Source organism: Paenibacillus rhizophilus (assembly GCF_003854965.1).
Classification (GTDB): domain Bacteria; phylum Bacillota; class Bacilli; order Paenibacillales; family Paenibacillaceae; genus Paenibacillus_AQ; species Paenibacillus_AQ rhizophilus.
The window spans coordinates 1-115343 of the sequence record NZ_RQPI01000006.1 but is presented as its reverse complement, the minus strand read 5'-3'; the positions used below and the strand labels follow the sequence as shown (position 1 = coordinate 115343).

The following is a 115343-nucleotide window of genomic DNA, read 5'->3' as shown; positions in this document are numbered from 1 at the left end:
TTCGCCTTTGTTTTCGGATTTATACCGCAAAGAGCGGTCCTAATCCAGAAAATCCGAAAACAACAGCGACCGGAACTCCAAGCGTTTCTCGCAGTCCGCGACAATCCTCATTTAGAACAAAAGTTCAGTTTATGTAGCGCTTTCCTTGCCCGTTGTGATACACTTAACCTGTATGTCGACATGTATTTTAAGGAGTTAACCTGATGATTGATCCGAAGCTTAACATAGGGTTGGGAGAGCAACTGACCGATATTTTGCGGATGAGGATCGTTGGCGGCCAATTGCAGAATGGGCTGAAGCTGACGGAAACCGCAATAGCAAGCGAGTTTGGATTAAGCCGCGCTCCGGTGCGGGAAGCGTTCCGCAATCTGGAATACGAAGGTCTGCTGGATATTACGAAGCAGGGGGCTGTCGTAAAGGTTCTGACGGAAAAAGAGGTCAATGAATTCTACAATGTCCGCTATATGCTGGAATCTTTTGCGCTCAGCCATATTCCGTCCGAAGCGCGGGAGCAAATTATCCGCTTCCTGGAGACTTCCGTCGACAGAATGGAGCTGGCGCTGGGGCATAAGGATGCCGACGAGTTCACGGCCCAGGATATCGCGTTCCACACCAAGGCGTTCGAGGTGATCGACCACAAGTTCATCAAGCTGTTCTGGTCGAACATAGACAAGCTGTGCAGGGCGATTCTGATTGTGGGAACGCGCCGCCAATTTGATAAGGGAGAATTTGAATACAAGCGCCAGGTGGTCGACAAGCACCGCCAGATTGTGGCCGCCCTGAAGGAAGGCAACAATGAGGAGATTCTCGACGCGCTTCGCAACCACTTTCACTATAACAGCTGGATTGATAAAAAAGAGTTCTGATGAAAAAAATTCTGACGTTAACCGCTTCCCCTGAGCCGATTGAGCGCGGGGGATTTCTTTTGTCTATAGTTGTCGACAGAAATACTTGTTGACAATTATGCGCTTTCATTTTAAAATTCGGTTGTAGGCAGTTGTTAAACAGTCACAAGCCTTTGTGAGGAGGAGAAGATGGAGCTGAAATTTACTGCGCCAAGCACGCCGGGACTGCACCCGGTCGTCGGACCCGGGAACAGCCAACTGGAAGTATTGGAGCTGTTCGTGCTGAACTTGCCGTCGGGCGGGGCGCAAACCATTGAACTGGAAGGCAGTGAAGCAAGCCTGGTCTGCATCGAGGGCAAGCTGGTGGCAGTGTCCGCAAGCAGCGAGTACTTGCTGCTGCCGGGGGACGGCCTTTATGTTCCGCGCGGCCAGACGGTCAGGATTGAAGGGTGCTATGAACAATCCAGGCTCGTGATGGCGAAGGCTGAAGCTTGGAGCGACGCGGAGTTTATTTATGCCGATTACGGCGCCGCCTACCGGGAGAAGGAAGTGCACGGAAGGTACAACTACACCCGCGATATCACGAACCTCCTGACCCGCTCCGACCGGGCGAGCCGTATCGTTACAGGCATTACCTCAGGGCAGGATGGAGCCTGGACCAGTTGGCCGCCTCATCACCATTCCGACACGCTGGAGGAAATCTACTTCTATTTCGATATTCCCGCTGATGGCTTCGGCGTTCATGTGGGAATGCTGATGGATGGAACGGAGCAGGCGGAGATTGTCCGTTCGGGCGATGCGGTCATTATTCCCAACGGCTATCATCCCACGGTAGCGTCGCCGGGCGCGCGAATGAAATATATCTTTTTCCTGGGAGCCAAGGGAAGTGAAGAAGATCGCCGGGCCGCGTCAGAGGATCACCCTTTTTACAAGTAACCGTTATTGGATTAAGCGTTGCTGCACAGCGCCTAGTCCGACGGCAAGTATTTGAAAGCGTAATCATTAATCCGAAACCGGCCAAATGAACATATGATATGCCGGCGGAGGACACGGGGAGGGTCAGCTATGTATTTCGGTAGTATTGAAACATTGGAACAAACGAAACGGCAGTATCCGCAGGCTATTGCCAAAGCCCTTCAGTATTTGAAGGACAACCGGGAGCAATTTCTGTCCATGGATGCCGGAGTTTATCCGATTGAGGGACAGCAAATTTACGCTCAGGTCGTCAACCTGGAGACCAAGAAGAAGGAGGATACCCGGCCGGAGGTGCACCGCAAATATATCGATGTGCAATTTTCAGTAGAAGGCAACGAGCGGATCGGGTTTGCGGCGGACACGGGAAACAATGTTGTGGATGAGGATTTGGCGGCGGAGAAGGATATTATTTTTTACAAGCAGGCTGAGAATGAAATGGAGCTTCTGATGCAGCCGGGGCAGTTCGCCGTTTTCTTCCCCGAGGATGTCCATCGTCCGGGCTGTCAGAACGGAGGCGGCGCATCCTTGCGCAAGGTAATTGTAAAGGTCAGCACAGCTGTCTTGTAGCAGGGCGGCGGGGCTGTAACGATAACCCCAATTTAATGGAGAGAGGCGTGAGCGGGCATGATCTTTTCCAACATTGAAACCGGAGAAGCCATCGAGAAAAAGTACACGGAGCCGGTGGTCCGGGCCATCCGGTATTTGCAGGAGCATCAGCATGAGTTTCAGCATATGGCGACGGGCATTTATCCGATTGAAGGAGACGATTTCTTTGTTCAGGTCTTCGATGTCACAACCCGTGAAAAGGAGGAGGCCAGACCGGAAGTGCACCGCAAATATGTTGAACTGCACTACTCGGTAGAGGGGAAGGAACGAATCGGCTTTGCTGTGGATTTGGGCAAGAACGCGGTGACGGAGACGCTGCTTGAGACCAAGGATGCGATCTTTTACGCCCAGATCGACAGGGAGGTAGAGCTGGTGCTGGAACCGGGGGATTACGCGATTTTTTTCCCCGAGGATGTTCACCGGCCCATCTGGGAGCAAGGCGGCAAAGCGGCGATCCGCCGGGTAGTCATTAAGATCAACGAAGCCATTATGTAAGTGTATTCGCTTAAAAACTTCTTATAACAAGGGGTGTCAGTGGGATGAAAAGCGAAACTCAAACAATACCCAACAGCCGTTGGAAACGGATTTTGCCTCCGCTGTTGATTGTGTGCATTATTTCGTTCATGGACCGTGTGAACGTAAGCTTTGCCATATCCGGCGGAATGGACAAAGAGCTTGGCATGACTGCAGGGATGGCCGGCTTCACGGCGGGTATCTTCTTCTTCGGATATTTGTTTCTGCAAATTCCCGGCGGACAGATCGCCGCCAAGAGCAGCGGCAAAAAGTTTATTGCCTGGGTGATTCCGTTTTGGGCCGTTGTCTCCATATTAAGCGGCTTCGCAACGAATACGACTCAGCTGTTGATCCTTCGGTTCTGTCTCGGTGTAGCGGAGGGCGGAATGCTGCCGGTTGTCCTGACGATGTGCAGCAACTGGTTTCCCAATGAGGAAAGAGGCCGTGCCAACGCCATCGTGCTGATGTTTGCGCCTATCGCGGCTATCATCACCGGTCCTATCTCGGGATTCATAATTTCTTTTTCCAGCTGGCGCGAAATGTTTATTATTGAAGGGATTGTTTCACTGATTGTGCTTATCCCCTGGCTGTTAATGGTCAGCGACCGCCCGCAGCAGGCGAAATGGATCAGTAAGGAAGAGAAAGCTTACATTGTCGGCAAGCTGGAAGAAGAGCAGTTGGCGATCGAGCAGGAAAATCAGGTGAAGCAGGCATCGATCAAGGATCTGCTGCCGAACAAATCCATGTGGAAGCTTATTGCCCTGAACTTCTGCTACCAGTCGGGCGATTACGGATTCTCCATGTGGCTGCCGACCATGCTGAAGAAATTGACCAACAGCGGCATGGGAATGGTGGGCTTGCTGTCCAGCTTGCCGTGGATCGCTTGTATTGCGGGCATGCTGCTGTTCTCCAACCTGTCCGACCGGACCGGAAAAAGAAGGGAATTCGTTATTATTCCGCTGCTTGGATTCGCAATGTGCCTGCTTCTGTCTGTAACGATTCACGGGAGCATTTGGTTGTCGTACATCTTTCTCATCGGCGCCGGATTCTTCGTTAAGGCCGCAGGGGTGGTGTTCTGGGCCATTCCTCCCCGCTTGTTCAGCAAGGAAGTCGCGGGCGGAGCCCGGGGAGCCATCAACGCCCTCGGGAACCTGGGCGGATTCTTTGGACCCTATATTGTCGGCTTTCTCATTCAAGTATTCAACTATAATGTAGGGGTATACAGCCTTGTAGGTCTGCTGGTCGTATCTGCGCTTATTACCGCAACGCTGCCACGGTCGGTTCAAAGCAGAACGAGCGAAAAAGCGGCCTAAAGCTTAATAAAGAGAGCGGCGGTTAGATGGCAGCGGACTCATGCCGCCGCAAAATACAGGAGATGGAGGAACCATACTATGGATTTATCTGATTTTTCACTGGAAGGAAAACTGGCGGTCGTTACTGGAGGCAACAGAGGGCTTGGACAGGGAATGGCGGTCGCGCTGGCCAAGGCCGGAGCGGATATCGTGTCCGTTCAGCGAAGCGGGGAGTGTCCGGAAACTTTGGCTTTGGTGGAAGCGCTGGGCCGCCGCTGTCATGCGGTCGCCTGCGATTTGGCGGAGCTGCAGACAGGGGAAGATCTCGCCGCAAATATTGAAGAGCAATTCGGTCAGGTGGATATTCTGGTCAACAACGCGGGCATTCAGCGCCGCCATCCGGCGGAGCATTTTCCAATCGAAGAGTGGGATCTGGTGATGCAGGTCCAGCTTCGCTCAGTGTTCATGCTGTGCCAGGCGTTCGGGAAGCGGATGCTCGAGAGAGGCTCGGGGAAAATCATCAATATTGCCTCTCTGCTGTCCTTCTCCGGCGGCTTGACCGTACCCGCCTATGCGGCGGCGAAGGGAGGGGTTGCCCAGTTGACCAAGGCACTGGCCAATGAATGGTCCTCCCGCGGAGTGAATGTCAATGCCATTGCGCCCGGCTATATGGCGACGGAGATGAATACGGCCCTAATCGGCGATTCGGTCCGCAGCGGGCAGATTATGGACCGGATTCCGTCCAAACGCTGGGGTTCGCCGGAGGACATGGGCGGGACTGCCGTTTTTCTCGCTTCGTGTGCCGCGCGTTATATTCACGGACAGATCATATGCGTGGACGGAGGCTGGATGGCAAGATAGCTTGCGGCTGGTCTGTCCAATAAATCAACATGAAGCAAAATGCACAAATACAAAAATACCAAAATAACAAAATACCAAAATAACAAAATACTAAAAGGAGTCGATCAAACATGTCAAAATCCCGTGTCTATGTTACATATCCGCTGGGGGACAATATTCTGGCTCTGCTGCGCGAACAATATGAAGTGGTGATTAATCCGGAGGAGCGGAGCCTCAGCACGGAAGAACTGATTGAACAAGCCCGGGGCTTCGACGCCGTGCTGATTGTGTCTGCCCAGGTCAATGAGGATGTGTGCCGGGCGCTTGCTTCCGATTGCAAAATCTTTGCCAACTACGGTGTCGGCTACAACAATATTGATGTCGAGGCCGCGACAAAATACGGCATTTATGTCAGCAATACTCCTGACGTTCTGACGGATGCCACCGCCGACTTTGCCTTTGCCCTGCTGCTGTCGGCCGCGCGGCGGGTTGTGGAAAGCGACTCGTATGTGCGAGCCGGCAAGAAGAACTGGGGCCCGATGAATTTGATCGGCACCCAGGTCAGCGGCAAGACCATCGGGATATTGGGCGGCGGCCGAATCGGCAAGGCCGTGGCGAAGCGCGCCCAAGGCTTCAATATGCGGATATTGTACACCGATCAGCGGCCGAATCCCGATTTTGAGGCGGAGACGGGCGGGATTTTCGCAGATAAGAACACCCTGCTGAGCGAATCGGATTTCGTGTCCGTTCATGTGCCTCTGCTGCCTTCCACCCGACATCTGATCGGAGCGGAAGAACTGGGCCTCATGAAATCCAGCGCCATCTTGATCAACGATTCGCGGGGACCTATCATCGACGAGCAGGCGCTGGTGACCGCTCTTCGCGAGGGCGTCATTGCCGGAGCGGGCCTTGACGTATTCGAATTTGAACCGGAGCTTGCGCCGGGACTGGCCGAGCTTCCGAATGTAGTGCTGGCTCCCCATGTGGCCAGCTCCACCACGGAGGCCAGGGTGGCTATGGGCGAGCTGTGCGCCCGGAACATCTTCGCGGTGCTTGGCGGCGGGACGCCGATCACCTGCGTCAATCCGGAAGTTGGCGTGAAGGCCTAAGCAGGCCTGCGCCTTGCATTGGCGGAGTCTTCCCCGGCCGGCCGCCAGGGAAGACTTCCGTTATGCCCGAGTGTATATGTCCAAGTGTGCCACTAATAAACAGGGGGCTGGAGAGCGAATGAGCAAGCAGCAAGTGGGAGTTGTCGGATTGGCCGTCATGGGCAAGAATTTGGCCTTGAATATAGCCGAACACGGTTATTCCGTGGCCGTATACAATCGGTCGAAGGAGAAGACGGACCATCTGCTGGCAGAGGCCGGGGAGAAGAAGATCAAGGGCGCTTACACCATGCAGGATTTGGCAGAGATGCTGGAGCGGCCCCGGAAAATTCTGCTGATGGTGAAGGCGGGTCAGCCAGTAGACGAGGCAATCGCCCAGCTGCTGCCTTATCTGGAACGCGGGGATGTGCTGGTTGACGGCGGCAATTCCTTTTATAAGGATACGGTCCGCAGAAGCCGCGAGCTGGAAGAACGGGGTATTCATTTTGTCGGAACAGGTATTTCCGGAGGGGAAGAAGGCGCGCTTAAAGGACCTTCCATTATGCCGGGCGGCAATTACGAAGCCTACCGGCTCATTGCGCCCATATTGAACGACATCTCGGCGAAGGTCGACGGAGAACCCTGCTGCACCTACACGGGCAGCGACGGGGCCGGACATTTTGTCAAAATGGTTCACAACGGGATTGAATATGCCGACATGCAGTTAATCAGCGAAGCTTATGTGCTGATGCAGCGGCTGCTGCATCTGTCGCCGCCTGAAATCCGGCAAGCGTTCGCACAGTGGAATGAAGGGGAACTGAACAGCTACCTGATTGAGATTACGGCCGACATCTTCGGGAAGATCGACTCCGACACGGGGCAATACCTGGTGGATGTGATTCTCGATTCCGCCGGGCAAAAGGGCACGGGGAAATGGACCAGCCAGAACGCGCTCGATATCCAGGTCCCTGTTCCGACCATTACGGCCGCGGTGTTCGAACGTAATCTGTCCGCTTTAAAAGATGAGCGCGTCACAGCCGGCACAGCTTTTCGCGATCCGGCTCCGAAAGAAGCCGAAATCCCCGCCGATTTCATCGAGTCGATTAGAAGGGCTCTATACGTCAGCAAAATCTGCGCCTACGCTCAAGGCTTCAGCCTGCTCGCGAAAGCGTCGAAGGAATATGGCTGGAATCTGGACCTTGGCAGTATTTCCATGATATTCCGGGGCGGCTGCATTATCCGGGCGCAGTTCCTGAATAAAATCAAGCAGGCCTTTGACCATAATCCCGATTTAACCAATCTGCTATTGGATGATTATTTTCAGCATATTATCGAGCAATACCAGCAGGATTGGCGGGATACCGTGATCGCCGCCGTCGGCCGGGGAATTTCGGTACCGGCATTCGCCAGCGCCATCTCCTATTTTGACAGCTACCGGACCGAAAGGCTGCCGGCGAATCTGCTTCAGGCCCAGCGGGATTACTTCGGAGCGCATACGTATGAGAGAACGGACAAAGAGGGCGTCTTCCATACCGAATGGTAGATTAGCCGATGCTTCAGGCAAAGCCATCCCAACCCGGGATGGCTTTGTTTAAATATAAGACTTTATAAGTTACATGCTTATAAATGGCCTTATATTTCTACGAGAAACGTACTTGCGTCCTTAAGGACGCCGTCAGGCGTTTCTTCTTGTTTGTCACGCCTTAACATGAAATGAGTGCAATCCGACCGTTTTCTTTGCGCTGCGACCATGCTCTTATTGATTGCAGCTTAAGGTTGAACGATAATGAGAAGACGGCTGAACGCCGGCGGAGTCGACATATTTTCCACATATTCTCCATCTATAATGAATTTGTTCCAATCCATATTATAATAATGACGGGAGAGATGAAGGATGAATTGGTCTTCGCTGCTGGTGCTGGTATGCCCGCTGATGATGGTTGTTATGATGCTCGGGATGAAGGGAGCGCATGGACACGGACATGGCAAAAAGGGTTCGCACGGCGTTTCCGCATCCGATTCCGGCGTTCGGCAGGAGCTTGACGAGCTGAAAGCGCAAAATGAGCAAATGAAGCGGGAGCTTGAAGCTTTAAGGGGTTATCAAAAAGCGGAATAGTACGGAATTTGCAGCATAGGCAACCGTGAAAAAAGAAGGTGACGATGATGGCGCAGCTCCGTGCGCTTGTTGTGGATGATGAATGGAATATGCGCAATCTGCTCCGCATTTATCTGGCGAAGGAAGGCTTTCGGGTCAGCGAAGCATCGACGGGACGGGAAGCGCTGTCCATAATGGATAAAGAACCGTTCGATATCGTGCTGCTCGATGTAATGATGCCCGACATGGATGGCTGGCAGGTATGCCAGGCTGTCAGGGAAAAGAACAGCGTGCCGATTCTCATGCTGACCGCCCGTTCCGAGACAAAGGACAAAATCCGGGGCCTTGAAATCGGGGCGGACGATTATCTGACCAAACCGTTTGAACCGGAGGAACTGGTGGCCCGGATGCATTCGCTGATCCGCAGGGCGTCCCTGGCTCAGTCAGCGGTTCCGAGGGAGCGTGTACTGGAGTTTCCGGGGCTGGTCATCCGTCCGGATGCCCGCGAGGTGTCCGTGATGGATAACGGAGTCGAGCTGACGCCGAAAGAATTCGATCTGCTGGCCGTTCTGTCCGGGAACCTGCAGCGCGCCTTTAGCCGGGATGAGCTAGTGGAACGATTGTGGGGAATGGATTTCGAGGGTGAATCTCGGGTTGTGGACACCCATATCAAAAATATCCGCGAAAAGCTGCAAAAAGCCGGCCTTGGCTACAATCCGGTTCAGACCGTCTGGGGAGTGGGCTATAAATTTCAGGTGCCCGGTGAAATCCAATGAAGAACAATAGGATCGGCCTGAAGCTCGGCCTTGTCATTTCCGGCCTGTTTCTCGTCGTGCTGCTGTTTCTGGGCGTGGCTGTCGACCGGATGTTCACCAGCTTTTATTATGCCAATATGCGGACGGAAACGGAGGAGCTGGCCTCCCATTTTAGCGTTATGGCCGAGTCTTCGGAGAACGATACCGGCGGTATGATGGGGACATTCGCCGAATTTTCGGGCGTAGGCATATATAATGTGCACCGGAACGGAAACGTCATGATGCACTCGGGCGTTCAAGAGCCCGGGTGTCTGTCTTTTATCCGGACTTCGGATGTGAACGCGATTTTTTTGGGGAAAAAGGTAAGTTATCTTTATGAAGACCCGGCGGGCGGGCGTTATTTCGTTTCGGGCGAACCGGTAGTAAAGGAAGGAAAGGTCGTCTCCGCTCTGTATATTATGGCCTCCACCGAAAGGATGGACCGGTCGTTGGCCGGAGTGCGAAAATTGCTGATTCTCTCCGGCATTGGAGCGTTTTTGCTCGCATTGGGGAGTACCTGGATTATTGCCCAGTTCCTGTCCCGTCCGCTGCTGCAGATGCAGAAGGCTACCCGGAAGATTGCCGCCGGAGAGCTGGAGACGAGAGTGGATATCGGGAGCAAGGATGAAATGGGCGCGCTAGCCGGGGCGATTAACGATTTGGCCGTCGATCTTCAGCGTTACCGGGATTCGCGGCAGGAGTTTTTTGCCAATATCTCGCATGAGCTTCGGACGCCGATTACCTACCTTGAGGGGTACGCGAACGTGGTCAAAGAGCGGTTGTACGAGACGGAAGAGGAGAAGGACCGTTATCTTGACATCATCTTTATGGAAGCGCGGCGGATTCAGCATCTTGTGGACGATCTGTTCGAGCTGGCCAAAATGGAGGAAGGCAAGATTAGCCTTGAGCCGGAATGGGTCGATTTGGCGGAACTTACGGAGCAGGCGGTCGAAAAGACAAAGCTTAAAGCCGGGGACAAAAACCTGGAACTTAATTATACAGTACAAGGAACGCCGGAACGGATGTATACGGACGGTGCCCGGATGGAGCAAATTATGCTGAATCTGCTGGAAAATGCAATCCGGTACACCGAGCGGGGAACGGTCAATGTCCGTTTGTCGTTTCAGCCGGGGGTGGTGAAGCTTGCCGTAGAGGATACGGGAATCGGAATCCCGGCAGACGAACTCCCTTTTATATTCGAACGATTTTACCGGGTGGAGAAATCCCGGTCCCGAAGCCATGGGGGCACCGGACTGGGGCTGTCCATCGTTTACAAGCTGACAGGACTGCTGGGAGGAAAAATAACGGTCGCCAGCAGACCAGGGGAAGGAACCTGTTTCGAGCTTTATTTTGAGCTGGAGCGTGAGCCGCGGGAGGGACGTTTATGAAGAAAATCGAATGGCTGATCGCGGTTCTGCTGATCGGAATGGGTGTGATGTGCATGAGCGTCTCGGCGCTCTCTTTCCGCAGCATGCCCCTTATGCATTTCGGGGAGGGGATGATGCGGGTTTTCGCCTGCATCGGGATGCTGGCTGTCGTTGTTCTGCTGTTGCTGGGCTGGTTGGCGTTTAGGAAGAGGCGCTGAAATGAGCTGGAAAAAGGTCAAATAGAAAGGGGGGACCCGGCGATGGCCTGGTCTTTTTACCCTCTGGGGGACTCGGCGGTGCTGGTCGAATTCGGCTCTGGCATTAGCGAGAAGATTCATCAGGAAATAAGAGCGGCTGTCCGAGGGATTGAAAGCCGTCCTTTTTCCGGTTTTGTCGAATGTGTTCCTGCTTTTACCACGCTATGCGTATATTATGATCTGATGGGTCTTCGCCTTACGGGTCGGAAAATGACGGCGTTTGAGCATGTGTGTTCTCTCCTGCGGGACATGGAGAAATCAGCTGCGCAGGACAAAGAGGTCTTAAGCGCGGAGGTCATTGACATTCCCGTCTGCTATGGCGGAGAATTCGGCCCGGACCTCGGGCTTGTGGCGGAATTGAACGGGTTATCCGAGGAGGAGGTCGTTTCGATTCATGCCGGAGAACAATATCTTGTGTATGCCATCGGCTTTGCGCCGGGTTTTCCTTACTTGGGAGGAATGCCGGGTACCATTGCGGCGCCGCGCAAAAAGACGCCCAGGCTTCGGATTCCTGCCGGTTCGGTCGGCATTGCCGGTACCCAAACCGGCATTTATCCCATAGAAACGCCAGGAGGCTGGCAGATTATCGGCAGAACGCCGCTTGCATTGTTTCGGCCGGATCAATTGCCGCCGACCTTGCTTCAGGGAGGGGACTATATCCGGTTTCGTCCGATCGGACTGGAAGAATACCGGAGACTGCGGGGGATTCAGCCGTGAGCATTCGAATACATAAACCGGGCCTGCTTGCGACGGTTCAGGATCTTGGGAGAACAGGCTATGGAAAATATGGCATTATCGTTTCCGGTGCGATGGACCGTTTTGCCCATCGTACGGCGAACTGGCTTGCGGGGAACGACGACGGAGCGGCGGCGCTGGAGATAACCCTTTCGGGCTTCGCCGCGGAGTTCGAGCAGGATCACTGGGTTGCGATAACGGGAGGCAATATGACCCCCGTGATAGACGGCAGGGCGGTGCCGATGTGGCGTCCCGTGTTCGTACGGAAAGGAAGCAGGCTCGTTCTCAAGCAGCCGGTCTCCGGCTGCCGGGCGTATTTGGCGGTATCCGGAGGAGTTGATGTCCCCGAGGTAATGGGCAGCCGCAGTACGTACTTGCGCGCAGGGATCGGCGGATTTGAGGGGAGGGCGTTAAGAGCGGGAGATGAGCTGCCCGTTGGCACTCCCCGGCTGGGGGTTTCGGAGGCGCCCGCGGGAGACGGCTCTTTCTACGCGGTATCCTGGGCCATTCCCTGGTCGCTCCTTCCGGCCTACGGCCAGAATCCGGCGATCCGGGTTATCCGTGGCCGTCAGTGGGACGACTTCACTCTTCGGAGCCGCCAAGCCTTTCTGCAATCCTCTTTCCATGTAACTCCCCAATCGGACCGGATGGGCTATCGCTTGTCCGGGCCGTCCCTGGAGCTGGAATCGCCGCGCGAATATCTTTCCGAGGCCGTGGCGCTCGGGACGGTCCAGATTCCGGCGGACGGGCAGCCGATTGTGCTGATGGCCGACCGGCAGACGCTGGGCGGCTATCCGAAGATCGCGCAGGTCATAAGCGCGGACCTGCCGGTGATGGCTCAGGCTACGCCGGGAGGACATATCGCGTTTCGGGAGGTTTCGCCGGAGGAGGCCGAATCCCTGTTCATACGAGAAGAACGAAAGCTGAAGCGGCTGAAAACGATGATCAGGCTGAAGCTGAAGGAGGATAATTATGCTTGAAGTGGATTTGAACTGCGATATGGGGGAGAGCTTTGGCGCTTATACCATCGGCGCGGACGCGGAATTGTTACAGGCAGTCACATCGGCGAATATCGCCTGCGGGTTCCATGCGGGCGATCCCGCCGTCATGAGAAAGTCTGTCCGGTCCGCGCTCGCTGCGGGAGTGAGCGTAGGAGCCCATCCAGGCCTGCCGGATCTTGCGGGCTTTGGGAGAAGAAACATGGACATTTCTCCCGAAGAGGCGTTCGATCTGGTCACTTACCAGATCGGAGCTTTGGAGGCCTTCGTCCGGCAGGAGGGGGGCCGTCTCCGCCATGTGAAGCCCCATGGCGCTCTGTATAACATGGCCGCGGCATCCCGTCCGCTTGCCGACGCCATCGCCGCGGCGGTTCGCCGGTTCGACCCGTCCCTGGTGCTGTACGGCCTGTCCGGAAGCCAGCTGCTTGCGGCCGGCCGTGAGGCGGGGCTGTCCACGGCAAGCGAAGTGTTCGCCGACCGGACCTATCAGCGGGACGGGGCACTGACGCCGCGGCGTCAGCCGGGCGCGGTGATTGCCGATATGGAGCAATTGGTCCGCCAGGTGATCCGCATGGTCAAGGAAGGGACGGTCTTGTCTTTGGACGGAACGGAAGTCCCGCTTGAAGCGGACACGGTCTGCATCCATGGTGACGGAGCCGGTGCAGCCGTTTTTGCCGGAGAGCTCCGCAACCGTCTGAAAGCGGAAGGGATCACGGTGAGGGCGAAGCGGTAGCTAGTCCGACAGGATATGCCCCGGAGGGAGCAGCGTCCCGGCAAAGCCCGCCATATGGCGGGCTTTGCAGCCAATGGGCCGGCTGCTGCCGGCGAGGATCATATTTTTAAGAGCCGAAGCGCCTTCCGCGGGGAGAATGAACGCTTGGGTATGTGGAAATATCGACGCCAAAGTCGTGTGAACCGCCTGTATCAGCCGGTCATTTCCGCCTTTTCCGGTCAGATTCATCAGTATCATGCCACCCGGATTCAGCTTGGCCCGGACTAAGCGGAAGAACTCCTCCGACATCAAATGCCGGGGCGTTCCCTTGTCGCTGAATGCGTCGAGAACGATATAATCGAAGGCTCCGTCCCTCTCTTGTTCAAGCGTTCGGCGTCCGTCGCCGATCTTCACAATATCCCCACTGTACCCGAAATACGTTCGGCTGATTTCCTCGATCTGGCTGCTGATCTCCGCGATTTTTATTTTTTTGCCGGAAAAATAGCCGGAAATCGTTCCGATCCCATGCCCGATGATGAACACGTCCTCGAATCCAGGGTTGTTCCACTCCATCAAATGAATGATCGCTCTTGGATACTCGAACACGATGCGCTCCGGACGATCCAAATCCACTGCCCCCTGAACCGCTTCCTCCGAAAATTGCAGCACCCGGAAACGCCCCTTCTCGCCATATAATTCATCCGTTTCGTATACTTCAATACCATGACCGTCTCCGCTTGTCTTATAGAGCAGCTTCAATCTTCCCGTCCCCTTGCCGTTCTTTTTCTATCATGATAAGGGATAACGGGCGCGAATCACAGCCTCCAGAAGCAAGATTGGCCTAGTATTTGCCGCCCCGAGCAGCCATATGCAGGGGAACCAGATGCCGGTTTCCAAACTGTATACGGGAGAACCCGTCTCCAGAGAACATTTAGCATGTTTGTAAAAGGCATCATCGGGTAACTATAACTATGGGTGAAAAAAAGTAAAATCTGTGAAGGAGGAGATAAGCATGGCCGATCAAATCCAAAATGAAGCGGAAATCCGCAATCGGGAAAATAAAGAAGGCGACTCGCTGGCCGAAATAAAGAAGATTCAAAACGGGGTAGATATCGAACCCGAAGCGGATGAGTGGGAAGCCAAACCGGCTCCAACCGCCCATCCCGATCCAATGCCTAAAAAATAAGGCTTAATCGCAGAAATATAAGACCAAGGATAAGCGCGGAGCTTAAACTTCCTTATATTTTTAAGAAAAAAACGGGCTTTCCTTCGGGAGAGCCTGTTTTTTTACACCCGTACATCCTGTATACTTAAAGTACATACCGGCTTTAATAACCTGTTGTTTGGCGGCGCACTTCTTGATCTGTAATCCATTTTACCCTTGGAGAGGAAAATGCAAATGCGTGATCGGAATCGAAACGCCCGTTATCGGCAGAAACGACAGGACGCTCTTGCGGGAGCCGCCCTTGAGAAGAAGTACGGTTCGGACTTCGGGGTTCACAGCGATATGAAGCTGGAGAGCCTCAGAAAGCTGAATGACGGTCCGGCCCCGTCGCCGGCGCTTAAAGAGCAGTACCCCAAATAACGATACGGTGAATGCAGGCCGTATATCCGGGCATAACCTTCGGGTTATGTTTTTTTTATCGCCGTTCCAGCCATTTCGAATTTTAGAAATTCGGTTGTCGCCTCTCCGCGGATTGTGATATATTTATCGACAAATTCTGCGGGCTGAGAGGAAGTCGTACAGCATGAGCCTGATCAATCAGTTCCATTCCATGGGATTAAGGACGAAATTAATGCTTCTGCTCTTGATCATCACGATATTGCCCCTCGGGCTGCTTGGTATGTTCTCGTACCGCAAGGCTTCCACGGAAATTCAGATCAAAGCGTACGAAATTATATTGGAGAACCTGTCACAGGTTAATCACAGCTTGACCGACTTTGTCCAGGATATTGAGCAATTGTCCATGTACATCTACAGCAACGAGGAAATACAGGGGATATTATCCAATTCATCATCCCGGAGCGTGGCCGAGAAATATGAGGATGAGCAGACGGTGAACGGGATTTTGAAGAGCTTTCTGGGTTTTAAATCCTGGGACATTGAGCTGTATGTGATCGGCGTGAACGGTGAACGTTATTTTACAGGCGATTTTTTGCCGCCCGCTTATCGGGATTACCAGCCGAACTGGGGATTATTCCGCAAAACAAGAATTGCCGGCGGCGGTCCTGCTTGGGATACTCATTACTCCCTGAAGAAGATTGAGGATTACGGGGCTGTGTTAAGCTCGGGAAGGCTGTTGAAATCGATAAAAACAGGGGAGACACTCGGCTATTTCATTGTGGATATCAAGGAGTCCGCGCTGGCGGACAAGTATCAAAAGGCTCATCAGTATCCCGGCGGCGAGGTGTATTTGCTGGATGCGAACGGATATGTCATCTCCAGCAGCCCCTCCAAGCAGCAGGTCGGAACGCGTCTGAATAAAAGCTATATGGATGAAGTGCTGCGCGGCACCAAGGGCTATTTTTCCGCAGTGGACGAAGGGTCTGACAAAATGATTATTTATGACTCCTCGGATTCCTCCGGTTTTAAAATGGTGAGTGCCGTGCCAATTGGTGTATTGACGAAGGAAAGTCACAGTATCCGTAATTTGACGATATTTATCGTGATTTCTTGTATACTGATTAGTTATTGCGTCGCATATTTGCTATCAGACTATATGACACGTCCTTTACGGAAGCTTCGCTTATTGATGAATGAGGTGGAGAAGGGCAGAATGGATGTTACCTTCCCATCCAAATATAACGACGAAGTCGGCCATCTGGGACGCAGCTTTAATACGATGCTCAGGCAGATCAACCGGTTAATTCACGAAGGCTATGAGAAGCAGATTCAGGTGCAGGAGGCGGAAATCAAGGCGATTCAAGCGCAGTTTACGCCCCACTTTTTATATAATGCACTCGATTCCATTAATTGGATGGCGCGGATACACGGAATGGATGCGATCAGCAAAGTGGCTTTATCGCTGGGCAACCTGCTTCGGTTCAGCATACGGCGCGGCAATCCGGTGATTCCGATTCGTGAGGACATGAAGCAAATACGCAACTATTTGACGATTGTTCAACTTAGATACCGCGACAAAATTAATATAGAGCTTGATATTGACGAGAAGATTCTGGATTTCTACACACCGAAGCTTTTACTGCAGCCTCTGGTGGAAAATGCTGTAGGCCACGGGCTGGAGATGAAGGACGGCGAGGGGAAATTATTGATCTGGGCGGGGGTTATAGACCAAAGTGTACAATTCGTCGTGGAGGACGATGGTGTCGGTATGACCGGGGACAAGCTTGCAAAGCTGTGGGAGCACGAAGAAGAGAGCGCACAATCCGCGAAGACGCGGATAGGCCTGCATAATTTGAAGAAACGGCTGGAGCTGCATTTTGGGACTGCATATCGGCTGGATGTAGAGAGTGAAGCGGGCAAAGGGACGAAGGTTACGATTCGTATTCCTTGTATTGTCGATCCGAAGGAGGTTGAGCGGGTTGTATAAAGTGTTGATAACGGATGATGAATGGCTCATAAGGGAGGGGCTGAAGCAGACGATTGACTGGCAAGCTCTCGAATGTGAGATTGTGGCCGAGGCCTCGAACGGAGAGCAATCGCTGCAAGCGGTCAAGGATTATAAACCGGATATTCTGCTGACCGATATTCGTATGCCGGTTATGAATGGAATGCAGCTCGCGGAAGAAGCGCAGCGGATTCACCCTAATATTCGCATCATATTTTTAACGGGATTTGATGACTTTACATATGCGCAACAGGCAGTGAAGCTTAAGGTGGCTGATTTTGTGTTAAAGCCTACTAATCCGGACGAGTTATTGGAGGTTATAGAAAAAGTCTGTGGGGAAATCAAGGCCAGCAGGGAAAATGAAACAGTCGAACAGGAGCTTAGAGAATGGGTGGCGGCAGGCTATACCATTGTGCTGGAGAAGCTTCTCCATGATCAATTAATGGGGATCTCCAATCCGAAATCCTTGAAGATGTTAACGGAGCTGATTGATAACCATCGGCTTTGCAATGAAGGCTTCCGCATTGCTCTGATCCAGTATGAAGACCATAAATACTGGCACGAGCAGTTGAAGGATGACCTGCATGACCATTTATGGGATATACTCATGGGGCCTCCTGTGACGCTCGGTGAGAACCGTGCGGCGTTAATGATCGGGGCTGATTCGGGAGATCATAGTAAACAGCTCTGGAGAAGGATTCAAGAGATTTCCGGTGAAAATCAACTGGCTATTGGGCTAAGCTTGCCGCATCGAAGCTTCGAGGATATAGGGCAGGCTCACCGCGAGGCGGTGGCTGCGCTCCATTTCAAGCGTCCGGGTTCGGGGCAGAAGAGCGGAGTACATGAGTTTGGCGATATCGAGCTGTGGGGAGAGCAGGCCGTAACTCCTGATGCCGCCAATTTCAAACAGGTGGAGGCATTCATTCAGACACGCTATGCTGAAGAGCTATCATTGCAGCAGTTGGCTTCCCAGTTCCATGTGAGTGAGGCGCATTTCAGCAGACTGTTTCGCAAGCATACGGGAACGACCTTTATTGATTATGTGACACAGGTGAGAATGGAAAAGGCGATGGAGCTCTTGTGTTCTCCGGATTCGCGGATATATGAGGTCTCGCTTGCCGTCGGTTATCAGGATTCACGCTATTTCAGCCAGTTATTCCGCAAAGCTACAGGCAAGACCCCTACGGAATTCCGTAAGGATAGAGAACTTTTATGATTTTTATGACATAGATGCGTTAGTTTAATGTAAATAATAAAACCAGTGAAATCAAGGGATCGTCCTCACAAGAGGGCGATTTTACTGTTTTTGGGAGTCATTTTTTTAAACAGTTACGAAATTTTGTCCCATTGAGCGAACAGAATCCGGTAAGTATAGTTGGTATAGATTCAATCAATGAAAGAAAACATGACATCAAGCGGAGGTTGGGAAGAAATGAAAAAAGGATGGCTTAAAGGTTTGGTCGCTTTGGCATTGATGACAGTAACGATCACGGCATGCGGAGCTAAAGATGATACAGCTGCAACAACCGGTTCTAATAGCGGAAGCAAGGCTGCAGGCGGGAAATTAACGGTATACTCTCCGAATGCAGCGGAAATCAACAATCCCATTATTAAGGAATTTCAAGACCGCACAGGAATTACGGTGGATTTAATCTCCGGAGGTACGGGAGAACTGCTTAAACGAGTGCAGGCTGAAACCGGTAATCCGCTTGGTGATGTATTCTGGGCAGGCGGCGCCGACTCCCTGGAATCCTACAAAGAATATTTCCAACCTTATAAGACAAAGGAATTCGACAGCCTGCTGCCCGCTTACGTGGATGTGAATTCTTACTGGACGCCATTCAACGCGCTGCCAATGGTTATTACCTACAATAAAGAGCTGGTATCCGAAAATGAGCTGCCTAAATCCTGGGAGGATCTGCTTGATCCGAAGTGGAAGGGCAATATCGCTTTTGCCGACCCTTCCAAATCAGGCTCTTCCTATACACAACTCGTAACGATGCTTACAGCGTTCGGCAAAGAAGACGGCAAGGGATGGGATTATGTGAAGAAGCTGGTGGCGAATATGGATGGCAAGATCCTTTCAGGTTCAAGCCTTGTACAGCGTGCCGTTCCGGACAAAGAATTCGCGCTCGGCATTACCCTTGAGGATGCGGCTCTTCGTTACATTGAAGGAGGTTCGCAAATCGGCATTATTTATCCGGCAGAAGGAACCTCTGCTGTTCCTGACGGAGCCGCAATTATTAAAGACAGCAAAAATCTCGAGCAGGCCAAACAGTTCGTCGATTTCCTCGTAAGTAAAGATGCGCAGGAGCTCGTTCAAAAAGAATTCAAGCGCCGCTCTGTACGCAAGGATGTAGCTCCTGTGGAGGGCCTGCCTCAGACAGGCGATATCAAGCTGGTCGATTATAACTTTGATTGGGCCGCATCAAATAAAGATGAAATTATTAAAAAGTTCACCCGAATCACGACTGGACAGGAATAAAGCATCACGTATCAGGGGAGAGTGGCGGCAGGGCGCTTTTAACCGGCTGCCGCCGCTATTCCCCGTCATTACCGGAAGCGAGGGGATAATCATGAGCAAGGTTGTTTTCGATCACGTAACAAAATTTTTCGGCGAGGCAAAGGCAGTTAATAATGCGCATTTTACCATTGAAGAAGGCGAGTTCTTCACATTGTTAGGACCAAGCGGATGCGGCAAGACGACGCTGCTTCGAACCATAGCCGGCTTCTATAGACAAGAAGAGGGTAATATTTATTTCAACAAGAAATTAATTAACGATGTACCTACACATGAACGCAATATCGGCATGGTGTTTCAGAACTATGCGATTTTTCCCCATATGACTGTATTTGATAATGTAGCCTATGGCCTCAAGGCGAGAAAAGTGTCCAAGGAGGAAATCCGGACCCGTGTGCTGGAAGCCCTTGACATGGTGGAGCTCACGCATCTTAAAGACCGCATTCCTTCCAACATGAGCGGCGGACAGCAGCAGCGGATTGCCTTGGCCCGCGCCATTGTCATTCGTCCGGCCTTACTGTTGATGGATGAACCCTTATCTAATCTTGATGCCAAGCTAAGGGTGAAGATGCGTACGGATATTCGCAAGCTGCAAAAAGACTTGAATATCACGACAATCTACGTTACACATGATCAAGAGGAGGCGCTGGCTGTATCTGACCGCATTGCTGTCCTCCATAATGGAACGGTTCAACAGATTGCTCCCCCGCAAGAGATTTATTTGTATCCGCAGAATCGTTTTGTAGCCAATTTCATGGGCACCTCAAATTTCTTGGACGGAAGCTGTGAGGAAGGTGCCAAACTGAACAGTTCCGCCAATATAAAGCTGATGGGACTTGAAACCCAGCTTCCTCTTCAGAAGCCGCATTCCGGTAAGGTTCTGTTCTCGATTCGGCCTGAACGTGTAAAGATATCGCCGGAGCCCTCCGAGGAACATGAATATAAGGGGACGATAGATGGGGTTACATTTCTCGGGGAAAAGGTCAGCTATACGGTTAAAATGTCGTCCGGAGAATTCGTTGAGGTTCATGACCATCCATCGTATACGCGGGATATTTACAAGCCGAAGCAGCCCGTGTATCTTGATCTTCAACTGAGCCAGTCCGTCATTTACAATGGCAGCGGCGAGGAGGTTATCTATCGTGCAAGCGAGGGTTGAGCCTAATCCGGGCAATGTAATCTGGCAGAGACTGCTGTTCAAAAAATGGGATTTCTGGACCGCAGTCACGCTCGTGGTCTATCTGCTGCTGTGCGTCTTCGTGGTTTACCCGCTGGTTACGTTATTCATCAACAGCTTTATCAGCGAAGAAGGCGGCTTCACCATCGAAAATTATATTACCTTCATTTCATTAAAATATTACCGTGTAGCGCTGCTGAACAGCTTCATGGTATCCGCGCTTGCCACAATAGGCGCGATCCTGATTGGAGTTCCACTGGCCTATTTATCTACCAGATATGCGATTAAATTCAAAGGTCTCATGCAGATTATGATTGTGATGTCTCTGCTGTCGCCTCCATTCATTGGCGCATATTCGTGGATCTTGCTCATGGGCAATAACGGCTTTATTACAAGATTTATTCGTGACCTCGGCATTTCGGTTCCGTCCATCTATGGGATGCACGGTATCGTGTTCGTATTCGCGCTGCAGTTCTATCCGCATATCTTTCTGTATGTATCCGGCGCGCTGAAGACCATTGATACTTCACTGGAAGAGGCGTCGGAAAGTTTGGGGATGACCTCCTGGCAGCGTCTTCGCACCGTGACATTGCCGCTGATTTTTCCAACTCTGTCCGCCGGGGCGCTCATGGTGTTTATGGCTTCCTTCGCGGATTTCGGCACACCGATGCTGCTGGGACAAGGCTTCAAGGTGCTTCCTATTCTTGCGTATGAGCAATTCGTGAGTGAAATGGGCGGCAACCCGGCTATGGCAAGCACGCTCAGCATCATCCTGATCTTGTTCTCCACGTCGGTCTTGTTTACTCAGCGCTATTTCGTCGCACGTAAAAACTTTTCGATGACGGGTATGCGGACACCGAAGCTGATTCCGCTTAAACCCTTGGCGAAGACGCTGCTAACGATTGTTGCTTTTATTCCCGCATGTATTTCGATACTGCCGCAGCTGACCGTAATATTAACATCATTTATCAAAACGAAGGGTCCTGTATTTCAGTCAGGGTTTAGCCTTGACAGCTACAGGGAAGTCCTGTACCGGGTTCCCCGTTCGATTATTCACACGTATTCCTATTCCATCCTGTCCATCATTATTATGGTTGCGGGCGGCATGCTGATTTCGTATATCCTGGTGCGGCGCAAATCCAAGCTTACAGCGGCGCTGGACGGAATTCTGATGATTCCGTATGTGATGCCGGGAACGGTGCTTGGGATAAGCCTTATTATCGCTTTTAACAAACCGCCGATTGTGCTGACAGGGACATGGATTATTCTTGTCATTGCCTATGTCGTGCGTAAAATTCCATACACCATACGCTCCAGCACAGCCATTCTTCATCAGCTTGACCGCAGTGTGGAGGAAGCTTCAATTAGTCTGGGTGTTCCGCCCATGAAGACGTTCTTTAAGACAACAGGGCGGCTGATGGCGCCGGGGGTGATATCCGGAGCGATTCTGAGCTGGATTACAACAATTAACGAGCTCAGCTCGACCCTTGTATTGTATTATGGAGCAACAGCAACGATTTCCGTTACGATCTACAGCGAGGTATTCACTTCCAACTATGGGACGGGTGCGGCGCTTGCATCGATCCTGACGTTAAGTACGCTAATTTCATTGCTCATTGCGAATAAGCTGTCCGGCGGAAAAGGGTTATCCTTGTAATGATTCCGTGGCATTAAAGGTATCTGTGGACCCAATAGAAGGGAGGAAGACAATGGCAAAGAACGGTGTGGTCTGGGCGGCATTATTGGTCATTATTGCGGTTACTGTCATTGTATACTCCAACTATTTTACTGAGGTCAAGCGGGTCCCGGAGCAGTATGACACGGAAAAGGAAAAGCTGGTCTGCTGGATATACACGGCTGGCTGGTCGGACCTGCTGGCTGCGTATCAGGAGGCCCATTCGGGTGTTGAACTGGAAGTGAGAGTATTCCCTTCCTATAAAGAGTTGCATAACGAGCTGCTCGCGGCGTTATCGATCCAAACGGCTCCGCAGATCGTTGAGCTGGATAGCTCCTACGGACTTTCTGAACTGGTTCAATCGAATGCGTTGGCGCCGATATCCGGCAATGCGCTTCTCCCCGAAGAGATTTTGCCTGCGGCAGCCAAGCCATTCACTTATGGCGGACGATTATGGGCTGTTCCGGCAGGAGTCTCCGTTCCGGTGATGTTCTACAATAAGGACCTGATGAAATGGACGGGTGTGGACAACGTGATCGGCTTCTCTTCTCTGGGAGAGCTTGGCTCCAAAACAAAGGCCTGGAAAACCGATCTGACTGCGCGCAATTCGGCAGGTTGGGAGCAGGCGCTGGTAATGGATGATTCAAAGCCATTTATACTGCTGAATTTATGGGAACAAACCCTAGAAAGCGGCCTGCCCGGAAGTCAAAGACTGGAACAACTGCTCCGGATGTGGAGAGGGCTTGTCTTTGAGTCGAAGGCTATGAAGCCTCTAGCCAATCAGTTGGCTTCCAGCGATTTCATATCCGGTAAGACGTTATTCTATATAACAAATTCGAATATGATACCTTGGCTGGACCATTACATTGCCGGGAAGTTTATATATGACATGCTTCCGGCGCCGCTTGCTGGCGGGAATGTGTTATTGCCCCATATCAGCTCATTTGGCATCGTGGCTGGAAAGAAGGCTGCGGGTGCGGCAGAAGATGTGGTGAACTATCTCGCATCTTCCGGGGCTCAAGCCAAGGTGCTTGAGGCCACCGGGTATTTGCCGATTCAGACAGAGACGATTCAGGCTATCTCCCGAAACTATGCTTTAAATAGAAAATATAGTGTACTCCTTGATGCGGTCAATACGTTTAAAAGCCTGGAGCCTTTGGAAGACGCCCGTCTGCGCTGGGAGCAGATTACGCTTACCCTTAACAATTTAGAGATGGATCAGGAAGCTGATCTCCGTGCATATGTTTCACAATTACTGCCGTACATGCCCTAAAGATTAGGGAATATGGATGTCATTGCTGGTGGATTGATTTAATATTGGACAGGGGATGGGTAACATGATTGAAATGGATTGGATTTCGCTTCAAGGCACAGGGGAGTGGAACGAGGATGCCATCTTATTGAATGAAGAATTGAAGCTCTATGGTGTAGTAGACGGCGCAACTTCGCTTGTTCCATATCGTGGGGACGGAAATGAGACCGGCGGCAGACTTGCTTCACAAATCATTAAGCAATACGCTGAAAATGTAACCGCAGCTGAATTTAAAGGAATGAAAGACCTCCTGCAGGAAGCGAACTTCCGGCTGGGGCAGGAAATGAAACGGTGCGGGATTAATCTGCAGTCGAAGAATGAATTATGGACAGCAGGAGCAGCTCTTATTCGTATAACCGATACCGGCATCGATTTCATTCAGGTTGGCGATTGTATGATCTATGCGATATATGAAGATGGTTCCATTCGGCCGATCACCCGTGATCATGTAGCTGCGATTGATCATGAATCAAAGCAGATATGGCTGGATGGCATTGAGGCGGGAGTGCGTTCCAAAGATCAATTGTGGGAGACAGTCAAGCCGGTGATTGCAGCAAACAAGCAAAAAATGAATACGCCGGAAGGGTATTCCGTGCTTAACGGGATGGCGGAAGCGGAGCAGTTTTTCGAATATGGAAGAATCAATCGGATTAAGCTGAAAAGCCTGCTGCTTGTGTCGGACGGCCTGTTTTACCCGAACGAGGGCGAAACCGCCGAAGAAGATGCGGTAAAGTCGCTGGTCCGTCAGGTTTCGCGAGAAGGTCTTGAGCCTTATGCGGAGTGGCTGCTGCAATTAGAGCAGGAAGATGCTGAATGTATTCGCTATCCCCGTTTTAAAGTATCGGATGACAAGACAGGAATTTATATTCGATTGAAATAATGGATTAAGTCCGCAGCACACAGGTGTCTGTGGATTTTTTTTGCGCGCATACTCCCGTCTTCCGGATGGCATACTATGCCCGATTTCAAGAAATCGGATATTCCATCGGACAGGAAGGCGGGAACGATTATCATGTCGGGATTGTTGTCTTGGAGCCGGGAGGCGGCGCATAGTGTGCCGGGAGAATATTTTTTTTATTTTATCGTCTACTCGATATTGGGCTGGTTTATAGAGGGTATGTATAATTGGTACAGCTGCGGGACGTTCCGCAAAGAGGGGCTTATGAAAGGGCCGTATAAACCGATGTACGGCTTCGCGCCTCTGCTGCTGCTGGCTCTAGGCGGTACAGACATGCCGCTGCCGCTGTTTCTGGCCGCGACATTTATCGTACCGTCGGCTGTAGAATATGCCGCAGGAGCGCTACTGAAGCTTCTGTTCCGCCGCCGATGGTGGGATTACTCGAGCCAAGAGTTTCAGCTCGGCGGGCATATTTGTCTGCTGTTCTCTCTGTACTGGTGGGGATTAGCGGTTGTATGCCTCGTTGCCGTTCATCCGCTGATGATTCGTCTGTACTCGTTAACGGCGAATGTCTGGAGCGTGCTCCTTCCCTTGGTTTCTCTAGCATTTGCCGCCGATCTCGCCCTGACATACCGTATCCGCCGCAGAGAAGCGGGGCTGGCGCAGCTTGGAGACGAGGCAGGCGGAGCTTTGTAACGTCTGAATTGCAAGAGCTGTCCGGGTTGTCCGAGATGATCGGAATGTAAGTTGCAAAAGACAGGACAGGCGGTCCCTTTAGCGGGCCGCCTGTCATTTTTTTGCCGAAGACTTGCCGCCGGCGGTGTGCTAGAATGGGATGGATGATATACCCAGTCATGGGAATGCTCCGCAATACAGCCCTGAAGAATAGGGCGGAGCCTGGGAGGAAACCGGAATGGCCGGAAATCTGCTTGTCGTCTTTCTTCTTACAATGGTTATACATACCGCCGAAACGTTATCGTATTCCGTCCGGTACGCCGGGGTCAGGCTGAACAAAATCGCGATCGCGCTGTCCCTGACCGGCATAATCGTACTGGTATCCCGAACAGCCAATCTGATTCAGGCTCCGCTGACAGCCAAGTTTGTGGATGTGGCGAGAACCGATTCAAGCTTTCCCCTGGAGAATTATTTAAGGATTATTCTGCTGGGCGGATCGCTGGGAACGCTGATTGCAATCGGACTGTTTCCCACATTTATCGGACTGTTTGAGCGCATCATCTCCAAGCTGGAGATCCAGGGATCGATTCCGAAGCTGCTGGCCAGCGTCACCATCGGACAATTGAAAAATACCCGCAAATATATCAGACGGCCGAAAATCGGGTTGTACTATTTCCGGTACCTGGATGTTCCAAAACGGTTGATCGTGCTGAATATTTTCGTTACGGCTTTTTATACGGTGGGCGTAATGTCGTCGCTGTTCGCGGCCCATCTCGTTCCGAAGTACAGCATGACCGCTTCCCAGGCCTCGGGGATTATTAACGGGCTGGCGACGATTCTGCTGACGATCTTCATCGACCCGCAGCTTGGGCTAATTACCGACAAGGCGACAGCCAGCCCGGAACACCGCAGCCGGCTCGGCAAGGTATATGTGCTGCTCATGGGCTCCCGGTTTCTGGGCACGCTGCTCGGGCAGCTTGTTCTCGAACCTGCCGCCTATCTGATCAGTTGGGTCGTCAGGCTGATAGTGTGAGAAGCGAATAAAGCACTATAAGGAGAGGTTCCATTGAATCAATCGGAGTACCGGAACGCGGACGCGGTCGCCATCGTCACGGGGGCATCCAGCGGCTTCGGGCTGCTCACGGTGGTAAAGCTGGCGGAGCAGGGCTTCAGGGTCATCGCGGCTATGCGCGAGCCATCGAGGAAGGATGAGCTCGAGCGGCGGGCGGAGCGCTCCGGCATCCTGGACCGTGTGCAGGTGATGCGTATGGATGTGACCGACCCCGCCGGAATCGAAGAGACCGTGAATGCGGTTCTGGCTGCTTACGGCAGAATCGACGTCCTGGTCAATAATGCCGGCTATGCAGTGGGCGGCTTTGTGGAAGAGGTGCCGATGGAGGATTGGCGCCGCCAGCTGGAGACGAATTTTTTCGGTCTGGTCGCGGTGACGAAAGCCGTTCTTCCGCATATGCGGGAACGCCGGGCAGGCCTCATCGTCAACATCGGCAGCGTCAGCGGCCTAGCCGCTTTTCCCGGTTACGCGCCTTACGCGGCTTCCAAATTCGCGGTCGAGGGCTTCAGCGAGAGCCTGCGGCATGAAATGTCGCCGCTGGGGGTGAAGGTCGTTATACTGGAGCCGGGAGCGTACCGCACCGCCATTTGGAACAAGGGCCTGTCGCAGATCGCCGCCGCCGGGGACTCTCCTTACAAAGCGCGTCTGGATGCGGTGCTTCGGTATTCGCGCAAGGCTGCGGTTACGGCGCCCGATCCGCAGGAGGTTGCCGACCTGATCGGCCGCATTGTGCGCCTGCGCTCACCCAGGCTGCGCTATACGCTTGGAAGGGGCTCGCGGCTGCTGATCGGAGGCAGGATGCTGCTGCCGTGGAGCTGGTTTGAGCGAATCGTTGCCCGGGCGCTCCGCTAAGCGTGTTATTTGAATTTTGCCGCTTCGTGGTCTATTGTAGAGTTAGGTACATAACAGTGATTGGAGGCGACCGATGCCTGAGTTTATGGAGGTTCAGCTTTGTTTCGACGAAGCGGGACGCGAAATTGAAATTCTCGAGGTGACGCGCATCGGCGAGAACGAATACCGGATTGAAGAGACGCCTGTGTTCAGACCGGAGTTGTCTTTGGGAGACATTATAAAAGTAAAAGAAGAGCGCGGCGTCTGTCACTATGTGGAAACCGTGCGTAAGTCGGATTACCGGAAAGTGGTCAGGCTGCTCAGCCGGGAAGCCGCCCGTTCGCCGGAGCTTGCCGCATTTAGGGAGCGGGTGCTGAGCCGGAATGGAAAATGGGAGACCGTATTTGGCGGGGTGCTCATCATTCACGTTCCGAAAGAAGCGGAGCAGCCCTTGAAGGCTGAACTTGAAGCTATAGCCCGTGCATACGGAATTTGACGGAGGTATATGAATTGAACAAACTAACCAAAGTGATTAAAGATTGGGTGCCTACGCTGCTGATTGCCGTTGTCCTTTCTTTGCTGGTCCGCAGCTATGTGGCCGAAGCGATGAGCGTCCCGACAGAGTCGATGGTTCCGACCATCCAGGTGGGAGACCGGCTGATTGTGGACAAAATGCTGTGGGCCACCTCGCTAAAGCATGGGGACATCGTCGTGTTCCATCCTCCCATCGCCGGCGAGACGAAGCTGTACGTCAAACGGCTGATCGGACTCCCTGGAGATGTCGTGCAGATCAAGGACGGCGCGCTGTACCGCAACGGGGTTAAGGCTGACGAATCATACCTTAAAGTAAAGATGGATTACTCCTTCGGACCGGTTACGGTTCCCGACGATCACTATTTTTTTCTGGGGGACAACCGGAATATCAGCTTCGACGCGCATTTATGGGACACGCCCTTTGTCTCGAAGGATAAGCTGATCGGCAAAGTTGTGCTGGAGATTCCCGTTCACAAATTGCTGCGTTGACCTGATGGAAGTACGCATTTACAATGAGAACAAGAAGCAAGTGCAGAATGAATCAACGAAGACGAAGGGTAAGTAGACGTATGACAGGAATTTGCAGAGAGCCGGCGGTGGCTGCGAGCCGGTGTTCCGCATACGATTGAATGGCCTTCCGAGTTGCTGTCCCGAGCCCGGCCCGCCGGTCGTAGGGATATGCCGGGTTTCCCGCCGTTATCAGAGGGAACGGTATCGAAGAGGCGTGTATCGCCCATTCCGCACCGTCTAACGCGAACCGCCGATTCCGAGCAGCTATGCCGGGAGGACGGTCGATTTAAGGTGGCACAACGAGCAGTCTCGTCCTTATGAGGACGGGGCTTTTTTTGTTGATAAAAAGTTTTCGGGGAGATTTTGAAAGGGGGTGATGGCCTTGGATGGCGGCTGGTGGCGATGGCTAAGGTTGACAATATACCGAAAAAGGAGAATGAAAAATGAATCAAGAGAGAGTATTAACAGCGGACCGCGTGACCGGAAAGCTGCATCTGGGCCATTACGCAGGAACCCTTAAGAACCGGGTAGAACTTCAGCACCGGTACGACACTTTTATTATGCTGGCCGATGTTCAGGCGCTGACCACCCATTTTCAACAGCCCGGGCTGATTCGTACGCATCTGCGGGAGATCGCTCTGGACTATTTGGCGGCGGGGATCGACCCCGGGCGGGCGACCATCTTCGTCCAGTCGATGATTCCGGAAATCGCCGAGCTGACCCAGTTCTATTCCATGTTCGTTACCGTGAACAGTCTGCGCCATAACCCGACCATCAAATCGGAAGCGCAAAGCGGCGGCGGAGATGAAATGTATTACGGATTTCTCGGTTATCCCGTCAGCCAGGCGGCGGATATTACGTTCTGCAAGGCGACGATTATTCCGGTGGGAGAGGACCAGCTTCCCCTTATCGAATTAACCCGCAAAATCGTCCGCCGGTTTAACGAACTGTACCGGCCCGTGCTGACTTTGCCCCGGGCGCTTGTCGGCGATACCCCGAGGCTGGTGGGAACGGATGGAAGCGCCAAGATGAGCAAGAGTCTCGGCAACGCGATTCTTCTCGACTCCTCGCGGGAGGAGCTGGAGATGAAGATGCGCAAAGCGGTGACCGACCCTTCCCGCGTACGCAAGGGCGACCCGGGGCATCCGGACATCTGCCCGGTCTATGAGTATCACCGCTGCTTCCGGCCGGAAGGCGCGGAAGAGATCGGCGAGGAATGCCGCAAGGGCGCGATCGGCTGCGCGGAATGCAAACGGCGCGCCGTACAAGCCATCGCACATCTGCTGGAGCCCATGGCGGAGCGCAGGGCGCATTATGCGGCCCGCCCCAAGGAAGTGGACGATCTGCTGATGAGCGGCACGTCCCGCGCCCGCGCGATTGCGCGCGAGACGATGCTGGAGGTGCGGGAGGCGATGGGGCTGGACTATTTTGCCGGATCTACCCGGGGACTAAGCTGAGCTCACATCCATGATTTCCGGTTGACCGCATGAAGTTCGTGTAGTATGTTGGTAGACGTTGGGTATTTAATGAAAACAATAGAAGAGCGGATTAATCCTGTCTCTTAATGAGGCGGGATTTTTTTATATAGAAGAGGAGAGTTAGTACATGAAAATGACAAAATCCATGGCAAATGTCCTGCTGTTGTCCATTTCTTTACTTTGGGGTTCCGGGTTTGTGGTAACCAAAATAGCGCTGGACGCAAACACGTCTGCAGGATTCATAAACTTTTTTCGGGGCTTCCTCTTTGTTGTTCTCGTGCTTATTTTCTTTAATAAAAAGATATTTAAAATGACCTTTAAGGAATTTAAAATCGGTTTGATTGCCGGATTGCTTAATTTTGGCGGATATCTCACGCAAACCATTGGTGTCAAGTACACCACTCCATCCAATAACGCTTTTATTTCAGCGACATATGTCGTAATTGTCCCTTTCATAGCCTGGGCTATATATCGAAAGCGGCTCCAAGTAAAAAGCTTTACTTCCATTTTGTTATGTATGCTTGGCATGGGAATACTAACTGGAGTATTAGACCAGGCATTAACTATAAATAAAGGTGATGCATACTCTCTTCTTTGTGCGCTGTTTTATGCCGGCTCGATTGTATATCTCAGCTATGGAGCAAGAACAACGGATGTAAGTATTGTGGCCTTTATGCTTGCGGCGGTACAATCCATCGGCGGATTGGTTTTTTTCCTTTGCGTAGAGACGGAACAGCTTGCGGATATCAATTGGTCGGCTGCCATAATCCCATTGTTGTACATAGGAATCATGTGTTCATTTGTCGCCCAAACGATTCAAATTTTAGCACAAAAGCATACCTCTGCGACATCTGCCGGACTGATTATGATGCTTGAAGGAGTTTTTGGAAGTGTCTTTTCAGTTGCTTTTGGTTTTGAGGCATTGACAATTAATCTGTTTATTGGAGGAATGCTTATTATGCTTTCTCTTATTCTGATGGAAGTTGACTTTCAGCATTTGTTCATCAAGATCCGCAGCAGCTCTAAAGGCTGAGTACAATGCCGGTGCGGGGAACTGGACTATTTTGGCAGCCCGATTGCAACATTTGCCGCTGAATATACGTTTTCAAGTTGGAGAAGAAAATAATGGAATTGATCCCATTCATGCAGAAGGAGCGACAGACTATGACCACCCCTCTGACCCGCAAGCTGACGGCAGGAGTTCTCGTGGGAACGCTGCTCTTATCAGGCATCACCATCGGCATCCCTAACCATGCATCGGCTAAGGGCTTAGGACCTGGGCAAGCCGCCGCAATCGCCTCCGCTTCCAAAACGTTTACGTACAAGAACGCCGTGTACACCCTTCGCCTGCCGAACGATTGGAAGAACCGGCTTCAATTCGCCGAGAAAGACAAGCAAACTCTTGTGTATTACGTTCCGGAGAGCCAATTGCTGCAAAAAGAATTGCTGTTCACCATCGAGGCGATTGACAGCGCAAAATGGATGGATGATACGGAAAGCGGAGTATATACTGCGCTCGGCAGCCTGAACGGAAGCGTATACGCGCTGCACAAGTCCGGAGAAACGCCTTATACCAAGATGCCGAACAGCTCGGATTACCGAATGGCGCGTAAAATTTTGGCCACTCTGAAAAACTCGCTTTCCTTTTCCTTTAATCAAACTCAGCAGGCGGCTCCGGCCATGGCTCTCGTGCTGACCGATGCGAGACAGGCAGCGGAGCTTTATGCCTTCGGACTGCAGCGCCGCAGCGCCTCGATTCAGTATGCGACCTTCTCGGACGCACTGAAAAAGACAATGTATCCCGTGTTCAAGGAGCTCAACTGGGTTACCGGCGTCTCCAGTCCCTGGATCACCAAATGGGAAGTGACTAAGGACACAGTAATCGGCAGCAGCAAGGAGCAGATCGAGCTGAGACTGGATACGGCGACTTCTACTGGTTCCGAGCCTTCGGTGCAGCTCACGCTTTCCCTTGAAAAAGAGAACGGAAGCTGGGTCATCGCAGCGCTGTCCTCCGACCGTGAACTGCCGAGAAGCGGCGTTCCCGTCAAAAAAGACGGCGTTCCCGCATTCGGTTCCGCCGATGCCGTAAGCCTGGCAGCCAAAGCGGCGGCCCATTACTGGCATATCATGAGCGGCGGCAAAGCGGTGAAGGAAGGAGAGATCCGGGAATTCTCCATTCCGGGCAAGGGCGACCATTACCGGTGGCTAGGCGAGGATCTCTCCACCAAAGAGAAGCTGTTCGCTTATCTGAAGGAGGTCTACACGCCGGAGAAAGTCCAGCAGTACTGGAACAGCCAGACGCAAAGCGGCAGTCTCGCCATAGTCGGCGGACGCCTCGCCCAGCCGAATGCCGATGGAGGCAGTCTGCGGGATTGGACCAAGGCGAAAGCAAGCTTGCTTACAGATGGTGCCGAGGCCAAGACGTTCCGGTTCGACGTTCCGCAAGGCGAAGCCGAGCATACCATCATCGATGCGCCGTTTCGATTTGTGAAAGGCACGGGCTGGAGACTGGATTCGGAAGTCAGCATCATCAAGTAAAAGAGACTGGTCCCCAACGAGTCTATATTAGATGGGAACAATCCAAAAATGACCTCAAAAACCACGATCTTGTGGAGGATGAGGTCATTTTTTGGAGCCGAAATTCAGTTTACCCGGCAGTTCCGCCGTTCGTTCAGGACACTTTCACCAGCACCCGGCCGCGCGTGTTTGATTTCAGGATATCGGCGAGCGCCTGCGGCAGCTCAGCCAACGTCACCTCACGGTCGACAAGTGTTTCCAGATCCGCCGGTTTCAGATCGGTCGCCATCCGTTCCCACACTTTGAGCCGCAGCTCGGCGGGGCAGAAGACGGAGTCGATGCCGAGCAGATTCACGCCGCGCAGAATGAACGGCAGCACCGTCGCCGGAACCTTCGTGCCGCCCGTAAGTCCGCTGACGGCGACCGAGCCCCGGTACGATATTTTGCTTAATATCGCCGCGAGCTGATTCCCGCCAACCGGATCGACGGCGGCCTGCCAGAGCTGCTTGTCCAGCGGTCTTTGCTTGGCTTCGGGGTCATAGATCTCGCTTCTCGAGATCACTTCGGCCGCGCCGAGCCGCTTCAGGTAGCCGCTCTCCGAGGTGCGGCCTGTGCCCGCGACAACCTGGTAGCCGCGCTTGGCCAGCATCGCGACCGCCGCGCCGCCGACGCCGCCGGATGCGCCCGTGACAAGCACTTTGCCTTGATCCGGCGATGTGCTGTTATCTTCAAGCGCTTGAATGGACATGGCCGCCGTAAAGCCCGCCGTGCCGTAAATCATCGCTTCCTTCAGGGACAGGCCGTCTGGCAGCGGAACGACCCAGTCCGCAGGGACTCGGGCGTATTCGCTGTAACCGCCGAAATGGGACACGCCGAGTCCGTATCCGGTGACCAGTACCGGCTGGCCTTGCTGGAACCGTTCATCCTCGGAGGATTCCACCACGCCGGACAAATCGATGCCGGGGACGAAAGGATACGATTTGACGATATTGCCGTCCGGGATGGAGGCCAGACCGTCCTTGTAATTCACACTGGAGTAAGCAACCTTGATGACCACTTCTCCTGCGGGCAGATCGTTTAGTGAAGCCGGTTTGACGGCGACGCTGAACGGCTCTGTGTTGTCTACAAACAGGGCTTGAAAGGATGAGGACATAGTGATACGCTCCTTTTAATGGGTATGTAAAGCCTAGAACTCAATAGTGACATTTTGCCGATGATTCACATGCTGTCATTATATTTTTTATTCTGACCGGTCAACTTTTTTATGTCAATGATTTCTTATACAATATTTTCATTTTCAGGTGGGTGCTCTATGGTCCGTTACAAAAAGTCCGAGGAAAAACGCAAACAAATTCTGTACGCAGCCTTTCAGGCCATCGCCGAACAGGGGTATGACGCCGTAACGCTTCAGACGATTGCGGATAGCGCGAAGGTTAGTAAAGGTGTCGTTCATTATTATTTCGATAACAAAGAGGCGGTGCTTGTGGAGCTGCTGAGCTGGCTGACCGGCAAAATCTATGAAAAAGAATCCGCGGCGGTAAACGGACAGTCCACGGCGGAGGACAAAATGGCCGCCTATATCGATTCCGTCTTCGTATCGCCCGAGAAGAACCGCGATTTCTACCGTGTGTATCTGGACTTTCTGGCGAGGGCCAGCCGCAGCCCCGCGTACCGGGAAATCAACAGCCGCTTCTATGGCAACTGCGCGCGGATCAGCGCGGAAATTGTGGAGCTCGGCCAGCGCGAGGGCGTATTCGACCCCCGCCTGTCGGTGCGGGAGACCGCCCCGGTCATCCGCTCCATCATCGATGGCTGCCTGATCCAGTGGCTGATGACCGGCCAGGATGAGCTTCACTCCGAATACAGGGATTCCTGCCGGCAGGCGGTCATGAAGCTGCTCGCTGTGGATACGGTGAAAAAGTCATAGGCGGCGAACCAAGGAAATGTTAAATTATTGAAATCTGCTTTGGGAGGCGATTTCAATGTTAACCATCAGGCGGCTCGGAACCGTTGGCGCTATAAGCGCCGCACTGCTTATGGCAGGCTGCGACTTGATCGGCGGCGGCAAGTACCAGACCTACAACAAGGACCAAATGTATAATAACAGCGCCGCTATCGTCCAGGAAGGCGACCAATATTCCTATTTGTTACGGACCGGTTCAACCACTTCCCGGATAGCGGATATTGGCTTTGAAGGTTTTTCCGGCACGGATACCATTTGGATTCTGGATGTGAAGAAGAAAGCCGACATCAGAATTGACTATTCCCTGACCGTCGATAAGGGAGAATTCAAGGTTGTGCTGGTGGCTCCGGGCGATCGGGCAGTTACGATTGCGGAGGGAAGCGGCGACGGAGTTAGTATGGTGACCTTGGACAAAGGCAACAACCGTATCAAATTCGTCGGCAAACACACTGCGGGGAAGGTAGAGATGCATCTTGGGGCAGGGGATGCCGTCAAAATAACGAGCTCAGCAGACGAGTAGCCGCAATTCAGCAGGGCTGCAGAAACCACACATGCCGCAGATCGATCCAGCCCTGGCTGTTGAACCGGACTCCCCGGACAGACGGCAGATAGGCGGTTTCCACCGGCTTTTCGTACAAAATATGCAGCTCCCGCTCCTCGATCAGCCTGTCCTCGATTCGGCGGAACGCCTCGGCCCTTGCCGCATGGCCGGACTCGCGCGAGATCAGATGCAGCCCTGCTTCGATCTCCGCCCGGATCTGCGGCGTGACATGCTCCGCCAGCGTCTGATACAGATCGAACAGCCTCAGCTGCTCGTCCCGGTCGCGGACGAGGGAGAACAGGATGAGGTCGGCTTCCATCCGCACCGGCCCCTTGAACTCTTTCGGCGGCACGGAGACGATCGCCGCGGAAATGCCGTTTCGCTCCAGTCTCGCGGCGACGAGCTCGGCGTCCGCCTTGTACTGCGGGATCGTGGCAATCCGCAGGGAGAGCCCGAACAACGAGGCGGTTGTTCCGGCGGCGGCGGGAGGGCAAGAACCGGAGGGGCCCGAAGCAACGGGATCGCCAGGGACACCATCCGTGCCGGAAACGCCAGGATCGCCCGTGGTACAATCGGCACGGGGAACGCCAGGATCGCCCTGGGTACCATCCGTGCCGGGAACGCCGGGACCTTTGTCCGGTTCGCCCACCCTGCCCAGACAAGACAAAATATCCGCCCTGACGGCGGGATCGCTCAGCGGTCCCGCTTTTTTGGTGTTGCAGGTAATGAACTTGCGGACGGAGGTCTCGGTGTGAATCCGGCTCCATTCCGCCGACTCTTCCGGCCGGGGATTCTGAATGATGTGAAAAGGGAACCCCGAATCCGCCGCAGACGGCTCCGTATCCCAGGGAACATGCAGAATTTCCACCCGGTCCAGCTGCGCTCTCCCTTGAAAATAATACGGAAACGCCTCCAGCACGCACAAGCCTTCATTTAGTTCCACAATTTTGAACGGGCCGGTTCCGACCGGCTTCTGGGTGAAACGCCCTTCCAGGGTGCGCTCCGGTTCCCGCGGAACGACGGCTGCCCGGCTCGTGCACAAAAACGAAAGAAACAGCTCGTTCGGAGTCTTGAGCCGGAAGCCCACCGTCAGCGGATTCAGTGCCGTTACTTCAACAATATCCCTCAAAATAAAGCTGTACAGCCTGCCACGAGGCATCCGGATCAAGCGGGAGAAGGAGTAGACGACATCGCTTGAGTCAAGAATTGCGCCGTTATGCAGAAGCACTTCCTTGCGGAGGTAGAAGGTCCAGTTCGTCCGTGTCACGTCGGTTTCCCAGGCATGCGCGATGCCTGGAACAATCTCTTCGCCACCGGCTCCCCTGCGGACAAGCCCGTCATATACATGGCTGGAAACAAAGGATTCGGCCAGCAGGTTCATGTGCAGGGGATCGATTGTATGCAGCGGCTGGCGGATGGGCAGCCGGAGCGTATCTGTCTCTGCGCATTTCGGCGTGATGGCCGGAGTAGGCCAGCAGCCAGCTTTGCAGCGAATTCTGAAGCGCCGAGACTCCCGCATGGGAACGGATGTCTTCCATCGCGGCCGAGACGGCGTCCTTGCGGCCCATGGCCTGCATCATCGACTGGACGGCGACATCGTCCCGGGGCGTCAGAAAGCGCAGCACGGAACGGCGCCCGCGTCCGCGGCTCGGCGTCCAGGCCACCCAGCCGTTGCCCGCCATTTTGCCCAGAATATTCAGGGCATTCCGGTGCGTGCAGCCAAGCACCTCCGCAAGCTCGTCCAGTGTAATGGAGACTTCATCGGCGCTGCCGTAATGGGCACGCATCCGCATGTATTGGCCGTGCAGCTTCATCCGTGTTCAATCCTTCCGTTGAAAATAGGAAATAAATCTACATTTATTTCTCTTTATCTTCTTATTTTATCATCTAAAATAAGACGGAGTAAGTAAGAAAATGGAGGGATTTCCCATGAGCGAAGAAGTTTCAACCAAATCGTCGCGTTCCCTAGCGCTCCCGGCAGCTGCTTTTGCGCTGGCCGTTATCCACCAGTATCTGTTCCTGGGGAACCGGTACGGTGTGTCGTATCCGCTGTTCACCGTTCTTTTTTACGCTTACATGCTGTGCTTTGCCAAGGATAAAATCCGCAAGCCCCCGGCGGCGGGATATGCGGGACTGGCTTTTATCTTGTTGCTTTCCTTGACATTCGGCCTGTTCGCCAATGAATTTTTTTACCATTTGAACACGCTTGTTCTTCCCTTGATGATCTTCTTGCATTTGGCTTATATGATCGGCGACGGAAGACCGGCTTATGACCAGTTCTCCCTTGTCTTCGGGGCGCTCGACCATCTGATTCCGCAGAACCTGCGGCAGTGGCCCCGCATCGTTGACGTCTTCAAGAAAGCCTCCGGACAATCGGAAGAAGGGAAGAACAGGCAGGTTCTCGGTAAAGTACTGATTGGCCTCTGCATTTCCTTCCCGCTGCTGCTGGTTGTCCTGCTGCTGCTGTCCTCGGCGGACGGAGTGTTTCACAGCGTGCTGTCGGAAATACCGGTATGGCTGAGCAACGTGTCGTTTGTGGAAGGCTTGACCCGTACGCTGTGGGCGCTGCTCCTGGGGATGTTTTTTTTCGGGCTCCTGCGGGGATTTCTGTTTCCCCTTAAAGAAGAGGAGGTTCCGGTAGCCTTAGCGCGGCCGGAGCAAACGAACAAGACTGAATGGCCGGATTTCCGGGTCGATTCGATCATTGCAGCCACCGTACTGACTGCGGTTAACACCGTATATGTGCTGTTTGTCTGCGTGCAATTCTCTTATCTGTTCGGCGCCTGGCAGGGCGTGCTGCCATCGGGAGACACCTATGCGGAGTACGCAAGGAGAGGGTTCTTCGAACTGATTATGGTAGCGGGCATCAATTTTGTTATCCTGCTCGGGCTGCTGCTGCTGGGGACCAAGGGGACGGAGAAGCTGAACAAGGCGATTCGCGGGCTGCTTTATCTTCTGACGGGCTGCTCGGCGGTGATGCTGTATTCCGCTTATACGCGGCTGGCCCTTTACGAAGAGGCTTACGGCTATACGACCATCCGGTTTCTGGTGCATGCCTTCATGATATTTCTGGGTCTGCTGCTGATTGTGACGGCGCTGCGCATCGGCCTTTCGCGCTTTCCGCTGGCCAGATGCTATATTGTGCTGATTGGTGCGGCTTATCTGGTCATGAATTTTATCGGAATGGATGCCATTATAGCGGGGAAAAATATCGCGCGCTACGAAGCCACCGGCAAGATCGATGCGGCTTATCTTATCACGTTGTCGAGCGACACGGTGCCTCGGCTCATCGAGTTCAGCCGGAACCAAAACGGAATGATGGACAGCGGATTGCGGACTAAGCGCATGGATCTAGCAAAAACGAACGGCAAGTGGCCTGCCTTTAATCTGTCGCGCCACCGGGCACTAACGGAGCTCGACCGGTATTTGGAGAAGTAGGGACGAAAGTATATAACTCCGGAGTGCCCTTTTTTTTACACTAATGTATTATTGATGCGAAAATATGTAGCTGTTAGTATTACTTCACTTACATAAGAATCGGCTGGTGGACTTGATGCACTATGATTTGAGGGCCAACTGACAAAGATTACGATGTAAGAGGAGTGGAGAGATGGACAAAAAGTACGATTATTCATTGGACGCGATGAAAGGCTTTAGCTGTTTGCTGATGATTATGGCTCATACCGGTCTTGTTTTTTCGGGAAGCAGTCGCTCGTTTCAAATAATCGGAGGGTTGGCCCCTGTCTTATTCTTCGCCGTATCCGGTATCACTTCAATCTTCCAGAGTAAGAAAAACGTCCTGCCGCTGCTTGCCTTTTACTTCGTCTTTGCTGTCATTGGATTATCCTATAACGCTTTGTGGAGGCCCTTCATTTGGTCGGATCCCGTTTCGGATGTGCCGCAAATCGTGGCGATGAGCGTACTTGCCATTATTTTGTTAGAAAAGTATTTCAGGCCCGGCCGCTACGTGTATCTGATATTGGGCGTCTTCCTGTTCGCCATGCACTTTATATTTACGGCAAAAGTACCTTCTTTTCCTGGCAAGCAATTCTTCATTCCGGAGGGGGATTACACTTATTTTACTTTCGTCCCCTGGTTTTCGATATTTTTGCTTGGCGTGTTCGCCTACCGGAGCGGCAGGCTGGTGAATCTGATCTGCGGTATAGCTGCGGCATGTGGTCTGGCGGCGGCTTATGTTCTTACCCCGAGGGAGACGGAATTTCTGATAAAGTACAATATGTCGCCAGGTTACTTTTTCCTTTCCCTGGTACTTCTGTTTATGTCGTTTTCCCTGTTCAGGTCGATCCGGCAATATTCTTTGAAGAACCCGCTGCTGTTTTTCGGCAAACATTCTTTTCTGTTCTTGTACGTTCATGTGTTCCTGATCTTTTTACTCACTCATTTCAAACTGTATTCGATCAACGTCTACATGGTTTGGGCGGGGGTTTTGCTGGTCAGCTATATCGGAATGAACGCCGTATTATGGATCAACAAATATGTTGAAGCGCTATTTAATCATAAGCTGCCCTGGTTGGGGCTGCTGATGCTGATCCTGCTGGTGCCCGCGGCCGTCGATTCTTATGGACTTATTGTGACGTTGGAGGCTGTACTCGGCTTGGCTTTTGCCTGCAATTATAAAAAGCTGTCCCAGGTGCTCTTTTCCATTTTTACATTTGTTCCAAATAGCACAAATTCGCAGCCGGGCGCGGCAGCAAATGGGGCGTTGCTGAGCAGCGAACGGAGTTTGCCGCCAGTCTTGGGACAGCCGGAGCAGTTGGATACAGCCGGGCTTTCCGGGCCGGTTCGATCATTAGAGGATGCGTGAAATGAATTGGATATAAAATAGCTGCCGAGCTGGTCTCGGCAGACTGGACCCTCGGGTTATCCCGGGGGTTTATTATTTATTCGGCTTTATACCAACCGGCAGCCGCGGCATTCGACATCGTTTTCTGAACACGGTACAATGTTCCAGGGTAGGAACGAAGGAGGTCTGTTATGTCGACGAGAGTAGTCAACAATATTTCGGAACTGATCGGCGATACCCCGGTTGTCCGGCTGAACCGCCTGACCGGACCGAATGATGCGGAACTGTACGTCAAGCTTGAGCGGTTCAATCCGAGCGGAAGCGTAAAGGACCGGGCAGCGTACAATCTGATCCTGCAGGCCGAGAAGGACGGGCTCCTGAAACCGGGCGGCACCATTATCGAGCCGACGAGCGGCAATACGGGAATCGGGCTGGCGATGAACGCCGCGGCCAAGGGATACCGGGCGATTATGGTCATGCCGGACAATATGACCAAGGAGCGGATCAATCTGCTGAAAGCGTACGGGGCGGAAGTGGTGCTTACGCCCGCTGCCGAGCGGATGCCGGGAGCCATCGCCAAAGCGCTGGAGCTTGGGAAGCAAACGGAAGGAAGCTTTATTCCGCAGCAATTCGAGAACAAAGCCAATCCCGACATCCACCGTACAACGACGGCGATCGAGATTTTGGAGCAAATGGAGGGTAAGCTGGATGTATTTGTGGCGACCTCGGGAACCGGCGGCACCATCACCGGCACGGGAGAGACGCTGCGGGAGCATCTGCCTGAGCTGCGCATTCTTGTAGTCGAGCCGAAGGGGTCGCCGGTATTATCCGGCGGAGAACCGGGCCCGCACAAGCTGGTGGGGACAAGCCCGGGATTCGTTCCCACCATTTTGAATACGGATGTGTATGAGGAGATCGTGCAGGTCTCCGACGAGGATGCCCTGAATACCGTCCGGGCCATGTCGGCCAGGGAAGGAATTCTGATCGGCCCGTCCGGCGGCGCGGCGGTGTGGACCGCCTTGAGAGAGGCTGAAAGACTGGGCAGCGGCAAGCGGGTGCTCTGCATTGCGCCTGATTCGGGCGAGCGTTATTTGAGCATGGGTATCTTTTCATAACCAAGGGCTTGATGAGGCGAATGGCATGGACAATAAAAAGCGGCTGAAGCTGTGCTCACTTTTGAGCCGCTTCAGCCGCTTTTTCGATCCAGCCGTTGTTCGGCTGAAGTCGCCTTTTACTGCTTTAAGACGAAAGAATCCGCAAAAAATTTCAATCCGTTCGTTCCATTGTACCGCCCTACAGCTCTTCCACTTCCCGCAGCCAGAGCGAGGCAGAAGCGTCGCTCGGCATGCGCCAATCTCCGCGCGGGGAAAGGCTGACGGTGCCGACCTTTGGGCCGTCCGGCAGGCAGGAGCGTTTAAACTGCTGGGAGAAGAAGCGGCTGTAGAACACGCGCATCCACTGTACCAGCTGTTCCCTTGTGAAGGTATCGCCGAAAGCATGCTCCGCAAGATATAGGATTTTTGCAGGCGGAGCGCCCGTTCTTAGCATATGATACAGGTAGAAATCATGCACATCGTAAGGTCCGAGAATATTTTCCGTGAGCTGCGCGATTTCGCCATCCGGCGAAGGCGGCAGCAGCTCCGGACTGATTCCCGTGGCGATAATATCATACAGGAACTTGGCGGCGGTTTCGTCCGCCTCGTGGTCGGCGTACCACTGGACGGCATATTTGATCAGTGTCTTCGGAATTCCCGAATTGACGCCGTACATGGACATATGGTCGCCGTTGTAGGTACACCAGCCGAGGGCCAGCTCGGACAGGTCGCCGGTGCCGATGACGATGCCGCCGTTCTTGTTGGCGAGATCCATCAGAATCTGCGTCCGTTCCCTGGCCTGGACGTTCTCGTAGGTCAAATCGTGAACGTCCTTGTCATGCCCGATATCCGCGAAATGCTGCAAGCAGGCGGCCTTGATATCGACGACCTTCATCGAAGCGCCCAGGGCCTTGATCAGGCCGACGGCATTATCATACGTCCGGTTCGTCGTTCCGAAGCCGGGCATCGTGACGGCAAGCACGTCGCTCGCCGGGCGTCCAAGAAGCTGCATCGCTTTTACCGCGACAAGCAGCGCGAGTGTGGAATCGAGTCCGCCCGAAATGCCGATGACTGCCTGTTTGGTGCCGATGTGGCGGATGCGCTTCATCAGGCCGGAGGTCTGGATCGACAGTATTTCCTGGCAGCGCTCGTCCCGCTGCAGCGGATTGCCCGGAACAAAGGGATTGGTGACCACGTTGCGGGCCAGTTTCCGGGGCGAATCGCTCTGGCGGGCGGGATTGCCGAATGCAATCTCACGGTAATCGGCACCGCCCCGGCCGCCCCGGAAGGTTCCCATTATCATACGGGAATAATGGATTTTCGGAATGTCGATGTCGGCGATGGTGATCCGGCTCTCATGGGTGAACCGGTCGGATTCCGCCAGCGTCTGTCCGTTCTCGGCGATGATGGAATGGCCGCCGAAGACGACGTCCGTCGACGATTCGCCGGTATTGCTGCCGGCGTAGACGTATCCCGCCACGCAGGACGCGGATTGGCTGCTGACAAGCTGCCGCCGGTAATCGGCCTTACCGACGAGCTCGTTGCTGGCGGACGGGTTGAACAGCAGCACCGCTCCCGCCTGGGCCAGCCGGCTGCTCGGAGGAACGGGAACCCACAGATCCTCGCAGATTTCCACACCGAAGACAAGGTTGGAATTTCCGTCGCAGACAAACATGAGATCGCTGCCGATCGGAACTGAAGCTCCCCCGATGCGGAACTCCGCCGTCTCCAGTTCTTCGGCTCCGGCAAACCACCGGGGCTCGTAGAACTCGCTGTATCCGGGAATGCAGGTCTTCGGCACAATCCCGAGAATGCTTCCATTCTGAATAACGGCGGCGCAATTATAGAGCCGCCCTCTGATTTCGATGGGAAGGCCGGCAATCACGACCATGCTCAGGCCCGCGGTCTTGCCGGCGATGGCGAGCAGCGCCTCCAAGGCGGAGTCAAGCAGCCGGCGCTGCATGAACAAATCCGCGCATGTATAGCCAGTGATGCATAGCTCCGGCAGAACAAGGTATTCCACTTGCTGCTTGTCCGCTTGTTCAATAACTTCCATAATTTTATCGGCATTAAATATACAGTCGGCAACCCGAAGCTCAGGGGAAGCGGCCGCGACTCTTGAGAATCCGAAATTCTGCAATGGTTTCACCTATCCTCTGTATGAATGTTATTTCGCTTTCATTAATTTAGCACAGTTCCAGCCTTTTCTAAACCAGTTGTACCCCAAGACGCGGGACCGTAACAAGGGGAGCTTCCCCAATCCTTACCCCGCGAGCAGTACGGCTGCTATAAACACCAGCTGGAGCAGGGTGCGGACAGGCAGTCCGGGAACCGGCCTGCCGCCAATGGTCAGCTTCTTTTTGGCAGCATGCACATTGGCGGGAAACATTGCGATCAGCAGCGCAGTCAAACACCATGACGCAGCCCGCGAAGTGGCGGGAAAGAGAAGGCCGACAGCGCCGGCAATCTCAAGCAAGCCGGTAATGGTAACGATAAGCCCGGGCCTTGGAAAAGAGGAAGGAACCATGCGGATCAAGTCGGCTCTGCGTTTTCCCCAGTGGGCGGAAGCGGTGAGCAGCAGCATGACTGCCGCAGCCGCCTGAAGCGACGGATGCCAGCCGTCGAAAGGGGTGAGGCCGAGCAGGCCGAGCGCACGGAACAGCACGAAAGAAACAATAAGAACAATGAAAGGCGCCATGGGTATTCCTCCTGTCGAAAGTGGAATTGAAGGCTTACATTCAGCGTTCCCCTTGACCAAAACTCTCGAAAAACTTGGTCGCCAGGGTAGACGCATATTTTCCCTTCATCATAATGGCGGCAATGCGCGTGCGCAATGAGTCGCTGTTGATTTCTTTATAGAGCAGGTTGCCGCTGCTTACAAGCCCGAAAGCGGATTTAGGAACAATGCCGATGCCAAGCCCTGCGTTTGCCCACAGCAGCGTGGTCCGGGCGTCGTCGTTCATGCAGAACAGCTGCGGCTCGAAGCCATGCTCCAGGCAGGCGTCGGTAATCAGCTGCTCGAACCGCCGGTAGATGATGAGGGGCTTGTCTTTCAGTTCGCCAAGGTCAACCATAGTTTGGCCGGCGCTAAAATCAAGCTCCCGGTTCATCACGGCGATCATCGGTTCGGAATCGGCATAGCGGCATTCGAGGTTGGCCGGATTGAACGGCGTGCGCACAATGCCGAGCTCCACGATTCCCTTGCCCAGCAGGTCGATGATCTTGAACGTGTTGCCCTCATGAATTTCAAATTTGACTCCTTCATAGGTCCGGTGGAACTCGCACAGCCGGTCCTGCAGCAGGGCGGCGCCTGAGGAGGAGACGGTCCCGATGGACAGCGTCCCCGTAAGTCCCTTGACATAATCGCCGATTTCCCTGGTCGTTGCATCGGCTAAATCAAGAATTTGCTGCGCCCGGTTCCGCAAAATCACCCCCGCGTCCGTAAGCTGGATGCTGCGCGGTCCCCGTTCCACCAGCTTGACGCCAAGCTCTTCTTCCAGCTGTTTTAACTGCTGGCTTAGCGGCGGCTGCGCCATTTGCAGCCTCCGCGCCGCCGATGTAATCTGGCCTTCCTCCGCAATCGTTAGAAAATATTTGAGCTGTCTGATGTCCATCACGAATCTCCGCCTTTTGATATATGTTAATCATATCGAAGCGATACGAATCCAATATTATTAATATGGAAATAGTTATGACATAATCATAACTGGCCTTTTACTATTTGTGAAATATTTAACGTATTTCTTCTCGGATGGATGTGACTAAGCAATGAATAAGATTACCGTGTTTCTGAAGCCTTACCGGAAACAGCTGATTATCGGCCCGATTTTCAAGCTGTTGGAGGCGATCCTTGAACTGCTGCTGCCGACCATCGTCGCGCTGATGGTGAACCGGGGCATCGGACCGCATAACTCCGCTTATGTATATCGGATGGGAGGGCTCATGCTGCTGATGTCCATCCTTGGCTTCGCCTGCTCCATGGTATGCCAGTATTCGGCGGCCCGGGCGTCGCAGGGCTTCGGCACGAGGCTGCGCAATGCGATGTTCCGGCATATTTCTTCGCTGTCCTACGCGGAACTTGACAAATTCGGCACGCCTTCGCTGATCAACCGGATCACGAATGATGTGAATCAGCTCCAGCTGGCGGTTGCCATGCTGATCCGGCTTGTGATACGCGCGCCGTTTATCGCCATTGGAGCGATCGTTATGTCTATGATCCTAGACTTCCGGTTGTCGCTTGTGCTGCTGGCTGCCGCGCCGGTCTTTGCTGCTTTGCTGTATTGGATCATTTCGCGTTCGTCGCCGCTGTACCGCAAGTATCAGCAGAAGCTGGACGGCATCGCCCAGGTGCTGAGCGAGAATCTGTCCGGCATCCGGGTCATCCGCGCTTTCGCCAAACGGCGCAAGGAAAAAGAGCGCTTCGTCGCCGCTGCGGACGACGTCACGGCCACGGCTTTGCGCGTTGGCCGGATTTCCGCTCTGCTCAGCCCATTGACCTCTCTGGTGGTCAATGCTTCCATCCTCGCGATTCTTTGGGCGGGGGGAATTCATATTAATGCGGGCCGGCTCTCGCAGGGGGAAATCATCGCTTTTATCAACTATGTCACGCAGATATTGCTGGCGCTGATCGTCACCTCAAATTTGGTAATTATATTCACCAAAGCCAATTCGTCACTGGCCAGAGTAAACGAAGTGCTGGCGGCGTTCAGTTCAGTGACGGAGCCGGAGCATCCGGCAGTTCCGCCGGTTGCCGAAACAAGGGAAGCGGCTGTATTCCCTGCCGTTCAAGCGGGCCGGAACGGTTCTTCAGCGTCTGCTGCCCGGATTCCCGCCATTGAGTTCGACCATGTGTCTTTCGGTTACAGCAGTGCCGGAGAGCTTGCGCTGGACGATATTTCCGTGAAAATCGAGCGGGGGGAGACCGTAGGTTTGATTGGCGGCACGGGCTCGGGCAAATCGACGTTCGTCAATCTGATTCCCCGCTTCTATGACGCCTTCTCAGGCGAGGTGCGGGTGGACGGTGTGAACGTCAAAGACTATCCGCTTCTTCGGCTCAGGAAGTCCATAGGCATCGTCCCGCAAAAAGCGGTGCTTTTTACGGGCACCATCGAGGGCAACATCCGCTGGGGGAAACCGGATGCGACCGAAGACGAAATCCGCGTAGCCGCTGCTGTCGCGCAGGCGGAGGAGTTCATCTCCAAGCTGCCCGAAGGCTTGGATACGGCGGTTTCGCGCGGCGGACTAAACCTGTCCGGCGGGCAGAAGCAGCGGCTGACTATCGCGCGGGCGGTGATCGGACGTCCGGACATTCTCATTCTGGACGATTCCTCCAGCGCGCTCGACTTCGCCACGGACGCGGCGCTGCGCCGCGCGCTGAATGAGACCCGCGCCGGGATGACGACGCTTGTCGTTTCCCAGCGGGTCGGCACCGTGCGGCAGGCCGACAAAATTATCGTGCTCGAAGACGGGCGGATTGCCGGCGTCGGCCGGCATGAGGATTTACTTCACAGCTGCGAGGTATACCGTGAAATCTGCAGCTCCCAGCTATCAAGCGAGGAGGCGGTCCGATGAACGGAAAGAAGGTTTGGAAAAGACTAATCGTCTACACCGTGCAGTATAGAGGCTCCGCCGTCCTGGCGGCGCTCAGCGCCATACTCAATGTGGCGGCCAGCCTGATCGGGCCGCTGCTGATCGCCCGGGCGATCGACCATATGACGGGGCAGGGGAAGGTGGATTTCGCTGCGCTCCTGAGTTTGCTCTTTGACTTGGCGGTCGTATATCTCGCAGGAAGTCTGTGCGGCTGGCTGCTGACCTATCTCACGAACCGGATCGCCTACCGCACGGTGAACGGGATGCGTACTGAGCTGTTCGACAAGCTGAATGTCCTGCCGCTGAAGTTCCATGACAATCATCCGCAGGGCGACCTGATCAGCCGGTTCGTCAACGATATGGACGCCGTATCGGACGGTCTGCTGCAGGGCTTCCAGACGCTGCTTACCGGCGTTGTGACCATCGTCGGCACCATCGGACTCATGCTGTACATCAGTCCGCTTATGACCGTGGTCGTGCTTTTGTCCGCGCCTGCTTCGTACTATATGGCGCGGTTCATTACAAGGCGCTCGCAGCAGCTCTTCCGCGACCAGGCCAAAATCCTCGGCAGCCTCAACGGCTATGTGGAAGAAATGGTTGGCGGGCAAAAAGTCGTACAGGCTTTCCATTACGAGGACAACACCTTTGAACGTTTCTCAGGGCTGAATGGGGAGCTGTATCAGGCCGGAGTCAAATCACAATTCTACGGCTCCTTGTCCGGGCCTACAACCCGGCTGGTCAACAACATTACGTTTTCCGTTATCGCGATTATCGGCAGCATCGTCATTATCGCGGGCCGTTTGAGCGTAGGGGATTTGTCCGGCTTTCTAATCTACTCCAATTTGTTCGCCAAGCCTTTTAATGAAATCACCGGCGTCATTACGCAGCTTCAGTCGGCGACCGCCTCGGCGCAGCGTATCTTTGCGATTCTCGACCTTGAGCCCGAATTGCCCGACGCTCCGGATGCGGTGGACCGGAAGCCGGGGCAGGGGACGATTGTATTCGACAAGGTTAAGTTTGCCTATGATTCCGCCCGGCCCTTGATTACGGGCTTCAGCCTGGAAGTCAAACCCGGAACCCGGGTTGCCATCGTCGGACAGACGGGAGCCGGCAAGACGACGCTGGTTAATCTGCTGATGCGTTTTTACGATGTCGATAAAGGGGCAATCCGGATTGACGGAGTGGATATCAAGGAGATGACGCGCGACAGCCTGCGCCGCAATTTCGGCATGGTGCTTCAGGATACATGGCTGTTCGGGGGAACCATCCAGGACAATATCGCCTACGGCAAGCCGGAGGCGACCGATGAAGAAGTCATCGCCGCCGCCAAGGCCGTGAGCGCGCACAGCTTCATCAAACGTCTGCCGGAGGGCTACCATACCGTGATCAGCGGCTCCGGCGACAATCTGTCCCAGGGACAGAAGCAGCTGCTTACGATCGCGCGCGTGATGCTGGCCGACCCGCCGATGCTCATTTTGGACGAGGCGACCAGCAGCATTGACACCCGTACCGAAATCCGCATCCAGCGAGCGTTCCTGAAAATGATGGAAGGACGCACCAGCTTTGTCATCGCCCACCGGCTGTCCACGATCCGCGAGTCGGACCTCATTCTGTTTATGAAGGACGGCGACATTGTGGAAAGCGGGACACACGACCAGCTGCTGCGTCAGGAGGGCTATTACGCCCGGCTGTACAACAGCCAGTTTGCAGCAGTTTAAGCGAACATTCAGCCCACTTTCATGCACCTTTAAGCATCCGGGAGTATATTATATCCATGACCCCCAAAGATAACACTTGGCCCCGCCGGATGGCGGGGTTCTTTTTTGGACTATGGCTAAAAAAACCGCCCTCCGGCTTGACGCGCAAGCCATGAGGGCGGTTGTTTCATACCACACTTACATAAAATCAACGAACTCGCCAACCGGCTTGCGGTAGCCGCGCGGTCTGATCTTGCGCTGGTTGTCCTTGCCGATCGTGATCAACATCACGGGAACAAGGTGGTCCGGAAGGTTGAGTGTTTGCTTGACGGCCTCCGGGTCGAATCCGATCATCGGGCATGTATCCCAGCCCTTGTCCTTGGCGATCAGCATGAACTGCATGGCGGACAGCGAAGCGTTGCGGATCGCCTCGTCGTGCTGGAAGGCCTCTTTGCCTATGTATGCCTGATTGATCGCCTCGATCGTCCCGTCATACTCCTCCTGGGACATCGCTCCCAGCATTTTGAGACCGCCATAAATTTCCGGCGCCTGCTCGTAGGCGTGCATATCGCCCAGAACGACAATGACTGCCGAGGCCGTATGAATTTTGTATTGTCCGTAGGCGTTCTCGCGGATTTGCTCCTTAAGCGCCGGGTCTGCAATGACTTTATAACGGGCGTGCTGCAGATTGAAAGCCGAAGGAGCGAGTCTGGTTTGGGAGAAGATTTCTTCCAGTTCGCTCTGCGGAATCTGGATGCCTTCCACAAAATTCATAGCCGATCTGCGGGCTTGGACCACATCTGCAAAAGAATTCGTCGAAACGGGTGTGCTCATAAGATAATGCCTCCATTCAATAATCAAAAATAAATTAGTTTAATAAACTAATGTACTTACTAATAGTTACTTGGTAAATATATCACAGCTTAAAAAGTTCGTCAATGATGTCATGCACAACTCCCCATTTTCACTATCTCCTCCGGTAGCCGCAAGCGCTCCGCTTCTAATTAGAGTCTTCCGATAGAGTCTCCCGATTTTGGGATTGCCAATATTTCCAAATCGTAATAGAGTTTATTCTGAGAACGTTAACAACCGGAAAGATGCTGTATAGTGAAGAACAAGATCATCATTCCCGCGGCGATATGCTTTATGGACGTTTCGATCTGTTTAGCCTCTTGGGCCTGGGGCGCGCCGAGGGAGCAAATTTTCCGTTTCAATCTGTATTACAGTCCGATTTCGCTGGACCCCGCTTTGTCGAACGACAGCACAAGTGAAGAGGTGATAACCGGAGTATTTGAAGGGCTGGTGCGCACCGGCAGGAACGGCGAAATTGAACCGGCCATGGCGAAGTCGTGGACCGTCTCGCAGGACGGCAGAACGTACACGTTTAAGCTCAGAGGCGACGCGGTATGGAAATGGATAGGGAGAACGGAACTTCAAGCGGCATTGAAAAATCAATTCCCTCTGCATTCCCAGTCTTTACAGGCGGTTTGCCATAAATATCTCTTTGCCAGAGATGGTGCAAAACAAGCCAGAAAGCAAGGTCTGCACACCAAATACCCTTACAAAAAGAAGAAACACTTCAACACCAAATGGGTGGACCAAGCATTCAAAATCAAGGGCAACACGATATACTTAAGTCTGGGTATCCAAAGCGGTAAGCGCCAGCAGCCCATCAAGATCACCATCCCGGGTTTGCCGGATGCGGACATCAAGGAAATCGAACTGGTATATGACCGAAAACTGATGATTTCCATGAGTTACGATGACGGACAAGCGGCAGCGGAGAATCAAGGCAACCAGACCGCAGGCATTGACCTGGGAGAAATTCATTCTATCACGGCAACGACCACGGAAAATAAGTCGATCATCATCACGGGAAGAAAAGTAAGAAGCATTCACCGGCTGAGGAACAAGAAGCTGGCCGAGATCCAGAAGCTCATGAGCAAATGCCACAAAGGCAGCCGGCAATGGAAAAAATACAACCGGGCAAAAAAATACATACTCAGCAAAAGCGAGCGCCAACTAAATGACGCCATCCACAAAACCACAAGACAATTCGTAGAATGGTGCAGAGAAAATGAGGTCAAAGAGGCGATTGTCGGCCAAGTGGAGGGCGTGCAGCGCAACACGAAAAAGAGGAAAAGAAAGATCGTAACCCAAAAGCTGTCCAACTGGAGCTTTGGCAAATTGCAGAAGCAGCTCGCATACAAACTTGAAGCACAGGGAGCGAGCATGAAAACGATAGATGAGAGCTATACGAGCCAACAATGTCCTTGTTGCGGAAAAAGAAAAAAGACGTCCAGCCGAAATTACAACTGTTCCTGCGGCTATACCGAACACCGGGATGTGCACGGGAGCAGAGGGATATTATCCAAGTATCTGCATGGAGATATCCGTTACTTGGGCGAAACGAAAGAAATCAAGTATCTACGGATCGCGTAATAGCGTGAAGTAGTAGAAGGTGAGTTCCCACCCACTTGTACAAGTGTTGCTTACTGAACCCTGCCGTTAGATTTCCGCATTTAGCGAAAGCAGATAGCCAACCTATGTGCTTATTGAAAGTAACGGTAGGGGCTGGTAAGAAGCTCCTGCTTCTAAACGAAGTGTAAGCAGGGGAGGTTCATCGAGGGACATGAATATATCTCATCATCGGTCACTTCGATGTGGGCGGATAATCTGGGTATCGACGTATACGCCGAGGTTCAGCCGTGGGAGGAACTGCTGGATAATCGCATGGGCTTGAACTTTGAGATTGCCAGAGCCGGCTGGTCGGCCGACTACAATGACCCTGCCTCTTTCCTTGAAATGTACGCTTCCTGGAGCACGGAAAATGACAGCGGCTGGCATAACGCGGAGTATGATTCCTATATTCGCCAGGCGCAGCAGACGGAAGACGATGCGGTTCGCATGAAGCTGTTCCATCAAGCCGAGCGTCTGCTGATCGATCAGATGGTCATCATCCCGGTTCACTATTTTAAAGAATTTACTTTGCAAAAACCCTATGTGCACGGTGTTTATAAAGACTACTCAGGCACTCTCGTTTACCGGGACGGGTATTTGAAATAAAGGAGGATTTCCGAAAATGCTTTTTAAAGAAAATGATGTGATTTTATTTCAGGGCGACAGTATTACCGACGTCGGACGCGAGCGGTACGATGCGTATTCGTTGGGAAACGGCTATCCCTTGATGGTGGCCGGACGGCTGGGCATGCTGCATCCTGAGAAAAAGCTTACATTCTACAACCGCGGCGTCAGCGGCGACCGGGCTGTCGATCTTGTGCGGCGCTGGGACAGAGACTGTCTTGCCCTGAAGCCGACCTGGGTATCCATCTATATCGGCATCAACGATACTTGGCGACGATATGACGCAGGCGAAGAAACAACGCCGGAACAGTTCGAAGCGCAGTACCGGAATCTGCTGGATCGCACGCGGCAGTCTCTGGATGCGAAGCTGATCATGATCGAGCCGTTCGTGCTGCCGGTTCAGGGGCTGAACCGCGACTGGCGGGACGATCTGGACCCGAAAATCGCGGTTGTGCGGAAGCTAGCCCGCGAGTACGGAGCGCTGCTGGTGCCGCTTGACGGCCTGTTCGCTGCCGCATCGATGACAGCCGACCCGGCCTATTGGGCCGAAGACGGCGTTCACCCTACCCCCGCGGGCCACGCGCTGATTACCGAAGCCTGGCTGAAAGCGGTCGGAGTGAACTGAGTATTTGCACTTAATTGTGTTTTTGAAATAAGCTTCGGCGGTTCTCAGCGAAAAGGATGTCTCTGGTATTTAGTCCAGGGCATCCTTTTGTTTTTCGGGGTTGGGGCAGCGGGAGGGTCCCTGATTTCTCCAGTTCCGGTTTTGCTGTTATAATATAGAGAATTTCGGACATACATAGCAATGCGCCGGCGCTGCCGGACGGCAAGTTTCTGGTCAATCCGGGAAGCGTCGGTCTGCCCCCTACGAGGATGATCTTCCTTTTCCCCATGTCATGGAATCGGGCACGCCATATGCAAGTTTTTGCATGGTCTGCAAGAAGGAAGGAACGGGCTGGAGCGTAGAGCATAAGCTGATCCCATACGACTGGAATACGGCGGCGGCTATAGCGGAGCAGGGCGGAAGGACTGATTATGCGGTTGCCATTCGCAGCGGCAGAGTGCGGTAATTTTGCGGCTGCGGTCAATAGTATTTTTGCCGACATCAATGAGAGAGGAATGGACGTTCATGACAAGCGATACGGAGCAAGATCTGGAAGGATTGAAAGCGGCGGGAAAGGTCGTCGGGTTCACCATCGCAGAGATGAAAAAAAGCGTAAAACCCGGCATGACAACTCTGGAACTCGATAAAATAGGGGCGGAAATTCTGAAGCGCTTCGGCGCAAAGTCGGCTCCCAGAGAAGTGTATGACTTTCCGGGAGACACCTGCATCAGCATTAACGAGGAAGCGGCGCACGGCATTCCGGGTCCGAAAGTGATTCGTGCCGGCGACCTTATCAACATCGATGTGTCCGCCGAGCTGAACGGTTATTACAGCGATGCCGCCGTGTCTTTTCAGCTGCCCCCGTACAACCAGAAGCTGCTGCGTCTGTGCGCGAGCGCGCAGGAAACGATGATGAGCGTGATCTCCCATCTGCGGGCAGGGATGAGGGTGAGCGAAATCGGCAGAGTGATGGAGCTGGAGGCTCGCAAACGCGGCTACAAGGTCGTGCGGAATCTGTGCAGCCACGGCATCGGCAAAACGCTGCACGATAAGCCCCATGAAATCCTGCCGTATTTCAACCCCCGGGAGACAACCGTATTGAAACCGAACCAGGTTATTACGATTGAGCCGTTTCTGTCGACCGGCGCGGAATACGTGGAACAGCAGGCGGACGGCTGGACGCTGACCGTCCCGGATAACAGCCGGGTCGCGCAGTTCGAGCATACGATTATCGTAACGAAGGGGCGGCCCGTCATCTTAACGGGCGCCTGAAATCCGCTGGCGTTAGCCCGATGCTGAACAGGGCCGCCGCCCGCCGTTCTTAATCCAGGTAGGCGACGATCTCATTCAGCTGTTCCAAAGCCTGCGGCGATATTTTCAAGGTCGAACCGGGCTCTCCCGTACCTCCGTAGATGTAGGGATAACGGAAGAGCCTCCGGTCCAAGATGCAAGGCAGCGGAAGCGCGAGCGATACGCTGCCTGCTTCTGATCCGGTGAGCTGCAGGACCTGCTTGGGGCTTGCCATTTTTAAAGAGTCTTGCCCGAGCAGCGCCGCCGGTTCGTCCAGGTTGACGCGTCCGCGGTCGCCGGATACGATCAGGGCGCAGAATTCATTTTCGGCTCTCAGCACCAAAGCCGGCGCGGTCTGGCCAATTTCGATTCCGAAATAAGCCGCGCCTTCCTGAGCCGTTTTAATGGGCCCTTCATGCTTAATAATTTCATACTGGATTCCTTTTTCCTGTAACACATGTTCCAATTGCTCCATTTGACCCATGAGTGCCTCCTGAACTTTTTTCTATAGTGCAACCTTTTTCCATATTATAACATAATCAAAGCCGAGGACGGGTATATCCTGCGAAGGAGGCAGTATGAGCGGACAAGCATACGCTGCGCTGGCAGAGCTGGAGCGGTGGATAAACGGCGGTGGAGCGGACAGAAAACGGCTGGAGGATAATCTGGCGGCGGACAGCCGTCTTCCTGGGCCGCGGGCCAATCTTGAACTGGCGGAGAAGTTCGCGCGGCATTTTGCCGTCCGGGAGCTGGCGGGCGGGCTGTGGGAGCTGCTGGCTGAATGGGGAGAGATTTCGGACGAAACGGCGGGGACGGGCAATCCCCGCGAATTTTTGCCCTTTTGCTCGGTTCGGGCGATGGGCGAACACTACGGCTACGCCGCTGCTGAGCGGAGAGAGCGCATAGCGGACGCAATCAAGCGGGCGATGAACGATTCCCGCTGGCGGATGCGCGAGGCGGCGGCAATGGGGCTGCAAAGCGTCGGCGAGCATGATTTCGGACTGCTTCGCATTCTGCTGGAACAGTGGCGGAGGGGAGCGAATGAGCTGGAGCAGCGCGCTTTTGTCGCGGCTCTGGCCCATCCCCCGCTGCTGAAAGCAATGGACAACGCGCGATACGCGCTCGCGCTGGCGGGCGAAATTATGGCAGAGGTCGCGGCCCGGCCGGAGCGGGAACCGGAGCTGTTCCGCGTGCTGTCCAAGGGCCGCGAATACGCCTTAAGCGTCTTCGCGGCCGCCGAGCCGGAGGAAGGCTTTGCCCTGCTTGAGCGCTTCGCCGGCATGTCCGACCCGCGGATTGTCCGTATCGTAAAGGCCAATCTCGGAAAGTCCCGGCTGACCCGCACATACGGCCCGCAGGTCGAGGCCGTCCTCGCCGCAGTTGACAATAACCGCAAAGGTAACTATGATAGTTCCAATTAAACGGCCTCTTCATACTGGACGGCAAAGGAGAGACATCATATGAACATCAGCACCCGATTTGCGGTTGCCATCCATATCCTGACCCTGCTTGAGACCAACAAAGAGGGCAAGAACACTTCCGAATGGATCGCCGGAAGCGTAGGCACGAATCCGGTAGTGATCCGCCGGATCACAAGCATGCTCGGCAAATCGGGTCTGATCGAGGTCCGGCCGGGGATAGCCGGCGCCAAGCTGGCCCGCGCGGCCGGGGAGATTACGCTGCTGGACATTTATCTCGCGGTCGACGCCGTCGGAAAAGACTCCTTATTCGCGGTTCATGATCATCCGAATCCGTCCTGCCCCGTCGGTCAGAACATCGCGGGGGCCATGATTCCGGTCTTTTCGCTTGCCCAGCAGGCGATGGAAGACGTTCTGCGCGGAGTAACGCTGGCGCAGATCTCGTCGCAAATCCCGGTCTGACGGCTGGCGTTCCCGGAGAACGCCGCGCTGCTGCCCGGCGGTTACAGTTTCGGAAGCGCGCCGCTGCCCGTGCCGATAGGGGGATTTTTAGCCGCAAAGATGAGAATGACCCCATTACAAATAAATGATTTGGCCCCGCCGCTTGGCGGGGTCTTTTTTGTGCGATAAAAGCTATGCAGCCTCGTCAGACGCCGCCGCACGGGGGTATTTTCCGTCCAAAGGCCAATCTTTTTATCCCCTCTATACAAACTTTATGGAACCTGCTATACTTAGCACAGTTTAAATGTAACTTAAATAGTTACAGGTTTTGAGAAGACATATCACAACTTAACATTAAGGGAGGCAATCATGATGAACATTGCAGTAATCGGAGCAAGCGGAAAAGCGGGAAGCCGGATTGTAAAGGAAGCGCTGGATAGAGGGCATGAAGTTACATCCATTGTGCGCGACGCGTCGAAAGCGGCGGGCAGCGGGGCGGTCGTGGTTGAAAAGGATATTTTTGATCTGACGTCCGGCGATTTGAGCGGATTTGATGCCGTTGTGAACGCCTTTGGCGCACCGATGGGCCAAGAGCGTCTGCATGTGGATGCCGGCAATGTGCTGATTGAGGCGCTGAAGGATGCGCCCGATACCCGGCTGATCGTCGTGGGCGGCGCCGGGAGCCTCTTTGCGGACGAAGCGCAGACGATACGCGTTGTGGATACGCCGGGATTTCCGGATTTCGTGAAGCCGACCGCGCTGAACCAGGCTGAAAATCTTGGAACTCTGCAAGGAACGGATTCTCTTCGTTGGACTTTTATCAGCCCGTCGGCGAATTTTGCTCTGGGACAGCGGACCGGTTCTTACGAGAAAGGGAAAGACCGGCTGCTTGTCAACTCCAAAGGCGAGAGCTATGTAAGTTATGAAGACTTTGCGGTTGCCGTGCTGGACGAGATTGAGCATCCCGCACATATCCGTGAGCGGTTCACGGTGGTTTCCGAATCCTGAGAAATGGTTAGCCGCGCTCGGAGGCCACGTTCCGGGTAAAAAGGCAGGCAGGCCGCAAAGAGCGGCTTGCCTGCCTTTTGGGTTGCTTTCGGTGCGCCGGCTGCATTCCTATGGGTACCCGGAGAAAACATCAGGTCAAGCGGGTATCAAAAGCTGCGGGCGCTTGACCGAAGGCCAGCCGTGGACGTTTACCGCGCTCCTTCAGCCAATTCGGCAATCCGCCTGCCCGCATCCCCGCGGTATAGTCCGCCGTGGTAGCAGATGACCGTCTCGATTGCATAACCGGCAAACTTGCGCAGGCTTGACAGCGCGGTGGCGATATTCTGCGTCGCCCGCGGGTCGGGGCCATGCAGCTCGCCGTCCTTCACCGTCAGGCTGTCGGCGGCGATCAGCGTACGGCTGGCGGGATGGTACAGACTGATATGCCCCGGGCTGTGACCGGGAGTCTCGATGATGATTACGCCGTCTGCGACCGGCAGCTCCTGGCCGTCTTCGATCAAGGCGTCCACTTTTGCTTTAGGGGGATGGGCAAGACGGTGCAGAAAGGCCCGCCGCCATTCCTCCGGCACATGAGGCGGCAGCATGGCTTCGGCGGCGGCGATCGCTTCCGGCGTGTGTTTAAGCAGCATCCGTTCCCCTTCGATATAAGGCTGCTCGATTGGATGAGCCAGGATTTTTATCGTTCCGTTCGCCTCGCCGAGTATTGAAGGAAGCCCGCCAATATGATCAATATCCTGGTGAGTGATAACGACGATGTCCAATTTGCTCCATGCAACCCCCGCTAGGGCGAACGCTTCCTTGAATTTATCCAGCAGTCCCGGGTAGCCCGAGTCGACCAATACCGCATGATCTTCATCCCACAGCAGGACAGGATACAGGGTATCCGTTCCTCCCATCACTTCGGCTGTAATCTCCAGCATTTCAATTCCTTTGGCGATTTGCATTCTACTCCTCCTAGACGGATAATTATTGCAGAGACTATCTTAGTCCAAGAAGAGATGTTAATCAATAGATAAATATTCTATTATATCATAAATAAATATTTTTGTCAAGCTATGATATAGTGTGTGTACACCTGGATTTTGATGTAATTCACTGCATATTGCGGTTTATTTTGAATAAATGGACTTTATCCGCTTTTTTCTGCTTCTGTATGAAGATTTACGATTGCGATATAATGGTGTGAAAATATTGGGGAGCTGGTTCTTTGGAGACGTTTACTGCAGTGCTTGTCCTTCTCGGTCTTATCGGCATATCCAAAATCGTCAACCGGTTCATTCCCTTCGTTCCCGTTCCGCTTATCCAGATCGGCTTCGGGGTCATTGCGGCCGCCCTTCCTTGGGGGATTCATTTGACGCTGGAACCGGAGCTGTTCTTTGTCTTGTTCATTGCTCCGCTTTTGTTCAATGATGGAAGACGAACCCCGCGGGCCGAGCTTTGGAATCTGCGGGCTCCGATTCTGCTATTGGCGCTTGGACTGGTATTTGCGACCGTGCTGGTAGCGGGGTATGCCATCCATTGGATGATTCCGTCGATACCGGTCGCGGCGGCGTTCGCGCTCGCAGCAATATTGTCGCCGACGGACGCGGTCGCTGTAGGCGCTCTGGCGGGCCGGGCAGGCCGGGTGCAGCTGCCGAAGAGCATCCACCGTGTTCTGGAAGGCGAGTCGCTGATGAATGATGCTTCCGGCCTCGTTGCATTTAAGTTCGCGGTTGCGGCGGCAGTCACCGGCGTGTTCTCTCTGTCGCAAGCGATAGGCAGCTTTATTCTAATCGCTGCCGGCGGACTGCTTGCCGGGGCGGCGCTGTCCTTCCTGCTGATTCGCCTAAGCGTCTTTATCCGGCGGATGGGGATGGAGGATGTCACGGTACATGTTCTGCTGCAGGTTCTGACCCCGTTCCTGATCTACCTGGTCAGCGAAGAACTGGGGCTGTCGGGTATTCTGGCCGTAGTGGCCGGCGGCATCGTTCAGGCCATTGAAAAAGACCGGACCGATTCCCCCCAGTACAAGCTTCAGCTCGTATCGGCAAGCATATGGTCGGTGCTGCTGTTTATTTTGAACGGCATGGTATTCCTTATCCTTGGTGTTTCGATTCCCGATGTGGTGTCGGTTATATACCAGGATACGGCTGTCGATAACTTGACGGTGGTCCTATACGTGCTGGCTATCACGACACTGCTGATTGTACTTCGTTTTGTCTGGGTGTACTTGATCTGTATGAGGAGCGCGCGATTTAAGAACGGAAGCAAGCCTTCGATGAAGTCGCGGGTGATTACCTCTATTTCGGGCGTGCGCGGAGCGGTTACCCTGGCCGGCGCTTTCTCCATTCCGCTTGTGCTGGATGACGGCTCGCCGTTTCCGGAGCGCGATCTGATTATTTTTCTGGCTGCGGGCGTTATTCTGACTTCCCTGCTGATTGCAAGCATCCTGCTTCCGCTTATTGCGCGTAAAGAGGAAGACAGCCGGGAAGAATCGGAGCAGGCGGCCAGATCTCAAATTATGAATACATGCATGGCGATACTCCGGGGCGGGGCGGCAGAGGACAGCCGAGGCGTCGAGGTTTTGGCCGTTTCGGGAGCCCCGGATACGCTCCCGGCGCTGCCGGAAATAAAGAACAACCGGAGGATCAAAAGTCCGGAAGACAAATACGGCAAGCGGTGCGCGCTCAAAGCGCGGTTGACCGGGCTGCAGGCCGAGCGGAGGGAACTAAGCGGGCTAATCGCGGACGGGTCCATTCCTTCCGAGACGGGACAAGCGATAATGGAACTGCTGGATCATAAGGAAGCATTACTGGCCAGAGGACTGGATTCGCAAATCAGACTGTCGCTTGACAAGCTGGGCCAGCTGTTCTCGGGAATATTCTCGAAGCTTCCGACAGGGACCGGCCGTTCCGGTCCCCTTCCGGTTGAAAGCATCCGGGAAGCCCGGATCGGGATGTGCCGCGCCGCGATCGACGCCATCCAGGAAGAGATGACCGAGGATAACCGGGAAGGCTATGGAAGCGTGGCGGCCCGCTACGGCTTGTTGATTGACCGTCTGAAACACGGCCGGGCCGGGAATGGGGCGGAGCCGGAGGAAAGCCGCCAGCTGGAACGAAAGCTCGAAGCGATTCAGGAGCAGCGCGACACGGTGCAGCGGATGTTTGAGGAAGGGACCCTGGGCCGCAAAGCTACCGCCGAGCTCCGCTGGTTTGTAAATGAACTGGAAATGTCCATTTGGGAGGATTAGAGATGAACCGCGAAGAGCTGTCTTTCGCCGAGATCGGAGAAGAGCATCTGGCCGAAGCGACGGATATTTATAATTATTATGTGCTGAACACGACCGTATCGTTTCACACCGAGGGGCTGACGGTACAGGATATGAAACGGAACATGCTGACCCGCGATCCCCGTTTTAAATCCTATGCCGTCATGTTGGGCGGGGAAATGCAGGGCTATGTTTTAATTACAAGGCACAAGAACAAGCAGGCTTATGATGTGACCGGTGAGATCAGCGTGTACCTGAAGCCGGAATGTACGGGGAAAAAATTGGGAAGACCAGCATTGGCCTTTATCGAGCGGGTGGCCGCCGAACACGGTTTTCATACCCTGGTGGCCACTGTATGTTCGGAGAATGCCCCCAGCCGTTCCTTTTTCGAGAGCAGCGGTTACGAGCAGAGCGCCTACTATAGGGAAATCGGCCGTAAATTCGGCCGGTGGCTCGATATCGCCGTTTATCAAAAAATAGTGGGAGCATAACGGCTTGAAATTTACGAAAGCGCTTATCCTGCGCAGCAGTCTTCAGTGCAAATCGCTCGGCCCGCTTAATGTAACTGCCACGCGCTGATTTGAAGAGCCGGCGAAGGCGGAAACGGGGAATAATCGCTGATGCACGGTATTGTTTGATCGAAAAAAGTTAATATTTTACAGGATGGGAGTGCGTCATTGGTGCAAGACTTTTGCTGCCCTGCCTCTCCGGCATTATTATATTTTACTCCATGGAAGAGAGAAGTGATTTAAGATGAAGTCAATCGCTTGGGTAACAGACAGCACCAGCACGCTCAATCCTGATTTTGCAAAAGATAACCATGTGTATATTATTCCTCTGCGGCTCATTGCGGACAACGAGTGCTTTAAAGAAAATGTGGAGATAACGGCGGAGCAGTTCTATGAAAAGATGCGGCAGCATGAACGGGTCTGCAGCTCTCAGCCGCCAATCGGCGAATTCATCGAACTGTACGAATCTCTTAAGGAAAAATATGATCACATTATCGCGATCCACTGTTCCTCCGAGCTGAGCGGCACCTTCAATACGTCCATGCAGGCGGCTGAAATTGCCGGCGCTCCGGTTACGGGCATCGATTCCAAGGCGGGCGCCTATCCTCTGCGCGAAATGATTATGAGCGGCGTTCACTGGCAGCAGATGGGCTGTACGGTGAAGGAAATCAAGGAAAGAATCGAACAGATGATTCTCAATATGTCCTTTTACATGCTGCCGGCCAGCTTGACCCAGCTTCACCGCAGCGGGCGGGTATCGGGCTCCCAGCTTGTGCTCAGCCAACTGCTGCGCATTCATCTGCTTCTTCGTTTCGACGGAGGCAAAGTATACGTGGAGGAGAAGATCCGTACGTTCAAGAAGACGAAGCAGAAGCTTCTGGACATTCTGAAAAAGGATGTGGAGCTCATCAAGGATGTCTGCATCATGCATGCTAACAATGCGGAAGAGGCGCGTAAACTGGATGAGGAAATTAAAGATATGGCGCCTGCGCTGCGGACCGAAATCATGCCTTTTATTCCGGTAGCCGGACTCCATGCGGGCGAAGGCACGCTCGCCTTGGCCTGGATCCGTAATCATCCCGCCGCTCTAACTTAATCGCCAATAAGGCCGCCCCGACCCGGATCAGAATCCAGGGAAGGGCGGCCTTATTATTGCTTCAGGGCTGACGCCGTCGACATGAACTTTTTCTTCAAGCACATGGCTTCCCGTTCAGGCAGACAGACTCCGTGAAGAAGAGGCTTTTATCTTTTGCCGCGGCGGAACATCTGTCCCAGCACTTCGCTTAGCACAAGTCCCGTGGCGATGGCTCCCGAGAGCAGGAAAGCCTGCACGGCAGCCTGCAGCGCGGTCGTATAATCGTCTTCTATGAACCGGCGCATGGCATCGTAGGCGAGGCCGCCCGGTACGAGCGGAATAATGCCGCCTACGCTGAAGATGATAACCGGCATCTTGAATGATCTGGCAAAAACTTGGCTGACCGCCCCGACGATGACCGTGGCAAAAAAGGTGGCCACGACGGATTTCCACTCGGAATCGAGCAGCAGAAATACCATCCAGCCCAGCATTCCGGAAAGTCCGCATTGAAACAGCGTTCGTCTGGGCGTGTTAAAGAGGATACAGAACGTGGCGGAGGCGATAAAACTTGTGATAAGCTGCACAATCATAATATTACTCCTCTGTGTAGAACTATGAAACGAAGGACAGCACAAGTCCGATGCCGGTTCCGATGGCAAAAGCGGTCAGGAACGCTTCCGCTCCCTTGGACAGTCCCGATATAAGATGGCCGGCCATCAGGTCTCTGACGGCATTGGTGATCAGCAGTCCCGGTACGAGCGGCATGACGGAGCCGATGATGATCTTGTCCGTTTCGACGCCGATGCCGGCTTGAACGAACAGGAAGGACAGCAGTCCGATCAGAGAAGACGCCGTAAGCTCGGCAAAAAATTTAATCTGGACCAGCCTTTGCAAATAAGCGGCGGCGGCGTATCCAAGCCCCGACACGAGGAGCGCGGGCAGGGCGTCCGAGAAGCTTCCCTTGAACATGATGGTGAAGCAGCCGCCCGCCAGGGCCGCCGCCACAATCTGGAGCCAGGCCGGATAGGCATGCGCTGCATCGTCCACCAGGGCAAGCCGCTCTCGCGCCTGCGCCGACGTGATCTGCCGCTGGCTGAGGCGGCGCGAAATATCATTGACCTCCGCAACCTTTTGCAGGTCGGTCGTACGCTCGGCGATGCGGAACAGCTTGGGCTGCTCTGTCCGGCTGGTCGTAAACATGATGACGGTCGGCGTCACGTAGCTGTGCGCCCCCGGAAATCCGAGGGAAGCGGCCATGCGCGTCATTGTATCCTCCACGCGGTAAGTCTCCGCGCCGTTTTGGAGCATGATTTTTCCGGCAAGAAGGCATAAATCTATAATTTCATAGGTTGTCCCCGATTCGGCGTTGTTCAAACCTTCTTAATCCTCCCCTTGAATGTTATATATTCGATTGTGCCTGCAACGGGCAAAAAGATCAAGTTCCAATTCTTCATTCCGTCCGGGAGTTTACATCCAAGTTTTGGCGGCGTCCGTCAAGGGAACCGGTGAACATCGGAGTCCGATGTTGTTTCTATGGGATTCTTCGGGGAATTGGGTCTGGTGATTAGGCTGGAGCAGACCGCATTTTTCGATAAAACCGCAGTGTCAAATATGCAGCGCGAATGATCAAATCAATGGCAATGGATATCCAGATCCCGGCAATGCCCATATCAAAATGAAGACATAACACATATACGCCGACAACACGAACGAGCCACATACCGATGGCCGTGCTGTACATGGGGCTCTTCGTATCGCCTGCTCCTTGAAGGGCTCCGGCGATAACCAACCCAATGGCTAAGAACGGCTGGGCGAACGCGTCGATGCGCAGCGCGGTGGTCACCATCTTGATAACGGCGGCGTCCTTCGTAAACCAATTAGCTGCGATAGGAGAGAACACAAACAGCAATATCCCGGCAAAAGCCATAAACACCACGGCAATCCACATGGTTAACAATCCATATTGGTAGGCATCCTCTTTTCTGTTCGCTCCCAGGTGCTGGCCCACAAGTGTGGTCGCCGCGACGGCTAGGCCGTACCCTGGCATATAGGAGAAGATCTCTATATTTCCGGCAAGAATATGGGCAGCGTAAACGTCCGTGCCAATTCGCACAATGAGGCCAAAATAAAGCACCTGCCCAAAACGCATAATCAGCCTCTCGGCCGCCGCGGGGGCGGAAAGCTTCAGCAAGGGCAGCGCATACTCGTTAGAGGCCCCTTTGCGAATGGAAAAAGAGAGCTTCGACTTTCGGATATAGATAAACAGCGCAACAGAACCAATCACCCGAACCGCCGAGGTCGCCCAAGCGGCTCCTGCAATTCCCCAACCCGCCCAACCGAACAGGCCAAAAATCAGAACGTAATCTAATGCAATATGAACCATGTTAATCCATAGGCCGACCTTCATGGGGGTTTTAGTATCGCCCGCGGCGCGCAAAATGCTTCCGAAGACCGTCATAAGGGATATGAAAATAGAGGGAACCGCTACGATCCGAAAGTATACCACGCTATCGGCTAATACGTGCGGCTCTGCTCCCATAAGCCTTAACAAAGGCTCTGCAAAAAACAAGGTTATAATTCCGAAAGCAAGGCCCAGTAACGCTGAAATCCACGTAGATTGCCGCGCAATGGCTTTTGCCTTATGGATTTCCCCGGCGCCCACGCTCCGTGCAATTAATGAGGAGGTTCCTACTCCCATAGCCATAAAGACAGCAATATAAACGGCCATAATGGCATTGGTCACCCCAACCGCAGCGACTTCATTCAAACCGATCCGGGATACAAAGAGAGTGTCAACAAATCCCACAATAGTTTGCAAAAAATTTTCAATCATCGACGGTACGGCCAGGGCCAGGATAACTTTGATCTTCCGGCTCCGGTCGCTGCTAACAGCTTTCAACATGGCGAACCTCCGTTATTTAAGTGAAAAAGACTTCCGTCCAATTTTAAAACTCACGGTCATTATATCCCAATTTACTCATCTTAGGTTTCCTTATTTCGTTCTTTGAGGGATTCTTTTAACAGCGTTGTCAGCTCCGACGTATACTTTGTCAGCCTCAAGCTTATTTCTGACCGCATCACATCGCGGGTCATGCCAAACCGCTCCTTATATCCCCGGCAATAATAATGATGATACACAATCAAATCGGACTGCTCCTCCGTCAGGATCCTGATATTTCGTTGCTTAAGCTCCCGGCGCAGTTTGTACAAGTCTTTCATAATTTGCTCCAAAATGTATTGGCCGGCGACGAGATACAAGCGCTTGAGGATATTGGTGGAGTACTCCACTTCGGCTATGCTCTTTTGAACCATCTTTTCCATGTAGGGCAGCAGGATATAGTCCCGGAGCATCGTGCGTTCCTCGGCGGTAATGATTTTGCTCGGATTGATACGATGCTGTTGTTCATACTGCTCGACATGCTCTGTCAATAACATTTTGGATTTCCAACGTTCGTTGTCGTCAAGCTTGCTCACTTATAATGCCCCCCAATCTGTTCGGCTCTTTCCCGTGCGACACCGGCTTCCATCAGAGAAGAGGCGCGTATAATGGCATCGCTCCCGTACCGGTCTTTGATTCCATCTATGGCCCGCTCCCGGTCATAAGCAAGAGACCGGTCATCAAAAAGGGTAAGCTGCATAACGCTGTCGTCTGTCAGCCCGGACAAGGAGACGCTCAGGCGGCTGACAGGCAGCCCGCTCCAATGCTTCTTGAACAGCTCATGGGCGGCGGCTGCCACTTCGTGGGTCAGGGCCGTCGGCTCCGGCAGCGTCATCTGCCGGCTGAAGTAGGAGGAACGTTCCCCGTCCGTTTCCGCAGCGGAAACGGACACAACTGAGCCCATGTAATGATGATACCTTGTGCGCCGGCACACCTCGACCACTAGCTCGAGCAGGACGATTTCAATGTCTTTAAGCCTATGGTACAGCTTCCAGCGGAGCGCCTTGCCGTGGCTCACCGATTTTAATTGATCGCGTATTCCGGCGGCAACGGGGCTTGGATCGATTCCCCGTGCCGTTTGCCAGTAGTACTCCGCCTGGATATCGCTTTGTTTTCCCATTTCCCGCCGCATCCGCTGCTTGAACTCATGGAGCTCCATACGCGCAATATCTCCGATGCAGGATAGGCCCATCCGGGTAAAATGGCGGGTCATCGCCGAGGCCACCATGAACATTTGATGCACGGGGAGCTTCCATAACGTGGACTCCAGCTTCTCAAACGAGAGTTCAAAAATGCCTTCCGGTATCTTTTTGGCATAGTTGTCAGTCGCCATTTTGGCCAGAACCTTCGTAGGGCCGATGCCGACCCTCGTATGTACGCCGGTTGATAAATAGACATGGTTTTGAATCAATTTGGCCATTTCATAGGGAGGCCCGAAATAAGCAAGCGAACCCGAAACATCCAAAAATTGCTCGTCGATGCTGTAAGGCTCCACGAGATCGGTATAGAACTCAAAGATTTCGGTTATTAGGAGCGAGACTTGAATATAGGTCCGCATCCGGGGCCGGATGACAACCAGCTCCGGGCATTTGGCCAGCGCCTCTCCCACTCGCGACGCTGTCGTCACGCCGCGGGATTTGGCGATTGGACATGCCGCCAGCACAATGCCGTTTAGCCTTTCAGGGTCTCCTACAGCAACGGGCTTATCGTGATACTCGGGATGAGCCGACTTCTCCACCGATGCGTAGAAGGACTGTCCGTCAATTAAAAAAATGTGTCTCGACATGGGTGAACCCTCCATCAAAAACTTGTAATCACACCGACGCTTCCGGGAAGCGTCTCATTATGTAACCGGGCAGCGGTCTTTCTGAACAGAAGAAGAGGAGTATGCCCTAATTATATTGCGAACATATGATCGTGTATATACATATTATTTTCCAAAGTAACTTGAATTACGAACAAATGTTTGCGATAATGGTGTTAATAAAAAGCAAACACTTGTTCCGGGAGGTGCGCCATGCCGAAGAAATATATTGGATATACCGTCGAAATTGTATATCTGGACCGAAGCGGACGCTTGTCGCAGCGGCGGATTACGGTCAACGATATCCGGGGCGGTCTGGTCCGGGCTTCCTGTTTGGCAACGGGAAGTCCGCGATCGTTCCGGCTGGACCGCATTTTGGCCTGGAGACCGGCGGGAGGAGAGCGGGCGTCGTAAAGGGACACCGCTAACCGTAAATCGGACCCGCAGATATCGATTCGCTTAAACCTTGCGGCTCCATGCAAAGAGGCTGTGTTAATCGATATTTGCGATTAACACAGCCTCTGACACCCGCGAAGAGAGCGGGGATTAAAGAACGGGCCATTCCGTATGATCCAGGTGTTTTTCCTGATATTCGCCCGGAGGCATGTGATGAAATTGTTTAAACACATGCGAGAAGTGCTTTACGCTTACGTAGCCGACCTTCTCCGAGACGTCGTATACTTTCATGGCCGGACTTGCCTTGAGCAGCTTCGCGGCTTGCTCCATCCGGACCCGGGTCAGAAATTTGATATACGATTCCTGCATCGTTTTGTGAAAGATACTGCTTAAATAGCCCGGGGAGATTCCGATCTTTTCGGCGAGCAGGGCAAGGCTTAACGGTTCCGCGTAATGGGAGTAGATATAAGTCCTGACCCGGCTGACGATGTCCTGTTCATTCTCGTGTACAGGCTCTTCCGGGCCGCCTCTGGTCAGGCAATGAAAGATTTCCTGAAACAGCCCGAGTACGGCTTGGATGGAAAGCTCGGGCGGATTGCCGTGCATCTGCCGGAGATGTTGATAGGCGCCTTCCATGAATCCGCTCTGGCGTTCCAAGATCCCATTCGGAAGCAGCCTTAGCAGATGGAGCCCGAACTTCATGACATGAATGGGGCCAAAGTGCGGCAGGTTTTCAAAGAAGCGCTTCACCGCCATTAAAAAAGCAGCCTCATTCCCGTCCGGGATGGCAAATTGTACAGAGGCTAACGTCTGCTCAAGAATGGCGAGACGCTGAAGCTGAACGTCCCCGTACCGTTCATTGAACAGGAAAGGCTCCTCCGAGAACAGGCGATGGTTAAGAGTTTCAATGGCTTTGGTATGGGAGTACTGCAGATGAAACAGCTCGGATTCAAAGGTTCCGAAGGCGCCGGAGACGGTAATTCCGGTATTGGCAAGCATGGCGGAAGAGACTTTATCATAGAGCGAGCGGCATTTATGCTCAATATCGTTTTTATCTTCGCCCGTCACCAGCACGCAGATGTGCTGATCTTCGTCCAGGAAGACGAATCCCGAGCCGCTTACTTCGGACAGCTCGCCCGTCATCTGATTGAGAATAAAGCGGAAGATGGGAAAGTCGCCGTAAGGTATCCCTTTTTGAGCGAGCCGGTCTTCATCCAGATCCAGCACCATAATGAGGCCTTCGGTTTCAATCAGCTGCACTTTCAGGCGGAAGACCAGCGGATAAAGGGCCTTGATCTCCACGCTGTTTTCGCTTACGAGGGCCTTCAGGAATTGTCTGACGACCTGCGTCTGGCTTTCCTTGGAGACCTTCCCCATAGCCAGAACAGCAAGCTCGTCATGGAATTTGCGGTCCAGCTGCGCGGTAACCTGCATCAGAGCCTCGACCAATTCATCATGGACTACAGGCTTCAGCAAATAGTTCTGCACCCCGAAGCGGAGAGCTTCCCGGGCAAGCGAGAATTCATCAAAGCCGGACAAAATCAGGATAATGGGCGGATTCTCCGTTTGGGCCAGCCGTCCGCACAGCTCCAGTCCGTCAACGACGGGCATTTTAATATCGGTAATGACCAAATGGACCCGCATGTTCTGCAGCATTTCCCAGGCTTCCTGCCCGTCCATGGCTTCCCCGGCGACCTCCCAATCCGGATGATTCGAGGCGATATGCAATCTCAAATATTCGCGCACGAGCGGTTCGTCATCGACAATCAGCACTTTATACATCCTCGTCGCTCCTTCCGAATCCGGTTTCGGGTAAAAGTACATATACAGCGGTTCCCTGTCCCTGCATGCTGTCGACCTTAATTCCATAACCGGAACCGTATTTTAATTTAATCCGTTTGTTCACGTTAAGCAGGCCGATGCCGGTTCCTGCCCGGATACCGTCCGCGTCCGGATCTCCGGCAGACGGATGCTCCGAATGGGCCTGCTCCAGCTTGCCGCGAAGCTTTTGCAGCGTTTCCGGGCTCATTCCTTGCCCGCTGTCCCGGATCGTGAACAGAACCTCGCCGCGCGTGGTCTTTTCGCCGGAAATAAGAATGCTGGTCTTTTCGCGTTTGGCTTCGCAGCCGTGAATCACCGCATTCTCGACGATCGGCTGAAACAGCAGGGCGGGAATGGGCATTCCGTACAAATCGGGATCGACCTTCAGCCCGAATTCCAGTCTGCCTTCGTAGCGGCTGCTTTGGATGCTTAAATAAGCTTTAAGGAGATCCAGTTCCTTCTCCAGCGGAATGTCTTTGTCCATCCGGGTCATGCTGCGAAGCATGCTGCTTAATTTATGGAGATGGTCGATGGCTTTGTCCTGCTTGCCGGTCTGCATCTGCATGGATATCATATTCAGCGTGTTGAACAGAAAATGGGGCCGGATCTGGTTGTGAAGCGCCTGTACCTGGGCCTCCTTCTGGAGCAGCTCCGTTTCGTATACCTGCTTGACCAGCTGCGTATTTTCCTCCAGCATTTCGTTTACCCTGGTGACCAGACCGTTGAAGGAGGTGCCGAGATACCCCATCTCATCATTCCGGTGCGCGGGAAAAGAAACCTGCAAATTCCCCTGCTCCACTTCTCTCATTAATTTCACGATATTCAGCAGTGGAGCCAAAAAACGGCGGACAAAGAAATACATCAGGATAAAAGCGAGCAGAGAGCAGGCCAATGCGATGAAGAAGCCGAAGTTTCTCGTTTCCGTTGCTTTTTGATTCAATTCCTTGATGGAACTGACGGCGACGATCGTCCAGTTGGAGCGCGGGAGCAGCGTTGAATTGAGCAGGTAGGAGGTGCCGTTCTGTTTAATCGTCATCGTCGGTTTCCCGCCCGCTTTGACTTGATTGAACAAGAATTCGGCATTTAACCGATCCGTGCTCCGGTAAATCAAGTTGCGGTTGTTGTCCAGAATAAACAAGCCTCCGCCCGAACCCATGTCGACCTTGCTGCAAATGACCGCAATGCCGTTATAATTGGCGTCCACCTTAATGGCCCCGAGTATTTTCTCCGTATCCCGGGTGCTCCGCAGCTGCTTTACGATGGAAAATACTTTGGGACCTCCATTTTTCACCATCTGCTGCGTGTGCGTGGGCACAAAGATAGAGTCCTGTGTATTCATCGCCTGCTTATACCAATCGAATTCCTGAAAGCGGCTGGCGTAGTCCACGCTGATGGGCATTCGCCCGACCGTATAAATTTCATCCGTCAAAATAAAGACCCGATTGATATCTTTCCGTGGATAAATCATCATTTCTTCGAGATAATTGTCAATGAAGCGGCGCTTTTTCAGCTGGGCCAGTTCGGAAGCATGCACATCTTCCTCCAGGGTCTGCATCACGCCGTCGTTCATATAGGGCGACAAGGTAAGGCGGAACAGATCGTCCAGATAAGTGTCGACATTATAGGAAACCTGGGCGATGATTTGCTGCACCTGGTCAGAGGATTGTTGTTCAAAGTCCATCGTGTATTTGGAATAGGACAGAATGGAATTCAGAAAGACCGAACCCAGAATGAACAATACGGAGAAAAAGAGCAGCTTTTTTTTGATACTCCAGTATCGGTAGCGTTTCCATTTGTACATATCCCACTCCCCCCAACATCAGTGTATCGGTTTATTGTATGCGCTTCAATTCGTTTTTCGGGAATCTGCAAAAATCGCACCCTTGTGTAAAAATGCGGTGTTTTGCGTCAGCGCATTCCCCCTTATGATGAAAATGTAACAGGGAACACAATCAGAGGCCAGACAACAAAAGGGAGGATTCAATATGAGAAGAAAGAAACTCGGTTTGCTGCTCAGCGGCGTAATGATGCTCGGCTTGCTGGCAGGCTGCGGCGGAAAAAATGCGGATTCACCGAACCCAAGCAGCAGTGCCGGCATGGCTCAGGAAACGGGCCCCAAAGAAACTGTAAAGCTGAAGTTTTTTACCGGCAAAGTGGAAACGGTCGATTTAATGAACACCCTGATCCAAAAATTCAATTCGGAAAACCCGGGAATCGAAGTAGAGCAGGAATATCAAAAGGACGCAAGCAATGTGATTAAAGTGAAATTCGCTTCCGGCGACATTCCCGACATCACCACGGTTGTAGAGCAGGATTATATCGATCAAGGCAAATACCTGGATCTTTCGAACGAGCCGTTCTGGCCGAGAGTGCTGCCTGCGGTTAAAGAGCTGTCGACGGACGTGAAGAGCGGCAAGCAGTATCAGGTTGCAACGAACGTGACGATGGCCGGTATTTTTTACAACAAAAAAATATTCCAGGAGCTGGGGCTGAAAGAAGCGTTGACCTGGAACGACTTTAAAGCGAACCTCCAAGCGGTCAAGGACAAAAAGCCGGATGTGACTCCGTTATTTATCGCAGGAAGAGAGTCGTGGACACTTGGACATCTGATTGAGTTCCTTGCTCATGGCATTATTAAGCAGGACCTGGGCGTGAAAAGCTCCCGTGAAGCCTTCATTAACAATGAATCCGATAAATTGAAGTTCGATCAGGAGAACGGCCCGATTGATACTTTCGCCAAACGTCTGCTGGAGCTTCAAGAAGCCGGTCTGATGAACAAAGACGCCCTGACCGCAACGTACGACAATCAGAAGGAAGCGTTCGCTACAGGCAAAGCCGCGATGATCAGCCAAGGAATGTGGGTGGTTGCGGATCTGCTTAAAATTAGCCCCGACTTCCAGATTGACATCGGGTTCAGCCCATACCCGTCCATTCAGGACGGAACAAAGCCGGTCGTCCTTTCCGCGGACGATTCCAGATATGCGATTACCGCCGAGTCCAAGCATCCGGAAGAAGCGAAGAAATTCCTTGAATTCTTATTGCAGCCGGAAAATTTGAAGACCTATAGCGAGTTCCTGAAATCGCCTCCGGCGTTCACGGATGTGACCGCGGATTGGGGTCCGCTTAAAGACCAGGCCAATCAGGCCTTGAGCAGCGGCGTCAACATCGCTTTCACCGATTCGCCGTCGGGCTTCTCGGGCGACGATGCCGGCAGAATGGTGCAGGAACTTCTGGCAGGCCAGTATTCCACTTCCCTGGATTTTGCCAAAGCCTACAAAGACGCCTGGGACAAAGCCTGGAAAGCGACGCACAGATAAAGGGATAAAACGTTTGATAACGCCGGGACCCGGAAGCCGCAAAAGCGCAAGACATAAGCCGGGCCCCGGCAATGGATTGGAGAGAAATAGGATGATTATACTGCGTAAGTTATGGAATAACCTGCATCTTTTTATGGCATTGCCGGCCATCCTGTTGTTTGGACTGTTCTTTATTTATCCGCTGGCGCAGGGAATCGGGATCAGCCTGACGGATTCCAACGGTATGTCGGCTCCGCGTTTTATCGGACTGCAGAACTTTGTCGACTTTTTCCATGATGCCCGGGCGAAAAAAGATGTGTACAATACGGTCTTCTTTGCGATTGGAAGCGCTCCCTTGCTTAATTTATTCGGCTTCTTGTATGCGTTGATTCTGGATCGTCCGTTTAAAGGAAAAGGCTTTGTGCGTGCGGTTGTCTATTTGCCGGCAGTCATCAGTCCGCTGATTATGGGGTATGTCTGGTATTTTATCCTGCAGCCGGACCGGGGCTTTCTCTATCATTTGCTGGAAAATCTGCATCTGGGCACGGGGGGGAGCGACTGGCTGGGCAATGCACATTCCGCGCTCATCGTGCTGGTGTTCATCAATGTGTGGCAGTTCGTGGGGATGACGATGATTATTTACCTGGCGGGTCTTCAGTCCATTCCGAAAGAGCTGTACGAGGCCTGCGAAATCGATGGCGCCGGGTATATGAAATCACTCTGGTACATTACGATTCCGATGGTCGTTCAGTCGATTAAAATCAATGTCGTGACCAATATTATCGGGTCCCTGTCCGTCTTCGAAGTCATCATGGCGCTGACGGACGGAGGGCCGGGCTATAGCACGGAATCGCTGAGCATCTATATTCTTCGCATGCTGTACGGAAGCTTTACCGGCTATTCGACAGCGGTAGCGATGGTTCTGTTCGCCATGATTATTATTCCCGTCTTCATCTTTATGAGATATATCAATAAGAAAGAGTTTGAAATGTGAGGGCCGCCGCTATGAAAAATACTCGAACATTCGGTAAATACGCCTTGGTAGCTGGCATGTCGCTGCTGTCCTTAATCCCTTTTTACATCCTGCTGTACTTGGCGCTGAACAAGCCATCCCGCACTTTGTTTAACGGTCTGTCGCTGCTGCCCGATTTCAATTTTTCCAATTTCTTGGAAGCGTGGGCAACGTCCAAGATGGGACTCGCCACAGTGAACTCCCTGATTATCACTATAGGCGGTGCGATCCTGATTATTCTTGCGGCAAGCTCCGCGGGCTACGCCATTGCAAGGTACAGCAACAAATTTCATCAATCGGTGTTCAACCTGCTGCTGATCTGCATGATGATTCCGGCGATTATTATTACCGTGCCTCTTTATACGCTTATGAAATCGATCGGCGGCATCAATACGCATTGGGCTATGATCCTGCTCATGGCATCGAACGGCATTCCCTTTTCCGTATTCCTGTATGCCGGCTTCATTAAAGTGCTTCCCCGGGAAATTGAGGAGTCCGCCATTATTGACGGCTGCACGCCGTTTACGTCCTTTTGGAGAGTCACGTTTCATTTTCTGCGTCCGGTAACGGCGGCGGTCGTCATTTTGCAAGGGCTGGCGATTTGGAATAATTACGGCCAAGCCGTATTTTTCCTGCAGGGCCAAGACATGAGGACGATCCCGCTTGCCGTGTCCATGTTCTTTCAGCAGTACGGAGCGCAGTGGAATCTGATGGCAGCCGCCGCCGTGATCGGGCTTGCGCCCGCTGTCGTTGCTTTCTTGATCTTCCAAAAGTATTTCGTCAAAGGGATAACCGCCGGAGCGGTGAAAGGATGAACCGTATGTTTCCAACAATTAAAGACGCCTATCCAAACAAGGCCCAATATATAACCGGAGAACCGGTATGCATTGAGGTCGAACTGAATAATCCGCTGGAGCATGAAGTTCGGATTCATCTAACAGCGGAGATTGTATGCGAGAACAGCGTGTTGGACAGCCAAGCCTATGATATAGTAGTGGGTCCGTCAACGGTTTCAACACATCTCCTGGCTTTTGGTCCACTCGATGAAGCTTTTCGCGGATATGGCGTGGACTTGCTGCTTACGCAGGACGAGGCGGAGCCTGTGCGCTTTTCGACCGCCTTTGATGTCGTTTCGAGCTGGCGGCAGTCGCCGAGATACGGTTTTTTGAGCGATTTTCATTCGCGTGAGCAGGGGGATGCGAAGGATGTAGAGAGCCTGAATAAGCTGCATATTAATCTGGTGCAATTTTACGACTGGATGTACCGCCACGACGAACTGGTTCCACCTGAAGAGACCTTCAGGGATTTGATGGGCAGAGAGCTCAGCCTTAGGGTGGTAAAGGAAAAAATCGCGCTCTGCCACTCCTACGGGATGAAGGCCATGGCCTATGGAGCGATTTACGCCGCCAGCAAAGATTTTTACCGGGAGCATCCGGATTGGGCGCTGTATTACGGGAACCGAAAAGCCGTCGATTTCATCGATATTTTTACTATTATGAACATCAGCGAGGAGTCGCCCTGGCATCGCCACATCATTGGAGAATACAAAAAGGCGATCGAGCAGGTCGATTTCGACGGGATTCATATGGATACGTACGGTTATCCAAAGACGGGCATTTCAAGACTTGGCGGCGTGGAAAAGGTGGAGCGCCTGGAGAAGCAATTCCCCGTTCTGATCGAGAACACCCGCAAGGAGCTGAACAAGACCAAAGAGGATATCGGCCTGATCTTCAACAATGTAGGCAATTGGCCGGTCGATACGGTGGCGGCAGCCGCTCAGGATGCCGTATATATCGAGGTATGGAATCCTTATGAAAAATACCATCATATTCAGCAGATTATTGCCTGGGCGCAGCAATTCGGTCATGGAAAGCCGGTCATTCTCGCCGCCTATTTAAAGCCTTTCCGGCTGGAGCCTCTGGAATCCATTGATAGAGCACATGCCGCTGCGCTGCTGCTGTCGGCGGTGATTTTCTCGCACGGGGCTTACCATTTGCTGCTAGGAGAGAACAACGGAGTGCTGACCCAGGGGTATTACGTCGATTATTCGGTGGCGGGCGATGCCTTCATGCGGGAAATCCGGAATTATTACGATTTTATGGTCCGCTACGTTCATTTGCTGTATGATCCGTCTTTGCGCGACGTCTCGATGACGCATGTGGAGGGAGACAATCTGGAGTACGTATTCGGTGGCGCGCCTTATTCCACGTATGGCGAAGCCGGCAAAGTCTGGACCGTGGTCCGGGAGAACGAAAAGATGAAATTGATTCAATTCATCAATCTGACGAATAACGCCGAGGATTATTGGAACGAAGGAAAGAACCGGCCGGTCGAGGTGAAAAATCTGAGCGTCCGCGTTCAAGTCAGCGAGCCGGTTCGTTCCGTATTTACGGCCAGCCCTGATATTGACATGGGCAGACCGAAGGATCTGGAATATTCCATTGAAGAAAGTGAACGGGGATATACGCTTTCCGTTACCGTGCCCAGCGTGTATCAATGGAGCATGCTGGTGATTGGGCATTGACCGGGCGCAGCAGATAAGGTCGAAATTGTGGTATTATATGGAAAGGAGGGATAATATGGCATTAGCGGTAATGAACAAGCGTGAATTCGATTCGCTGGAAGATGAAAGATTGGGCTGGGCATGCATGGAGACGACCTTCAACCAAATCCGCGCGAAGGATATGTCGGTGAAGGCCAAGGTAATATCCGAACTTTCTGAGGGACAGCGGGCGCTATGCATGTTCAAAGTCTTTTACGGTCATGCGAAGAACTCGGACATGGAATATTACGGCTGGATCTCCCATCTGCTGCAAAATCCGGACATGTGGTCGGGAGTGATGAACGGATTAAGCTTTTTTGGCGATACGGGGATGCTCCGATTGCTGGAAGAAACGAAAGAAATACTGGAGACTAGAAACCGCAGGCTCGGCTTGGAGTGGACGGATGCCGTAATTACGGACCTTGATCATGATATAGAATTGAACGCCGAGGTAAAGCGGCTGTACCGGCAGTTTCAGCAGATTTCTCCGGAAAGTCTTAAGGCAATCGCCGCTCATATCCGGGCAAATGCCGATGAGTTTGTGAGGTTCGAGGGATAAACACTACATACAAGCTCCCTATTTTGCGCCCGCTATGCGGGCGTTTTTTTCGGCCAATTTCCCTTATCGTGACTCCCCTTATTGATTTTCCTTTGCCATTAGCCGTGTATTCCCAGCCGTTGGCCAAAGAGTGACCACGACCAAAGCACCTTGACATTGAGATGAAAAATGCTTATTTTTGCTCCCAGTTTGTATCCGAAGCGCTGCGTAAAAGCGGCCTTTCCTTATGGGATCGACCCTCGACGCTGGTGACGCCTAACGATTTCCTTCACCATCCTGCATTCGAGACGGTCTACGAAGGTCATCTGTACGATTACCCGCTTCTTAAGCGGGAAAGGTTAAAATACATACGAAAAGTAAAGGAAACTTCAACCGAATGGGAAGAGCAGGCGGTTTAATGGAAGCGGTAGAGTTATTTGGCAAGATTAGTGTTAAGTCTCGCCAGCAGTTCACCGAAAGTCCGGCATTCCTGCGGCGACCATTCATTAAATATTTGCTCGTATCTGTCCAATCTTTTTTTTCTCGCCTCGGCAAGCCTCTGTAAGCCCAGTTCGGTGATCTGAAAATAGCTCGATCTTCCATCCTGCGGATCGGGCACCCGCTCTATGTATCCTTTGAGTTCAAGCACACTTGCCTGTCTGCTTATCGTGGAGGTGTCCAGGCCGAATTCTTCCGCCAGCGCCTTAACCCCAGCATTGTCGTGGTTGGACAAATGGTACAGCAGGGTGTAGCTTGAACGGTCCAGACCGCCATGCTTTTTGTCCAGGGAGGCGCGGCGAATCAGTTTCAACATCTCATTACTAATGAAATCCAAATTTTTATCTTCCATTGTACATTCCGCCCTTTATTTTGTACTCTTCTCCATATTATAAGTGAAAATACCTGCCACAAGTGAAATTACATAATTATCAATGAAAATAACATGAAAAAATCATTTTGATTTTCAACCAATTAGTTGTATAATACACCTATATTAATTAATTGTATCCTACACCTAAATTTTAAACAAATCTAATTTTTAGTTTCGGTGCAGAATAGAGGAGAGAAAGCATTGAATAATCAAACGGCCAGGAATTCTTCATTTTGGCTCATTATTTTAGCGATTTTTTTCGGCAATTTCATGTCCATCCTAAGCTCCACAACGATTAATGTGGCTTTCCCGGTGTTTATGAAAGATTTTCATGCGGAGGTTGGCTCTGTTCAATGGATGATTACCGGCTATCTGCTGGCAACCGGGGTTGTCGCTCCGGTCGTCGGCTATTTTGGCGATAAGTGGAGCTATAAATATCTGTATGTGTTTGCCTTATCGGGCTTCACTGTCTTCTCCGGTCTATGCACGATAGCCTGGAGCATTCATTCCTTGATCGCCTTTCGCATCCTGCAAGGAGTGTTCGGCGGTCTGATCATTCCCACAACGATGACGATGATCTATCAGTTCATTGAGAAGGAACGGCAGGCTTTTGCCATGAGCTTATGGAGTCTTTCATCCATGCTTGCCCCGGCATTCGGGCCCACACTTGGCGGCTGGCTTACCGGATATTTCGGCTGGCAGTCGCTATTTATCATCAACCTGCCTATCGGAATCGTTGCCATTACGGCAGCGCTCAAATGCCTGCCCTACCACCGTCAATCGAGCGGGCTCAAGACATTTGATTTGCCCGGCTTCATAACAGTCATTCTAAGCAGCGCATTGATTATCCTAGCCTTCAGTGAAGGCAATTCCTGGGGCTGGACTTCGTGGCAGACGATATCCTTGCTGCTAATCGGGGTGGCTGCATTGACCTATTTCATCCGCAGAGAGCTATCCCTGAAGGAGCCGCTGCTCAATCTGAAGGTGTTCCGGCAAAAGCGTTTTACGTACAGCTTGATCATTAACTGCACGATTACCATCTCATTATATTCAGGAACGTTCTTGGTTCCGATTTTTCTGCAGGAGATTCAGCAGTCCACTCCGTTATTAACGGCCCTGGTTCTTCTTCCGGGCTCGCTGGCGATGGCGTTTCTATCTCCGGTGGTCGGCAAGCTGTACACCAAGGTAGGTCCGTTCTGGCTTATTCTTAGTGGTATCCTGCTGCTGGTAATAGCGACTTGGCAGCTCGGTCATCTTACGCTGGCTGCAACCCACGTCTATGTAGCCTCTTGGATGACGCTGCGTTATGTAGGGATTGCCCTTGCTTTTATGCCGGTTACCAACGCGGGGATGTCCGCCATCTCGAAGGAATATACCGGCCATGCCTCTTCTGTAACGAACTGGGTGCGTCAAGCCACAGGAGCGCTGGCCATTGCGATCTTCAGCTCTTTGCTGGCTACGAGATCCGCGTCTCATATCAAAGCGCTGGCCGAAGGAGGGGGGAGCTCTTTTCTGCTGAAGGCTCAAGGCATGGCGATGGGCGTTCAGGACGTGTTTCTAGTCGCTACATTAATTGGCATCATTGCGATTCCGTTAACCTTTCTCATAAAAAAACCGAGAACCGGCAAGACTGCCGACATTCTTAAGAGCTCAACTGTGAACAGGAAAGCGAACGGTTGAGATTATAAATCATAATTAGCAGCCTCTTAGAGCCCTTGCCAGGGTTTTGAGAGGCTGTTTTTTAAAGAGGGAGTGTTTGTGTTTGGATGGACTTATTATTATACTTTTAATAACTATTATCAAAAGTTTTGGGAGGTGAAGGAAATAAATCAGATTGCCAATAACTCCATTCGGGTAAAAGAGATCAACCGGGAACTTATCAAGCAGGCTTTGAAAGCGATGAAGCAGGGAACGAAATCCATGATTTCACAGACAACCGGCCTAAGTATCGCAACCTGCGGAAATATTCTCAATGAATTGCTTAAGACCGGCGAGGTTATAGAGACTGAATTGGAAGTATCAAGCGGCGGCCGCCCGGCAAGACGGTTTGTCTATAACGCCGATTTTTCATATATAGCATGCATCTATGCCAAAACGCGAGACGGCCTGCTTTCCCTGACTTATGCGGTGGCCAACTCCGTTGGCGAACGTGTGGACGGCGGTTACATGGAGATGAAGGTCCTCGACGCGGCAGCCATTGATCACTTGACCGGAACGCTCATCGAAAAGTATAACCAGATCAAAGCGGTTGGAATCGATATTCCGGGATTCGTCCATCAAGGGGTCATCAATATTTGCGATGTTAAGGAATTGATCCATGTTCCTCTGGAGGCACTTCTTAAAGAGAAATACGGAATTGAAGTTACAGTGGAAAATGATATGAACCTGACCGTTTACGGTTTCTATAAAAATCAGAATTACGATGAGGATAAAACGATCGCCGTCGCGACCTTTATCAAGGGCAGCTTTCCGGGCGCGGGGATGATCATTAACGGGCATATTCATAAAGGAAATACCCAATTTGCCGGGGAAATCTCATTTCTGCCGTTCGGCATCTCGCGTGAGGAGCAATTCATACGGCTCAATCAGCGTGATACGTTCATCCCATTGGCGGCGCACACGATCATGTCCCTGGCTGCTGTTATTAATCCCGAGACGATTGCCCTGACCGGAGATCAAGTCGTGCCGGAAGATTTAGTGCCGATCTTTAAACGCTGCCTGGATACGATTCCAGAGGAACATATGCCTGAGCTGATCATTCTGGATCGTCCGGACGAGGATTACATGAACGGCTTGATTGCATTCACACTGGAAAGCTTGGCCTATTCTTTGCAGCTTGTAGAAAAGCGGCGTTAAAGGGCACCATATGAATTGGAAAGGGAGGGAACTTACGATGACAATCAAAACCGAAAAAGAAAAGATGCTGAATGGGGAACTGTATCATGCCTCCGACGCACAGCTGATGAAAGAACATGAGTATGCGCGAAAGACAGTGCGGCTATATAATCAGACTACCGAAACCGAGACGGAACTCCGGACGAAGCTTTTAAAAGAACTGTTTGGTTCCACGGGCGAAAAATTGAGCATGGAACCCAACATTCGGTGCGATTATGGCTATAACATCCATGTCGGAGAAAATTTCTACGCCAACTTCGATTGTACGATCCTGGACGTTTGCGAAGTTCGAATCGGGGATAACTGTTTCTTGGCTCCGGGCGTACACATCTATACAGCGACACATCCGATCGATCCATTCGAGCGCATCGCCGGCCCGGAGTATGGGAAGCCGGTCAAGATTGGGAACAATGTCTGGATCGGCGGCAGAGCCGTCATTAACCCTGGCGTTACGATCGGCGATAATGCGGTAATCGCTTCAGGAGCCGTTGTCACCAAAGATGTTCCGGACAATACAATTGTCGGCGGTAATCCGGCCAAAATAATTAAAAAGATCGAGCTATGAGGTAAGGGACAATTCTAAAAATTCCGTTCCCAATCCGTTCCCAAATCTGAAATTGGACGTTTTAAATTCCCCCTTTAAAAGCAGACAAAAAGAAAAACCCCCTTATAAAATAAGGGGGTTTTCGCTCTGAATCGTATAGGACGGATGGGGATCGAACCCATGACCCCTACCCTGTCAAGATAGTGCTCTCCCGCTGAGCTACCGTCCTGCAACGAGATTTATAATATCATAAGGCAGGAGGAAGATGCAACTGTTTTTTTAATTTCGTCCTTTATTATCGTTTGTGCCACTGCAATTACGAATATGATCGTAATCAGACGAATGTATTGCCGTATGCGCCAATATCCGCTAGAATCGGAGAAGTGAATTCTGTTGTTACGGCTGCTTTTTATTGAACGAAATACAACCGGACGAACCATTCTTTTAGAAAGAATTTGCGATAAGTTCAAAAGCTTATCCGTCAATGTGATGCATGTGGCGGAAATCCCTCAGGGTAATGTGATTGAATTAAGAATTATAGATAGAAATACCGAAAATATAAATAGAAATGATTAGGGAGAACAGCGTCCCGATTCAGGATAAATTGAGAAAGACCTGAAAGATGAAACGGTTAGCCAATTACCAGGAGGGAAAACCATGAATGTGGAGGAAATCATGCTGCTTCATCAAGGCGGCAAACTGGAAACAACGTTGAAGCATCCGATCGAATCGATGGAGGATCTGGCCAAGGTCTATACGCCGGGTGTAGCCAAAGTATGTCAGGCGATCGCTTCGGACGAGGATAAAGCATATGAGCTGACTACCAAAAAAAATACAGTGGCGGTCATCAGCGACGGTACGGCGGTATTGGGACTTGGCGACATCGGCCCGAGGGCTGCCATGCCTGTCATGGAAGGAAAGGCGGCTCTGTTCAAACAATTTGCCGATGTGGATGCGGTCCCGATCTGCCTGGACACGAAGAGCACGGAAGAGATTATCGCGATCGTCAAGGCGCTCGCTCCCACGTTTGGAGGCATCAATCTGGAGGATATTTCTTCTCCCCGCTGCTTCGAAATTGAGCGCCGCCTCAAGGAAGAGCTGGACATTCCGGTGTTCCACGACGATCAGCACGGTACGGCCATTGTTGTACTGGCAGGCCTGCTTAACGCGCTGAAGGTGGTAGACAAAGACATACGGGATGTCAAAATTGTCGTGAACGGCTGCGGCGCGGCAGGCATATCGGTTGCGAAAATGCTGCTGGGCGCAGGAGCCGAAAATCTGATCGGCGTTGACCGGGAAGGCGCCATTAACCGCCAGAACGTGTACGACAAGCCTCACTGGACCGAATTTGCGGAGCTGAGCAACCCCCATCTGGAACAAGGTTCTTTGTCCGACTGCATCAAAGGCGCGGATGTATTTATCGGGGTGTCGGCGCCGAATGTGCTGAAGATCGAAGATGTTCAGAGTATGGCTAAAGATCCGATCGTATTCGCAATGGCTAATCCGACGCCGGAGATTGATCCCGCTCTTGCGGCTCCATATGTAAAGGTTATGGCAACGGGACGCTCCGATTATCCGAACCAGATTAACAATGTGCTCTGCTTCCCAGGCATATTCAGAGGAGCTTTGGACTGCGGCGCCAGCGACATTAACGATGAAATGAAGCTTGCGGTTGCGGAAGCGATCGCGTCGGCTGTCGACGCTTCTGAGCTGAATGAACATTTTATCATTCCTAACGCTTTCGACAAGCGGGTCGTAGAATGCATTCGTAAGGCGGTAGCCGAGGCGGCAATCCGAACCGGAGTTGCGAGAAAAAATTTGCTGACCACCGTGTACTAAATCAAGTGAAAGGCAGCACATTCTGCCGGATGAACGAGGTCTGACTTTATCTATAGTTATAATAAAAAGCGAACCGGCCAACGAGGGGCCGGTTCGCTTTTTATTGTTGAGGCTTAAACGGGAGAGTAAACGAAACGTCTCCCTCGAAAGATTTAAGAGATCTTGAACCCCGGGCCTTCCAGCCGCTCGCCTCTTCGCAGCTTCTCGCGGACAGCCATGATGGCGGCGTCCGCTTTCTGCAATTCTTCAAGCAGTTCGGATTCACCCTCGTCGCTGCGCAGGACATCGGCGATGCCGCCGCTCTTCAGCACAATCCGGCTGTGGGCGAGCAGCGCCAGTATCGGGTCATGGGTCGCCATCAGTACAATTTTCTGATTCTGCACGAGAACATCCAGCGCCTGCCTGCGGTCGATCCCCGCGTTCTCGATTTCGTCGATCAGCACAATCGGGCTGTCGGAAAGAACAGCGGTATCCGCGATCATCAGGGCGCGCGATTGGCCGCCGCTCAGCGCGGTCAGCGGGGTGTCCGGATGAATGGGCTCCCCGGTCAGCCGGTTGGCCTGAGAGACGACGCTGCCGATCAGTTTCTCCAGTCCCGCCTCTTCGAAGCTGTTGTCGCGGCACTCCGCATGCATGGAGATAAACTCCGCTACCGTGGCGTCCATCACAAAATTCATGTTCTGGGAGAGCTGAGCGATCAGCTTCCTTCCCCAGGCGAACCTCAGCTCGGATGCGGGCGGCTGATCGTTAATCAGGATGCAGCGCCCGCTCGGCGTATCCCGCTGGGCGATATATTCGATGTCGGCCAGCAGCCTGCTCTTGCCCGAGCCGGTCGGTCCGACCACAGCGACAAGATCGCCAGGTACCAGCCTCAGGTTCACATCCTCGGGTTGGCCTGATTTGGAACGGCCCCCAAGAATCGTTATGGATTGAATGCTATCCGTCATGTTAGCTCACCTCCGGGCGGGGAACATCGGGAATGGCAATGCTCTTGACATTGCCCATTTGATAATCACTCCCGATCTTGGTTTCGCCCAGGCAGTAGGAACAGACCGCGGCAGGCATCGAGAAACGGAGCTTCCGTCCGTCCAAAGTATCGATATCCTGCGCCTGCGTCAGCAGGGCGCCCAGGCGCTCCTTACCCTGTCCCGTCAGGCCGTTAATCTGCAGCACCTCGGCTCTGGCATTCACTTTGCGTACCTGGTACTGGAACACCTCGCGCTCGGCCTGGGAAACGATGTCACCCTTGGTAATGGCGACGATGTCGGCCTGTTTGAGCAGAGGACCCATTTTGGTCGGGGTATTCGCCCCTGATAAATTATCAATGACGCAGACCGCCAGAGCCTGGCGGATAAACGGGGAACAGCGATTGCACAGTCCCGCGCTTTCGCTGATCAGAATATCCAGTTCAAGCGATTGCCCCCACCGGGCGCAGGCTTCGATATTGGTAACAAAATAATGATCCGGGCACAGGTTGCCTGCAAGACCGAGAAGCACCGGCACTCCTTTGGCACGGTAGCGCTCATCATCCTTGGACGCGACGCAGTCGAATTTGACGACCCCCGCTTTCAATCCCTGCTCCTTGAACCAATCGATCACACGCAGAAGCATGGAGGTTTTGCCGCTCGACGGCGGTCCGGCCACGGTTATGAGCTTCATTGGTCAGTCCCCTGTTCAAAGCCTTTGTTAAAGGCGGCGTTCGCTGCGTCCGTCAAAGTCTGAATATCCCGGTTCCAGACAAGGTCCCATCCCATCCACAGCAGCTTGCGCTCCGGGAACGATGATGCCGCCGATGGATGAGGCGATGGGAAAAAGGCCTGCTCGCACAGCTCCGCCGTCTCCGCGCCAGTGAAGAAGGAGGCCAGACGGCGTCCCGCCTCGGACGAACCGCGTTTAGCCAGCAGGAAGACCGGACTTGCGATCGCGCCTTCCTCGGGCCATATGATATTAACCTTATCCCGCTTGCGGATCATGTTTGCGTAAAAATACGGCATGACGTAAAGAGCCGTACCCGCCTCATTGTCCGTACCCGCCAGCTTTGCCATTTGACCCGGGTGAAGTCCCTGGCGAACCGACCGCCCGAACCCTGTCAGCGTATCTTCGCCGAAGCTCTGTCCTATGGTCAGCAGCACCGTCTCGCAAAAGGTGCCGTTATGGCCTCTCATCGTCACCTGCTTCCGGTAGACGGGATTCAGCAGATCGCTCCAGGATCGAGGTTCGGGAATATCGCCAAGCTTGGCTTTGTCCGCGACGATGACCAGCGGATTCACGCACATCAGCGTTACCCTGCCTGTCGGATCTTTCATCCCGATTTCCGCGAACCGCTCATTCGGCGCGTACCCGGCGGCATCGGCGAACACGTCTTTGTCAAGAAACCGGGTGCGGAAGTCCGGGTGGAAAAAGCTGCTGATCCCCGGCGTAATCACGACATCCGGCAATTCATCCGCAGAATGAAACTGATCCACCGTTTTATAGAAGTCACTCTGATTGGCATTTCCTTCGAATGCGAGTTCTTCCGGGTCCAGATCGGACCAGAGCCCCGAACTCTGCTGGTGCAGAAACGTTTCTTCAAGAGGCACCTTAAGCGGACAGGGCAGCATGGCAAGCAAATGGCGGGGTAATTTCTCTTTGACTTGGGCCGTTCCAGATTTCATATTCATTCATCCTCTCATTGCCTTCGGTTTGAAGACGCGCTTGTAAGTTATGTTTAATTATAAATAGCGGTGATTTGTTTCACAATTTGCGCAAGGTCAAAATGTTTGACAATACTACAAACATTCCCTCATTAACTTAATTTAGACCGGCAAGCATCAGGACAGAAGGGGGAATTATGAAAAAAGCGGAAACGGAACGAAAGATTACAGCGGGAAGGAGACGGCAAAACGAAGAGCGGCGTTATTCCTCCGGATAGACAAAACGTTCGACTGCGTCCGCAGCAAGTTCCGGGTCCGGCCCGGAATTATCAAAGTACAGGATGGAGGAAGAGGGAAGCGGCCATTTTACCGTGCGGCTGGCAAGCGAGGAACGGAAATCGTCCCAGTGGCGCAGCTTCCAATCATCCAGTCCGGAACGTCTTGCGGTAATTCTCTCCTTATACAGCTTCTCATCGGACAGGCTGACAATGACCGCTTTTACCTCGACATCAGACAGCGAACGCCCGATCCCCGCCAGCTCGCGCGCAATCCATCCTTCATCCTCGGCTTCTTTCGTAAAAGGGCCTACCACAACGCTGTCGACATCCAGTTTGACGTTGTCCAGAGCGGCGTCCATCGTTATCCGATACCCCAGATCGCGGCACAGCCTCTTGTAAGCCTCGGAATCCCGGTCGGAGGGGTCAAGTCCGTGCAGCTTCATAATCGCCTCCGCGGCGGGCCGCAGCAGAATATCCATGTCGAAGAAGGCTGTTTTTCGTCTTGCTGCCAGCGCCTTAGCCAGCGTGGTCTTGCCGGCTCCAGCTCCCCCGAGGAAAAATACGAGCTTATTCATTGGCTATTCCTCCCTGTATGTAGTTCATCTGATCTTACCCTAACACTCGGGCCAGCGAAATTAAACCGGTAATCGTAATGACATTCAGAAGTGTCGAAATCAGCACGGTCTGGGCCGCGAAGTCCGGCTCGTTATTGTATTCCTCGGCCAGAAGGGAAGCGTTGACGCCGGTCGGCATGCCGGAGGCGATGATCAGAGCCTGGGCGGGAATGCCCTTGATGCCGAGCGCCAGCACGAGCAGAATGCCGATTGTAGGGGCGGCAAGCAGGCGCAGCAGAAGGCTCAGATAAAGATCAAGCCGGGCAAGGCGGATCGGATATTTGACAATTTGCGCTCCAAGCGTGAGCAGGGCGACGGCAACCATCGATTCCTGGGCGTAAGTGAGCGGTTTAGAAATGAACAGCGGCAAAGGCACGGAGAAAGCGTGTAACAATAATCCCAGCACCAGCGCGTAAGGAACGGGCATTTTGAGAAAACCGATAATGACAATCCGGTAATTCCCCTTAAGCTTGGCCCGCTGAATGGATATGACGCCATAGGTAAAAGTAAGCAGGCTCTGCAGCGCCATAATCAGCGACTGAAGCGAAGCCGCGAGGGAGTCACCGTGGAACGCCAGCTCATTGACCGGCATCCCGTAGTTTCCGGCGTTATCGAGCACTACGCTGTTCGTAAACGCGGCTTTCATGCTTGTTGAGTATTTTAACGAGCGTGTAAGTGTAAAGCAAAGAATATAAAGAATGCCTATGTACAGCGCGTAGAAGCCGACCATAAGGCCAAGGAGCGAAGCCGACATTTTCGAGAGGTACATGCTCATAAACACGGCGGCGGGCGTTATGTAATAAAAGTTGATTTTGGCCAGCGTATACAAATCCAGCCGAAACAGCCGCTGCAGCAGCGATCCGGCGCCAATCAGAATAAAAACAGGAAGCACAACCTGAAGTAAAATCTCACCTACCACGGAATCAACTCTTTTCAATATAAAAGTATGAAGATATTTGGCTATAAACGTACGGTCAAACGTAGCTATTATAGCACAATTTGACTTTTGGCAGAGAGGCATTGGTTATAAAACGAACCGGATTCGTTAAAACTATTGGACAAACCTGGATATGTAAATCCGAAGAAAGGAGTCGGACTATGAAAATAAGACAACTGGGACTTGCCGCGGTCTCCGGCGCGCTGCTGTTTGCCGCCTCCGGCTGTATGTATCACAACGAGGTGTCCACCGACCCCGCCTTTTCCGATTCATTCGATATATCAAGTATTTCAAATCCCGGAAGAGGGCTTGGAGAAGAGCGCGATCCGCTGGCTCCGGTGTTGAAGGATGTATACTCGAAGTCCATTCCGGATGACGTATACTCGGACGGCCGTTAACATCAAGCGGAGCACTAAGCCGCTCTCTTCCCTTTCGGCTATACAGCCAAAATGATATTCAGTATAATTGTTTAATTGACATTATCGAGTCTAAAGAGGGGAGAATCCACAAAAATGGCGGCGGAGATTGTGCGCGTTACAACAGAGGAGCAGCTGCAGCAGGGGCTGGATATCCGCAAAAAGGTATTTGTAGAAGAACAAAAGGTTCCCGTGGAGGAAGAGATCGACCGTTATGATGTGATTGGCCCGGATGCCTATCACATGCTGATCGTTGACGGCGGGGTTCCCGTTGCCACGGGAAGATTGACATATTACAGAGAGGGCACCGCAAAAATGCAGCGGATCGCCGTGATGAAGGAATACAGAGTCAAGGGCTACGGACGGGTTCTTCTGTTGGCGCTGGAAGAGCTGGCCCGGGAGCTGGGACTAGAAACGTCCATCCTTGACGGACAGTGCCAGGCCGAATCGTTCTACCGCAGGCTCGGTTACGAGGTTATCTCCGAGAAGCCTTTCTACGATGCCGGGATATTGCACGTGCGGATGCAAAAAAAATTATAGGTCCGCATAACCGACCCGCCTGCCGGACAATCTAAGTGGTGCCTTGTTTTGGCAAATTTGAGTGTAAGGAGATTGTCCAGATGGTGAACGGAGGACGGGAACGTTTTGTGGCAGTTCAAAAAAACGGTGACGGAGATTTGACCTCGTTTCAGACCTCAACGGGCCGTGTGGTGAGCTATGAGCAGGCGCTGCAGGAAATTCAGGCCGGAGCGATAGCCGGTGTCAATGTGTTCAAAGGCAAGGACGGAGCCCCCCATATTAGAGGGGATGCGGACGGCGATCCGACCAACAATCTAGACCAGCTTCCGCTGTTTTAAGCGCAGCGCAATTGCACGGGACTGTCCGCGTGGCCGCAATGGTCATGGGCAGTCCCTTTTTATTTTGTCTTTTATAGTTCATAAATCACATGCTGCTCCAGAAAGTCCATTCCTGACGTCCGCCCGATGTAATCCGGCTTCTCGTCGCCGTAATGCATCAGGGAAATTCTGCTGCGGATGTCCTCGGGAAGACTCTTCAGTTCATCCAGGGTCGTATGAACGATACCAGGCCCTTCCAGCTGGCAGTCGTGATAAATTTTGCGGCAGCCGCGGCTTCGAACAAGATCGGTCAGAAGCTCAGGCTCAAACGTCATATCGGCACTGTAAAATACATCCTCGTTCAGCAGCAGCGAATAGCTGTCTTTGCCGGGTATGTGGGGTGTTGCGATCAGAGAGACGCTAATTTCAGACGAGAGGCGATAATTCGTATCCGGGAGCAGGGGACGGACATGAAAGACATCGTCGAGCGAAGTCGTTTTGCCCTCCTGATAGAGCCCGCCCATCAGGGTGTGCTCCCATAAGGGCTCGACGAGCGCTTCAGCAAGCAAAAGAGTCATTTTGCGGCCCGTTTTATGTCTCAGCGACAGTGCAAGCTCTTCCAGTCCGCCGACATGGTCGGCATGCAGATGCGTAATCAGTACGGCATCGATCTCCTCGAAGGAACGTCTCAGCTCGTGCATGGCCAGCGGAGCGGTAATGCCGCAATCGATCAGCAGGGTGTAGCCGCTGCCCAGCAGCAGGGCGTTATTGTTGAAATAGTTTTTCGCGAAGGCGCTGCCCGTTCCGAGCATTTGCAGTTTGACGGTCATCTTCGAATACCTCCCGGGTTAGCCATCTGTTTTATAGTACCAGCCGTTTGTAAACGCATGATGAAGTTTCCTATTCCAATAAAACAACTCGTTCCAAATAAAACAACTCGTCAAATCGGCTGTTTTTAAGCGATCCCATGGCGTCCCCTCTCATTTTAACCAAATTAACCCAAGAAAACCGACGATAAGCGATTTCAATGAAAATTTTGCCTAGGCAGGCGCAACTTGCCCAGACGGATGAAGTATATATTAACAGCATGAATTAGTATGGAGGTACGAGCGGCGATGAATAAAAGATGGAGAAAAGTGGCTGTATGCGTATTGGCATTTTCTCTGATGGGCGGTTCGATGCTGTTTGCCGATTCCGTCTATCAAAAAGTGCGCGTATGGAGCAACGGCAAGGAATTATCCGATGGAGGGTACCTGATCGATGGAAAAACCTATATACCCGCTCGGGAAATCGACGGGTTGGTGATTTGGAGCGACTCCGGCAAGGTGAAGATTCTTAAACCGAATGTGCACATATCCTTGTTCAAGGGCGATACCATTTTTGGAAAAGTCAAAGTGGGTAAGCTGAAGTTCAGGGCGCTGTGTCAGGTAGACAGTCTCACCGACGATATCGCAGGCGTCAAATTGTCGATTATCGATCCCTCCGGCAACGTCAAGGAACTCGATTCCAGTGATTTAAGTAGCGGACAGGAGGATAATTTCTGGTTCTCGACGAAAGAAATCACGTACGATTTTAAGGAGAGTGGCAAATACCGGTTTGGCTTTTACATGAAAGCGACTCGAAACGGTGATTATTCGCTCGTGTCCGAGAAGGTTGTTACTGCGCTCGATTAACGCTTTGCCCAGGTGCCTGTAAATTGACCTGGGCTTGTCTTACGTGTTACCATACCAAATGTAGGATAATTCAATTCAAAGCGAGGTATTTCAATGAGCGATCACAAACATGAGCATGGCGGAGAATGCTGCGGCGGACATAACCATGATCATTCGCATAGCCATGAACATGGCGACGCATGCGGCTGCGGGCACGACCATGAGCATGAGGAATTTGTGCTGACCTTGACGAACGAGCAGGGCGAAGATGTGGAAATGGTACTGGTGGAAACGTTCGACGTAGCCGACAAGCTTTATGCGCTGCTGCTGGAACGCGAGAACCCAGAAGCGGACGGCATCATTCTGCGCATGGAAGAAGAAGACGAAGAGATGGTGCTTTACAATATCGAAGACGAAGCGGAATGGAATGCTGTGGAAGCGGCTTATAAAGAGCTGGTCGCCCAGCAAGGATAAATTCGGACAAGATGTAGAAGAGGACCGGGAATATTCCCGGCGCCGACTCAAGAAAACCCGATACCTTATGATCAGGTATCGGGTTTTTGTATTGGCAATCCAGAAGAAACGGCTGCACGCTCAGCACTGAGGCTTTAGCTTCCGAAGTATTATTTTAGAAAATCGGGTCGGCTTCGACAATTACCTTAACATGAGTAAGAGTGCGGTCCTCAGGTCCCTTGACCGGAAGGCCGATCTCCACATGGTCGAGGATATAATGGATGTTATCCTGGGTAATAACTTCTCCGGGGAGCAATATCGGAATGCCCGGAGGGTAGACGTATATAAACTCCGCGATAATCCGGTCGGCTGATTCCTTGAACGGGACAAGCTCTGTGTCCGCATAGAAAGCATCGCGCGGCGTAAGCGCAAGCTGAGGTATCTCGGGAACCTGAACTTTAAGCTCATAGATGTCGCCTTTGCCGTAATGGATGGCAGAGAGCACCTTCAGCGCCGACAATAACTTATCTACCGTTTGCTGGGTATCTCCGGGTGTGATTAAGCAAAGAATGTTATACATGTCGCTCATTTCGACTTCGATATTATACTTCTCGCGCAGCCAGTTCTCCGCTTCCCAGCCCGTAATGCCCAAATGGCGCACGTGGATGCTTAGCTTGGTAGGGTCGTGGTCGAAGGTGGCTTCCGTGCCGAGAATCTCATTGCCGAAGCTGTACAGGCCTTCAAGTTCATTGACCGCTTCTCTGGCATATTTGGCCAGCGCAATCGCTCTGGACGCCATGTCATGGCCATTCAGGGCAAGGTGGCGTCTCGCCGTGTCGAGAGAAGCCAGCAAAATGTATGAAGTCGACGTCGTTGTCAGCATGCTGAGCATCGTCTGCACGCGCTGCGGGTTGATAAGGCCGGTGTCGGCGTTAACGTTGAGCACCGAGCTCTGGGTCATGGAGCCGCCGAGCTTATGAACGCTTGTGGCGGCCATATCTGCTCCGGCCTGCATCGCCGACATCGGCAGCTCCTCGTGGAAATGGATCAGCACGCCGTGGGCTTCATCTACCAGCACGGGAACGCCGTAGCTGTGGGCCAGCTCAACAATCGAGCGCAGATCGGCGCATACCCCGAAATATGTCGGGTTGATGACTAGCACCCCTTTGGCATCCGGATGGCGCTGCAGGGCCCGATTGAGCGAACTGGTTGTAATGCCGTGATCAATGCCGAGGTTCTCGTCCTGTACGGGAGAGACGAAGATCGGCTTTGCTCCCGAGAAGATAATGGCGGACATGACCGATTTGTGGACATTACGTGGTACGATAATCTTCTCCCCGGGAGAGCAGACCGACAGAATCATCGTCATGATGGCTCCGCTGGTGCCCTGAACGCTGAAAAAAGTATAGTCCGCTCCGAACGCTTCCGCCGCCAGGTTCTGTGCCTGGGCGATCACGCCTTTGGGCTGATGCAGGTCGTCAAGCGGCGCAATATTGATCAGATCTATGGAAAGGGCGTTGTCACCGATGAATTCCCTGAACTCGGGATCGGTACCGGCACCTTTTTTATGACCGGGAATATGAAATTGCACCGGATTTCCGGCAGCGTGCTTTTTTAGAGCCGTGAAGAGAGGGGTAAGCGATTGATCCATTAATACTCCCACAACCTTTCTATAACTGAAGTCGCAAACAAAGAGAAGTATAACAAAACAATCATCATAATACTAGGATGTGATGTAATGCCCGTAAATACGCAGCAGCGTACGCATATTAGTCTGGCATCGCCGTTCATAATTGAGATGTGGATCATCATTTTTTTGGTTGAATTCGTGAAAGGATCGCTGCTTGTCGCACTGCTTCCCGTCTATATGGAGAACGTTCTGGGGCTGTCCGTCACGGTGGTCGGCCTTGCCTTTGCGCTGCAATATCTGGGCGACAATCTGTTCCGCAGCCCTTCGGGCTGGATCATGGAGCGGATCGGGTACCGCTGGACGATGACCGGAGCGCTGCTCATGATCGCGGTGGCCGTCATCCTCATTATTTACGCCAAAGACGCGGTGTCGCTGTCGCTAGCCTGCCTGATCTTGGGGATCGGCACGTCCCCGCTCTGGCCCTGCGTCATGACCGGCGTGACCGAGCTGGCCGGCTCCACCAAGAGCGGCAGCAGCGGCGCGGCCATGGGCGCCGTGGAGATGGCTTCCCTGGCCGGTACGGGCATCGGGCCGATCACGGTCAATTTCCTGATGGATCACGGCCACCAAAGCTACCGCTCGGTGTTCTTCGTGCTGCTGGCCTTTGCCGCGGCTGTAGTCGCAGTCGCCCTGCTGCTGCCCGCACGGATCAGCCATGGTGTCCATGCCGTCACGCATGGCAGCCAAGCTCCAGACGCCGCCCGTCCGAAGCTGTCCCCTCTGGGGAGTCTGATGCGCACGCTGCGCCAGGTTAAACAATCGCTGAAGGTCAGCCGTCTGCTGTACCCGGCTTTGTTCCTGCAGGCGTTCGCGATCGGGCTAATGACGCCGGTCGTCACTCTTTTTACCCGGACGGAGCTGCATTTATCGCCGACCCAGTTCAATCTCCTGCTGATTGCCGGAGGCGGCATCACCGTGCTGGCCCTGATTCCGGCGGGCAAGCTGGTTGACCGGATCGGCACGGGGGCTTTTCTCAATACCGGCTTTTTGCTGGCCGCGGTTTCGCTCGCCACCTTCGCGCATGTGCGCAGGCTTCCGTTTGTCTTTGCCGTAGTCGCCCTGGTCGGGATAAGCTATGCGTTTATCCTGCCTGCGTGGAACGCCTTCATTGCCAAGCAGGTGCCCAAGGGTGAGCGGGGAACGGTGTGGGGAATTTTTCTCACCCTGCAGGGCTCAGGTATGGTGGCCGGACCCATCGTATCCGGCAAGCTCTGGGACTCGGTCGGGCACGGCGTTCCCTTTGTAGCGAGTGCGAGCGTCATGGTGCTGCTGTTCGTCCTGCATTTGGCTATTGTGCACCGCACGAAACGGAAAGCCGGGCACTCTCATTAGTATGCTCCGCAACAAGAAGACGTCCAGAAGGATTGGTGCATTTAATAAAAACCGCCCGCTCTCCATTGCTTTGGAGAGCGGGCGGTTTTGCCTTTTTGATTAGAAAGGCAGCCAGAAAGGGGTCCTTCCTTTAGAAAGACATCCGGTACAGCGGCAGCAGCGTCTCGAAGGTTTGTTCAATGACCTTAAGAAGCGCCGGACCGTCCCGAAGGACGGGATCGCCATTTGCGATCCGCAGTCCGCAGGTGACTTCCGCTTTCTTGACTTCCTTTAGACGGCGCGTCAGCTCGGCGAACTGTTCTCCGCCCATGTCCGATTGCGGTGTTCCGTGCGGGTCCAGATGATCCGTGGACCAAAAAAATTTTCCCGGCAGCCGTTCCCTGACCGCGGAAATGCTGCCGGAGAGCGCATCGGCAAAAATGATCTTGTTCGGACTCTCATAAATAATGGCGAACACGATAAAAAGATGGCTCTGAAACATTCCGGTCTGGAAATGAGGCAGCGCTTTATAGCCTCGTTTGCCGGGACCCCAGGCCACCCAAGTGTCATTTGGCGGATGAACCGTCCGGCGGGCGTGCTTGGCCACATGAGGGAACATCTCTTCCCCGCACAGGGCGGAAAGGAATGGGGCGACTTCGTCGCCGAGCGCCGTCAGCTTGGGGCGTACCCTGGAGACGAGCGCGTCCATTCTGGGTTCGAGACCGTCGATGGTAAATACTTCGAAATCTTCTGCTGCAAATCCGTTAAACGCCATATTCTGTCACCTCTAAGCGGAATGTCCCGATTTCGCCATACTGCGCGGCATTTATCCGCGGGAAAGGCGTTTGGAATGTTGTGGGAGCGGGTAAAAATAGTCAATAAACCAAGTTCCCGCTACATAAACTGAAGTATAAAATAAGTGTAGGATGAACGCAAAAGTCTTTATCGCGGCCGCTTGTGTTTCCCGGCGGCAGTCACGGCTTCCGTAAGCACAAAAGACGCAAATGACAAAGTCGGTTTTGCTATCCGCAAGGCATAAAGGAGGGAGTGCCGTGAATAAGAACGACGAGGTGGAGTATTGCAATTTGGAACTCCGGTTTGACCGGATGCATATTCAGAATTTGATCAAGGATTTGATCCAAGAAGGCTATTCCTTGTACTGGAGCGAGAGCGATAATCTTTTTGTCATATCGGTCCGTACCGGACGCAAGCTTGTCAAGCTGCGTTTTCAGCGGATCAGAGACGGCTACAAGCTGGTAGGCGATTACATGATACGCGACGCCCGTCTGGCGGAATGGATGGAGAAGCTGATTGGCGATATGCGCGGCCATGCCATTGTCAAACGTTTTCGTGACCGCCAGATCATCATCGAAAATATTTTGTTCGGCGAGGTCATCCGCCTTGTGGAAATATCCGGGTATCAGCAGAGGGTGCTCTACCAGAAAGGGCCTATGCTCTCGGATCAGGAGCTTACGAAAATGTTCTATTCGACCCTGGGCGAAGAGCGCATCCGCGAGCGCAGAATAGAAGTCGATGAGGAGCTGGACCGGCTAGGCGGCGCTTTGGACCGCAAGGACGAGCAGCAAGTGAGGCTTTCCAAGGAAAAACTTTCGTTTCTGATGAGGGAATTAACTAAATTGGAATGGTAAATACAGCTAGTATTAAGCAAGAATTGGGCACCTCTGACAAAGGGGTGTCTTCGATTTGCAAGGCAATTCCCCTAGGGGGTTCACTTCTGACGAAAAAAACGTTAGAATGGTTACATTGCGGGTCAAATTTCATCAAAGATGCATTTTGTCAATGAAATTGATCTCTTGATGCTTCAAACAAAATTTAAAGCATAAAAAGGGTGGAGGACCAGATGGCAAAACAACAAATCGGCGTCATAGGCCTGGCTGTAATGGGCAAAAATTTGGCTCTTAACATTGAGAGCAGAGGCTTTACCGTATCGGTATTCAACCGTTCCCCCGAGAAGACGCAAGATCTTCTTAAAGAAGCGGAAGGCAAAAATCTGACAGGCACTTTCTCCATTGAGGAATTTGTGCAGTCGCTGGAAACTCCCCGCAAAATCCTGATCATGGTTCAGGCGGGCAAAGCGACCGATGCGACGATCGAGCAACTGATTCCGCATCTGGATCAAGGCGATATCATCATCGACGGCGGCAACGCCTACTTCCCGGATACGGTTCGCCGCAACAAGGAACTGGAAGAGAAGGGATTCCGCTTTATCGGCACCGGCGTATCCGGCGGCGAAGAAGGCGCGCTGAAAGGCCCTTCCATTATGCCTGGCGGTCAGGAAAGCGCATATCAATTGGTAGAACCGATCCTCACAGCGATCTCGGCCAAAGTGGACGGAGAACCTTGCTGTACATATATCGGACCGGACGGAGCAGGCCATTACGTCAAAATGGTGCATAACGGCATTGAGTACGGCGATATGCAGCTCATCTGCGAAGCGTATCAATTGCTTAAGGACGTTGTGGGACTGGATGAAAAAGAACTGCACGCCACATTCGCCGAGTGGAACAAAGGCGAGCTCGACAGCTATCTGATCGAGATTACGAAGGACATTTTCGCGCAGTATGACGCAGAGACCGGTAAGCCGATGGTCGACGTCATTCTCGACTCCGCGGGCCAAAAAGGCACCGGCAAATGGACAAGCCAAAGCTCGCTGGATCTTGGCGTGCCGTTGTCCATGATTACGGAATCCGTCTTCTCCCGCTTCCTGTCCGCAATGAAGGAAGAGCGCGTTGAAGCAAGCAAGGTGCTGAGCGGACCCGCAGCGGAACCGTTTAGCGGCGACAAGGCCGAAATCATCGAGAATATTCGCAGAGCGCTGTTCGCGAGCAAAATCGTATCGTACGCTCAAGGCTTCGCGCAGCTGCGTGTCGCTTCTGACGAATACGGCTGGAACCTGAAATACGGCAATCTGGCCAAAATCTGGCGCGGTGGCTGCATTATCCGCTCCCGCTTCCTGCAAAACATTACGGACGCTTACGAGAACAATCCGGAGCTCAAGAATCTGCTGCTTGATCCGTTCTTCAAAGACGTCATGACCTCCTACCAGGACGCGTGGCGCAAGGTGGTTGCCGAAGCCGTTACCCGCGGCATCCCGGTTCCGGGCTTCGCAAGCGCCCTGGCTTATTACGACAGCTACCGCACGGAGCGTCTGCCGGCGAACCTGCTGCAGGCACAGCGCGACTACTTCGGCGCTCATACATTCAAGCGCGTGGACAAGGAAGGCATTTTCCACCACGACTGGATCGCAGAAGCGCAATCGGAATAACACTTCGCATATTTCGCATCACTCACAGTCCGGGAGAGTCCGCCTTCAGGCGGTTCTTCCGGGCTTTTTTAATACCGCTACGACGATATTTGGTCGGCAGAAGCATTGTGCTGCGTTTTCACCCTGTGTTATGATATGTCTAAAATTATGATAAGTCCAAAAGTCCAAACTAGCGGGTGGTGATCGTTATGTCGGCAGACGACATGAAGCGGCAGAGCATGAGGGCTGACGCCAAAAATCTGATTCTGATCGGAATGATGGGAACGGGGAAGTCGACGGTAGGCGCCATTCTCGCCGAGGAACTGGGATATGAACTGGTGGATCTGGATCAGGTGATTGTCCGCAAGGAGGGCCGGAGCATATCCGATATTTTTGAAAATGACGGAGAAGGCTACTTCAGAACGGTGGAGACGGAAAGCTTGCGGGAGACCGTGCAGACCGGAGGACAGGTAATCGCCACCGGCGGAGGCGCGGTGCTGGCCGAGGTAAACAGGGAGTTAATGAAGGAGAACGGAATTGTTGCGGCACTCAGCGCCACGGCGGAGGATATTATCTCGCGGGTAAACGGTGACAACAATCGGCCGCTGCTGGCCGGCAATGCGGAAGAGCGCGTCAGACGAATTCTGGAAGAACGAAAGGACGCATACAGTTTCGCGCATTGCACGGTGGATACGACGAACTTAACAGCGGCACAAGTGTGTCAGTATATTTTAATGCACTACCGCGTTTTAGCTTTTAAGCATGTTGGTTAGTTTTCCGGCAGTTCGCTCCATTCGATCATGCCGCCGCTTAAGTTCACAACGCCATTATAGCCCTGGGAGCTTAAATATTCACATACCCGCTGACTTCGGGAGCCGGAACGGCATATAAAAATAACCTCGGCCTCCTCCGGAATATCGGAGCTGCGGTAGGGAATATCGCCCATGGGAATGTGCTGAGCGCCCGAAATCATTCCAAAGGCGACCTCATCAGCTTCTCTTACGTCGATCAGGACCAATTCTTCACCGGATTTCAGGCGTTGATGCAATTCCTCGGCCGTAATTTGGGGAATACCATTCATGGATATGACCTCTTTCCTTGACAAGAATGGTTTAATGATAACATAAGGAAGGAATACTCTGTCAAACGAAGACGTTGTCCGTATCCACTATACAATATATAAGGAGAGCTAAGAAACATGGACGTTATTGTAAGGCCTACGCCGGTACTAAACGGGGAAATCGGAGCATTGTCCTCCAAAAACTATACGACACGATATCTGCTGGTCGCCGCACTGTCCGATGGGACAAGCACGATCTATCATCCGGCACACAGCGAGGACAGCGACGCTATCCGCCGCTGCATCCGCGATTTGGGAGCGGAGCTTACCGAGGATGAAGAGAAGATCGTCATCAAAGGCTTCGGCCGCCGTCCCAAAGACATCAAGGAGCTCAATGTCGGCAATGCCGGCGCCGTGCTGCGCTTCCTGATGGCGGTTGCTTCCCTGTGCCCGGAAGTAACCTTTGTGAATACATACCCGGACTCGCTGGGCAAGCGTCCTCATGACGATCTGATAGACGCCCTCGGCCAGCTTGGCGTTGAGGTCGAGCATAACGAAGGCAGACTCCCGATTACCATCCGGGGAGGAAACCCGAAGGGCGGACGTATTACCGTCTCCGGAGCGGTCAGTTCCCAGTATTTGAGCGCGCTGTTGTTCCTGACGCCACTGCTTGAGGAAGACAGCGAGATTATCGTCCTGAACGATCTGAAATCTAAGGTTGTCGTCGGGCAGACACTTGAGGTGCTGGAGCAGGCCGGAATCACCATTCACGCGGCCGACGATTATATGTCGTTTAAGGTGCCGGGCGGGCAGTCCTATGAAGCCAAATCGTATACCGTGCAGGGGGATTACCCCGGCTCGGCGGCCGTGCTTGCCGCTGCCGCTGTAACGAAGTCCGACGTGAAGATTCATCGCCTCGCCGAGAACAGCCGGCAGGGAGAAAGAGCAATTATCGACGTTCTGCGTATGATGGAAGTGCCACTCACCCATGAGAACGGAACGGTGCATGTACAGGGGAACGGGCGCCTGAAGGCGGTCGAATTCGACGGAGATGCGGCTACGGACGCCGTGCTGGCCATGGTTGCCGCCGCCGTGTTTGCGGAAGGTACCTCCAGATTTTATAATGTGGAGAACTTGCGCTACAAGGAATGCGACCGCATCACCGATTATTTGGCGGAGCTCAGCCGGGCGGGAGCAAAGGTAGAGGAACGCCGGGACGAGATCATCGTTCACGGTATGCCGGAAGGCGTCACGGGGGGCGTAACGATCAACGCGCACTACGATCACCGCGTGATTATGGCTCTTACAGTCGTTGGCCTTCGGGCATCGGCGCCTCTGCTGATTAAGGATGCGCATCACGTAGCGAAATCGTATCCGCAGTATTTTGACCATTTGCAGGCGCTTGGCGCGGATGTCGAGTGGGTAAAATAAGAGCGGCAAAGATAATTCCGTGACAAAGGGGCTGAAACGTATGGCTTTTGAGAATCCGTCCAGGGAACAGATCGGAGACATCCTGGCTTCCGCAGGCAACATTGCCGTAGTCGGGCTGTCCGACAAGAGCGATCGGACTTCCTATATGGTTGCTTACGCCATGAAGAATAGGGGCTACCGGATTATCCCGGTCAATCCAATGGTGGACGGCGAGATTCTTGGGGAGAAGTGCTATCATTCACTTGCCGAGATTCCCGAGCCGGTTGACATTGTCAATGTGTTCCGCCGCAGCGAGTTCTGCGCCGAGACGGCCCGAGAAGCCGCGGCGATCGGGGCCAAGGTGCTGTGGCTGCAGCAGGGGGTTGTCAGCCCGGAAGCGGCCGAGATCGCTGCAGAGGCTGGAATGACGGCCATTATGGACCGCTGCATCAAGGTCGAAGAAGCGATTACTATGCAAGGGCGGACACGGAAAACTCAGTAAAGTCAGTGTGGCGAAGAACGTCCTGACCGAAAGGGAAGGACGTTCTTTTTTGCGCCTGCCTCTGCTCGGAATCGATTGATATGGAATTTTATGGTATAATACGAAAATGTGCCGACTTATTCTTTTGACAAAACAGAACACAGGCCGTACCATTCAATATAGTAAGAAAGGGGAGATCATTTTGAACTGGCTCGGATCATTGCAGCAGTTGGGCAGAGCCATTATGCTTCCCACCATGGTGCTGCCGGCGGCGGCCATTCTGCTCAGCCTGGGGAGCCTGCCATGGTCCGCTTGGGGGCTGGCTTCGGTAGCCGAAGTTGCAACCTACGCGGGACAGGGAATTTTTTATTATATGCCTTATCTGTTTGCGGTCGGAGTCGCCTGGGGGCTATCCAATCAAGCCGGGCCTGCCGGACTTGCGGCACTGGCGGGAATGTTCACATATGACCGGATTGTTATGAAACTGGGGGACGGCGCACTGCAGCCCGCGACGCTGATCGGCATTCTGCTCGGAATTGTCGCCGGCATCGCCCATAACCGGTTTAAAAATATCAAGCTTCCGGAGGCGATCCAGTTTTTTGGAGGATCGCGTTTTGTTTTGCTCTTTATGGGATTGTTCTCCGCCCTGTTCGCATGGGTCATGCTGGGCGTCTCGCCGGTGATTCAGCATGGTCTTGACGATTTGCTGCAGCTTGTCGACCGGACAGGAGGCTTCGGACTGTTCCTGTACGGCGTATTATACAGAGTACTGACGGCCTTTGGACTTCATCATATTTTGAACAATGTGTTCTGGTTTCAACTGGGAACGTATACAACGCCGGACGGCGCCGCCGTTCAGGGCGACCTGCCGCGTTTTTTTGCCGGCGATCCCACGGCGGGCAGCTTCATGGCGGGGCTGTTTCCCATCATGATGTTCGCGCTGCCTGCCATCGCGTTTGCGATTATTCAAGAAGCGCGCGAAGATTTGAAGCCCCAGATCAGAAAGACGTTCATGCGCGCGGCGCTCGTCTGCTTCCTGACCGGCGTGTCCGAGCAGATCGAGTTCGCCTTTCTGTTCGCTTCGCCTTACCTGTTCGCCCTCCATACGATCATGTCCGGACTGGCTATGGCACTGACTTATGCGCTGGGCATTCATCACGGCTTTTCCTATTCGGCCGGGGCCATCGACTTTATTTTGAACCTTCACCTGGCCCGCCGCGCCTGGCTGCTGATACCGATCGGTCTGGTCTACGGTCTTGTCTATTACCAACTGTTCCGCTGGGCGATCCGCCGTTTTCAGATTCCGACGCCGGGCCGGGAGGAAGGCTCCGAGCTTGGCGACTGGGCGGGGAATATCCCCTATCAGGCTCCGCTCATTTTGCAAGCGCTTGGCGGCAAAGAGAATATCGTGCAGGTCCAGGCCTGCATCACTCGTCTGCGGCTTACGGTGTTTAACGACCGCCAGATTGATACCGGAGCTCTTAAAAGCCTAGGCTCTGCCGGTATCATCAAATTGGGCGGGGGCAATGTTCAGGTCGTATTCGGCACATACTCCGAGCTGATCCGTGAGGAAATCGACAAGCTGATGCTCCGCGATCTGCCGCAGGTGTTGTTCAGCGCTCCGATGCAGGGCAAAATGCTGCCGATCGAAGACGTGCCCGATCATATTTTTGCCCAAAAGTTGGTCGGAGACGGCGTCGCCTTCATTCCGGAAAAGGGAGAGCTAGTCTCTCCGGTATTCGGCAAAGTCATGCACATTTATCCCACGATGCACGCCATCGGCATTTCAACTCCGGAAGGGCTTGAGGTGCTCATGCATATCGGTATTGACACATCCCAATTAAAAGGTCCGTTTCAATCGGAGATCAAGGAGGGGGACAGCGTCGAACCCGGCCAACTGCTGGTAAAATTCGATCTGGACTATCTGAAAGAGCATGCCTCTTCACTGGCCACCCCGATGGTGATTACCAATCCGGAACGCGTCAAATCCTGGAGCTACGCTCCGTTTAAAAATGTGAAAAAAGGGCAATCTTCGGTCATGTCCGTCGTATTGCACGAAAGCAATGTTGGAGGGGTAGAATCATGATACAAGGTATAGGCGCCTCAGCGGGTGTTGCCATCGGGAAGGCTTTCGTTCTGCCTAACTGGGAATGGAGCATGCCGGAGACGCAGGTAAATCCGGTAGATCTGGCAAAAGAATTTGAGCGTTTATATGAAGGGATACGCACCTCCAAGGATGAGCTCGAATTTATCAAAAAAGAATTCAGAGAAGTCGTAGGTCCCGAGGAATCCAGCATCTTTGACGCGCATTTGGCGATCCTGGACGATCCGGTATTCATGAGCGAAATCCGCGGAATTATCGAGAGACAATACAAGGCGGCGGAGGTGGCGGTCAAAGAGGCCATCGATCACTTTGTGGCCATGTTTGACCTGCTGGACGACGAATATATGAAAGAAAGGGCGGTCGACATCAAGGATGTCGGCAACCGGCTGTTGAAGCATCTGCTGGGGGCACCTGAAGTCACGCTGCCTTCGGACACCCAGCCCTACATTCTGGTGGCGAAGGAGCTCTCTCCTTCCCAGCTTGCCCATCTGAATCCCGCTTACGTGCTCGGCATCGTGACAATGATGGGAGGCAAAACGTCGCATTCCTCCATTATGGCCCGTGCGCTCGGCATCCCGCTGGTGGCGGGCTTGGAGAGCAAACTCTCAACCCCGATCCAGACCGGGGAGTTCCTGGTCATCGACGGAGATAACGGATATCTCTTCGTAAATCCAGATCAAGCCACAGCCGAGCATTACAGCGTAGTGCGCGACAGACAACGGGAGAAGCGGGAACAGCTGGAGCTTTTGTCTTCGGTGGACGCGCTGACCAGGGACGGAGTAAGAATACGGCTGGCAGGCAACATCAGCTCCGTGAAGGAGCTGGATCTGGCTTTGAAATACGGAGCCGAGGGCGTCGGCCTGTTCCGGACCGAATTTCTGTATATGGACCGGCAGAGCTTTCCGACCGAAGACGAACAGTACGAGGTATACAAGCTTGTGGCGGAAAAGGTAGGAGAGCATCCGGTTGTCATCCGCACCCTGGATATCGGGGGAGACAAGCATCTGGATTATTTTCAGCTTCCGGAGGAGCAGAACCCATTCCTCGGCTATCGCGCAATCCGTATCAGCCTTGACCGGAAGGACATGTTCCAGACGCAGATGACGGCGATCCTGCGGGCCAGTGTTCACGGCAACATTAAAATGATGTTCCCGATGATCTCTTCGATTGAAGAGGTAAGGGAAGCCAAAGCCGTACTGGAGGATGTTAAAAAGGACCTGGACCGGCGCGGCATCCCTTACAACAGCAAGCTGCCGATCGGCATCATGATCGAGGTGCCGGCTGCGGTGATGATCGCCGATTTCCTGGCGGAAGAAGTGGACTTTTTCAGCATCGGGACGAATGACCTGGTGCAGTACGCGCTGGCGGTTGACCGGATGAACGAGCAGATCGCCCATATGTACCATCCGTATCATCCGGCAGTGCTTCGCATGATCCGCATGACCGTCGAAGCCGCGAAAGCTGCGGGCATCGGCATCAGCGTCTGCGGTGAGCTGGCCGGCGACGAGCGCTCGCTTCCGCTGTGGCTGGAGCTGGGAGTCAGCGAACTCAGCATGTCGCCGCAGGCACTGTTGAGGGTTAAGCACCGGACGCTGAACACGACGGCCTCCGAGGCCCGGAAAGTTGCCAAGCTCTGCTTCCGGAGCCGCGAAACCGCAGAGAGCGAGCAGCAGCTCACGCAGTTCCTCGACAAAACGATCATACAGCATGTCATTAAAGGCGATGCTTAGCATTAATAAAATATAACTAATGGGGGTCCGGCAAAATTGCCGGGCTTTTTTAATAACTTCATTCAATCAAGCCGAGGTGTATATAATCGTGATACCCGGCAACGCCATCAATGGGCAGACCATACTTCTTTTCGTAATCTTTTAGCGCTATTTCAGTTGTTCTGTTGAACTTGCCGTTGCATTTACCCTTGTAAAATCCTGCGCTTCGCAATCGGTATTGAATGATTTGAACGTCACCGCCGCTATCTCCCTTGGCTAAATTCCTAGGGTTTGCGCCCGGTTTGCCAAGAACATGGCCCCCAAAGCTTATTTTGGTCCCCACCCGTACAAATTCATATAACTCCTCAACATCACGGTTGTGCATTCGTATGCAGCCATGACTGGCATTATGGCCTATAGAATAGGGCCTGTTCGTACCATGAATACCGTATATTCCCCACGGCACGTTAAGTCCAATCCATCTCGTTCCAAACCCTTTCCCCCAATTTTTATATTTGTTAATAACGACATACTCGCCCACAGGTGACGGCGTTTCCGCTTTTCCAAGAGCGATGGGATACTTTTTGATAAGCTGGCTTTTAGAGTACAGGTACAGTTGGTGGTACAGAGGATCGATCCTAATCGATATTTTTTCTTGTTTTTGAGGAGGTTCTGCCGCGATAGTTGGATTGGAAAGGATGAACAAATGAAAAATCAACAACATCTTATGCATGAACATACGCTAAAAAATCCTCCATTCAATCATTTTAATTTGTTGTTTGTAGCCAGTGTGCCCTATCCCTGTTACTTATAATGTCAAATCATGCAAAATCTATCCCTGCATGTCCAAATGTTGGGAGGGGCTTGCAAAGCTGATTCTCAACTTTATTCGGAAAATAAACAAAACCGTTTATGCCGCTGCGCAGTCTTTATCAGTAGCATAGAAATAGCAGAGTATCTATATATAAAGGGGGGAGGGGATGGACGTGGAGAGCCTGATAAAAGAACAGACCGTCACCCTGTCGGACGAAGAGAGCTTCTTCGGGCTTGTGGCAGAGCACAAAAGAACGTTATACGGCATCGCCTACAGCTATCTCCGCAGCGAGGCCGATGCGCTTGAAATGGTGCAGGAGGCGACCTGCCGGGCATGGATCAAACGCAAAAGCTTGAAGGATGAGGGCAGGTTCACCCCATGGCTTATCCGAATACTGATCAACTGCTGCAACGATGAACTGAAACGCAGAAAGCGGGTGATTCCCTCCGAAATCCAAAGCGGCGAGTCAGGGATGATTGAAATGGCGAGTGACCGTAAGCTGGACATGGAGCGGGCGCTGGATGCCGTGAAGCCGAAATACCGGCAGGTGCTGGTCCTGAAATACTACCGGGATATGACGCTGACTGAAATTGCAGGGTTGCTGGAAAGACCGGAAGGAACCGTAAAGACATGGCTGAACAAAGGCCTGAAGCAGCTCCGGGGCAAAATGAAAGGGAAGGGAGATGAGCGCTATGTTTGAACGTGAAGAGAAGCTGGCCCGGGACTATTTTCACGCTGCGGCGCGGCAGTCGTCGCTAGTGTCCGAGCAGAAGCTGGACGCTGCAATCAATGCCGGCATTGCCGAAGGGACCCGCAGAGGAAGGAACGTCCGTAGACGTTATGCTTTCACATCCGCTGTTATCCTGACCGTCGCCCTGCTGTTCATCATCTCGTGGCTGGGGGGACTCGGCGGTCAAAAGATTACCGCGGTTCCGCCCAAGAACTGGGGGGAGTTTGAAGTGTACCGTTCGATCGCAAGGAATAATATCACGATAAAAACGGCGCTGGACGCCGGACTGGTCATACCTCTTCACATTTCAACGCAGGAGAAAAACGGCTATAAAATTATCCTGGACGGCATGATCGCCGACCGGCGGGGCATGCTGCTGCTGTATACGTTTGAGAACCGGAGTGCGCAAAAGGCGATGGTCACCGGTCTTTCGTTGAAAGGCCAGTCGAACTTTTCTTCCACTTCCTATTGGACTGGCGGCGTCGGAAGCCCAGGAATTACCCATAATTACGTCCAGCTCACTTTGGAAGAAGGCCAGAAGCTGCCTGAACGGCTGACGGCTGAAGCGATTGTAATACCGGATACTCCTGAGGCTCAACTTTCCAGCTCGAACAAATTCAGAACCTCGCTGACGACCGGTTTTACGGTGGATACCGCGGAGATTGAAAAGTCCGGCCGTGAGATCGATATCGGCAAAACAATGACGGTCGGCGGTCAGCGGATTCATATCGAAAAAGCCTATATCGGACCGACAGGAATTTACTTGAATGCCGTATATGACGATCAGAATACCAAACGAATATTCAGTATGATTAAGCCGACGATTATGTCCGGAAAGGGAGAAAAGGAAATGGCTCTGGCTTCCTACATGACGCGGAGTGTGAATACTCCGCTGCAGACGATGGTTTTCCACAACAATAATATGGATGCCAAAGGGCCGCTGAAGCTTACGATCAAGGGAATCCAGGCTTTGGATAAATCCGATCTGAAGCTTGTCGTTGATACGGAGGCCCGAAAAATAATCAAGGCGCCTGACGACCGATTAACGCTTCCCGACCGAAGCACCGATATCAGGTTTACCGAAAGCAGTTCGGGCGTTGAGGGGAAAGCAAAGTCCGGTCAGCTTGTACTCCAATTAAGTACCAAGCCTACTCCGAACGACGAAATGACTCGCCTGTCATTTGATCTGGACGACAGCTTTACGGACGGCGAAGGAGTGAAGCATTCGATTTACCGGAACGAGGGAACTTATTGGGAATCGGGCGGCAATTCGGAGGGATGGACAGATACTGGTATTTTCAATCTGGGGTCTGCCAAGCTTCCGCAGCCGCTAACCTTTACGATTATCAGCTACACGAACCCTATACTTGAGGAGAAAACCGTTCGAATTCGTTAATAATTACGCTAAAAAGCCGCCTCCCACCCGCATTTCAAGCGGGGGCAGAGGCGGCTTTCTTGTATTATTCCCCGGCTAGTGCATCGCAGAACGCTTTGCCGTATGGCGGGAGATCGGGTGGTCGGCGGGCGGAGACGATATGGCCGTCGACAACGACAGGCTCGTCCTTCCAGATCGCTCCGGCGTTCTCCATATCGTCACGGATGCCGGGAGTCGAGGTTACGGTGACGCCGTCCAGAATCTTGGCGGAGATCAGCACCCAGCCGGCATGGCAGATTTGTCCGATCGGCTTCTTCGCTTTGTTAAAGTCCTGGATCAACTTCAGCACCGCAGGGTAGCGGCGGATCTTGTCCGGCGCCCACCCGCCGGGCACCAGAATACCGTCGTAATCGGCAGCGTCCAGTTCATCCCAGGAGTAGTCTGCCGTAGCGGGGACGCCATATTTGCCAACGTAAGTTTTTTCTTTTACAAGACCTGCCAGATGGACCTCCGCGCCTTCCTCCCTGACCCGGTAGACCGGATACCAAAGCTCCAAATCTTCAAATTCATCGTCTACGAGCGCAATCACTTTTTTTCCGTCCAAACGCATTTGTCGCAGCTCCCTTCAAAGAACGTAATCCCGTATATTGTAGCAAATTTAAAATTTGAAGTCATCCAAAGCGAAGAAATTATATTCAAAATTGGTAATTTAATCATTTTATGCAAACGGGAAGGTTTTTTGCGGGAGGAAGCGAATATAAATCTAATGCATCCTTATTCGGGATGCCGCTGCAAAATGTCTGACTATAGGCAAATGCGCATATCCTTTCAAATCATTTTTTGAGGTGCTACCATGTACAATGAGGACCAAATGAATCAAACCTGTCGCTGCGGCGGCGAGATGACTATACATATGCATACGCTGATTTACAAAGCTAAAGTGAAAATTACCAATGTCCCCGTCTTTATGTGCCAATCCTGCTTCCAGTATAAGCCGCATCCGGCCGTAAAGAACGATTTGAGCCTGCTGCTTCAAGAGCTTGGCGGCAATCCGAAGAGAAGCCGCATCTCTTTTGCCGAACGCAATGAGTTGGCTTCCGTGCTGAATGACACTTTTTACGGCTATAAGGGGAGGGGCAAAGGCCTGGAGCAGGCGGTCCAGAAGGCTATGAGCGAAAGGATCGATCTGCTGCTGGATTTATTCCGAATCGCATCGGAAGCGGCTGATAAGGAGTGGATGGAGGAACTTGAGAGCAGGCTGCTTAAGCTTGTTCCGCATACCGTATCCCGAATCGTGTAACCTCCTTCTGCAAAACAATGAAAATATTTCAGAAACATTGGATTTTTTCGTCGATTTTTGATACCATAAAGAAAGAGGTTACATTACTGTTTTAAGAGATATCCGAATAGAGCAGGAGCCTGTAACCGTTCAATGATTTTGCGGGAAAGTCCGAAAGACTCCGTTAGTATGCGATGAACGACATTATTCGGTCATGAAGCGTATCCGGCGAAATCGGAGAGAAAGCTGGGTATCCAGCACCAGTCATCCCAGGTGACTCTTGTCAAAAATAGGGATAAAGTATGGAATTAGGTCCCATTCCCGCATCAATGCTTCTAATCTGAAAGAATTTCTGAAAGGAAATTGAAGCGTTATCATTGCACAAAAGTACAAATTATCGTATCATGATTTTAATTAGGTCGAACGATAAAATTTATCGCAATGGAGAGAGTAATTTGACGGTAACCATTTACGATGTAGCGCGTGAGGCAGGCGTATCTATGGCAACGGTATCACGGGTTGTAAACAACAATCCCAATGTGAAACCGCAAACCCGCAAGAAGGTTTATGAAGCGATTGAGCGTTTGGGGTATCGTCCCAATGCCGTGGCAAGAGGTCTTGCCAGCAAGAAAACGACGACCGTTGGCGTTGTCATTCCCGATATTTCCAATTCGATTTTTGCGGAAATTGCCCGCGGGATCGAAGATATTGCCAATATGTACCATTACAATATTATTTTGTGCAATGCCGACAAGCGCAAGGAGAAGGAAATCCGCGTCATTAACACGCTGCTCGAGAAGCAGGTTGACGGGCTTCTCTTCATGGGCGGCACCGTAACCGATGAGCATATTCTGGCTTTCCAGACCTCGGCCGTTCCGATTGTACTGTGCGCTACGAGCGATGAAAAAGGTACTTATCCTTCGGTCGACATCGATCATGAAGCCGCCGCTTTCGATGCGGTCAATACTCTGATCCGCCATGGCCACCGCGAAATCGCGATGATCAGCGGCACGCTGCAGGACCCGGCCAATGGCTATGCGCGATTCCAAGGCTATAAGAAAGCGCTCGAAACAGCCGGTATCGAATACCAGGAAGATCTTGTGCGCATCGGGAATTACCGCTATGAGTCCGGCGTCGAGGCGATGAAGTATTTTCTGGGGCTGAAGAAGAAGCCGACGGCAATCTTTGCCGCGACGGACGAAATGGCCATTGGCGCCATTCACAGCATCCAGGACGAAGGACTGAAAGTGCCGGGTGATTTCTCGATTATCAGCGTAGATAACATCCGTATGGCTTCCATGGTCCGTCCGCTACTTACTACGGTGGCACAGCCGATGTACGACCTCGGCGCCGTGGCCATGAGACTTCTAACCAAGCTGATGAAGAAGGAGACCGTAGAGAATCCGCGCGTCATTTTGCCGCATGAGACCATTCTGCGCCTGTCCGTCAGCCATGTGAACGAATAATTTTGGACCTCCCCCTTCCGGGGCTGACGGGCGGTTTATAACCCGGTTCAGAAGAATATACTTGACGTAAAAAGCTCCCGAAACGGGGCTTTTTATGCTATTATTCATCTTTTTCCATTCATAAATAAAGGGAGGCCAGTCTATGGAAGCTGTAATCGGGATCATTGGAGCCATGGATGAAGAAATCAAACTGCTGCTGGAGAATATGGACCACAGCGAGGCTGTAAGTAAAGCGGGGATTACATACTATAAAGGTACAATCGGCGGAAAATCCATAGTCGTCTCCAAATCGGGTGTTGGGAAAGTAAATGCCGCAGTCACTACTCAGATTCTGATTGATACGTTCGGCGCAAAGAAGGTGCTGTTTACAGGCGTGGCAGGGGCGCTGCATCCGGACCTGGAAGTTGGAGATATCGTCATATCCTCGGAGTGCTTGCAGCATGATATGGACGTCACAGCGCTGGGATTTCCCCGCGGCGTCATTCCGTTCCAGGAAGCATCGGAGTTTCCGGCCGATCCGGAGCTTGTGCTGCTTGCCGAGAAGGTCTGCCGGGATATGGGGGTCCGCTATGTGACAGGGAGAGTTCTTTCGGGCGACCAGTTTATTGCCAGCCAGGAATCGGTCGCCATGCTGCGGGAACAGCTTGGAGGCGCCTGTGCGGAAATGGAAGGAGCGGCGCTTGCTCAGGTATGTTATATGAACGAAATTCCGTTCGTTGTGATCCGCTCCATGTCCGACAAGGCCGATGGTTCGGCGAATATCAGCTTTACGGAATTTACGGAGACCGCATCGCGGCAGTCCCATGAAATATTGAGCGGTATACTAAGCAAGCTGCATTAATACATAAACCGCTGCCTGAACCGCACGATGTACAAACATTTCACGTTAGGCCAGCGGTACCTCGGAACCTATGCGGACCGCCAGGCAACTCGCGGGATGGGAGCAAATTTCCGGATCGTCGGTGGCGTACCAGACCATATCGACCGTCTTCATCAGCCGCTCCACCATATGGCGGTACGCCCAGACATCCAGACCGCTTCCCTTAAGGTCTCAGTGCCAATAATACTCTATTGTAAAAACGACGCAATTCTCCAGCTGTTCCCGTTCAAACGTAAGCGGCAAGCAATTCCCTTCCAATTCCCGCGCCCCGGTAGGCGCCCGCCACTTCGATGGCCCCCAGTTCGATCAAATTCTTCATGCCTCCGCTCCATATTGGACTCTTTTACCTGGAACAAAGGATGGAATGTAAGCGTTTGCTATGCTATACTTGATATTGACATAAAAAATTCACAAAATGCAGCTTGACTTCAATGGTTTGATACGGAGTTGTCAAGGGAGCAAACGGACAATTTAATCAAAAATCATATGTCTGAAACTTGGAGCCATTTAAGCTTATGCCATTCATACGAGAGGAGGCAAGAGCAATGGGGCGGGTTCACAATGAAATTTTGCCGGGACGGGCGCATAACCCGAACTTGGCCGATTACGATCAGGCCGTCGCTCATTTTAAATGGGAGGATGCGGAGCGTTATTTTACTTGGTATGAAACGGGAAAAGTCAATATGGCTTATGAAACTGTCGACCGCCATGTCCGGGAAGGAAGGGGCGAAAAGACGGCACTGCTGTACAGCGATCCGGTACGGGACGAATCCTACACGTTTGCCGATTTGCAAGAGAAGTCAAACCGCTTCGGCAACGTGCTCCGAAAATATGGAATCGGCAAAGGAGACAGGGTATTTCTATTTATGCCAAGGCAGCCCGAGCTGTATTTCTGTCTCCTCGGCATCCTGAAGGTGGGTGCGGTTGCCGGCCCCTTGTTCGAAGCGTTTATGGAAACGGCAGTCAAGGATCGGCTTGAAGACAGCGGAGCTGTCGCACTGGTCACAACCCCGGACTTGCTGCATCGGGTAAAGCGTGAGGAGCTTGCGGATCTGCGTCATATTTTTCTGGTAGGCGGGGATTCGGACCCACAAAAAGGTTTGTTGGACTATGAATCGGAAAGCGCTTCTGCGTCTCCGGAGCTTGAGCCCGAGTGGCTTGGCCTGGAGGACGGTCTGATTATGCACTACACCTCAGGCTCGACGGGAAAGCCAAAAGGCGTCTATCATGTGCAGCGTGCGATGATCCAGCATTATTATACCGGTAAAGTCGTTCTTGATCTGCATGAGGACGATATTTACTGGTGCACCGCCGACCCCGGCTGGGTTACCGGCACCTCGTACGGAATCTTTGCCCCCTGGCTGAGTGGCGTAACGAATGTCGTCCGCGGAGGCCGGTTCAGTCCCCGGGATTGGTACAAAACGATTGAACGCAATAAAGTAACGGTATGGTACAGCGCGCCTACGGCGTTCCGCATGCTGATGAGCGCGGGGAGCAAGAGCCTGGAAGGCGTCAATCTAAGCAGCCTGCGCCATGTTCTCTCGGTTGGAGAGCCACTGAATCCCGAGGTTGTCCGTTGGGGAGACAAAGTGTACAGCCAGCGCATACATGATACCTGGTGGATGACGGAGACAGGCGGACAGCTCATCTGCAACTATCCCGGGATGGATATCAAACCGGGGTCCATGGGACGGCCGCTTCCCGGCATAACCGCCGCGATTTTGGACGACAGCGGCAATAAGCTCCCTCCGTATACGATGGGCAATTTAGCCATCAAGACGCCATGGCCGTCCATGATGGACCGGATTTGGAATAATCCCGCCAAGTACGAGGAGTATTTCCAAATTCCAGGGTGGTATATTTCCGGGGATTCCGCCTATATGGACGACGAAGGGTATTTCTGGTTCCAGGGGAGGATCGACGATGTCATCAACTCCTCGGGCGAGCGGATCGGACCGTTCGAGGTGGAGAGCAAGCTGATCGAGCATCCGGCGGTTGCGGAAGCCGGGGTTATCGGCAAACCCGACACACTGCGAGGAGAAGTCGTCAAGGCATTTATATCGCTGCGCGAAGGGTATATTCCTTCACCCGAGCTGAAGGCCGAAATTGCGGCATTTGTAAGATCGGGGTTATCGGCACACGCCGCGCCGAAGGAAATCGAATTCAAAATGAAGCTCCCGAAGACCCGGTCCGGCAAAATCATGCGCCGCGTGCTCAAAGCCTGGGAGCTTCATCTGCCCGCCGGCGATCTCTCGACGATAGAGGATTAGACAAGAAAGACGGTTGACCGCTCTGCCCGTTTAGGGAGGCTGTCAACCGTCTTATTGTTTACAAGGTCTGCTTTCGATACGGACTCCCCGTTTGCTTAGTGACCGCTGTTATTCCCGCCGGCATCTGCTTCGTTGCCGTCGGCGGGCGGCGTACCCTGGCCGCCATCTGCACTAGGCTGGTTCGGAGTCGCTCCGGGATCGCCTGCACTTCCGGGAAACAGGCCCGGATCAGGAAGGACCTGATCCCCCGGCGTTGTCCCCATATCCGGGAAGAGTCCGTCTTCCGGGCTTGGGGACGGTTCGGGTGTCGGCATCCCTCCGCCGACACTTCCCGAAGAAGTTTCATTCCCCGCCACATCCACGGCGGTTACATAAAATACAGCATAGTCGCTTGCCGGCGTATCCGTTGTGAATGTTGTGCCGTCACCGGCAAGAAGCACATCCACTTTACGGAACGGGCCGCCGTTCACGGAAGAGTATAGCCGGTATCCGACGACATCTGGCGAGCCGCTCTGAACAAAGCGGATGACTGCCTTGCCGGTATCGTAGAAGACTTCCACATTCCCCGGCGCCGCCGGAGCGCCGCCGTCGTCCACGCGAGGGTCGACTTCCGTCGGAACCCCAGTCTTCGCATCAGCCGGCAGATAATAGTCCAGCGGTTCATGCTCTTTCATGGACTTGAAGGCAGCTTCCAGTTCCTTAATCAATTCCTCGATCGGCTTCTCTCTGGAGACTACGATCTTCTCCTTCAGGAAGTCACCGGGCGTCCCGTCCCGAGGGATATAATTCACGCCGCCGTAAGTAATGTATTTGGCTTTTGAAATTCCGTCATCGCCGTCCTTCGGCACATACTTTGCATTGAAAATATCGGTCGTAAACTTATCCGTCAATGAGGTCGGCAGTTTGCCGCTGTACGCCGACACGGTTTCCTTGACGATGCCTTCCGGCTTGTCGAATGCTTTCGCCTTGAACAAATCCGGCTTTTTGTCGATTACAGCGTTCATGACCTCGGCCCACAAGGACTGCGCCTGTTTCCGCTGCGTTTTGGTCGCGAGCGTATTGATCTGCTCTTTGTAGCCGACCCACATGCCCAGCGTGATATCCGGGGTATATCCCATGAACCACACATCCGCGTAATTTTGAGTCGAACCTGTCTTGCCGACGATCGGAATATCTTTGAAATGTTTGTACTTGCTCTTGACTGTGCTGCCCGTGCCGTCGGTAACGACAGTGCGCAGCATGTCGGTCATTAAATACGCGCTCTGCTCGGAAAATACGCGCTCTGGATTGACCTTGTGCTGGTAAATGATTTTACCCTTCGAGTCGACGATCTTCTCGATCATGTAGGCATCGTTAAATTCGCCCTTATTTCCAATAGAGGAATATGCATTGGTCAAATCCTCCACGGACACGCCATACTTCAGGCCGCCGAGAACCCCGGTCTGCGCGCCGTAATCTTCGTCCTGAATAGTTGTAATTCCCAGCTTCTTGGCAAAAGCCCAAGCGTTCTTGATGCCTACCTTTTCGTCAAACAGTTTCAGCGCAGGCAGGTTCAGGGAGTTATTGAGCGCATACCTCGCCGTTACCAGCCCTTGATAGCGGTTGTTCGCGTTCTTTGGAATGTGGAAGCCTTTCTCTCCGTCTTTCAGAATAATAGGCGCATCATCCAAAATACTTGCCGGCTGGATCAGCCCACCCTCCAAAGCGGGCAGATAAGCGGCAATCGGCTTCATTGTCGATCCCGGCTGGCGTACCATCTGGGTGGCGTAGTTCATGCTTTCGACATTGAAGTCGCGTCCTTCGATCATTCCCAGAATCGCGCCGGTCTTGTTCTCGATCATCATGCCGGCCGTCTGCTCAAGGCCCTTGCTTTTGCTCTCTTTGGTAAAATTGCTGCTGTCTTCGGAGATGCTGTGCATTGCGCTGTATACTTTTTTATCGATTGTCGTGTATACTCGGTAACCGCCTGTCAGCAGCAGCTGGCGAGCCTCTTCAAGCTGAGAAGCACCTTTCGAGCTCTCCTGGTTGTTGTTCTCAAGCGAAAGCAGGATTGCCGCTGCCTGGCGCTCCGTCTCCATCATAAGATAAGGAAAAGTAACGTATGCTTTCTTGGTATGCGGAGCAAGGGATTTCTTAATGTCAAAGGCCAGAGCTTCCTGATATTGGGAAGATGAGATTTTGTTCTCCTCAAGCATTCGCCGCAGGACAAGCTGTTGGCGGTCGAGCGCGCGGTTAAACGCAGCCTCGTTGAATTCCCCATACCCGTTGAACGCCGAATAGGCGGAAGGAAGCTGGGGGAGGCCGGCTAAGTAGGCTGCCTGGGCGGTATTCAGCTTATCCAGATTATCGATGCCGAATATGCCTTTGGCCGCTGCTTTGATGCCGTAGACGTTATAGCCGTTTGAACCGTTGCCGAACGGAACCTTGTTCAGGTACGCCGTCAATATTTCGTCTTTGCTTAAAAAGCGCTCCAGCCTAAGCGACAGCAATATTTCTTTTACCTTGCGGTCATCCGTCTTGTCCAGATTGAGAAATACGCGTCTGGCAAGCTGCTGGGTAAGGGTGCTTCCTCCGGTCTGTACAGATTCATGCAGCAGCTTTTGCTTGACTGCGCGCATCGTCCCGCTGATATCCACGCCATGATGCTCGTAAAAACGGTTATCCTCGATGGCGAGAACGGCGTCAATTACAAGCTGGGGAATATCCTTATAAGCGACCAGCCTGCGGTCTTCCTCCGTCCGGAGCTGGCCGATCGGCATGCCGTCGCGAAAGTAGGCGAATCCCGTCACGACGTTCTCGCCGACCTTCTCCTGAATCATTTGTTCGGAGCGGACAGGATCATCTTTTACGATGGAAGCGATAAAGCCTCCTACTGCGCCGCCGGCGAACAGGACGCCCATTACGCCCAGAATAAACATCCATTTCACGACGGAACCGATCCTGCGCAGCCAAGATCTTCGCGGTCGAATGTCCGTCGCTGTTTTTTTCATATTTTCCTGAGACATCGACATCCTCCTTTTAACGGAATTATTATAGCACAAATTGGCGATTTTGAATGCGCTTGTAGGGACAGCGCGATTTTTGCGGACATTTGACTTTTCAAAAGATCCTATGATATAAATAAATTCAACTGGATATTTCTAAAGGCGGAGAAGGACATCAGTAGAAGGGAAACCCGGATTTTCAGAGAGTCGGTGGGTGGTGCAAACCGATAGCGGAACCTTTTGAATTACAGTCTGGAGCCGTCCGGGGGAACGGATTTAGCGCCTAAGGCCTTAGTCCCAGTAGTCCGGCACCGGGTACGTTAAGCGCCCGTTATTTCAATCAAGCGAAGGCTCGGAACCGTCACGTTTTGTCATGATGGAAATGAGCTTTAACTAGGGTGGTACCGCGAGTCTCTTTCTCGTCCCTTGGGATGAAGAGGAGGCTTTTTTTGTACGTTATGAGAAGTATCAACATCAAAAGGGGTTGCTATTATGAAATGGGAAGAACTAACGCCGGAGCAGCAGCGAGAGGTCGAGCGTCAGCTGGAGATCATCGCGCGCGGCGTCGTGGAAATTGTGCCTGAAGAGGAACTGAAGCGCAAAGTCATCAAATCGGTCGTCAGCGGCGTGCCGCTCAATGTTAAGTTGGGCCTTGACCCGTCCGCGCCGGATATCCATGTGGGCCATACGGTCGTCATGCACAAGCTGCGTCAATTCCAGGAGCTGGGCCATCAGGTACAGCTGATTATCGGGGATTTCACGGGGCGGATCGGTGACCCGACGGGCAAATCGGAAACGCGCAAACAGCTGACCGAGGAGGATGTGAAGCGGAATGCGGAAACATATAAGAAGCAGCTTCACAAAATCCTCGATCCCGAGAAGACAAAGGTATACTACAATTCGGAATGGCTCGGGCCGATGACCTTCGCGGATGTCGTGGGCTTGTCGGCCAAAGTGACGGTCGCCCGCATGCTGGAACGCGATGATTTCACCAAGCGCTACCAGAACGGACTGCCGATCAGCATTCACGAGTTCTTCTATCCGCTGATGCAGGGCATGGATTCCGTGGCTCTGAAGAGCGACGTGGAACTCGGGGGAACGGACCAGAAATTCAATCTGCTGATGGGGCGGACGCTGCAAAAAGAATACGGAGTCGATACCCAGGCCGCGATCATGACCCCGCTGCTTGAAGGCCTGGACGGCGTTCAGAAAATGAGCAAAAGCCTGGGCAATTACATTGGCATCGACGAAGAGCCGAACGAGATTTACGGCAAAGCCATGTCCGTTCCGGACGAGCTGATGCTGAAATACTATTCGCTTGCGACCGATATCGGCAACGAAGAACTGAGAGAGCTGGAGGAAGGTCTGAAAGCGGGAACGGTCCATCCCCGGGATTCCAAAATGCGGCTGGCGCATACATTTGTGAGAATGTATCATGGCGCTGAGGCGGCGGATGCCGCGCAGCAGCATTTTGTGACCGTATTCCAGCAGCGGGCGCTGCCTGACGATATCGCAACGGCGGTTCTGCCTGCGGCGGAGCTGAGCGGAGGGGCTATCCGGTTGACCAAGCTGCTTACGCTGATCGGCCTTGCAGCTTCGGGCGGGGAGGCCAAGCGAAGCGTGCAGCAGGGGGCGGTCAAGCTGAACGAACAGAAATTGACCGACCCGAATGCAGATATCGTTCCTCAGGACGGTGATATCATCCAGGTCGGCAAGCGCAAGTTCGCCAAGCTGACTTTGGAGTAGGACTGAGGCCGAATATACGCGCAGCTCATCAACTGCATTCCAAGAGGGAGAACGGACGTTGGCGTCCGGTTCTCCTTTTTGTGCGCCCAGCATGGGCGCTATCTTTAGGGTTGAAGTCCCGAATGGCGAAGGCAGTAGTAGCCATTAGCTTAAGACAAGGGTGTCTACCGCGAGGTGGAATCTGAAGGAAGTCGGCGGCAAATCTCC

Annotated in this window: 111 protein-coding genes, 1 tRNA gene, 1 pseudogene and 1 other annotated feature; of the genes and pseudogenes, 81 read left to right on the top strand and 32 right to left on the bottom strand. The window is 52.9% G+C overall.

The features are described 5' to 3' along the window. The first annotated feature begins 203 nt into the window (after positions 1-203). The 15 genes from EH198_RS12745 (at position 204) to EH198_RS12675 (ending at position 13135) form a co-directional block, all read left to right on the top strand. Entirely contained in the window at positions 204-866 is a 663-nt protein-coding gene (locus EH198_RS12745; protein WP_124695926.1) for a GntR family transcriptional regulator, read from the top strand. Between the two features lie 168 nt (positions 867-1034). Continuing rightward, the gene (locus EH198_RS12740; protein ID WP_124695925.1) at positions 1035-1781 is read left to right on the top strand and encodes a 5-deoxy-glucuronate isomerase; all 747 of its coding nucleotides are present in this window, start codon (positions 1035-1037) and stop codon (positions 1779-1781) included. 129 nt (positions 1782-1910) lie between these two features. Continuing rightward, positions 1911-2387 (top strand): NanQ anomerase/TabA/YiaL family protein, encoded by a 477-nt coding sequence (locus EH198_RS12735; RefSeq protein WP_124695924.1) that lies wholly within the window; start codon positions 1911-1913, stop codon positions 2385-2387. 57 nt (positions 2388-2444) lie between these two features. Continuing rightward, on the top strand, positions 2445-2921 hold the full coding sequence (locus tag EH198_RS12730; RefSeq protein WP_124695923.1) for a NanQ anomerase/TabA/YiaL family protein: 477 nt from the start codon (positions 2445-2447) through the stop codon (positions 2919-2921). 44 nt (positions 2922-2965) lie between these two features. Then, on the top strand, positions 2966-4252 hold the full coding sequence (locus EH198_RS12725; RefSeq protein ID WP_124695922.1) for an MFS transporter: 1287 nt from the start codon (positions 2966-2968) through the stop codon (positions 4250-4252). Positions 4253-4330: 78 nt separating this feature from the next. Continuing rightward, entirely contained in the window at positions 4331-5092 is a 762-nt protein-coding gene (gene kduD, locus EH198_RS12720; RefSeq protein ID WP_124695921.1) for a 2-dehydro-3-deoxy-D-gluconate 5-dehydrogenase KduD, read from the top strand. Positions 5093-5202: 110 nt separating this feature from the next. After that, complete coding sequence (locus EH198_RS12715; protein ID WP_124695920.1) at positions 5203-6180, top strand: 2-hydroxyacid dehydrogenase; 978 nt, start codon at positions 5203-5205, stop codon at positions 6178-6180. Between the two features lie 118 nt (positions 6181-6298). After that, on the top strand, positions 6299-7699 hold the full coding sequence (gene gndA / locus EH198_RS12710) for an NADP-dependent phosphogluconate dehydrogenase (protein WP_124695919.1): 1401 nt from the start codon (positions 6299-6301) through the stop codon (positions 7697-7699). 351 nt (positions 7700-8050) lie between these two features. Beyond that, positions 8051-8272: a hypothetical protein gene (locus EH198_RS12705; protein ID WP_124695918.1), complete on the top strand. Its 222-nt coding sequence runs from the start codon at positions 8051-8053 to the stop codon at positions 8270-8272. A gap of 47 nt (positions 8273-8319) precedes the next feature. After that, the gene (locus EH198_RS12700; protein ID WP_124695917.1) at positions 8320-9027 is read left to right on the top strand and encodes a response regulator transcription factor; all 708 of its coding nucleotides are present in this window, start codon (positions 8320-8322) and stop codon (positions 9025-9027) included. Then, positions 9024-10433, top strand: a complete 1410-nt coding sequence (locus EH198_RS12695; RefSeq protein WP_124695916.1) for a sensor histidine kinase — start codon at positions 9024-9026, stop codon at positions 10431-10433. Before EH198_RS12700 ends, EH198_RS12695 begins: the two co-directional genes overlap by 4 nt. Next, positions 10430-10630 carry a hypothetical protein gene (locus tag EH198_RS12690; protein ID WP_124695915.1) on the top strand — a complete coding sequence of 67 codons (201 nt, stop codon included), beginning with the start codon at positions 10430-10432 and terminating at the stop codon, positions 10628-10630. Before EH198_RS12695 ends, EH198_RS12690 begins: the two co-directional genes overlap by 4 nt. Before the next feature lie 42 nt (positions 10631-10672). Then, positions 10673-11386, top strand: coding sequence for a 5-oxoprolinase subunit PxpB (pxpB, locus tag EH198_RS12685; RefSeq protein WP_124695914.1), 714 nt, complete (start codon positions 10673-10675; stop codon positions 11384-11386). Next, positions 11383-12384 (top strand): 5-oxoprolinase subunit C family protein, encoded by a 1002-nt coding sequence (locus EH198_RS12680; protein WP_124695913.1) that lies wholly within the window; start codon positions 11383-11385, stop codon positions 12382-12384. Before pxpB ends, EH198_RS12680 begins: the two co-directional genes overlap by 4 nt. Continuing rightward, a complete protein-coding gene (locus EH198_RS12675) occupies positions 12377-13135 on the top strand; it encodes a LamB/YcsF family protein (protein ID WP_124695912.1) in 759 nt (252 codons plus the stop codon). Before EH198_RS12680 ends, EH198_RS12675 begins: the two co-directional genes overlap by 8 nt. Here the strand turns inward: EH198_RS12675 and EH198_RS12670 are convergent, their stop codons facing one another. Next, positions 13136-13873, bottom strand: a complete 738-nt coding sequence (locus EH198_RS12670; protein WP_124695911.1) for a spermidine synthase — start codon at positions 13871-13873, stop codon at positions 13136-13138. 253 nt (positions 13874-14126) lie between these two features. On the opposite strand from EH198_RS12670, the gene EH198_RS24640 reads away from it, so the two are divergent. The 17 genes from EH198_RS24640 (at position 14127) to EH198_RS12590 (ending at position 31904) form a co-directional block, all read left to right on the top strand. Beyond that, positions 14127-14300 (top strand): hypothetical protein, encoded by a 174-nt coding sequence (locus tag EH198_RS24640; RefSeq protein WP_185702864.1) that lies wholly within the window; start codon positions 14127-14129, stop codon positions 14298-14300. 213 nt (positions 14301-14513) lie between these two features. Next, positions 14514-14699, top strand: a complete 186-nt coding sequence (locus tag EH198_RS12665; RefSeq protein WP_124695910.1) for a hypothetical protein — start codon at positions 14514-14516, stop codon at positions 14697-14699. 163 nt (positions 14700-14862) lie between these two features. Next, positions 14863-16665: a cache domain-containing sensor histidine kinase gene (locus tag EH198_RS12660; RefSeq protein WP_124695909.1), complete on the top strand. Its 1803-nt coding sequence runs from the start codon at positions 14863-14865 to the stop codon at positions 16663-16665. A gap of 1 nt (position 16666) precedes the next feature. Continuing rightward, positions 16667-17899 carry a response regulator gene (locus EH198_RS12655; protein ID WP_246014284.1) on the top strand — a complete coding sequence of 411 codons (1233 nt, stop codon included), beginning with the start codon at positions 16667-16669 and terminating at the stop codon, positions 17897-17899. 216 nt (positions 17900-18115) lie between these two features. Next, positions 18116-19168, top strand: a complete 1053-nt coding sequence (locus EH198_RS12650; protein ID WP_124695907.1) for an ABC transporter substrate-binding protein — start codon at positions 18116-18118, stop codon at positions 19166-19168. 91 nt (positions 19169-19259) lie between these two features. Beyond that, positions 19260-20363 (top strand): ABC transporter ATP-binding protein, encoded by a 1104-nt coding sequence (locus tag EH198_RS12645; protein WP_124695906.1) that lies wholly within the window; start codon positions 19260-19262, stop codon positions 20361-20363. After that, complete coding sequence (locus tag EH198_RS12640) at positions 20347-22038, top strand: ABC transporter permease (protein ID WP_246014259.1); 1692 nt, start codon at positions 20347-20349, stop codon at positions 22036-22038. The genes EH198_RS12645 and EH198_RS12640 overlap by 17 nt, the downstream gene beginning before the upstream one ends. 52 nt (positions 22039-22090) lie before the next feature. Further along, positions 22091-23329, top strand: a complete 1239-nt coding sequence (locus EH198_RS12635) for an extracellular solute-binding protein (protein ID WP_124695904.1) — start codon at positions 22091-22093, stop codon at positions 23327-23329. Between the two features lie 64 nt (positions 23330-23393). Then, a complete protein-coding gene (locus tag EH198_RS12630) occupies positions 23394-24248 on the top strand; it encodes a protein phosphatase 2C domain-containing protein (RefSeq protein ID WP_185702862.1) in 855 nt (284 codons plus the stop codon). A gap of 75 nt (positions 24249-24323) precedes the next feature. Continuing rightward, positions 24324-24962 (top strand): putative ABC transporter permease, encoded by a 639-nt coding sequence (locus tag EH198_RS12625; RefSeq protein ID WP_246014257.1) that lies wholly within the window; start codon positions 24324-24326, stop codon positions 24960-24962. Positions 24963-25179: 217 nt separating this feature from the next. After that, the gene (locus EH198_RS12620) at positions 25180-25974 is read left to right on the top strand and encodes a lipid II flippase Amj family protein (RefSeq protein ID WP_124695902.1); all 795 of its coding nucleotides are present in this window, start codon (positions 25180-25182) and stop codon (positions 25972-25974) included. Positions 25975-26007: 33 nt separating this feature from the next. Continuing rightward, on the top strand, positions 26008-26865 hold the full coding sequence (locus tag EH198_RS12615) for an SDR family oxidoreductase (RefSeq protein ID WP_124695901.1): 858 nt from the start codon (positions 26008-26010) through the stop codon (positions 26863-26865). A 73-nt stretch (positions 26866-26938) separates the two neighbouring features. Then, complete coding sequence (locus EH198_RS12610) at positions 26939-27340, top strand: DUF4265 domain-containing protein (protein ID WP_124695900.1); 402 nt, start codon at positions 26939-26941, stop codon at positions 27338-27340. 14 nt (positions 27341-27354) lie between these two features. Beyond that, positions 27355-27867, top strand: a complete 513-nt coding sequence (gene lepB / locus EH198_RS12605; RefSeq protein ID WP_124695899.1) for a signal peptidase I — start codon at positions 27355-27357, stop codon at positions 27865-27867. Between the two features lie 464 nt (positions 27868-28331). Then, the gene (trpS, locus tag EH198_RS12600) at positions 28332-29345 is read left to right on the top strand and encodes a tryptophan--tRNA ligase (protein WP_124695898.1); all 1014 of its coding nucleotides are present in this window, start codon (positions 28332-28334) and stop codon (positions 29343-29345) included. 148 nt (positions 29346-29493) lie between these two features. Beyond that, a complete protein-coding gene (locus EH198_RS12595) occupies positions 29494-30399 on the top strand; it encodes a DMT family transporter (protein ID WP_124695897.1) in 906 nt (301 codons plus the stop codon). Positions 30400-30530: 131 nt separating this feature from the next. Beyond that, the gene (locus EH198_RS12590) at positions 30531-31904 is read left to right on the top strand and encodes a DL-endopeptidase inhibitor IseA family protein (RefSeq protein WP_185702861.1); all 1374 of its coding nucleotides are present in this window, start codon (positions 30531-30533) and stop codon (positions 31902-31904) included. Between the two features lie 133 nt (positions 31905-32037). On the opposite strand, the gene EH198_RS12585 is transcribed toward EH198_RS12590, so the two are convergent. Next, positions 32038-33036, bottom strand: coding sequence for an acrylyl-CoA reductase family protein (locus tag EH198_RS12585; RefSeq protein ID WP_124695895.1), 999 nt, complete (start codon positions 33034-33036; stop codon positions 32038-32040). 159 nt (positions 33037-33195) lie between these two features. Between EH198_RS12585 and EH198_RS12580 the strand changes: the two genes are divergently transcribed. Further along, on the top strand, positions 33196-33810 hold the full coding sequence (locus tag EH198_RS12580; protein ID WP_124695894.1) for a TetR/AcrR family transcriptional regulator: 615 nt from the start codon (positions 33196-33198) through the stop codon (positions 33808-33810). Between the two features lie 55 nt (positions 33811-33865). After that, positions 33866-34366, top strand: a complete 501-nt coding sequence (locus EH198_RS12575) for a hypothetical protein (protein WP_124695893.1) — start codon at positions 33866-33868, stop codon at positions 34364-34366. Positions 34367-34373: 7 nt separating this feature from the next. Here EH198_RS12575 and EH198_RS25150 read toward each other — a convergent pair whose 3' ends face one another. Both EH198_RS25150 and EH198_RS25145 read right to left on the bottom strand, forming a co-directional pair. After that, positions 34374-35768 carry an ABC transporter substrate-binding protein gene (locus EH198_RS25150; protein ID WP_246014255.1) on the bottom strand — a complete coding sequence of 465 codons (1395 nt, stop codon included), beginning with the start codon at positions 35766-35768 and terminating at the stop codon, positions 34374-34376. Continuing rightward, entirely contained in the window at positions 35725-36201 is a 477-nt protein-coding gene (locus EH198_RS25145) for an SgrR family transcriptional regulator (RefSeq protein WP_246014253.1), read from the bottom strand. Before EH198_RS25145 ends, EH198_RS25150 begins: the two co-directional genes overlap by 44 nt. Positions 36202-36316: 115 nt before the next feature. Here EH198_RS25145 and EH198_RS12565 point away from each other — a divergent pair, with 115 nt between their 5' ends. The 3 genes from EH198_RS12565 (at position 36317) to cysK (ending at position 40306) form a co-directional block, all read left to right on the top strand. Then, positions 36317-37825: a DUF4153 domain-containing protein gene (locus EH198_RS12565; RefSeq protein WP_124695892.1), complete on the top strand. Its 1509-nt coding sequence runs from the start codon at positions 36317-36319 to the stop codon at positions 37823-37825. Positions 37826-37997: 172 nt separating this feature from the next. After that, the gene (locus EH198_RS12560) at positions 37998-39212 is read left to right on the top strand and encodes a hypothetical protein (RefSeq protein WP_124695891.1); all 1215 of its coding nucleotides are present in this window, start codon (positions 37998-38000) and stop codon (positions 39210-39212) included. A 170-nt stretch (positions 39213-39382) separates the two neighbouring features. After that, positions 39383-40306 (top strand): cysteine synthase A, encoded by a 924-nt coding sequence (gene cysK / locus EH198_RS12555; protein WP_124695890.1) that lies wholly within the window; start codon positions 39383-39385, stop codon positions 40304-40306. Positions 40307-40484: 178 nt separating this feature from the next. Here the strand turns inward: cysK and EH198_RS12550 are convergent, their stop codons facing one another. The 3 genes from EH198_RS12550 to EH198_RS12540 all read right to left on the bottom strand — a co-directional run bounded on the left by EH198_RS12550 (position 40485) and on the right by EH198_RS12540 (position 43899). Then, positions 40485-42434 (bottom strand): NAD(+) synthase, encoded by a 1950-nt coding sequence (locus tag EH198_RS12550; RefSeq protein ID WP_246014251.1) that lies wholly within the window; start codon positions 42432-42434, stop codon positions 40485-40487. 114 nt (positions 42435-42548) lie between these two features. Next, entirely contained in the window at positions 42549-42983 is a 435-nt protein-coding gene (locus tag EH198_RS12545) for a DoxX family protein (protein WP_124695888.1), read from the bottom strand. A gap of 40 nt (positions 42984-43023) precedes the next feature. Then, positions 43024-43899: a LysR family transcriptional regulator gene (locus EH198_RS12540; protein ID WP_124695887.1), complete on the bottom strand. Its 876-nt coding sequence runs from the start codon at positions 43897-43899 to the stop codon at positions 43024-43026. A gap of 154 nt (positions 43900-44053) precedes the next feature. On the opposite strand from EH198_RS12540, the gene EH198_RS12535 reads away from it, so the two are divergent. Together EH198_RS12535 and EH198_RS12530 are read left to right on the top strand one after the other, a co-directional pair. Then, positions 44054-45856 carry an ABC transporter ATP-binding protein gene (locus tag EH198_RS12535; protein WP_124695886.1) on the top strand — a complete coding sequence of 601 codons (1803 nt, stop codon included), beginning with the start codon at positions 44054-44056 and terminating at the stop codon, positions 45854-45856. Continuing rightward, positions 45853-47592, top strand: coding sequence for an ABC transporter ATP-binding protein (locus tag EH198_RS12530; RefSeq protein WP_124695885.1), 1740 nt, complete (start codon positions 45853-45855; stop codon positions 47590-47592). The genes EH198_RS12535 and EH198_RS12530 overlap by 4 nt, the downstream gene beginning before the upstream one ends. Positions 47593-47769: 177 nt before the next feature. On the opposite strand, the gene EH198_RS12525 is transcribed toward EH198_RS12530, so the two are convergent. After that, on the bottom strand, positions 47770-48405 hold the full coding sequence (locus EH198_RS12525; RefSeq protein ID WP_124695884.1) for a nitroreductase family protein: 636 nt from the start codon (positions 48403-48405) through the stop codon (positions 47770-47772). A 273-nt stretch (positions 48406-48678) separates the two neighbouring features. Between EH198_RS12525 and EH198_RS12520 the strand changes: the two genes are divergently transcribed. From EH198_RS12520 to map, 5 genes are all read left to right on the top strand, one after another. Further along, positions 48679-50013 carry an RNA-guided endonuclease InsQ/TnpB family protein gene (locus EH198_RS12520; protein ID WP_124695883.1) on the top strand — a complete coding sequence of 445 codons (1335 nt, stop codon included), beginning with the start codon at positions 48679-48681 and terminating at the stop codon, positions 50011-50013. A gap of 219 nt (positions 50014-50232) precedes the next feature. After that, a complete protein-coding gene (locus tag EH198_RS12515; protein ID WP_124695882.1) occupies positions 50233-50637 on the top strand; it encodes a periplasmic substrate-binding domain-containing protein in 405 nt (134 codons plus the stop codon). Between the two features lie 16 nt (positions 50638-50653). After that, entirely contained in the window at positions 50654-51280 is a 627-nt protein-coding gene (locus EH198_RS12510) for an SGNH/GDSL hydrolase family protein (RefSeq protein WP_124695881.1), read from the top strand. Positions 51281-51584: 304 nt separating this feature from the next. Beyond that, entirely contained in the window at positions 51585-51725 is a 141-nt protein-coding gene (locus EH198_RS24635) for a hypothetical protein (RefSeq protein ID WP_185702860.1), read from the top strand. A gap of 59 nt (positions 51726-51784) precedes the next feature. Continuing rightward, the gene (gene map / locus EH198_RS12505) at positions 51785-52531 is read left to right on the top strand and encodes a type I methionyl aminopeptidase (protein WP_124695880.1); all 747 of its coding nucleotides are present in this window, start codon (positions 51785-51787) and stop codon (positions 52529-52531) included. Between the two features lie 49 nt (positions 52532-52580). Here map and EH198_RS12500 read toward each other — a convergent pair whose 3' ends face one another. Next, on the bottom strand, positions 52581-53024 hold the full coding sequence (locus tag EH198_RS12500) for an aminoacyl-tRNA deacylase (protein ID WP_124695879.1): 444 nt from the start codon (positions 53022-53024) through the stop codon (positions 52581-52583). Positions 53025-53127: 103 nt separating this feature from the next. On the opposite strand from EH198_RS12500, the gene EH198_RS12495 reads away from it, so the two are divergent. The 3 genes from EH198_RS12495 to EH198_RS12485 all read left to right on the top strand — a co-directional run bounded on the left by EH198_RS12495 (position 53128) and on the right by EH198_RS12485 (position 55416). Then, complete coding sequence (locus tag EH198_RS12495; RefSeq protein WP_124695878.1) at positions 53128-53970, top strand: hypothetical protein; 843 nt, start codon at positions 53128-53130, stop codon at positions 53968-53970. A 39-nt stretch (positions 53971-54009) separates the two neighbouring features. After that, positions 54010-54429, top strand: a complete 420-nt coding sequence (locus EH198_RS12490) for an Rrf2 family transcriptional regulator (protein ID WP_124695877.1) — start codon at positions 54010-54012, stop codon at positions 54427-54429. A 351-nt stretch (positions 54430-54780) separates the two neighbouring features. Next, the gene (locus EH198_RS12485; RefSeq protein WP_124695876.1) at positions 54781-55416 is read left to right on the top strand and encodes an NAD(P)-dependent oxidoreductase; all 636 of its coding nucleotides are present in this window, start codon (positions 54781-54783) and stop codon (positions 55414-55416) included. 188 nt (positions 55417-55604) lie between these two features. Here the strand turns inward: EH198_RS12485 and EH198_RS12480 are convergent, their stop codons facing one another. Continuing rightward, complete coding sequence (locus EH198_RS12480) at positions 55605-56360, bottom strand: MBL fold metallo-hydrolase (protein WP_124695875.1); 756 nt, start codon at positions 56358-56360, stop codon at positions 55605-55607. Between the two features lie 263 nt (positions 56361-56623). Here EH198_RS12480 and EH198_RS12475 point away from each other — a divergent pair, with 263 nt between their 5' ends. The 3 genes from EH198_RS12475 to EH198_RS12465 all read left to right on the top strand — a co-directional run bounded on the left by EH198_RS12475 (position 56624) and on the right by EH198_RS12465 (position 60268). Then, on the top strand, positions 56624-58645 hold the full coding sequence (locus EH198_RS12475) for a Na+/H+ antiporter (protein ID WP_124695874.1): 2022 nt from the start codon (positions 56624-56626) through the stop codon (positions 58643-58645). A gap of 2 nt (positions 58646-58647) precedes the next feature. Further along, positions 58648-59154 carry a GNAT family N-acetyltransferase gene (locus tag EH198_RS12470; RefSeq protein ID WP_124695873.1) on the top strand — a complete coding sequence of 169 codons (507 nt, stop codon included), beginning with the start codon at positions 58648-58650 and terminating at the stop codon, positions 59152-59154. 262 nt (positions 59155-59416) lie between these two features. Next, positions 59417-60268, top strand: a complete 852-nt coding sequence (locus EH198_RS12465; protein WP_124695872.1) for a DegV family protein — start codon at positions 59417-59419, stop codon at positions 60266-60268. A 146-nt stretch (positions 60269-60414) separates the two neighbouring features. Here the strand turns inward: EH198_RS12465 and EH198_RS12460 are convergent, their stop codons facing one another. The 5 genes from EH198_RS12460 to EH198_RS12440 form a co-directional block, all read right to left on the bottom strand. Then, a complete protein-coding gene (locus EH198_RS12460) occupies positions 60415-60837 on the bottom strand; it encodes a threonine/serine exporter family protein (RefSeq protein ID WP_124695871.1) in 423 nt (140 codons plus the stop codon). A gap of 22 nt (positions 60838-60859) precedes the next feature. After that, positions 60860-61555 carry a threonine/serine exporter family protein gene (locus EH198_RS12455; protein WP_124696053.1) on the bottom strand — a complete coding sequence of 232 codons (696 nt, stop codon included), beginning with the start codon at positions 61553-61555 and terminating at the stop codon, positions 60860-60862. A gap of 256 nt (positions 61556-61811) precedes the next feature. Next, positions 61812-63149: an MATE family efflux transporter gene (locus EH198_RS12450; protein WP_124695870.1), complete on the bottom strand. Its 1338-nt coding sequence runs from the start codon at positions 63147-63149 to the stop codon at positions 61812-61814. Positions 63150-63229: 80 nt separating this feature from the next. Then, entirely contained in the window at positions 63230-63721 is a 492-nt protein-coding gene (locus EH198_RS12445; RefSeq protein ID WP_124695869.1) for a YhjD family protein, read from the bottom strand. Continuing rightward, the gene (locus EH198_RS12440) at positions 63718-64971 is read right to left on the bottom strand and encodes a DNA polymerase IV (RefSeq protein WP_124695868.1); all 1254 of its coding nucleotides are present in this window, start codon (positions 64969-64971) and stop codon (positions 63718-63720) included. Before EH198_RS12440 ends, EH198_RS12445 begins: the two co-directional genes overlap by 4 nt. A gap of 231 nt (positions 64972-65202) precedes the next feature. Here EH198_RS12440 and EH198_RS12435 point away from each other — a divergent pair, with 231 nt between their 5' ends. Next, positions 65203-65403: a hypothetical protein gene (locus EH198_RS12435; RefSeq protein ID WP_124695867.1), complete on the top strand. Its 201-nt coding sequence runs from the start codon at positions 65203-65205 to the stop codon at positions 65401-65403. A gap of 132 nt (positions 65404-65535) precedes the next feature. Here EH198_RS12435 and EH198_RS12430 read toward each other — a convergent pair whose 3' ends face one another. Together EH198_RS12430 and EH198_RS12425 are read right to left on the bottom strand one after the other, a co-directional pair. Then, positions 65536-67167: a response regulator gene (locus EH198_RS12430; RefSeq protein WP_185702859.1), complete on the bottom strand. Its 1632-nt coding sequence runs from the start codon at positions 67165-67167 to the stop codon at positions 65536-65538. After that, a complete protein-coding gene (locus EH198_RS12425; RefSeq protein ID WP_124695865.1) occupies positions 67160-69007 on the bottom strand; it encodes a cache domain-containing sensor histidine kinase in 1848 nt (615 codons plus the stop codon). The genes EH198_RS12430 and EH198_RS12425 overlap by 8 nt, the downstream gene beginning before the upstream one ends. A 184-nt stretch (positions 69008-69191) precedes the next feature. Between EH198_RS12425 and EH198_RS12420 the strand changes: the two genes are divergently transcribed. The 6 genes from EH198_RS12420 to EH198_RS24365 all read left to right on the top strand — a co-directional run bounded on the left by EH198_RS12420 (position 69192) and on the right by EH198_RS24365 (position 75013). Beyond that, a complete protein-coding gene (locus EH198_RS12420; protein ID WP_124695864.1) occupies positions 69192-70523 on the top strand; it encodes an ABC transporter substrate-binding protein in 1332 nt (443 codons plus the stop codon). A 91-nt stretch (positions 70524-70614) separates the two neighbouring features. Then, positions 70615-71496, top strand: a complete 882-nt coding sequence (locus tag EH198_RS12415; protein ID WP_124695863.1) for a carbohydrate ABC transporter permease — start codon at positions 70615-70617, stop codon at positions 71494-71496. Positions 71497-71507: 11 nt separating this feature from the next. Beyond that, complete coding sequence (locus tag EH198_RS12410; RefSeq protein WP_124695862.1) at positions 71508-72329, top strand: carbohydrate ABC transporter permease; 822 nt, start codon at positions 71508-71510, stop codon at positions 72327-72329. 5 nt (positions 72330-72334) lie between these two features. After that, positions 72335-74038, top strand: a complete 1704-nt coding sequence (locus tag EH198_RS12405) for a glycoside hydrolase family 66 protein (protein WP_185702858.1) — start codon at positions 72335-72337, stop codon at positions 74036-74038. Between the two features lie 55 nt (positions 74039-74093). Continuing rightward, positions 74094-74615 (top strand): hypothetical protein, encoded by a 522-nt coding sequence (locus EH198_RS12400; protein ID WP_124695860.1) that lies wholly within the window; start codon positions 74094-74096, stop codon positions 74613-74615. A 161-nt stretch (positions 74616-74776) separates the two neighbouring features. After that, positions 74777-75013, top strand: a complete 237-nt coding sequence (locus EH198_RS24365; protein WP_148091501.1) for a hypothetical protein — start codon at positions 74777-74779, stop codon at positions 75011-75013. A 14-nt stretch (positions 75014-75027) separates the two neighbouring features. Here the strand turns inward: EH198_RS24365 and EH198_RS12395 are convergent, their stop codons facing one another. Continuing rightward, positions 75028-75444: a MarR family winged helix-turn-helix transcriptional regulator gene (locus EH198_RS12395; protein WP_124695859.1), complete on the bottom strand. Its 417-nt coding sequence runs from the start codon at positions 75442-75444 to the stop codon at positions 75028-75030. 222 nt (positions 75445-75666) lie between these two features. Between EH198_RS12395 and EH198_RS12390 the strand changes: the two genes are divergently transcribed. The 3 genes from EH198_RS12390 to EH198_RS12380 all read left to right on the top strand — a co-directional run bounded on the left by EH198_RS12390 (position 75667) and on the right by EH198_RS12380 (position 78925). Then, positions 75667-77145 carry an MDR family MFS transporter gene (locus tag EH198_RS12390; RefSeq protein ID WP_246014247.1) on the top strand — a complete coding sequence of 493 codons (1479 nt, stop codon included), beginning with the start codon at positions 75667-75669 and terminating at the stop codon, positions 77143-77145. Between the two features lie 78 nt (positions 77146-77223). Further along, positions 77224-78321: an ROK family protein gene (locus tag EH198_RS12385; protein WP_246014246.1), complete on the top strand. Its 1098-nt coding sequence runs from the start codon at positions 77224-77226 to the stop codon at positions 78319-78321. A 37-nt stretch (positions 78322-78358) separates the two neighbouring features. Beyond that, positions 78359-78925 (top strand): sugar O-acetyltransferase, encoded by a 567-nt coding sequence (locus EH198_RS12380; protein WP_124695858.1) that lies wholly within the window; start codon positions 78359-78361, stop codon positions 78923-78925. Between the two features lie 136 nt (positions 78926-79061). Here the strand turns inward: EH198_RS12380 and EH198_RS12375 are convergent. Next, a tRNA-Val gene (locus EH198_RS12375) sits at positions 79062-79133 on the bottom strand. 428 nt (positions 79134-79561) lie between these two features. Here EH198_RS12375 and EH198_RS12370 point away from each other — a divergent pair. Continuing rightward, complete coding sequence (locus EH198_RS12370) at positions 79562-80743, top strand: NAD(P)-dependent malic enzyme (RefSeq protein ID WP_246014244.1); 1182 nt, start codon at positions 79562-79564, stop codon at positions 80741-80743. Positions 80744-80895: 152 nt separating this feature from the next. Here EH198_RS12370 and EH198_RS12365 read toward each other — a convergent pair whose 3' ends face one another. The 5 genes from EH198_RS12365 to EH198_RS12345 form a co-directional block, all read right to left on the bottom strand. Further along, positions 80896-81690, bottom strand: coding sequence for an ATP-binding cassette domain-containing protein (locus tag EH198_RS12365; RefSeq protein WP_124695856.1), 795 nt, complete (start codon positions 81688-81690; stop codon positions 80896-80898). Position 81691: 1 nt separating this feature from the next. Next, complete coding sequence (locus EH198_RS12360) at positions 81692-82402, bottom strand: GTP-binding protein (RefSeq protein ID WP_124695855.1); 711 nt, start codon at positions 82400-82402, stop codon at positions 81692-81694. Then, on the bottom strand, positions 82399-83397 hold the full coding sequence (locus EH198_RS12355) for an ABC transporter substrate-binding protein (RefSeq protein WP_185702857.1): 999 nt from the start codon (positions 83395-83397) through the stop codon (positions 82399-82401). Before EH198_RS12355 ends, EH198_RS12360 begins: the two co-directional genes overlap by 4 nt. A gap of 241 nt (positions 83398-83638) precedes the next feature. Then, positions 83639-84229 (bottom strand): P-loop nucleotide/nucleoside kinase family protein, encoded by a 591-nt coding sequence (locus EH198_RS12350; RefSeq protein ID WP_124695853.1) that lies wholly within the window; start codon positions 84227-84229, stop codon positions 83639-83641. Between the two features lie 34 nt (positions 84230-84263). Then, a complete protein-coding gene (locus EH198_RS12345; protein ID WP_124695852.1) occupies positions 84264-85187 on the bottom strand; it encodes an AEC family transporter in 924 nt (307 codons plus the stop codon). 179 nt (positions 85188-85366) lie between these two features. On the opposite strand from EH198_RS12345, the gene EH198_RS12340 reads away from it, so the two are divergent. The 3 genes from EH198_RS12340 (at position 85367) to EH198_RS12330 (ending at position 86478) form a co-directional block, all read left to right on the top strand. After that, complete coding sequence (locus EH198_RS12340; protein WP_124695851.1) at positions 85367-85603, top strand: hypothetical protein; 237 nt, start codon at positions 85367-85369, stop codon at positions 85601-85603. Between the two features lie 114 nt (positions 85604-85717). Further along, complete coding sequence (locus tag EH198_RS12335; protein ID WP_124695850.1) at positions 85718-86161, top strand: GNAT family N-acetyltransferase; 444 nt, start codon at positions 85718-85720, stop codon at positions 86159-86161. Positions 86162-86241: 80 nt separating this feature from the next. Next, the gene (locus EH198_RS12330; protein WP_124695849.1) at positions 86242-86478 is read left to right on the top strand and encodes a DUF3892 domain-containing protein; all 237 of its coding nucleotides are present in this window, start codon (positions 86242-86244) and stop codon (positions 86476-86478) included. Positions 86479-86549: 71 nt separating this feature from the next. Here EH198_RS12330 and EH198_RS12325 read toward each other — a convergent pair whose 3' ends face one another. Then, positions 86550-87287 (bottom strand): MBL fold metallo-hydrolase, encoded by a 738-nt coding sequence (locus EH198_RS12325; RefSeq protein ID WP_124695848.1) that lies wholly within the window; start codon positions 87285-87287, stop codon positions 86550-86552. Positions 87288-87572: 285 nt separating this feature from the next. On the opposite strand from EH198_RS12325, the gene EH198_RS12320 reads away from it, so the two are divergent. Both EH198_RS12320 and EH198_RS12315 read left to right on the top strand, forming a co-directional pair. Beyond that, positions 87573-88130 carry a copper amine oxidase gene (locus tag EH198_RS12320; protein ID WP_124695847.1) on the top strand — a complete coding sequence of 186 codons (558 nt, stop codon included), beginning with the start codon at positions 87573-87575 and terminating at the stop codon, positions 88128-88130. 93 nt (positions 88131-88223) lie between these two features. Then, the gene (locus tag EH198_RS12315; RefSeq protein ID WP_124695846.1) at positions 88224-88583 is read left to right on the top strand and encodes a DUF1292 domain-containing protein; all 360 of its coding nucleotides are present in this window, start codon (positions 88224-88226) and stop codon (positions 88581-88583) included. A 154-nt stretch (positions 88584-88737) separates the two neighbouring features. Here the strand turns inward: EH198_RS12315 and EH198_RS12310 are convergent, their stop codons facing one another. After that, on the bottom strand, positions 88738-90213 hold the full coding sequence (locus EH198_RS12310; RefSeq protein ID WP_124695845.1) for an aminotransferase class I/II-fold pyridoxal phosphate-dependent enzyme: 1476 nt from the start codon (positions 90211-90213) through the stop codon (positions 88738-88740). A gap of 87 nt (positions 90214-90300) precedes the next feature. Between EH198_RS12310 and EH198_RS12305 the strand changes: the two genes are divergently transcribed. Continuing rightward, on the top strand, positions 90301-91584 hold the full coding sequence (locus EH198_RS12305) for an MFS transporter (RefSeq protein WP_124695844.1): 1284 nt from the start codon (positions 90301-90303) through the stop codon (positions 91582-91584). Positions 91585-91714: 130 nt separating this feature from the next. Here the strand turns inward: EH198_RS12305 and EH198_RS12300 are convergent, their stop codons facing one another. Beyond that, the gene (locus EH198_RS12300) at positions 91715-92338 is read right to left on the bottom strand and encodes a DUF1054 domain-containing protein (protein WP_124695843.1); all 624 of its coding nucleotides are present in this window, start codon (positions 92336-92338) and stop codon (positions 91715-91717) included. Between the two features lie 277 nt (positions 92339-92615). Between EH198_RS12300 and EH198_RS12295 the strand changes: the two genes are divergently transcribed. The 3 genes from EH198_RS12295 (at position 92616) to EH198_RS12285 (ending at position 95601) form a co-directional block, all read left to right on the top strand. Beyond that, entirely contained in the window at positions 92616-93212 is a 597-nt protein-coding gene (locus EH198_RS12295) for a hypothetical protein (protein ID WP_124695842.1), read from the top strand. A gap of 212 nt (positions 93213-93424) precedes the next feature. Then, positions 93425-94849 (top strand): NADP-dependent phosphogluconate dehydrogenase, encoded by a 1425-nt coding sequence (gene gndA / locus EH198_RS12290; protein WP_124695841.1) that lies wholly within the window; start codon positions 93425-93427, stop codon positions 94847-94849. A 188-nt stretch (positions 94850-95037) separates the two neighbouring features. Then, complete coding sequence (locus EH198_RS12285) at positions 95038-95601, top strand: shikimate kinase (protein ID WP_246014242.1); 564 nt, start codon at positions 95038-95040, stop codon at positions 95599-95601. Here EH198_RS12285 and EH198_RS12280 read toward each other — a convergent pair. After that, the gene (locus tag EH198_RS12280; RefSeq protein ID WP_124695840.1) at positions 95598-95909 is read right to left on the bottom strand and encodes a rhodanese-like domain-containing protein; all 312 of its coding nucleotides are present in this window, start codon (positions 95907-95909) and stop codon (positions 95598-95600) included. The two genes, EH198_RS12285 and EH198_RS12280, sit on opposite strands and share 4 nt — an antisense overlap. A 117-nt stretch (positions 95910-96026) precedes the next feature. On the opposite strand from EH198_RS12280, the gene aroA reads away from it, so the two are divergent. The 4 genes from aroA (at position 96027) to ptsP (ending at position 101613) form a co-directional block, all read left to right on the top strand. Beyond that, positions 96027-97319, top strand: a complete 1293-nt coding sequence (aroA, locus tag EH198_RS12275; RefSeq protein ID WP_124695839.1) for a 3-phosphoshikimate 1-carboxyvinyltransferase — start codon at positions 96027-96029, stop codon at positions 97317-97319. 40 nt (positions 97320-97359) lie between these two features. Beyond that, positions 97360-97800 (top strand): CoA-binding protein, encoded by a 441-nt coding sequence (locus EH198_RS12270; RefSeq protein ID WP_124695838.1) that lies wholly within the window; start codon positions 97360-97362, stop codon positions 97798-97800. A gap of 181 nt (positions 97801-97981) precedes the next feature. Next, on the top strand, positions 97982-99865 hold the full coding sequence (locus EH198_RS12265; RefSeq protein WP_124695837.1) for a glucose PTS transporter subunit IIA: 1884 nt from the start codon (positions 97982-97984) through the stop codon (positions 99863-99865). Next, a complete protein-coding gene (ptsP, locus tag EH198_RS12260; protein ID WP_124695836.1) occupies positions 99862-101613 on the top strand; it encodes a phosphoenolpyruvate--protein phosphotransferase in 1752 nt (583 codons plus the stop codon). The genes EH198_RS12265 and ptsP overlap by 4 nt, the downstream gene beginning before the upstream one ends. Positions 101614-101671: 58 nt before the next feature. Here the strand turns inward: ptsP and EH198_RS12255 are convergent, their stop codons facing one another. Further along, the gene (locus EH198_RS12255; RefSeq protein ID WP_124695835.1) at positions 101672-102331 is read right to left on the bottom strand and encodes a L,D-transpeptidase family protein; all 660 of its coding nucleotides are present in this window, start codon (positions 102329-102331) and stop codon (positions 101672-101674) included. Between the two features lie 241 nt (positions 102332-102572). On the opposite strand from EH198_RS12255, the gene EH198_RS12250 reads away from it, so the two are divergent. Together EH198_RS12250 and EH198_RS12245 are read left to right on the top strand one after the other, a co-directional pair. Next, positions 102573-103106 carry a sigma-70 family RNA polymerase sigma factor gene (locus EH198_RS12250; protein WP_124695834.1) on the top strand — a complete coding sequence of 178 codons (534 nt, stop codon included), beginning with the start codon at positions 102573-102575 and terminating at the stop codon, positions 103104-103106. Continuing rightward, positions 103099-104532 (top strand): hypothetical protein, encoded by a 1434-nt coding sequence (locus tag EH198_RS12245; protein ID WP_124695833.1) that lies wholly within the window; start codon positions 103099-103101, stop codon positions 104530-104532. Before EH198_RS12250 ends, EH198_RS12245 begins: the two co-directional genes overlap by 8 nt. Before the next feature lie 64 nt (positions 104533-104596). Here the strand turns inward: EH198_RS12245 and EH198_RS12240 are convergent, their stop codons facing one another. Beyond that, the gene (locus EH198_RS12240; RefSeq protein WP_124695832.1) at positions 104597-105121 is read right to left on the bottom strand and encodes a type 1 glutamine amidotransferase domain-containing protein; all 525 of its coding nucleotides are present in this window, start codon (positions 105119-105121) and stop codon (positions 104597-104599) included. Positions 105122-105382: 261 nt separating this feature from the next. Here EH198_RS12240 and EH198_RS12235 point away from each other — a divergent pair, with 261 nt between their 5' ends. The 3 genes from EH198_RS12235 to EH198_RS12225 all read left to right on the top strand — a co-directional run bounded on the left by EH198_RS12235 (position 105383) and on the right by EH198_RS12225 (position 108097). After that, positions 105383-105811: a hypothetical protein gene (locus tag EH198_RS12235; protein WP_124695831.1), complete on the top strand. Its 429-nt coding sequence runs from the start codon at positions 105383-105385 to the stop codon at positions 105809-105811. 434 nt (positions 105812-106245) lie between these two features. Beyond that, a complete protein-coding gene (gene ccpA / locus EH198_RS12230; protein ID WP_124695830.1) occupies positions 106246-107256 on the top strand; it encodes a catabolite control protein A in 1011 nt (336 codons plus the stop codon). 142 nt (positions 107257-107398) lie between these two features. Further along, on the top strand, positions 107399-108097 hold the full coding sequence (locus EH198_RS12225; protein WP_124695829.1) for a 5'-methylthioadenosine/adenosylhomocysteine nucleosidase: 699 nt from the start codon (positions 107399-107401) through the stop codon (positions 108095-108097). Here EH198_RS12225 and EH198_RS12220 read toward each other — a convergent pair. Next, positions 108094-108467 (bottom strand): annotated as a pseudogene (locus tag EH198_RS12220) (N-acetyltransferase); the annotation flags it as partial. The gene EH198_RS12225 and the pseudogene EH198_RS12220 overlap by 4 nt on opposite strands. 214 nt (positions 108468-108681) lie before the next feature. On the opposite strand from EH198_RS12220, the gene acsA reads away from it, so the two are divergent. After that, the gene (acsA, locus tag EH198_RS12215) at positions 108682-110406 is read left to right on the top strand and encodes an acetate--CoA ligase (protein WP_124695828.1); all 1725 of its coding nucleotides are present in this window, start codon (positions 108682-108684) and stop codon (positions 110404-110406) included. 95 nt (positions 110407-110501) lie between these two features. Here acsA and EH198_RS12210 read toward each other — a convergent pair whose 3' ends face one another. Next, entirely contained in the window at positions 110502-113411 is a 2910-nt protein-coding gene (locus EH198_RS12210) for a transglycosylase domain-containing protein (RefSeq protein WP_124695827.1), read from the bottom strand. Between the two features lie 135 nt (positions 113412-113546). Continuing rightward, positions 113547-113820, top strand: a binding site (T-box leader). 62 nt (positions 113821-113882) lie between these two features. Here EH198_RS12210 and tyrS point away from each other — a divergent pair. Further along, the gene (gene tyrS / locus EH198_RS12205; protein WP_124695826.1) at positions 113883-115136 is read left to right on the top strand and encodes a tyrosine--tRNA ligase; all 1254 of its coding nucleotides are present in this window, start codon (positions 113883-113885) and stop codon (positions 115134-115136) included. Positions 115137-115343 lie beyond the last annotated feature (207 nt).

Coding starts and splice junctions, on each gene's coding strand:
- EH198_RS12745 (WP_124695926.1), top strand. CDS start 204: ATGATTGATCCGAAGCTTAACATAGGGTTGGGAGAGCAACTGACCGAT.
- EH198_RS12585 (WP_124695895.1), bottom strand. CDS start 33,036: ATGTCCTCATCCTTTCAAGCCCTGTTTGTAGACAACACAGAGCCGTTC.
- EH198_RS12705 (WP_124695918.1), top strand. CDS start 8,051: ATGAATTGGTCTTCGCTGCTGGTGCTGGTATGCCCGCTGATGATGGTT.
- aroA (WP_124695839.1), top strand. CDS start 96,027: ATGGACGTTATTGTAAGGCCTACGCCGGTACTAAACGGGGAAATCGGA.
- EH198_RS12430 (WP_185702859.1), bottom strand. CDS start 67,167: ATGTATAAAGTGCTGATTGTCGATGACGAACCGCTCGTGCGCGAATAT.
- EH198_RS12325 (WP_124695848.1), bottom strand. CDS start 87,287: ATGACCGTCAAACTGCAAATGCTCGGAACGGGCAGCGCCTTCGCGAAA.
- EH198_RS12580 (WP_124695894.1), top strand. CDS start 33,196: ATGGTCCGTTACAAAAAGTCCGAGGAAAAACGCAAACAAATTCTGTAC.
- EH198_RS12285 (WP_246014242.1), top strand. CDS start 95,038: ATGTCGGCAGACGACATGAAGCGGCAGAGCATGAGGGCTGACGCCAAA.
- EH198_RS12210 (WP_124695827.1), bottom strand. CDS start 113,411: ATGTCTCAGGAAAATATGAAAAAAACAGCGACGGACATTCGACCGCGA.
- EH198_RS12415 (WP_124695863.1), top strand. CDS start 70,615: ATGATTATACTGCGTAAGTTATGGAATAACCTGCATCTTTTTATGGCA.
- EH198_RS12470 (WP_124695873.1), top strand. CDS start 58,648: ATGAACCGCGAAGAGCTGTCTTTCGCCGAGATCGGAGAAGAGCATCTG.
- acsA (WP_124695828.1), top strand. CDS start 108,682: ATGGGGCGGGTTCACAATGAAATTTTGCCGGGACGGGCGCATAACCCG.
- EH198_RS12270 (WP_124695838.1), top strand. CDS start 97,360: ATGGCTTTTGAGAATCCGTCCAGGGAACAGATCGGAGACATCCTGGCT.
- EH198_RS12310 (WP_124695845.1), bottom strand. CDS start 90,213: ATGGATCAATCGCTTACCCCTCTCTTCACGGCTCTAAAAAAGCACGCT.
- EH198_RS12690 (WP_124695915.1), top strand. CDS start 10,430: ATGAAGAAAATCGAATGGCTGATCGCGGTTCTGCTGATCGGAATGGGT.
- EH198_RS12420 (WP_124695864.1), top strand. CDS start 69,192: ATGAGAAGAAAGAAACTCGGTTTGCTGCTCAGCGGCGTAATGATGCTC.
- EH198_RS12480 (WP_124695875.1), bottom strand. CDS start 56,360: ATGCAAATCGCCAAAGGAATTGAAATGCTGGAGATTACAGCCGAAGTG.
- EH198_RS12525 (WP_124695884.1), bottom strand. CDS start 48,405: ATGAGCACACCCGTTTCGACGAATTCTTTTGCAGATGTGGTCCAAGCC.
- EH198_RS12545 (WP_124695888.1), bottom strand. CDS start 42,983: ATGGCGCCTTTCATTGTTCTTATTGTTTCTTTCGTGCTGTTCCGTGCG.
- EH198_RS12650 (WP_124695907.1), top strand. CDS start 18,116: ATGAAAAAAGGATGGCTTAAAGGTTTGGTCGCTTTGGCATTGATGACA.
- ptsP (WP_124695836.1), top strand. CDS start 99,862: ATGATACAAGGTATAGGCGCCTCAGCGGGTGTTGCCATCGGGAAGGCT.
- EH198_RS12630 (WP_185702862.1), top strand. CDS start 23,394: ATGATTGAAATGGATTGGATTTCGCTTCAAGGCACAGGGGAGTGGAAC.
- EH198_RS12450 (WP_124695870.1), bottom strand. CDS start 63,149: ATGTTGAAAGCTGTTAGCAGCGACCGGAGCCGGAAGATCAAAGTTATC.
- EH198_RS24635 (WP_185702860.1), top strand. CDS start 51,585: ATGGTCTGCAAGAAGGAAGGAACGGGCTGGAGCGTAGAGCATAAGCTG.
- EH198_RS12730 (WP_124695923.1), top strand. CDS start 2,445: ATGATCTTTTCCAACATTGAAACCGGAGAAGCCATCGAGAAAAAGTAC.
- cysK (WP_124695890.1), top strand. CDS start 39,383: ATGTCGACGAGAGTAGTCAACAATATTTCGGAACTGATCGGCGATACC.
- EH198_RS12560 (WP_124695891.1), top strand. CDS start 37,998: ATGGACAAAAAGTACGATTATTCATTGGACGCGATGAAAGGCTTTAGC.
- EH198_RS12675 (WP_124695912.1), top strand. CDS start 12,377: ATGCTTGAAGTGGATTTGAACTGCGATATGGGGGAGAGCTTTGGCGCT.
- EH198_RS12305 (WP_124695844.1), top strand. CDS start 90,301: ATGCCCGTAAATACGCAGCAGCGTACGCATATTAGTCTGGCATCGCCG.
- EH198_RS12245 (WP_124695833.1), top strand. CDS start 103,099: ATGTTTGAACGTGAAGAGAAGCTGGCCCGGGACTATTTTCACGCTGCG.
- kduD (WP_124695921.1), top strand. CDS start 4,331: ATGGATTTATCTGATTTTTCACTGGAAGGAAAACTGGCGGTCGTTACT.
- EH198_RS12225 (WP_124695829.1), top strand. CDS start 107,399: ATGGAAGCTGTAATCGGGATCATTGGAGCCATGGATGAAGAAATCAAA.
- EH198_RS12355 (WP_185702857.1), bottom strand. CDS start 83,397: ATGAAATCTGGAACGGCCCAAGTCAAAGAGAAATTACCCCGCCATTTG.
- EH198_RS12625 (WP_246014257.1), top strand. CDS start 24,324: ATGCCCGATTTCAAGAAATCGGATATTCCATCGGACAGGAAGGCGGGA.
- EH198_RS12365 (WP_124695856.1), bottom strand. CDS start 81,690: ATGACGGATAGCATTCAATCCATAACGATTCTTGGGGGCCGTTCCAAA.
- EH198_RS12590 (WP_185702861.1), top strand. CDS start 30,531: ATGACCACCCCTCTGACCCGCAAGCTGACGGCAGGAGTTCTCGTGGGA.
- EH198_RS12530 (WP_124695885.1), top strand. CDS start 45,853: ATGAACGGAAAGAAGGTTTGGAAAAGACTAATCGTCTACACCGTGCAG.
- EH198_RS12405 (WP_185702858.1), top strand. CDS start 72,335: ATGTTTCCAACAATTAAAGACGCCTATCCAAACAAGGCCCAATATATA.
- EH198_RS12485 (WP_124695876.1), top strand. CDS start 54,781: ATGAACATTGCAGTAATCGGAGCAAGCGGAAAAGCGGGAAGCCGGATT.
- EH198_RS12410 (WP_124695862.1), top strand. CDS start 71,508: ATGAAAAATACTCGAACATTCGGTAAATACGCCTTGGTAGCTGGCATG.
- tyrS (WP_124695826.1), top strand. CDS start 113,883: ATGAAATGGGAAGAACTAACGCCGGAGCAGCAGCGAGAGGTCGAGCGT.
- EH198_RS12660 (WP_124695909.1), top strand. CDS start 14,863: ATGAGCCTGATCAATCAGTTCCATTCCATGGGATTAAGGACGAAATTA.
- EH198_RS12665 (WP_124695910.1), top strand. CDS start 14,514: ATGCGTGATCGGAATCGAAACGCCCGTTATCGGCAGAAACGACAGGAC.
- EH198_RS12465 (WP_124695872.1), top strand. CDS start 59,417: ATGAAGTCAATCGCTTGGGTAACAGACAGCACCAGCACGCTCAATCCT.
- trpS (WP_124695898.1), top strand. CDS start 28,332: ATGAATCAAGAGAGAGTATTAACAGCGGACCGCGTGACCGGAAAGCTG.
- EH198_RS24365 (WP_148091501.1), top strand. CDS start 74,777: ATGAAAAATGCTTATTTTTGCTCCCAGTTTGTATCCGAAGCGCTGCGT.
- EH198_RS12330 (WP_124695849.1), top strand. CDS start 86,242: ATGGTGAACGGAGGACGGGAACGTTTTGTGGCAGTTCAAAAAAACGGT.
- EH198_RS25150 (WP_246014255.1), bottom strand. CDS start 35,768: ATGAACCTGCTGGCCGAATCCTTTGTTTCCAGCCATGTATATGACGGG.
- EH198_RS12610 (WP_124695900.1), top strand. CDS start 26,939: ATGCCTGAGTTTATGGAGGTTCAGCTTTGTTTCGACGAAGCGGGACGC.
- EH198_RS25145 (WP_246014253.1), bottom strand. CDS start 36,201: ATGAAGCTGCACGGCCAATACATGCGGATGCGTGCCCATTACGGCAGC.
- EH198_RS12565 (WP_124695892.1), top strand. CDS start 36,317: ATGAGCGAAGAAGTTTCAACCAAATCGTCGCGTTCCCTAGCGCTCCCG.
- EH198_RS12380 (WP_124695858.1), top strand. CDS start 78,359: ATGACAATCAAAACCGAAAAAGAAAAGATGCTGAATGGGGAACTGTAT.
- EH198_RS12740 (WP_124695925.1), top strand. CDS start 1,035: ATGGAGCTGAAATTTACTGCGCCAAGCACGCCGGGACTGCACCCGGTC.
- EH198_RS12595 (WP_124695897.1), top strand. CDS start 29,494: ATGAAAATGACAAAATCCATGGCAAATGTCCTGCTGTTGTCCATTTCT.
- EH198_RS12540 (WP_124695887.1), bottom strand. CDS start 43,899: ATGGACATCAGACAGCTCAAATATTTTCTAACGATTGCGGAGGAAGGC.
- EH198_RS12695 (WP_124695916.1), top strand. CDS start 9,024: ATGAAGAACAATAGGATCGGCCTGAAGCTCGGCCTTGTCATTTCCGGC.
- EH198_RS12725 (WP_124695922.1), top strand. CDS start 2,966: ATGAAAAGCGAAACTCAAACAATACCCAACAGCCGTTGGAAACGGATT.
- EH198_RS12340 (WP_124695851.1), top strand. CDS start 85,367: ATGAAAATAAGACAACTGGGACTTGCCGCGGTCTCCGGCGCGCTGCTG.
- EH198_RS12515 (WP_124695882.1), top strand. CDS start 50,233: ATGTGGGCGGATAATCTGGGTATCGACGTATACGCCGAGGTTCAGCCG.
- EH198_RS12350 (WP_124695853.1), bottom strand. CDS start 84,229: ATGAATAAGCTCGTATTTTTCCTCGGGGGAGCTGGAGCCGGCAAGACC.
- EH198_RS12395 (WP_124695859.1), bottom strand. CDS start 75,444: ATGGAAGATAAAAATTTGGATTTCATTAGTAATGAGATGTTGAAACTG.
- EH198_RS12700 (WP_124695917.1), top strand. CDS start 8,320: ATGGCGCAGCTCCGTGCGCTTGTTGTGGATGATGAATGGAATATGCGC.
- EH198_RS12575 (WP_124695893.1), top strand. CDS start 33,866: ATGTTAACCATCAGGCGGCTCGGAACCGTTGGCGCTATAAGCGCCGCA.
- EH198_RS12645 (WP_124695906.1), top strand. CDS start 19,260: ATGAGCAAGGTTGTTTTCGATCACGTAACAAAATTTTTCGGCGAGGCA.
- EH198_RS12280 (WP_124695840.1), bottom strand. CDS start 95,909: ATGAATGGTATTCCCCAAATTACGGCCGAGGAATTGCATCAACGCCTG.
- EH198_RS12335 (WP_124695850.1), top strand. CDS start 85,718: ATGGCGGCGGAGATTGTGCGCGTTACAACAGAGGAGCAGCTGCAGCAG.
- EH198_RS12370 (WP_246014244.1), top strand. CDS start 79,562: ATGAATGTGGAGGAAATCATGCTGCTTCATCAAGGCGGCAAACTGGAA.
- EH198_RS24640 (WP_185702864.1), top strand. CDS start 14,127: ATGGCCGATCAAATCCAAAATGAAGCGGAAATCCGCAATCGGGAAAAT.
- EH198_RS12440 (WP_124695868.1), bottom strand. CDS start 64,971: ATGTCGAGACACATTTTTTTAATTGACGGACAGTCCTTCTACGCATCG.
- EH198_RS12715 (WP_124695920.1), top strand. CDS start 5,203: ATGTCAAAATCCCGTGTCTATGTTACATATCCGCTGGGGGACAATATT.
- EH198_RS12360 (WP_124695855.1), bottom strand. CDS start 82,402: ATGAAGCTCATAACCGTGGCCGGACCGCCGTCGAGCGGCAAAACCTCC.
- gndA (WP_124695919.1), top strand. CDS start 6,299: ATGAGCAAGCAGCAAGTGGGAGTTGTCGGATTGGCCGTCATGGGCAAG.
- EH198_RS12510 (WP_124695881.1), top strand. CDS start 50,654: ATGCTTTTTAAAGAAAATGATGTGATTTTATTTCAGGGCGACAGTATT.
- EH198_RS12435 (WP_124695867.1), top strand. CDS start 65,203: ATGCCGAAGAAATATATTGGATATACCGTCGAAATTGTATATCTGGAC.
- EH198_RS12320 (WP_124695847.1), top strand. CDS start 87,573: ATGAATAAAAGATGGAGAAAAGTGGCTGTATGCGTATTGGCATTTTCT.
- EH198_RS12635 (WP_124695904.1), top strand. CDS start 22,091: ATGGCAAAGAACGGTGTGGTCTGGGCGGCATTATTGGTCATTATTGCG.
- EH198_RS12500 (WP_124695879.1), bottom strand. CDS start 53,024: ATGGAGCAATTGGAACATGTGTTACAGGAAAAAGGAATCCAGTATGAA.
- EH198_RS12240 (WP_124695832.1), bottom strand. CDS start 105,121: ATGCGTTTGGACGGAAAAAAAGTGATTGCGCTCGTAGACGATGAATTT.
- EH198_RS12400 (WP_124695860.1), top strand. CDS start 74,094: ATGGCATTAGCGGTAATGAACAAGCGTGAATTCGATTCGCTGGAAGAT.
- EH198_RS12535 (WP_124695886.1), top strand. CDS start 44,054: ATGAATAAGATTACCGTGTTTCTGAAGCCTTACCGGAAACAGCTGATT.
- EH198_RS12235 (WP_124695831.1), top strand. CDS start 105,383: ATGAATCAAACCTGTCGCTGCGGCGGCGAGATGACTATACATATGCAT.
- EH198_RS12315 (WP_124695846.1), top strand. CDS start 88,224: ATGAGCGATCACAAACATGAGCATGGCGGAGAATGCTGCGGCGGACAT.
- EH198_RS12735 (WP_124695924.1), top strand. CDS start 1,911: ATGTATTTCGGTAGTATTGAAACATTGGAACAAACGAAACGGCAGTAT.
- EH198_RS12495 (WP_124695878.1), top strand. CDS start 53,128: ATGAGCGGACAAGCATACGCTGCGCTGGCAGAGCTGGAGCGGTGGATA.
- EH198_RS12255 (WP_124695835.1), bottom strand. CDS start 102,331: ATGTTCATGCATAAGATGTTGTTGATTTTTCATTTGTTCATCCTTTCC.
- EH198_RS12620 (WP_124695902.1), top strand. CDS start 25,180: ATGGCCGGAAATCTGCTTGTCGTCTTTCTTCTTACAATGGTTATACAT.
- EH198_RS12425 (WP_124695865.1), bottom strand. CDS start 69,007: ATGTACAAATGGAAACGCTACCGATACTGGAGTATCAAAAAAAAGCTG.
- map (WP_124695880.1), top strand. CDS start 51,785: ATGACAAGCGATACGGAGCAAGATCTGGAAGGATTGAAAGCGGCGGGA.
- EH198_RS12490 (WP_124695877.1), top strand. CDS start 54,010: ATGAACATCAGCACCCGATTTGCGGTTGCCATCCATATCCTGACCCTG.
- pxpB (WP_124695914.1), top strand. CDS start 10,673: ATGGCCTGGTCTTTTTACCCTCTGGGGGACTCGGCGGTGCTGGTCGAA.
- EH198_RS12460 (WP_124695871.1), bottom strand. CDS start 60,837: ATGATTGTGCAGCTTATCACAAGTTTTATCGCCTCCGCCACGTTCTGT.
- EH198_RS12250 (WP_124695834.1), top strand. CDS start 102,573: ATGGACGTGGAGAGCCTGATAAAAGAACAGACCGTCACCCTGTCGGAC.
- EH198_RS12300 (WP_124695843.1), bottom strand. CDS start 92,338: ATGGCGTTTAACGGATTTGCAGCAGAAGATTTCGAAGTATTTACCATC.
- EH198_RS12455 (WP_124696053.1), bottom strand. CDS start 61,555: ATGCTCCAAAACGGCGCGGAGACTTACCGCGTGGAGGATACAATGACG.
- gndA (WP_124695841.1), top strand. CDS start 93,425: ATGGCAAAACAACAAATCGGCGTCATAGGCCTGGCTGTAATGGGCAAA.